Origin of the sequence: Nonomuraea glycinis (assembly GCF_014646515.1) — a bacterium.
In the GTDB taxonomy this organism is placed as follows: Bacteria; Actinomycetota; Actinomycetes; order Streptosporangiales; family Streptosporangiaceae; genus Nonomuraea; species Nonomuraea glycinis.
Genome location: NZ_BMNK01000001.1, coordinates 821146 through 931441, shown reverse-complemented (window position 1 = coordinate 931441; position 110296 = coordinate 821146). Strand labels below are relative to the sequence as shown.

Genomic DNA, 110296 nt, shown 5'->3' with positions numbered 1-110296 from the left:
CAGTCCCCGGCGTTTGCCGTAGTACTTGGTCAGCCCTTCGGCCTGCACCACTGCTGTCATGCCTGGATGATCCCGCCCGGCGGGCGGCGGCGTCACCGGCAGACCCCGGCAGAAACGGCGGCGGTTCCCTTCCGGACTCCGGAATTCCGGAGTTGTCGGTACGGTGCTGGGGTGAGCAGCATCGAGGAGCGTCTGCGGGAGCTCGAAGCCCGCGTCGCCGCCCTGGAGGGTGAGCCGTCGCCGGCGGCCACCGGCGACGACACCGGCCACCTGACCTACGGCGGCGAAGCGAGGCTCGGCGGTTACCGGTGGCAGTGGGAGGTGGCCCGCTCCCCCGGCTGGCTGGTCGAGCAGCCGACCGGGCCGCTGGCCGGCGTGCTGGCGGCGGCCGGGCACCCGGCCAGGCTGCGGATCCTGCAACTGCTCGTGGCGGGCCCGCAACCCATCGCCGACCTGCAGAGCGAGCTCGCCCTGGCCTCACAGGGGCAGCTCTACCACCATCTCAAGACGCTGACCTCGGCCGGGCTGGTGGAGCAGCCGGAGCGAGGCGTCTACCGGGTGCCGCCGCAGGCCGTCTTCCCGGTGCTCGCCCTGACCGCCGCCGCCACGGACGTGGTCCATCAGAGCTGACGCGCCCCCGGCGGCAGCGGCGGCACCTTGGGCGGGCCGTACTCGATGAGGTCGCGCAGCGCGCCGGTGTCCAGGTGCTGCTCGACGAGGTCGCCGAGGGCGTCGAAGCGCTCCTCGCGCAGCCGGGCGAAGTCGCTGCCGGGGTGCGGGACGAAGGCGCGCCCCGCCCGCAGCGCGACGTCGGCCAGGAAGGCGCGGCGGAAGGCGTCGTTCTCCAGCGCGCCGTGCCAGGTGGTGCCCCAGACGCTGCCGGCGCGGCACCCGTCCAGGAACGGCTCGCCGCCCTCGACGGTCACCCGCCCGTGGTGGATCTCGTACGCGTGCACCGGGTGTCCGTAGGCGTGGCCGGTGGGCCGGCCGAGGATCTTCTCGGCCGCGAACTCCACCCGCACGGGCAGCAGGCCGAGCCCGTCCACCCGGCCGGCCCCGGACTCCACCTCGTCGAGGATCTCGCGGCCGAGCAGCTGGAAGCCGCCGCAGATGCCCAGGATCGGCCCGGTACGCGCGCGCAGCGCCGCCGCCAGGCCGGTGTCGCGCAGCCAGGCCAGGTCGTGCACCGTGGCGCGGGAGCCGGGCAGCACCACGAGGTCGGCGTCGTCCAGCTCGCCCGGGTCCGTCACGAATCGCACCGCCACCCCGGGCTCGGCCGTCAGCGCGTCCAGGTCGGTGAAGTTGGAGATGCGCGGCAGCCGCACCACGGCCACCCTGAGCGTCTGCCTGCCGTACGGCCTGCCGGTGGTGACGGCCCGGCTGTCCAGCGCGAGGGAGTCCTCGACGTCCAGCCAGAGGCCGTCCAGCCAGGGCAGGACGCCGTAGACCTGCCGCCCGGTGAGCTCCCTAAGCTGGTCGAGGCCGGGTTCGAGGAGCTCTCTGGCGCCGCGGAACTTGTTGACCACGAACCCGGAGATGAGCGCCTGATCGTCGGCGTCCAGCAGGGCGACCGTGCCGTAGAAGGCGGCGAACACCCCACCCCTGTCGATGTCGCCGACCACGATCACCGGCAGGTTCGCGGCCCTGGCCAGGCCCATGTTGGCGATGTCGCCGGGGCGCAGGTTGATCTCGGCGGGGCTGCCCGCGCCCTCGCAGACGACCACGTCGTAGCGGTCCCTGAGCCGGGCCAGCGCGCCCAGGGCCGCCTCCCGGAGGAGGTCCCTGAGCGCGCCGTACTCCATCGCGTCGACGTCGGCGACCGGGCGGCCCATGAGCACGACCTGGCTGCGGCGGTCGCTGCCCGGCTTGAGCAGGATCGGGTTCATGTCCGCGACCGGCTCCAGGCCCGCGGCCTGCGCCTGCATGGCCTGGGCCCGGCCGATCTCGGCGCCGTCCGCGGTGACGTACGAGTTGAGCGACATGTTCTGGGCCTTGAACGGCGCCACCCGGACGCCCTGCCTGGCCAGCCAGCGGCAGATCCCGGCCGTGACCACGCTTTTACCGGCGTCTGACGTGGTGCCCGCGACGAGCAGTGCCCCTTTCACGCGGCCAACCGTAGCGGATCAGTGTCCGGGGCCGCTGATCTCGTTCGGCGGCTGCGGCAGCGTGGTGGTGCGGAGCTTCGCGCCCGACTCGACGTCGATCGCGTGCACCTGCTTGGCGGCCGGGTCGGTCACGTACGCCACGTGGCCGCGGACGAACAGGGCCGGGCGGGGCTGCTGCCAGTCGATCGGCTCCTGCCAGTCGCCCAGCACCTCGAACGTGTCGACCTCCTTGCCCTTGACCGGGTCGATCACGTGGATCGCGCCGTCGGTGCCGAGCACGAGCGCCTCGCCGTGCGGCCCACGGGCGAGGGAGCGGAAGGTGTAGCTGGTGCCGAGATCGACCAGTTTCATCTTGCCGGTGCGGGTGTCGATGAGCGAGATCCGCTCGGGGCGCTCCAGCTCGGCGTCCTTGTCGGTCTTATAGTCGCCGAGCACGACGGGCGAGGCGTCGGTGCCAGCCTGGTTGCCGACGCGGCCGTACGCGTCTGGGCTGTCGATCTTGGTGATCTTGCCGTCGCGGTAGACGAGGACGCCGTCCTCGCAGCCGATCACCACGGCCTCGCCCTGGGCGGCGGCCTCGCCGTGCACGCCGGGGCACCGCTCGCTGCGGGCGATCTCCGCGCGGTCCTGGCCGAGCACCAGGATGCCGGTGCGCTTCTCCTCGGTGCCCAGGGTGACCAGGAGCTCACCGTTCGCCAGCTGGATCGCCACTCCATGGTGCGGGGACGCCGCCTGGTAGACCTCGCCCTTGGGCAGGCCCCCGGTGAGCTGCTTGGGGTCGAAGACGGTGACCTGGCCGGTGCCGTCGGAGAACAGCACAGTCTTGCCCGCGTGGCGGACCACGTGGCCAGGCTTGGCGCCCTTGAACTCGTCCTGCTTCAGCTCGGGGGTGGCCGCGTCCAGCACGCGGAACCCGGTGGCGGTGGAGACCAGGACGTGGCGGTCGTCGCCCGCCGCGTTCACCCGGTTGAAGCCGGGCAGCGGGATGGTCTCGGCCACGGTGAGGGTCTTGCCGTCGAGCACGTACAGACCGCCGTCGTACGTCGTGACCAGGGGATCGTTGACCGGCGGGCGCGGAACTTCGACCGGCGGCGGCGCGGCGACAGGGGAGGCGCCGCAGGCGCTCACCAGGAAGGCCACGGCGGCGAGCAGAGGCAAGGTGCGATTCATGTGTTCTTGTCCAATCTTCAGGGGGTTGTGCCAAGGCCGTCGACCATGGCGTCGGTATTGGTGCGCATCATCCGCAGATAGGTGTCGGCGCCCTGTCCCGGCCCGCTCAGCGACTCGGTGAACAGGGCCACGACCTGGACCTCCACCCCCGCCTCCGAGGCCAGGACCTGCGCGAGCCGGTCGGGTTGCGCGGAGTCGGTGAAGATCGCGGGCACCTCGTGCTCGCGGATGGCGTCCGCGAGCTCCTTGAGGTCGGAGGCGCTCGGTGAGGCGAGGGTCGTGCCGCCCGGGATCACGGTGCCGACGATCGTGAAGCCGTACCGCTGGGCGAAGTAGCCAAAGACGTGATGGTTGGTCACGAGCTCGCGCCCGGCGGGTGGAATGGCGCCCAGGCGCTGCTCCATCCAGGCGTCCAGGCGCTCGATCTCGCGGCGGTAGGCGGCGGCGTTCGTCCGGATCACCGCCGGATCGACGCCGTCGATCCGCTCGACGGCCCCGGCGATCGCGTCCACGGCCATGGCCATGCGCCGCGGGTCGGTCCAGAAGTGCGGGTCGGGGCGGATGGGGTCGGCCGCCTCCGCGGCCGCCAGGGTCGCGACCCCCGACTCCCGCGCCGCGTGGACGTTGCGCAGGACGCCCTCCTCCAGGCCGAGGCCGTTGTACACGACGAGCGCGGCCCGCTCCAGCCGGGCGGCCTGCTGGGCGGAGACGCCGAACGAGTGCGGGTCGGAGCCCGGTTTCATCAGCACGGTGACCTGGGCCTGGTCGCCGACGATCATGCGGGTGACGTCGCCGAGGATGTCCGTGGTGACCACCACCTCGGGACGGCGCTCACCACCGCTCGCGCAGCCCGCCAGCAGCATCGCCAGCACGATCACCAGGATTCTCATCGGCCCGTCTCCACCATGTGCGTGGGTGTGAAGTCCAGCTCGAACGTGCGCGCCCGGCGCAGCCCGTCGCGATAGTCGATCTCGTGTACGGCCTTCACCGCCGGATCGTTGACGTAGGCCCTGTTCGGATCCGCCTGGATGGTCACGCGGTCGTCGGCCCTGTCGAGGAGCCGCGTCTTCGCGAGCTTCTCGCCGGACTCGGGGTCCCAGGAGTGCAGGACGCCGTCGGTCGTCAGGACAAGCACCGGGGCCTGCGGGCCCGTGGCGGTGACGGCGGCCACCGGGCCCGTTTTGAGGCGTTTCCAGCTCTTCGCGGTGACGTCGAGCACCCGTACGCCCTCGTCACCGGCGATGGCCGCCAGGACCGTGCTACCAGGGCGGCCGCTGAGCTCACCCGGACGCTCGCCCGGACGCTCGTGCGGGCGCTCGCCCGGGCGTTCGTCGCGATGGGGGATCTTCTCCGCGCCTTTCCCGCCGACGAGCAGCGCGCCGTCGGCGCAGTCGAAGACCGCGCCGCGCCTGGTCACGACCGCGCCGCGCGGCTGCGGGCAAGGCTCGTCGAGCGTGCCCGCCGGCGCACCCGCCCTGGAGTGGATCGCGACCTTGCCGCCGACCGGCACGAAGAGCCGTTCGCCGTACGGCAGCGCGGTGCCGGTCCCCGGGACGGCGGCCGTCTGGGCGATCAGTCCCTCCTCCAGCTTCGCGCGGTCGAGCAGGCGGACACCGCCGGAGCCGGACACCGCCGTCACGGCCGCGTCGCTGGCCGCCCGCCGTCCGGTGACCGTGCCGACGTCGCGGGGGGTGGTCCGGTAGAAGTGCAGGTGGTCGCCGTGGTCGACGGTCCAGCCGCCGCTGTCGATGACGCGCAGCGACTCACCGGCGTGGGCGACATAGGCGAAACGGCCGTCGTCTATCATGCCCTCGACGGACGCGACCCGGGCCACGGCGGTGACCTTCTCGGTGATCAGATCGAGTACGTGCACCGCCCCGGTGCCCGCGTCGGCCAGGACCAGGCGAGCCTGCGGCTCGGCCGTCTCCTCGGCACCCCGTACGTATCCGTGCGGCGACACGGCCTCCACGGGTACGGCGGCCCTCTCCGCGTTCCCGCACCCGGACAGCAGGATGATCGCCACGAGCAGCGCGGCCTTCATCGGTGGCCTCGCAACCGGGACGCCGACGCCGACACGAAGAACATCGACACGGCCACCGCCGTGATGGTCGCCCCGGCGGCCGTACCGAGATGCCACGAGACGAGCAGCCCGGTCACCGCCGCGCCGATGCCGAGCAGCGCCGCCCCCAGCATGATCACCGGAATACGCGTGGCCCACAGCGCTATGGCGGCGGGCGGCGCGACGAGCAGCCCGAACACGAGCAGCGTCCCCACTACGTGGAACGACGCCACGATCGCCAGCGTGACCAGCCCCAGCATCAGCGCGTGCGCCAGCCGGGGCCGTAACCCCAGCGTGCGCGCCTTGCGCGGGTCGAAGGCCAGCGCGACGAACATCCGGTGCCCCACCACCGACACCAACCCCGCCACCAGCAGCGCCGCCACCAGATAGCCGAGCTCCCGCCCGCGCACCGCCAGCACGTCACCGAACAGGAACCCGGTCAGATCCACCGCGAACGACTGGGAGTGCGACACGATGATCACTCCCAGCGAGAGCATCCCGGCGAAGAGCAGTCCGATGCCGGTGTCCTGCGACAGCCGGGGCGACCTGCCGAGCGCGGTCACCCCGGCCGCCATCGCCACCGCGGCCACCAGCGCGCCGAGCACGAGACTCCCGCCGAGCAGCGAGGCCAGCGCCACGCCCGGCAGCATCCCGTGCGACATCGCATCGCCCAGGAAGGCCAGCCCCCGCAGCACCACCCAGGTCCCGGCCAGCGCGCAGATGAGCGACACGAGGATCGTCGCCCACAGCGCATGCCGTACGAAAGACACCTCAAAGGGGCCAATTAGCCAGTCCATGATTCGGCACTCTACAATGAAAACCGTTATCAAGTTCAAGTGAGAGGGCTCAGATGACGGGCATGGCGATCGACGAGCTGGTGGCCGGCTACCCGGGGCGGACGGTCCTGCGGCAGGTCACGGCCCGGATCCCCGCCTCAGCGGTGACCGCGCTGGTAGGTCCGAACGGCTCCGGCAAATCCACCCTGCTCGGCGTCCTGGCAGGCGTGATCCCCGCCACCTCCGGCACCGTCGAGCGCCCGCGCGCCCCCGCCTTCGTCATGCAGCGCAGCGACGTGCCGGACGCACTGCCGATCACGGTCCGCGACACCGTGGCCATGGGCCGCTGGGCCCACCGGGGACCGTGGCGGCGGCTGTCCAGACACGACTGGTCCATCGTGGACGGCTGCCTGGCCCGCCTGGACATCCTCGATCTGGCCGCGCGCCCGCTCGGCTCCCTGTCGGGCGGCCAGCGCCAGCGCGCCCTGGTTGCCCAGGGATTGGCGCAGGAGTCCGAGGTGCTCCTGCTCGACGAGCCCACCACCGGCCTCGACGCCAAGGCCGACCTCCTGATCCAGACGGCGCTCGCCGCGGCGAAGGCCGCCGGCGTCACCGTCGTGCACGCCACCCACGACCTGCCCTCGGCCCTGCGCGCGGACCACTGCCTGCTGCTCGACGACGGCCGCCTCGTCGCCGAAGGCCCACCCCACTCCGTGCTCACCCCGAGATAGGAAAATTTAGTTGCGCAATTTTCCTTTCCTATTTACGGTGGAGTCATGGCCACCGACGAGAACCGGCGCATCACCGAGCTCGACACGCTCAAGGCGCTGGCGCACCCCCTGCGGCTGAGGCTCTACCGCGCCCTCTACCAGGCGCGCACCGCCACCGCCTCACAGCTCGCCGACCAGGTCGACGAGGCCGTCTCCTTGGTGAGCTACCACCTGCGCAAGCTGGCCGCCCACGGCGTCATCGAGGAGGCCGACCAGCAGAGCTCCGACGGCCGGGAGCGCTGGTGGCAGATGGTCCTGAGCAGCTACTCCGTCAGCCACAAGGACTTCAGCGACGCTCCCGAGCGGGCCGCCGCCTACTCCGCGTTCACCCGGCTGGCCTTCCGCGAGCATGTCGAGCTCTACGAGCGTTACCTCGACGAGCAGGCGGCCTGGGAGCAGGAGTGGCGCAGCGCCGCCTTCACCTCCCGCACCCTGGCCCAGCTCACCGCCGACGAGCTGCGGCAGGCCAGCGAGGAGCTGCGCGAGGTGCTCAAGAAGTGGCAAGCACACGCCGACGCGACACCGGACGCCGAAGGCCGCGAGAACGTCGTCCTCCACCTGTTCGGCTTCCCGACCCGTCCATGATCTGGAGCCACAGCATGCATCCCGACATCCACTTACGACTCCACCACATCCGCGCCGCCGAGCTCCACTCGCAGGCGAAAGCCCGCCCGCGCCACCGCTCCCCCTGGTCGGCCGTGCGCCTGCGTCTGGGCTGGAAACTCGTCGAGACCGGGCTCCGTCTGGTGACCCTTCAGCGGGTCTGAACCCGGCGCACCGCCCAGGCGGTCAGCACGGCGGCGCCCGCGGCGACCAAGCTCACCGCCCTGGTCAGCCGCGCCGCCCGCCGGATGTCCCGTACCCGCGGCTGAGGCCCGTCCCCCATGGTCGGCCGCCGCTCGATCCTGCCGCCGTAGACGTTCACCCCGCCCAGCGTGACGCCGAGCGCACCGGCGAACGCCGCCTCGCACCGGCCCGCGTTGGGGCTGGGGTGCCGGTGACCGTCCCTTTTCAGTACGGCCAGCGCCCCACGCGGGTCCGGACCCGCCAGTACGGTGATCAGCCCGGTGAGCCGCGCCGGGACATAGTTGGCCACGTCGTCAAGCCGGGCCGCCGCCCAGCCGAACCGCTCGTACCGCGGTGACCGGTGCCCGACCATGGCGTCCAGCGTGTTGATCGCCCGGTAGGCCAGCAGCCCCGGCACCCCCGCCACCGCCCCCCAGAACAGCGGCGCCACGACCGCGTCCGAGGTGTTCTCCGCCAGCGACTCCACCGTGGCCCTGGCCAGCTCCGGCGCCGCCAGCCCGGACGGGTCACGCCCGCACAGGTGCGGCAGCCGTTCCCGAGCCCGCCGCAGGTCCTCGTCCTCCAGCGCGCCGGCCATGTGCTCGCCCTCGCGGGCCAGCGTGGTGCCGCCGAGCACGGCCCACGTCGCGGCGGCGGTCAGCGCCGTACGGACGACCGGATGGCGAACCCGCTCCGCCAGCACCCCGATCCCCGCCGCCGCCCCCACACAGAGCGCCACGTGCAGCACCCCGTTGGCCCGCGCGTCCCCGTACAGCTTGCCTTCGAGCCCGCCCGCGACCCGCCCGAACGCCGCGACCGGATGCCCCTTACGGGGATCGCCGATGATCGCGTCGAGCGCCACTCCCAGCGCGAGCCCTGCGGCTCGGTCAGACCAGATACGCATGCAACTCATCTTCGTGGACATCCAGCCAGGCTCCGGCCCGCCGGATGCGCTCCCCCGCGCCGCTCGCCCACATCCGCCCCCAGCTTCCCCCTGCCGCGGCCCGGGTGCGCATGACCGTGTAGGAACGCTGGAAACGCAGCCTGGACAGCTCAAGCAGCCGGCGACGATCACGCGGGCGGACACCGTACGCATCGCAGAACACCCGCAACCGCTCCCCCACCTCGACCCCGCGTAACAGCGGATGGCGGTCGACCGGATCGGCGATGGGCGCCCAGTGCCGCAGCGTGGTGACCACATCGAACAGCCGCGTGGTGGGCCGCGCCAGATCAAAATCGATCATCGCGTACGGCCGGTCGTCACGAAAAACCACGTTCTCCGGGGTCAGATCACAATGTCCGATGACCTCTGGGGGCGCGTCATCATTCGACCCGCCCTCCCAGCCGTCATGAGCCAGCGGGAACCCCGCGGTCGCATCATGAAACCCGCGCAACAACCGTGCCACCCCGGCCAGCGCCTCACCGGTGACACTCGCCGCCGTCCACCCCGTCGTCCCGGGTACGAAGGTCAGAACTTCCCGCCCCAACTCGTCCACCCCGAGCACCCGCGGCGCCCCCTCGAACCCCGCCGCCGCCAGATGGCGCAGCAGAGCATGCACAGCGGGCGTCGACTGACCGACCGGCCTGCGCACCGTGTCCCCGACACGCACCACCCCGTCCGTCACATCACCGCCCTGCAGCGGAATCTCATGCAGGAGGGTCGCGAACATGACACGACAGATTAGACCCCCCGCGACGCCCCCGCCTGGCCTTTTTGCTCACAGATGGGTCGCGATCACCACCCCACCGAGCCGCCGCCCGACGAGGGAAAGATCGCGTACGTGGGGGTCGAGGACTGACACGGGCGAAACCTGTGCATGACAAGTCGCCGGATCATGCACAATAAGTCGGGAGCGCCCTTAGCTCAGCTGGATAGAGCATCGGACTTCTAATCCGACGGTCGCAGGTTCGAATCCTGCAGGGCGCGCTTTGATCATGGTTCTGACCTGCGGAAACGCGTGCCATCGTAGGCGTATGGAACATAGTTCTAGGCCGTCAGTGCTCGCGCGGTGCTCGCCCGCACCAATCGCGCACACACCATGATCGTTACGCTGCTCACCGAGCCAGAGCGGCCCTGTTCCGCCGCGAGTCCGGCGAGACGAGACCGCTCTTCCATCCCGGTCAGGCGTGCAGATGCCTCAGCGCGCTCCGCCCTTCCTGATCGTCGTCTCCCAGCAACAGCGCCGCGGTCTTCTCCGCCGCCGCCATCGCCACCTGCGGAAAGACCGAGGTGTAAGTGTCGGCGGTGAACGCACTGGAGGTGTGCCCCAGCGTCTCCTGGACCACCTTGATCTCCACACCCGCGGCCAGCATCAACGACGCCGCTCCGTGCCGCAGATCATGCAGCCGGATCGGTGGCAGGCCCGCCAGATAGGCAAGCCAAAGGAACTGATCGGACACGTGCTGGGGATGCAGCCGGTCGCCGTCGGATTGGGTGAACACGAAGCCGGTCCCCCCTCCACGCCTCTCCCGTGGCGAGCCGTTCCTGGTGCTGACGCCGCTGGTGAGCGCGCAGGATCGCGATCGTCTCGGCATCCAGGGCGACGGTGCGCATGGAGGCGTTCGTCTTGGGCCTGCCCTCGTGGATCCGTCCGGCCAGTTGCACCAGCTGCCAGGCGATGCTCACGGTTCCGGCGTCGAGATCGACATCTTTCCAGCGCAGCCCGCACGCCTCCCCACGCCACAGACCTCGCAGCGTGATCAACCGATACAGGGCGAACAGCCGATGCCGGCTCGCCTCCTCCAGAAACAACCGGGTCTGCTCCGGCGTCCACACCATCACCGCCGACGGACGGGGCACCCGGATGTAGGCGTCGATCGGATCGACCCGCCGCCCACCCCTGCGCCTGCCGATAATGTCATCCATGCAGTTCAAGCCGCATGTGAGTACTCGTGGAGGACACCGCCGAGTTCGTTGCTGACCTCGCCGTAGCCGGCGCCGCACAGTTGCTCGACCTCGGCGTCCATCATCCGCTGGGCGAACTCGCGGATCATCGTCCGCAGCAGGTCCGGGCTCGCTGCGGCCAGGGTGTCGTCCAAGTACTCCCCGACAGCAGGCACAATGTCATTGACGGCCACTTCATCCCCTTCGTGTAGATATAGGCGAATCGAAGGATTACGGAGTGGCCGTCTCTTGTCACATGGATCTCACCCGCACCACAGCATGGGCTAGATCACCCGCACACCATCTCCCTGGACGTGAACGGTCGCCCGGCCGCGACCGTCGTGGGCGGATCGGGCGGTGATCAGTGCGCTGGCCCGGCTGTTGCCCGCAGCCGACCGTCTGAGGTTGTTCGTCACGCCGGGCACACTGTTGCACTGGCACGCTGATCTGGTGCGGAGGCGCTGGATGTTCAAGCGCCGCAGGCATGGGCGGCCTGCGGCACGGCCTTCGGTGTGATCGCTGGTCCTTCGGATGGCCCGGGAGAACCCGTTGTGGGGGTATCGGTGGATCGCCGGTGAATTCGCCAGCTGGGGGTATCGCATGGGTGCTTCCACCGTGTGGCTCATCTTGAGGAAAGCCGGCCTCGAACCGGCACCGCGGCGTACGGGATCGACCTGGAGCGAGTTCCTACGCGTACAAGCCTCCGGCATCCTGGCGTGCGACTTCTTCTACTGCGACACCGTGTTCCTCAAGCGCCTGTACGTCTTGTTCGTCATGGAGATCGCGTTGCACACCCGGCCCTGATAGCGATACAGCATCCGGGCGACGCTTCGGCATGCGCTGAACATGGCCATCCGTTAGGACCGGCTGATGGACTTCAATCCCGAGGCGACGTCGGCGCGACCCTTGCGGCTGAGCATAGGCAGCAGCATTCCGGTCCACGCATGTGTCAGACCGGATCCCGGCCCTGGCCGCCGACGCTCGACAGGGCGCCTTCGACCACGTCGCGGAGTTGTGCGCGGGCGGTGATGCCCAGTTTGGGGAACACCCGGTAGAGGTGGGAGCCGACCGTGCGCGGCGAGAGGTACATTCTCTCTCCGATCTCACGGTTCGTCAGGCCGCGGGCCGCGAGCTGGACGATCTGCTGCTGCTGGGGACTGAGCTCGGTGAGAGCGCCGGGCGCTTCGCTGCTGGCGGCCTCGATGCCGGCGGCGCGCAGTTCCGCCTTCGCCCGCTCCACCCATGGCCGAGCGCCGAGCCGCTGGAAGGTGTCGAGTGCCGTGGTCAGCAGCGGGCGAGCCTCGGCGATGCGACGTTGCCGCCTGAGCCACTCACCGTAGTCCAGCCGTGTCTGTGCTCGCTCGAACGGCCACTGCTCGCCCGCATCGTCCGCAAGCGCCGCCTGGAAGTACGGTTCCGCGTGGTCCCGTTCGGCGAGCAGGGCGCGGCCTCGGTTGAGCAGTGCGGTGATCCGTACCGACATGCCGGTACCAAGGCGCCACGCCGATCGCTCCAGCAGGTCGGCGGCGTCCTCCTGCCGCCCTCGGCGGACGGCCGCCGAGGCGAGTTCGGCCAGGACGGTGTAGGAGACGTGATAGTGAACCGGATCGCCGTCGCCGGTGAAGGCGGAGCGGAACTGCGCGTACGCGGTGTCGTAGTCGCCCTCGGCCACGGCCGCCAGGCCCAGGGCCCGGCGTGCGAAGACCACGATGGAGCGGCTCTCCAGCGGGTCGACGAGGGCCAACGCCCGCTCGGCACCGTGTCGCGCGTCGCCGGTCTCGCCGAGCAGCGCGAGCGCCGTCGCGTCCAGCGCGTACGCACATGCCTCGGCGTGGTCCAGCCCGGCCGCTGACGCCACCGCCGAGATGTCGGCGGCCACCGAACGGGCCTCGGTCCATCGGCTCTGATCCAGGTAGGTCCAACCGACGGCGGAGCCCAGGCCGTCCGGCAGCGAGCCGCGGGCCTGCCACCGGTCGTACGCCTCGTCGAAGGTCCTGGCGGCCAGGGCGGGCTGGTCCAGGATCCACGCCACGATGGCGAGCGTGGTCAGACTGCCGGCGTCGTCCCTGGCCTCGGCGATGAGCCCGGGCAGCGCCGGAGCCAGGGAGGCTCCCGCGCCGTTGGGGTCGGAGACGGCCTGCACCCAGGCGCGCAAGGGGCCCCTAGCGGTGAGGTCCGGTACGGCGGAGAGCAGGTTCTCGATCCGTTGCCGCTGTGGCTCCTCGCCCGAGTAGTAGCGGACCACCGCGGCCGCGGCGAGCGCGTCCAGCACGCGGGGCGAGTGAACGGCCGCCGCCTCGTCGGCGACGCGGGTCAGCAGGGCGAAGGCCGCCGCATGAGGCCGGCGCAGGGACCTGAGCCGCCCGGTGGCAAGCGCGGCGCCGCTGCTCAGTGACGGGTCGTCACTGAGCTCGCGGACCTCGGCGGCCAGGCGTTCCACCCAGCCGAGCTGACCGGTGAAGACGGCCATGTCGGCGGCCTCGGCCAGCAGCCGCGCCTGGTCCGCGCGGCGCGGGCTCAGCTCCGCCGCGCGTTCCAGAGCGGCGGCGGCGGCCGCATAGCCGCCCCGGCGCCGCGCCCGGCCGGCCGTCTGCCGCAGAGCGGCCGACACCTCCTCGTCGGGACGCGTGGTCGCGGCGGCGAGGTGCCAGGCACGGCGGTCGGGCTCCTCGCTCAGCTTCGCGAGAGCGAGATGCGCCTGCCTGCGTTCCTCGAAGGAGGCGGCATGGTAGATGGCCGAGCGGATGAGCGGGTGGCGGAAGGAGATCCAGAGGCCGTCCTGGCGTACGAGACCGGCCCGCTCCGCGGGTTCCCACGCCTTGTCGCCGGCTTCGGGGAGTCCGCGAGAGGCCGTGAACGCGTCCGTTACGTCAGCGGCCGCGAGCAGCAGAAGGGGGCGACGGGTCGCCTCCGGCAGGAACCGCGCCTGCTCCGCGAAGATCCGCTCCAGTCGATCGGTGATGGGCAGCGGGCCCGCCACGCTGCCGCCGCCGGAATGCCGGGTCGCGCCGGCGCGGGCGAGTTCGACCAGAGCCAGCGGGTTGCCGGCCGACTCCTGCAGGATCCGTACCCGGGTTCGGCCGGTGGGCGGCGCCGGCTGCCGGTCGAGCAGACGATTCGCCGCCCCACCGCTCAGCGGGCCGATCTCCAGGCGCTCGAATCCCTTGTCGAACCCGGGCACCGCAGCCTCGGCGCGTGCACCCAGCAGCAGCGTGACGGGTTCGCCGTCCATGCGCCTGGCCACGAAGGAGAGAACGTCCAGCGATGCACGGTCGATCCACTGGGCGTCGTCGACCACCACGAGCAGCGGTGCCGGCTCCGCCAGGTCCGACAGCAAGGTGAGAATGGCCGATCCGGTGAGCACGCCGTCTGGGGGCACGGTTCCCTGGTCCAGCCCCAGGACGGTCCGGAGCGCGGAGCGCTGCGACGACGGCAGGCTGTCCAGCTCGCCGAGCACCGGGCGGAGCAGTTGATGAAGGCCCGCGAATCCCAGATGGGCCTCAGACACGCTGCCGGCCGCTCGAAGCACCCGTCCGCCCTCGCGCCGCGCGTGACCGGCCGCGAAGTCGAGCAGCATGCTCTTGCCGGCACCGGGGTCGCCCGTGAGGATCAGGACTTCGCCGCATGACCGGTCAGCGGCGATCCGCCGCATGATTTCCGCGGTCTCGGTTTCCCGGCCCACCATCGACAGATAAAGATCGTCTGCCGAGTTCTTCCCTTGGGCCCTTCTACCGTTTTCCACAAACGCTCCAGAGATTTGCTCGAATAATCGCGCGAGGTCATCAACGCGTGCGGCGTCCGGGATATTCCGCTGTCCGATATCTGCTGGCAGCGGCCCTTCAGTCGGGTGACTGATACCGGTCGGCGCCAGTATTGCGGACGATGGTGAGCGTCTGGCCGCGACCATCAGAGAGCGGCCTATCACGGTCCTGCTGTTACTTGCTCGCGATGACACGCAGGACGTGACCAGTGATTCCATCGGAGTGCGGAAATGAACAGCATCAATACTTCACGTTCCCTGAACCGGCGCGGCTTTGTCGGAGCCGCGGCGGGCATCGGCGCCGCCGGGCTGCTGGGCGGCGCGCTGGGCCGGCCGGCCACCGCCTCCGCCGCAGCCTCCGAGAGCCGGACCCGCGTCGAGACGATCAAGCTGGGCAAGGTCACCGTCACTCGTGTCCTGGAGTACAGCGGACCCGTCGGCATGACCTCACGCCAGTTCTTCCCCGGAAGTCCGAAGGAACTTTGGGAGGAGAACAAGGACTGGCTGAGCCCGGACTTCTGGAAGCCGGGCACCGACATGGTCAACTCCGCTTTGCAGACCTGGGTCCTGCGCAGCGGGGGCAGGACGATCCTGATCGACACCGGCGCCGGGAACGACAAGTTCCGTCCGTACGCCAAGCAGTGGCAGTACATGGACACGGGCTTCCTGGGCCGTCTGTCCCGCGCGGGAGTCAGGCCGGAGGACGTCGACGTCGTTGTCAACACCCACCTGCACAACGACCACGTCGGCTGGAACACCCGGCGCGAGGGCCGTGACTGGGTGCCCACCTTCCCCAACGCCACCTATCTGATCCCGAAGATCGAATTCGACTTCTGGAACCCCGCGGGCCCTGTGCGGCCGAAGTACTGGCAGGGTAACCAGAACGTCTGGGAGGACAGTGTGCTCCCGGTGCACGAGGCGGGCCTGGTGAAGCTGTGGGAGGGCTCGTACATCCTTGACTCCGGTCTGAAGCTGGACCTCGCCGCCGGACATACTCCCGGCTCGTCCGTAATCCGGCTGGAGTCGGGAAACGACAGAGCGGTGTTCATCGGCGACCTGCTCCACACCCCGCTGCAGCTCGAACACCCCGAGTTCAACAGTTGCTTCGAGGAGGACGAGAAGCAGGCGCTCGCGACCCGGCGCCGCGAACTGGAGTGGGCCGCCGATCACAAGGCCCTCATCCTGCCCGCGCACCTTCCCGGCCACGGCGCTGCAGAGGTGGAGCGCAGCGGCGGCAATTTCCGGATCAAGGAGTGGGCGGGGTTCAGCCGTAGCTAACCCGGCCGTCGGAGGACCTCTGTTCTCATCACGGAAGGATGTACGGAGACCGTCATGTGGGCAAGAAAGACGGCGTCGCTGTGGGAGCGCTTCGCCGCCGCCGAACCCGGGCTGATGCGGCTGGCCTCCGCGATGCGCGCCGTCCTCGGCGCCGCCGCGTCCCTGACCGTCCTCGCGGCTCTGGGGCAGTCCGGCACGGCGTTGCTGGCCGGCGGGTTCACCGCGATGGTGACCTCGCTGGCCATCAGCGATCCGCATCCGCGCAACCAGCTCATCACGCTGGGGCTAGGGGCTCCGGTGTCCCTGCGGCCCTGGCCGCCGGAGCCGTGCTGAGGCCGTACCCGGTCAGGCCGCAATCGTGTTCCTGCTGCTCATCTACCTCGCCGTCCGCGCCCTGTTACCGGACTCTCTTCAGGAGATCGACGAACTGGCCACGGCCATGCGCCTTCTCGGCCCGCGCGTCGTCTCCCCGACGGGGATCGGGGCGACTCCGTACGAGCCCGCCGCACCGCGGACCGCGGGGCGCTGCCGCGAGGCGGACCTCGAAGACCGGAGGCGGGGAACGACCCGGCAGGCCCTCCGGGTGACCGCCGCCTCCACGCTGTCCATCCTCGGTGGTCACCTGTCGTCACCCGACCACTGCTACTGGGCCGTCATGGCCACGTGGGTCGTGTTCATCAACACCGAGAGCACCGGCGAAGTCCTCCTGCAAAGCGCGCGCCGAGTGGCGGGCACGGTTCTCGGCGTGGTGTTCGGCTACGGCCTGGCCACCCTGGCCGGACCGTACGGCCCGCTGCTCCTGGTGCTGCTGCTGGCGTGCATGTTCGGGATGTTCTACACGCCGGCAGACGCCTACTGGGCGGTGACGTTCTTCATCACCGGCATGCTGAGCATGCTGCTCGCGCTGCTGGACACCTTCTCGACGGCCGTGCTCGTCCTGCGCGTGCAGGAGACCGCGCTGGGAGTCACCTGCGGCGTCCTCGCCACCGTGGTCGTGGCGCCCCTGACGGTCCGCCGGTCCGGCGACGAGGGACTGGTCCGCTTCCTGCTGGCCCTCAGCCGTCTGCTGGACGCGACGACGCGGAGCCCGAGCACCGGTACCACGACGAGCCTGATATGCGCGGCCCATGATCTCGACTGGGCGCTGGACGACGAGTACGCCACCCGGGTCACCGCGGCGGCCGACCGCGCGCAGGGGAGGGCGACGTGCCTGATCCGCCTCGCGCGACGCCGGCGGCGCACCGCCTCCCACCCGGAACGCCCCAAGATCACCGGCGCGCTGTCGCTGCTCTCCGGCGAACGGCGTACGCGACGCGGGCCACTGTCGCCGCAGGAGCGTCCGCAGCTCCATCTGAACCGTATCGACCTGATTCTGACCGAGCTCACACGAGCCTTTGATCCGCCGGTGCCGCCTGCTGAGCGGGTCGGCACACCTCGTTGTGCCCAGATGCAGTCAGGTGACTCATACCGCCGTCCACCACGGCCGGCGCACCATGGATGAGCAGGCGTGACCCCCTGAGGGCGGGGACGCCTCGGTCGGGGTCACCGCACCACCGGCACACCGCCCCGCAGGAGCGCGGCACCTCGCGGCCATGGTGCCGCTGAAGTCATCCGCGAGGAGGCAAGTCCGCGATCAAGGGCCGGGCGCCCTTCGCCCCCGTACACCGAGCAGGTCTGAGCCCCCGGAAAGGCACCACTGTGAACCACCGCCCTGACCCCGTCGTCGCCACCGCGGACCGGCCCGATCTGCACGGCCCCAACGCCCTGCTCGGTCCCGGCACGGCTCCCGCGGGCCTTGCCGCCCGCGTACACGAGACCTGGATCCGGTTCGCCAGGACCGACGAACCCGGCTGGGACCCGTACGACGCCGAACGCGGAGCGACCATGCGCATCGACACCGAGTGGACCCAGATCGACGGCCCCCGCACCCACGAACGCCAGGTCTGGAGCTGAGGAACATCATGACCAGAACCGTCATCAGCACCGAGAACGCCCCCATCCTGGGGGCCCCGCTGTCCCAGGGCATCCGCAAGGGCCCCATCCTTCAGGTCTCCGGGCAACTCCCCTTCGACCCGGACACCGGCGAGGTCGCCGGCGTCACGGTCGCCGATCAGACCGCGCAGACCCTGCGCAACGTCGATGCCGTGCTCAAGGCGGCCGGCGCGGGCTGGGAGGACGTCGTCATGCTGCGCGTGTACCTCACAGAGCCCGCCCATCTGGCCGAGATGAACCAGGCGTACGCGGCGGCTGTCGGCGCGCCCTTCCCCGCCCGCACCACCGTGTACATGCGGCTTCCGCCGGGAGTGCTCGTCGAGATCGACGCCCTGGCCGTGCTGGACGACTGATCACCATGGCCGGTCATCTGACACGGGCGTGCGCCGCCCTGAGGGTCGCGCGGGCGCACCTGCTCGACGCTCTGTGCGTACTGGCCGGACGACCGGCGCCTCCTCCTGGGGCCCATCCCGTACGCCGCATCCACGAGCGGGTCCTTCAGGCGGTGGAGTCGGTGCCGCCGGGCGCGCTCCAGCCGGGCGATGTGTACGCGGCCACGGACGTACAGGCGGGCCTCCTGAACGCCGAGGTCCCGGCCCCCTCCGACACGGCGGCCCTCTGCATCCGGCGCACGGTGGACGGTGTCGGCCCGGCCGACCTGTGGAAGCTGGCCCGCGGCACCGCGATGACCCGGGACGACCTCCTACGGGGCGCCGCCGCAGTCCTGGCGCCGGGATACCCCGGCGCCGGAGATCCGTTGGGCGAACTCGCCGCGCACACCCTCGCGCAGGAGGTCGCCGAACGGTCCCCGTGCCACTGGGGCCGCGACCACACCGAGGTGGTACGAGCCGCGCTGTACCGGATTCTGGCCGACCTCGCGGACACCCTCCTAGAGGTGTCGGACTCCACCCCGACACCCCTGAATTGGACCGTTCACGACAGCGGCCGCCGGTACTGCGCCACCACGGCGGGGCGCGGGGTGACACACGACGTACTGGTCCGTACCGCGCGGGGCACTCCCCTGGCGGCGGCACCCGTCTGGCATCGTCACCCCCCATGCCCCGCCTGGGAGTGGAGGATCACCGGCGGACCGGTCGGCCGCGGCTCCCGAAGTTGTGCCCCCTTCCCCTCCGCATTCGCGGCACAGCACGCCGCCGAGTGCGCGATCACCGCACTCACCGCCGGGAGATGCGGGCTGTGACCAGCGTCGGCACGGGGGACTGTGCCGGCCATCGCGCTGTGCCGCCGGCAGGGCGTCCCGGCTTGGCGGGTGCCACGCGCTCGAGTCCGGACGGAACCTCATGAGAGCTACCGGGCCGGCCTTCGGGCAGACTCGGGCCCGGTAGCCACTGGCAGGTGAGCACTCTCGAAACCTGGACGTCGAGTCCTATTGACAGATCGTGCCCTTGCCGGCGGTCGGGAGGACGGACCGCTGATGGGACGTCGTGCCCGCATCTTCGGTGGCGTGAGCACTTGATCATTAGGTGGCGGAGGTTCTTCCGCGGGCTGCTGATCATGCCGCCGAGGACGGGAGAGCGACTTGTTGTCCGTGGGCGATGACTGGGCCGAGGAGTACCACGATGTGGAGTTGCAGGACGAACGGGGGAAACGGCCGGCCAAAGCTCGACTCGAGGAGGGGATCGCCGGGATCTCCCGGCTGCATGAACTGATCGGGCGCCATGTGGAGTCGGACAAGGACTTCGACCGTGCAGAGGTCTTCATCGGGATCGAGACTGATCGCGGGCTGTGGGTCCAGGCATTGATCGCCGCCGGCTATCAGGTGTATGCCATCAACCCTGCGGGTGCCGAATATTCCTCCGTGCACGTCATGGAGGTGATGCGTTCTCTTGCGCTCCCGGTACGACATGATGGTTGATCGTGCCATTGTGCTTGGCCTACCTCACGGTCACGACCACCTTTTCTTTCCTGGGACTGCTCCCTCGAACCGATCCTGACAAGGAAATCGAAATCCTGGTGTTACGGCACCAGCTGATGGTGCTGCAGCGGCAGGTGACCAAGCCCGCGTTCACGCCGACTGATCGGGTCCTCCTCGCTGGGCTGCTTCACCGCCTGCCCACGGAGAGACTCCGGCACCTTGTGTTCGCCCAAGGCGGCCATCGCCACCACCATGTTCAAGGACCGCATCCAGAAACTCGGCGACTAGCCCTTCAGAGCCGCTTGACGACGTGCGAAACCGCAGGCCAGCGCTATGAGCGAGTTTTGGCACCGGACAGGCCACAACGTCCGGCCCGGAGAATTCCGACGTGACGATCCCCGAAGGAACGGGCGCGCCTGTGTTGAAGTAGCTCAGCCGACTTGTGTTCCCCGCGATGATCAGCAGCGATTGCTACCGGGACCTCGTACCCTGTGATCATCCTGCACGGGGCCAGGCGCCAACCGGCGCATTACGACGAGCTCGCCGGGCTGCTGTATTCTCGGGGCTTGAGCGTAGCGGTGCCCGATCCCTATGAGCTGTCGCTGGATGACAGCACCGGCCTGGTCGACGACATCGTCCCTGCCTCCGAGCGGCAGCCCTTGGTGCTCGGGCACTCTTTCGGCGGCGTCACCGCTGGCACGGTCCGTGTCACACGCGACCAGCGCTGGGTATGGGAGTGATCTCATTCCCCATTTCGGCGAAGCGTGGGGTGCCGCCGCAGAAATCCTCGGCGTCACCCCAACATGAGGGCAGTTCTGCCCGTGTGATGTACGTTCCCTTCGCCGGGAGCGTCACGACCAGTCCGCGCTCCCCGCGCCTTCTGGACGGCCCGCCTGATCGTGCCAGAGGCCACTGGCAGGGCGTGGTTAGCTCGACACGCCGTCGGCCCGGAATTCGGCCCGTACGACCGAAGCAGGCTTGATGACCCCGGCTGGGTTCGGCGGCGTGTGCCCGCCGTCCGTGGTGAAGTAGGCGATGCGACCATAGTCACCGGTGCCCCGGCCCCACGCGGCGCTGGACGGTCCGAGGAACTGGTGATCGATCGGATCGCCGACCATGACGACGGCCTCCGTGGCCGGAGTCGACGGATCCAATGGCACGCGGTACAGGGTGTTGTCGATGTGGGTCGTGATGTACGCAACGCCGGAGTTCTCGTCCATGCAGAAGTCGTCGACCGCATGGATGCCCTTCGCAACCACCTCCGGTTCGCCCACCGGCTCGTGGGTCACCGGGTCGACGGCCACGCGCATGAAGATCTGCTCCCACGAGCCGGTGTAGTACACGTAGTCAGAGTGCTCGGCGGCGCGGACGCCGTTGACGCCTGGGTAGGGGATGGAGAAGGTCTGCGTCAGGTGGACGGCTTGCTCCGGGTCCGTGCCCGGTGCCATGGAGTCGTGCCGCAGCCACACCTTGGCGGTCCCGGCAAGGCCGTCCTCGGTCAGGTTCACCCGCCAGATCAGGCCGGCCGCACAGTCGGCGATCAGGATCACGCCCGGCGCCAGCAGGCAACTGCCGTTCAGGCCCGCCGCGTGCGATGCGAAGGTCAGCGCCCTGGTCCGGTTCACCGGCGCACCGGGAGTCCAGCCACGCAGGTCGAAGCGGTCCAGCGCAGCCGGGGCCATGGAAGAGACGTAGAACACGTCAGGCTCAGCCTCGACGATGCTCATGGGCAGACCATCGAGCCTGTCCACGAGGACCGCACCGATGGTCGCGTTCTCGGCCGGGGCGGGCACCCACCACAGTTCCTTGCGGTTGAGAGCCGTCACCAGCATCGAACCGTCGGCACGGACGGCGATGTTCTCCAGGAAATAGTGCTCCGGCAGCGTCGCGATCGTCGTCAGCTTCGGCTTGTTGTCAACTGTCACTTTGATTTCCTCGAATGGTAGGGCTTCGTTATCGAATGTCGGCTGGTTCAGGAGCAGGAACCTGGAACATGGTCAGCAATGTGCACACCGTTTGGTATTGGCCCATGACCGCGCCGATGTCATACAGGCCCTGCTGACCGAACTCCTCTTCGGCTGCGTGGTAAAGGTCGTCATCAAGGCGGTGTTCGACCAGCAGTTGCCGCGCGACACGTGCCGCGAGCTTCTCATCGTCACTCAGACGGTCCGGCACCTCGCCGTTGCCGAGGGCCTCGATGAGGTCCGGCGAGAGACCGAGCCGACAGGCCAGGATCTTGTGTGCGTACAGCTCGTACTGGGCATTTTTGCCCCACACGGCGCCGACGGCGACGATCACGACCTCGCGCACCCGGTCCGACAGCGAGGTGTGGCCCGACTCCGCGGCCGCGAATCCGAGAAACCGCAACGCGATCTCCGGGTGGCGCAGAAAAGTGTTGAACGGGCCGATGAGCCGCCCGTCATCGGTTCTGATCCGAAATCCGGCGTCATTCGCCCAGGGCAACTGGTTCGCCATCACCGAATCGAAGAGTTCTTGCTGCGCGTGCGTCAATGTCGACGGGTCGACCAATGGCAGGCGCCCGCCCAGCGCATCGTCTTCAACTGTCATATTTCAAGGTTGATGCGGACGCCGCACAATGTCCAACGACGGTTTTCGATAACTCGGATCAGAGCCGGAGATGAATCGAACCTCAGCGGTTCGACGCCACGTGCCGCTCGACACACTCCTCGAACGCTCGGGCAGCGGCGCCGGGGGTACGGCCGGTGGCCGTGGCCAACGAGATGGGCCAGTCGAGGTCGGCGCCGGTGATGCGAAGCACGGCCAGATCCTCGTCCGGCAGCAGGACTGCGCGCGGGAGCAGTGCGACGCCGAAGCGGTGGCGGACGAAGTCGGTGCCGGCGGTGATGTCGGTGATCTCGATCGTGACGTGGTGCGCGAGTCCGGCGGCGTCGAAGGCCCGATCGGTGACGGTGCGGTTGCCGTAGCCGAGCGGAAAGTCGATGAAGGACTCCTCGGCCAGCTCGGCGATCGCCACCTCACTTCTTTTCGCGAGCGGATGATCCGACGGGACGACGAGATCCAACGGTACGGAGGTGAGATCCCGGACGCGCACACCAGCTGGCTGGTGGCCGGGAATCGAGACGAACGCCAGATCGAGCCGGCCCTCGGTCAGCGCCGCGAGGAGTCCTGGCGATCCGGTGCCGACGATCGCGAGCTGGATGGACACGGCGGGGTGCTCGTGGTGGAACTGCCCCAACAGGGTGGGCAGGTCGATCAGCCCGAGCGAACTCATCGTTCCGATGCGCAGCGTGCCACGGATGCCACCGGTGACCTGGTGCACCGCCTCACGCGCGTCCCGGGCGGCCTCCAGCGTGGCCCGCGCTTTCGGCAGCAGCTGCAGCCCGGCGTCGGTGAGCGTGATCTGCCGGGTGGTACGCAGCAGGAGCGGTGCCTCCAGCTCCCGTTCCAAGGCTGCGATCGTCGCCGACACCGCGGACTGGACGATGTGCAGCCGAGCCGCGGCCCGAGTGAAGCTGGACTCCTCCACGACCGCGACGAAGCACTCCAACTGGCGCAGCTCCATATGCCGATTATCACATCGGCCGATCAATCGGCTCCGCATCAGGTTCGAGGGGTCCGTGGCCTGGCCCCATCAGGACGTGAGTGGCGCAGCTCACGTTCGCGATCCTGGCGAGCGAGCGAGCCCTGCACGTGGACGGCGATCTGCGCGCCGCGCGCCGGTAGTTCGAGGCGGCCTATGAGGACGCCTAGGCGTGCGGTGACGTCAAGATGCTGGGGCGGGCCGCGCTGGAACCGCGCGGCACACCGCTCGGCGTAGCGGTTCGCCCGCGGCGTGCGCGGCGGGATCTTCACCACTGTCACGCCCGCGTCGGCGAAAGCCGCGTCGAGCACCGCCACGACGATCGGGATTCCGGACGCCGATCGGGTCTCCCTTCTCGGCGCGGACGTCGTTCTCACCGCGACGTGCCGGACATCGCCCGGGCTCGCGGATCGCCCGCGCCCGTCGCCGGCCGGCGGCCGCGGATCCTGCGGACCAGACCGAGGAGGACCGACCGCAGCGCCTCGGCCCGGCGGCTGGACGGGACGAACATCTGCTGCTTGAGCCGCGCGGTGCGCTGGTGCTTGGTGATGAACGGACGCAGCCCGGCCTCCCAGGCGTCCAGAGCGGTGGCGAGGTCGTCGGGGTGCTCCCGCAGGGCCGCGCTCAGTGCGGCGCCGCCGCGCAGCGAGGACGTGGCACCCATGCCCGAGTAGAGGTTCATGCACCACGCCGCGTCCCCCACCAGTACGACCCGACCCGTGCTCCACCGCGACATCCGCACCTGGTGCACCGAGTCGAACAGGTGGTCAGGGGCGTCTTCCAGGGAGTCCAGGACGTGCCGCACCACGGGGTCGTCCATGCCCGAGAAGACCGAGCGCAGCCGATCGATCCGCGACCCGCTGAACTGCTCCTGGATGTCCGTCGTCCGGTAGGTCAGCAGCGCGGTGGGCGCGTGGTCGGCGAGCCCGAACACCCACACCGCCCGCTTCGCGCGCGCGATGATGATGCTGTCACTCGCCTCGTACGACGGCACCTGCTCCTTCAGCTGGAAGGCGCAGATCATCGCTTTCCACGTGGTCAGGTAGTCCTCGTCCGGACCGAACACGAGCCGGCGCACACTCGAGCGCATCCCGTCCGCGCCGACGACCAGGTCGAAGCTCTCGCGGTACCGCGCACCGGCCTTCTCGAGCAGGACCTCCGCCTCGGCCGGACCCTCGGTGATCTCGACCGGAGTGGTCCCGAACCGCACCTCGACGCCGGTGACGCTCTGCCACAGCGCGGCCTCGATGTCCCCGCGCAGCACCGCTGCCGGCTCCCCGGGCTGATCCAGGAATCCCAGAGCCGGCCTGCGCCTGCCCCGGCGATCCACCGACCACGAATTCGCTCCGGTCGCCCGTTCCGGGTTGCGGGTGTGCAGGTGGTCGGCGATGCCCAGGTCGACCGCGGCCTGCCTACCCTCCGGGAACAGCCCGACGAAGTAGCCCCCGGTACGCCGCTCCGGCGCCCGTTCGACGATGACCGGCGTCCACCCGGCCCGGCGCAGCCCGATCGCCGCGGACATCCCCGCGATCCCGAGCCCGACCACCAACGCCCTCTTCCGCACAGCCGTCACCGCGCCGTGCCGGCCGGGGCAGCGGCCTTCGCCGCGGTGAACCCCGCTGCCAGCCGGCGGTGGACGACCCTGCGGATCAGCTCGAGAACGCCCGAAACCAGCACCTGGACCGGGCGGCTGGAGGGGACGAACCGCTGTTGCTTGACCCGTGCGGAGCGCCGCTGCTTGGTGATGTAGGGACGCAGGCCGGTCTCCCAGGCGTCCAGCGCGGCGGCGAGGTCGTCGGGGTGCTCCCGCAGGGCCACGCCCAGCGCGGCGCCGCCGCGCAGCGAGGACGAGGAGCCCATGGCCGAGTAGGTGTTCATGCACCAGGCCGCGTCCCCCACCAGTACGACCCGACCCGTGCTCCACCGGGGCATCTTCACCTGGTGGATCGAGTCGAACACGTGGTCGGGGGCCTGTTCCAGGGATTCCAGGACGTGGCGGACCACGGGTTCGTCGTCCATCCCGGAGAAGGCTGCGCGCACCTGCTCGATCGACGGCCCGGCGAACCGGTCCGGGATGTCCTCGGTGCGGTAGGTCAGCCACGCGCAGGGCGCGTGGTCGGCGAGTCCGAACACCCACATCGCACGCTTGGGGCGCGAGACGATGATGCTGTCGCCCGCCTCGTAGGAGGGCACTTGCTCCTTCAGTTGGAACGCGCAGATCATCGCCTTCCAGTTCGCCAGGTAGTCCTCGTCCGGACCGAACACCATCCGGCGCACGCTCGAGCGCATCCCGTCCGCGCCGACCACGAGATCGAAGTCCTCGCGGTACTGCTTCCCGGTGCCGGCGTCCTCGAGCAGGACCCGCACCCCGCCGGCGCCGTCGGTGATCTCGACCGGAGTGGTCGCGAACCGCACCTCGACCGCGTCCTCGGTCTCGTTGCCGGTGATGCCCTGCCACAACGCGGCCTCGATGTCGCCGCGCAGCACCGCTGCCACCCCGCTGGGCGCGTCCAGCAACCCCAGGGCCGGCTTCCGCCTGCCCCGGCGATCCACCGACCACGAGTTCCCGCCCGGTCGCCATTCCGGGTTGCGGGTGTGCAGGTGCTCGTCGATCCCCAGGTCGGCCACGGCCTGTACACCCTCCGGGAACATGAAGATGAAGTAGCCCCCGGTACGCCGCTCGGGCGCGCGTTCAACGATCACCGGCGTCCAACCGGCCCGGCGCAGCCCGATGGCCGCGGACATTCCCGCGATCCCGAGCCCGACCACTAATGCCCTCTTCTGCATGGCTTTCCTTTCTCCGATCACGTTCTGATGGCTGGACGGCTTAATCCGGCACGACGACGGCGCGGCTGCGGCCGGTGTGTGCCCACGCCTCACCGACCCGGCTCAGCGGGAACGCGGTGTAGGGCAGTTGCAGGGACCCGTCGGCGAAGCGGGCCATGACCTCGGGCGCCTCGGCGAGCATCTCCTCGGCGGACCGCGATCCGACGCCGCTCCCGGTGACCCGGATCCGCCTGCTGCGCAGCAGGTCCGCGGGCAGCGACGCCTTCGAGCCCGCGAGCGAGCCGATCTGCACGTAGGCCGTGTTCGCCTCGGTGTCCTCGCCGCTGCGACCCAGCACGGCGAAGGCGGCCTCGGCGACGGGCCCCCACAGGTAATCCAGCACGAGACCGGGCGACGTCTCGGATACCGCATCGGCCAGGGCCTTTTCCATGCCGTCGGGTCCGTCGTGGGCCAGTGAAACGGGCGTCGCTCCCGCGCCACGCAACTGTTCCAGCGCCTCCGGATCGCGCCCGGCGGCGATGACCCGCTCGGCTCCGAGCGCCAACGCCCCCTGCACGGCGAGGCTGCCCGAAATCCCCGTGGCGCCCAGTACCAGCACGGTGCTCAACGCCCCCATTTCCTTGCGTCGCGAGGTGAGGACCATCCAGCCCGACAGCGCGGGGTTCATGCCCGCGGCGATCGCGAGTGGATCCGCCCCCGCCGGAACCTCCGCCTGGAAGGGAGCGACCAGCCGCTCGGCCATCGTCCCGAAGGGTGGACGCGCGTATCCGGTGTAGACCAGGCACCCGTCGCCGGTGCGAGCGACCGCGTCGATGCCCGGCACCAGCGGATACGTCAGCTGCCCGTGGCTGTAGTGCCCCCCGGTGGCCAGCCCGCGAACGATGTTGTGCAGGCCGGCACCGACGAGGTGCAGCGGCTCGTGACCGGGTGGGACCGTCGGCTCGGGGAAGTCACCGCAGACGGGTGACGTATCGGGGACGGTGACGACTGCAGCACGCATCAGATTCTCCTTAACTAAGTTCAACGCTGTAGTCAGCGTGCCTGAACAATGTTAAATTGTCAACCATGACCAAGGGCCTCACTCGGGAGCGGATCATCACGGCGGCGCTTGAGCTGCTCGACGACCAGGGCATGGACGCCCTCACCGTTCGCGCGCTCGCCTCCCGGTTGGACGTCCGCGCCCCCGCCCTCTACTGGCATGTGCGCAACAAGCAGGAGCTGCTCGACGAGATGGCCACCGAGGTCATGCGCCGCGTGAGCAGCGCCTTCGCCGCGGTCTCGCCCGGCGACGGCTGGCGCGACGACCTCACCGCCTACGCCCGAGTCCTGCGCTCGGAGTACCTGCGCCACCGCGACGGGGCCCGCATCTTCAGCGGCACCCGGATCACCGACCCGGACGTGGTCCGCATGAAGGAGCCGTTGTTCGAACGCTGGACCGGGGCCGGCTGGAAGCCCGTCGACGCCGACGACGCCGTCGACGTGGTTACCGCGTTCGTCGTCGGCTTCGTCATCGAGGAGCAGGAGCGACGCCAGTCCACCGAGACCGATCCGACGCGCTACTCGACCACCGAGCGCGACGCCTGGCTCGGCGAAGGCGCGTCACTGGTGAAGGAGGCCGGGCACCTCCACGACGACGGCGACCAGCGGTTCGAACGGCATCTCGGCATCGTCCTCGACGGGCTCGCCGCCCGACCGGACGCGTGAGTCATCCGCGCCTGCGAGCCGGCACGAGCCGCCGCCGGGCCTGACGTGAAGATCCCGGGGATCCGTCGAGAAGTAGCCAACCCGCTGAATTCGGGCAGCTGCCTTCGCCGACGACGTGTTTCTTCCCGTCCGAGCTTCATCGACCCGGCTGAGCGGAGTCGGGTGCGATGATGGGGTTCTGGACACGTTCGTAGATCACCGAGCTGCGGAAGCTGATCACCTCGCGTCGTTTGCGAGCCAACATACAGCGGGCGGCTCCAGCCGGTCGCCGCGCCGGGTACTGGCAAAGCCGTGTGCCACCGTGGGGGCCGTGATTTGTAGAGCCTGTCGCCCGGTGCGCGGAAGGTCCACAACCGGCGGCCGAGCCTACCTCGGCGGCCCCGACGGCAAGCTGCACGCCCTGGACGCCACCAGCGGCCGGGAACGGTGGAACCGCAGCGCCGACGCCGGTAACAGGATCACGGTCGCAGACGGCACCGTGTATACCGGCCCCGCCCCCACATTGGGCTGCGGAGCGTCCAGCGATCGCTTACGGACACCATTGGGCAAGGATGGACTCGACTTTGTGGTCACGAAGACGATCAGGGTTCTTCTGTAGCTTGGCCAGCGCCTTCGGGGCTGCCTTGTCGAGTTTGGCTCGTGCTGCTTGGCCCACGATTTCGATCAGAGGAACCGCTCTGGGCAATACTATGTAGCGTAGCGGAGCAAGTCTCTTTTCTGGGTCCAAGAGAGATAGAGCGACGCCAACGGCCTTCTCTTCACCTGTGGCCAGGCTGCGCAGGTATTCAGCAGCCATGGCATTCTCCCAGGCGAGCCCGGGTTTTGCAGACACCCACTCGGTCAGAGGTTCTTTTACGCTCACGAGTAGAGGGAATGCTTGAACGCGAACGGGAGACATTGCGTCTGTATTTGCTGGTATCTCAGCCAGAAGCCTTTGCCGCTGGGATAGGTTTGCGAACTTCCAAGCCGCAATAAGCCATGCTGCTGCCAGCCGTTCGCGTTCGGGAGAGTGAGGGCCTCTTGTTAGTCGCAAAAACTCCTTATCGCAGGCAGCAAAAATTCGGCCCCAAAGAGGAGTGTCATTTGCGACAGGTGCAGAGGAAATTGCCTCTGCGGCTAGAAGCGATATGTTCGCATAGAGATCACTGTAGTCTTTGCTGAGCTGTACGAGATCCGCAACAGTGGCCTCGGTGAGTGGCCAGGAGCGGACATACTCAAGGATCGGCCCAGCCGCACCCGGATCGTCATCTATGTCGCCGCGCCAGAAATCCCACCACGAGGTCACTCCCACCCTTCGGTGCAGGGTGTATATACGTCGTGTAACTCGACCCCAGCGCTTAGGGCGATCCTCGCGAACTCGATGTTCGACGGAAAGAGCCTGAATGCGTTCGAGATGATCCATGGTTGGCTCAATCTCATGCAGTATCCCTACTTCTGCCTCTTTCAACTCTTCGGTGATTCGGTCTATTTGTGCATTCGTCTCTACCATCGCGGCGGTGAGATAGCCGCTTAGGCTCGTTACTGTCGTTTTGGCCGCATTTGGGTAGAGGCCAAGCGTCTCCAAGCTGCGTTGCAGACGCGCGACGCATCGCTCCCCATCCTGCGGAGTTTTTACGCCGATGAGAATATCATCCATATATCGCGTGTAACGGCCGTCTTGTCCCTCCTTGTCGAACTCTTCATCCACGTGAAAAAGGAGGCTGTGTGCAATTTCTCTGGATGCCCCTATGTGCTCCTGAGGGAGACCCATCAGTGAAACTTCGGAATAGTTGCGGCGCGGCATCACCCTGTCGATGATTTGGATACACAGTCGCACCACTTCTTTCTCTAGGCTGGTTTGGCTGTGCAAGTGTTCCCGCACGGCCTCCAGTCGGATTGATGGGTAGAAATTTGCTATGTCGGACTCCACGAAGTACTTCACCTGCTCGTGGTCCACCATCTGCAGAATGTGGCCTTGTCTCGCCAGCCAGAATCGGAACCAGTCAAAGCTGTCCCCTGCCTCGGCAGGATTGCCCTGCTCGGGCTTGCTGGCCGTGCCCTTGTCTCCGTGAGCAACACCTACCCATTTGCGGGCTTGCGTCGTAAGTTCACTTCGCGCCAACCAAGTTATAGTGCTATAGACGAGCGCATCTCTTGGAGCGAGAAAGCAGAGTGGACGGGACAGCCCCTTTCCCTTCGCCATCCGCACGATCTCGCCCGGCTCGGGCGAATAGCGGCCGAGCTGCAGATCCTTAGCTAGTGCCGCTACCAGCGTCTCCAGGCCCCATTCGTACGCCGCATAGTGAAGAGGGTCGGGCGCCATATTGAAGTCGCTGAAGGTCATACGGCGCAGTGCTGGCCGAACTTCCTTGCGCCACACCTTCTTGAGGAGGGCTTCGTCGGCTACGTGCTGTAGAGGGGTTGGCACGTTGGTACGTTACACGTCCACAGAGCCCAAACGGGAAGGCTTATACGGAGGATAGGGCCTCGCAAAGTTGCTGGTAGCGAAGCCCGGCCTTCCCGGGGCCAGCGAGTTGTGTCCGAACTGACTAAAAAGGCGAGGCTGCAGCCGAGTGGTGGCACAGGTTCTGGTACCCGCCCGTTGACCCGCGCCCCATGACCCCGCCCTGCAAGCCGCAGACCTCCGCAACACGCCAGGCGGAAGCTCCCCAAGCAGACGTGTGAGCACTGTGGCAAGCCGTACACTCCACTAAAACTGCCCTCCAAGTACTGCCGTCCAGCGTGCAGGCAGGGCGCGCTGGCCAAGCGTAAGAAGGAGAACCCCTCATGACCAGGATTCTCAACACGCAGAACGCTCAGATCACCACCGCGACTGTGCAGGTGCAGACCCTCACCATCTCGGGCAAGCAGGTGACTCTGTCCGTCTTCCGGCAACTACGAGAGCGCACTCTCATGTTCGCCAACGCCAGCCTGACCGGTGTCCCGTGGGGCTATGTCAACTACCACCCTGACAAATGTGGAAGCGACGACGAGCACCTGCACGTCGTCTATCAGTCGGGAGACGATCTCTACCGCAGTCGAGTCGATAGGCCCTCGTGGGCAGGGAAGTACTTCTGGTCCGATTGGGCTGACCAGGCCATCCAGGGTAGGTACTGCGAGAACGGCCATCAGCGGCCGAAGTGGCTCGACCGCGTGGATATCTGGAACGAGGAAGAAGGCGGTCGATACGACGCGTCTGCCTTCACTATCGGCGGAGTGCAGTGTCAGGCCAAGCCCGTCTACATGTACCACCACTCCCCCGCAGACTGCATGAGCAAAACCCAAGCGAAGAAGGCGTGGGATGGCCTAGAGGCTGAGGTCGCGGAGGAAGCCGAGGATCGCAAGGCGCTTCGAAAGCGATGGGCCGAACTGTCTGCGTTACCCCACCTGTTTATCGCCGTCTGACACGCCCAGGCCGGCTCATCCGAATTGAGCCCGGCCTCTCACCAGCAGGATCCCATGACCTTTGGCGCATGGCTTGCCGCTCAAGCGCACCGCAGCGGCCCCATCGGCGATCTCACCCGCGACTACCTCGGCTCGTGCGGATGCGGGAGAGGCTCATGTGGCCGTCGCCGCCCGTACTCGGTGGCCGGCGTACGTCGCGACATTGACCACCACGGCGGCCATCCCGACGCCCTCGACGCCCTCGCCCAGGCCGCCGCCGAGTGGCAGTCAGGCTCGTAGGCCGTGCCCTACCTCGTGACCGCCCGCCGTGTGCAAGGCCGGTGGCGTGTCGAGCCCTGCCCCGGGTGGACAGAGCGGCGATCCCGAGGTGAAGTCGATGTGCCGGCCGGACGGTAGGCAGGCTTCGATGGCCTCCAGAAGGACCAGGTCGATGTCGGCCAGGGCGGCGCTACCGGCGTTCAGCATGAGCTGAAGGTGGGCACCTCAGACAACAGACGCCGGGTGATGGCGCACACCATAGACAAGATCACGAAACCTATCCCCAGGTGACCCGGACCAGCCAATCGGCGCCCCAGAGCCCTTCATCCCACCGGGCGAAGGGCTTCTGCGCTTCAAGTACTCGAGTTCTTGAGCCCCGCACTCGCTCCCGAGGCCGACCGAATGGCTCTCACTGGGAACCGGCCGGCGGCCCCAGCGCCGGAAGCGGTCCAACCGTGCCAGAGTGATCTACATGATCCCCGCACACGTCCCCGACGAGCCACCGCTCATCTACGCCGACAGCTTCGACGTGCCGGTCCTTTTCCGTAACGGGCCTGCGAAGAAGCCCAGGAGGCAGTGGCGGACGGCCAAACACAAGCCGTGGGTGGGGTCAGCCGGGTTCCCGGCGACCGGCGGCTGGTACGTCCCAACCGCCACTTGGCGGGAGATCATTAAGGCCGCCATTGAGGTCGGCCGCGACGTCACCCCACACTTGCAGAATCAGCCGCGGTACGCGCACGGGGAACTCGTCGCCCGGGTTTCCCCGCTGTACGCCTACCTCGGCATGCACCCCGTCCAGCCCCAGCACCCTGTACTAGGCACCACGGGTCGACGCCTGACCCTGAATCCGGTCTACGCGTACGGCACGGAGCGCAGCGCGAAAAACGCCGCCTCCTACCGGCTGGGCATGACGATGACCGAGTGGGCCTGCCGCTCACTGCTGGGCCTCGGTCAGACCGAGCACCTCGAACTCGGTGGCCCGATCCCCGCCCTGCTCGACACGTTCAGGGATCCGAAGGAGAAGCTGCCCGATCTATGGGGGCAGCATCAGGCAGAGGATCTGTACTGGCTGATCGAGGCCAAGGGTGGCGACGTGGGCCTCGGCACGCTCCGCAAGGGGTGGGCGCAACTGGCCGCCGGCAGCAAGATCCTCGGCTCTTACGCCCATCGCACCGTCCTGGTCGGAGCGTCCGTACGACCCGGAGACGACCTCTTCCTCACCATCGACCACGACCTGCACCCCGAACAGTGGCCGCTCACCTCAGCCGGACTCAACGTCGACGACGAGTCAGCGGTCGGCCCAGGCAATCTTGAGGACCGTCTCGGCGACAGCGACGACGCGCTTATCGGCGCGGCCCGCGCCCAAATGCTCGCCTACCTGGCGCTGCGCTCCGCTCCCGCCTCGCAACTGCGCACCGTGCCCGTTCCCACCGACCGCGCTTCCCGTCGTCGGCGCTCCGGGCTGACCACCCCTCTGGAAGGCGACGACTTCACCCGCGCCATGCGGGCCGAAGCCCGCGGAGTAGCCCCCCACACCGAGCGGCATACCCTGCGCGCCAGAATCCGTTCCATGGGCCTCGACGACTTCCTCACCTGCCGCATCCCCGGAACCGAAGTTCACCTCGGCATGTCCCGCAAGCTGTTCGCCGCCTGCGAGCGCCTCCGCGAGGAAGACCTCGCCATCACCCGGCGCACCCCGGGGCTGCGCGCCGAGGACCAGCCGACCGATGTCCAGGAACTCAGCGACGACGCTCAGGAAGAACAGCGACTCACCCAGCGGCGAATCTTCCGCGAGCAACAGGAGGAAGCCCGCCCCCGACTGCGCCCTCTGCTCCGCGACGCCTACGAGCGGGGAGCGATAAGCGACTGGAATAACCTGCTGCGCCGTCCCCAGGAGCTAGCACTCGACCTGGAAGGCGACGAGGGGCTCCTCGAAGCGGCGACGCCGGAGACGTACCTGGCCGTCAGCCGCGACGGCCTACCTCCAGCACACGCCTAGCTTTTAGAGCTTGCATTCGATAAAGGGTAACCTCAGGTCAAGTGGCCGGGGTAGCTCCGGGGCGAGGCGGTCAGCGCGGCCGGATAAGTCCCGACCGGCCACCCTAGGGGCCGTTGATATGCGGGGCGAGTGCTCCAGCAGGAAGGCTCGCGGGCTGGGCATCTGCGATGCGCATCTGATCATCCAGCCGAGGCCAGCGCTCGGCGGGCGGCTTCAAGGGCGAACCGGGCCGGGTCGACCTCCTGCGGGCGTTCCAGACCGGCCCAGCGGACGTATTCGTCGTGCTCGTCGTGTCCGGGATCGGCCAGCACCAGGCGGAGGTATGCGTAGCCTCCGATGCCGCCAACGTCCTCTGGTGGGCAAGCGCCCGCCCCGTCCACCAGCACCGGGTAACGGACCCATTCCTCAGCGATGGGGATCTCCTCCAGCACGACGTCATGCCGCCAACTGTCACCCAGGTCGTACTCGTACTCCATGACCGCCCCGACCTCTGCGAGCACCTCCGCCAGCGAGGTCTTCTCCTCGTCCATGATGTCCAGATCCCATTCGGGTGACGGTTCGCCGTACAGGACACCGCCCACCGTGAACAGGTGGAGATGACGGCCCTCCCAGTCCATCGCCGCGACCAGGATGCGGTGCAGCCCGTCGATCGTGATCCCGGGTGAGATGAGCAGGCGCCGCCAGATCACCGGATCCGCACTCTCCTGGAGCGTCACCCGGATCTGATAGATCGGTTCTCCCGGTGCGGCCTCACCCAGGCTGCGCCGTGCGGCGTTCACCGCCACCGGGGTCAGGGTCGCCGTCTCCTGCGTGAGCTCTACCGCGCCCAGCCGGGCCAAGACGGCCAGCAGTCGATCGAGGTCGCGGTCAGTCATCCGGCGCTGCGCTTGCGGGTCGTGCATCTCGTAGTACGGCGACGCGATCTCCCAGGCCAGCTCCCGCAGATCCGCAACGGGCACCGCCCCGCCGTACAACCTAAGCAGCAACGCCGGCCAGATGAGCGTGAACTCCTCGCCGACCAGCGACGCGTACCAGTAGTTCTTGGGGAAGAGCGCCTCGCTCATCTTCCCCAGCGCCGCGAACGACGCCTCCCACAATCGCTCCGAGTCCTTCAGCAGTGGCGCCGCCTTCTTCACCGGCAGCAGTCGCCCCTTGACCACCCGAACCAGCCCAGCCGCTTTGGCCCATTCCACGATCAGGTTCAATCCGGGCAGTTCGGTGCTGCTCTTCGTGCGGAACAGCCGGTCGCCGATCTTCGGGTCGATCTCGTCGCCGGTCTCCAGCAGCGCCACCAGCGCCCGCGCGTCCGACAGCGTCAGGTTCCCCGTCTGGGTCAGCTTCCGGCCTCCGCCCACCCACTCGGTGAACGCCCGCAACTCCTCCTGCATAGCGTTCAGAGTATGACCCAGAGGCTGGCCTCAGTCGCTCCTGCCACGCGAACCAGCCCTTCCTGACCCCTGGGAGACGCCAGGATCGGCGCCGTGGCGAAGAAGCGCAGGGCGAAGGCGAACCCCGCGTGGGGAGTCAGCGGTCACCCTGTCCGGCGCGCGCTGCGACTCACCGCCCGTCAGCCTTCGCCCGACCGTGTCTCGGGCACCCCCAGGGTTGGACTTCGTCCGCAGTAACGGGCGCCCGGGTCGGAAGGATTCCTCATCGTGGGTTTCTATGTGCGCACCAGCCTCAGGGCCGGACCGTTCCGTTTCACCCTCAGCCAGGCCGGAATGGGAGTCTCAACCGGAATCCCGGGCCTTCGGGTGCGGATGGGCCCCCGCGGCAATGTCGTGCACATGGGACGCGGAGCGATCTCCTACCGCACCACCGCACCCGACCATGATGTGGTCATGAACGATGTCGTCAACCTGGTCCCGGCCCAGCCGAGTGACATCGTCCAGCAGTTGCAGAAGGCCGCCAAACGCCGGCTGTACTGGCCGTTCGCCCTGGCCGCCCTGCTCGTCGCGGGACTGGTGACGGGACGCTTCGGCCTGGTCATCGTCGCCGTCGGGCTGCCTTGCGTGCTCTGGGTGGCGTTGCGCGATCGGGCGGCTCGCGCGGTGGTCGTCATGTACGACGTGACCGACGAGGCCGCTTGGCGCTTCGATCAGCTCGTCACCTCGATCACCGATCTCCAGCGAGCCCACGGGTTCTGGCTGATCACCGCATCCGGCGCGATCACCAGCACCCACCAGTTCAAGGTGAACGCCGGCGCCTCCAACCTGCTGCGCAGGCTGAACGCCTCAGCCCTGCTGGCGGGACCGCGGATCCTGGTCACCAACGTCGCCGTCCCGACCCTGACCGCAGGCAACCTGTCGGTGCACTTCCTCCCCGACCGGGTCCTGTTCCAGAACGGCCGCCACGTCGCCGACCTCGCCTATCAGCACCTCCACGTCGGCATGGAACACGCCCGCTTCATCGAAGAAGGCCCGGTGCCACGCGACGGCACGGTCGTGGACTCCACCTGGCGCTACGTCAACGTCAAAGGCGGCCCCGACCGCCGTTTCAAGAACAACGCCCGCCTGCCCATCCTGCTGTACGGCAGGCTCATCCTCCGCAGCCACAGCGGCCTCAACCTCGTCTGGGATGCCTCACAGGCCCCGCTCGTCCACGCGGTGGCGAACACCCTCCACCAGTCCATCGCCGCTCGCCCAACCGTGATCCACCCCTGAGAAGGACCCGGGGTCTGTTGTCGGCCAGCGCGCCGCTCACGCACGTGACGGGTGTCGGAGGCGGGACGCGCCTTGTCTGCGGCAGATCCGCATGGGTCAGAATGTGCCGATGACGATCTCCGCTGACGCCTTCGGTCCGGACCGGATCGTGACGGCCGTTCTTCGCGACGGCGATCGGGTGCTGCTGTGTCATCGAAGCGCCCGACGCCGTTGGTATCCCGACGTGTGGGACCTGCCGGGCGGTCATGTCGAGGAGAGGGAGGATCCGAAAGAGAGCCTTGTCCGCGAGCTTCGGGAGGAGCTGGGAATCACGGCACCGGAGCCGTCCGGCCCGCCGATGCAGGAGATCCGGACCGCGACGTTCGCCATGCAGATCTGGTTGATCGACAGATGGACCGGAACACCCGTCAACGCCGCACCGGACGAGCACGACGCTGTGGCGTGGTTCAAGACGCCCGACCTGGACAGCCTGCATCTCGCCCACGAGCCGTATCTCTCGATGCTCACCACCGTGCTCGTCACATGACGTCGCTCCGGAAGCCAGGGGTGCGCGCTCATCGGCGCTAGTTGACGCTGTAGATCCTGTGCGGATGCCAGCAGCTCGTCCGGAGCACGACAACCGTTCTCGTACGCCATCAAGACATCGGTCAGTTGGCGACTCGCCGCTGCAGAGTCGCCGAGGAGCAGACACGCGTAGGCCAAGTTCAGCTGAGCGCTCAGGGTGTCCTCGTTGTCGCTGCCGAGGTGCGAGGCCAGTGGGTCGACCAGGGCAGCCAGTTCGCGAATGGCGCGGTTGACCTCGCCCTGACGGAGAGCGACCGCCGCCGCCTGACTGAGGGTTCGCAAGGTGTCAGGGTGCCCCGTGCCCAGAACGTCGCTCTGCGCCTCAGCTAAAAGCCGTAGCTGATGCTCGGCGGCGGTGTCTTGCTCTTGCTCGAAGTACACGTCCGCCAGGTGCCGGCGCACCGAGAGCAGACTGGGATGACTAGTGCCGTGAGAGGCGAGGACAGAGGTCAGCAGGGACTGCAGCACGTCCTGCGCCTCAGCATGTCTGTCGAGCAGACGAAGCGTGTCGGCGTGGCCCAGGCGGGCGACGACTGTCTCGGGGTGAGTGGGACCAAGCGCCGCTACCAATGCCTCGGCCGCAGCACGGAAATGTCCCTCGGCCTCGGCGGGCCTCCCCGTCGCGGAGAGCAACCCCGCGAGAGTGCCCTGGGCTCGATGGGAGGACGTGTGCCCTCGGGGAGCGATACGGGCCCACGTCGCATGGATGGCGCGCAGCTCTGTCTCAGCCTCGTCGAACCGACCGAGCTGTAGCAACGCGTTGCAGACGTTGTGTCGGGTGACCAGCGTGCTCGGATGGTCGCGGCCCAGCGTCCGTCTTTCCAGGCGGAGAGTCGCCTCGAACTCGTCGAGGGCCTGCTCGACTTCACCGAGTTCGAGCAGTAGGTCCGCCAGTTCGTGGCGGGAGGCTAGCGTATTGGGAGAAGCGTCGCCCAGCGCGTTCACCATGTCGGGAAGCAGTTGCTCGAACGAGTTGCGGGCCTGGGCGAGGTTTCCTCGGCCACGCAGCACTCTGGCGAGTTCGTGGCGCGCCGCGAGGGTGGTCGAATGCTCGGGACCTAGGACGGCGATCAGATGCGGTACGAGTCTCGAGAACTCCGTGTGCGCGCCCTCGACATCGCCCCGGTCGAGGCGGAACCGGGCCAATTCGTGGCGAGCGGTCAACGTATTCGTGTGATCAGGACCGAGTACCCGCGTCGCTGTGCGCAGAATGTCACCGAAGTCTGCCTCCGCTTCATCGAGACGATCCTGATCGCGTTTCAGCAGGGCGAAGTTGTGCCGTGTCGTCAGCACAGTCCTGAGGCCATCGTCGGGAGCGGTGTGGGCGTACGCGGTCAGGGCATGGCCAAACTGCTCCTCCGCCACTGACCACTGGCCTGACTGCTGCGCGTACACCGCCGCCCGATCTGCTAGGTCGCCTCGCATCCGGTGCTCCAGCGCGACAGCGTGCGTCGTGTCTGCCGCGACGTGGACACAGTGCGGCAGCAGTAGCCGCCACAGAGGCCAGTTCGCCGGGACGGCCGGGTCAAGCCCTTTCGTCACCATGGCAAGCAGGGCGGTCGACAGAGCCGCGTACACCGGTGCTGCCTCGACGGCGGCTGGCTGGGTACGGGTGATCTCCCTGACAAGTGGGTGGACGATCAGTGTCTCGGCCGTCGAACCGAGCCCCTCGAAGCGCCGACGGTGCAGCAGTCCGCACCCAAGCAGACCGCGTACCGCAGCTTCGAGCCCAGACGAGGACAGATTTTTGAAGTCGTTTGCGGCAGCGAGCACACTCCTACGAAGCAGGGCGACCGGCAGTGGCTCAGGTGCGAAGAACGAGATCAGCCGGAACAGCGGCCGCGCGGCCACCGTACCCCGCATCTCCAGCAGATCCAGCGACATCTCCCATGTACGGGCCAGCGGGCCGTGTGGATCGTGCGGCAGCGCTGTGACCGCCTCGGCGAACTCCGCGTCCAGCGCCTCCCGATACGCAGCGAATGTCCGAGGCGCCTCCGACTCGGGGAGCACCAGGTCACCGCTCGTCATCGCCAGATACTTGCCCACGAGCAGCAGAGCGAGAGGAAGGCCGCCCAATCGCCGCGCCAGGTGTACTGCATCGCCCTCGGAGCCAGCGTCGGGCGCCAGTTCACGGAGCATCTCGGCGCCTTCGGCCTCGGAGATCGGGGCAACGGCATGGATTGCCGCCGACGTCCACCAAGAGTCGGAGCGCTGGTCGCGGCTCGTCACTACCACCGTGTTCCCCGTGACCGGCTGCCTGATCCAGTCCCGCACCACCGCCGGGTCGTTGGCGTTGTCGACGACCAGCAGCCATGGCGCAGTGGTCGACCTGTTTAGAGCGTCCCACAGCACATCTCGGGCTGCCTCGTGGTTGCGCCACACCTCACGCGCCTCGGCACGCTCCACCCCTGCTTGTACGGCGACCTCACGCAACGCCGCCACGAAGGCGGCCGGGGTCGCGGCATCGACCCACCACACTGTCCGCCGTACGGCGACTCGTCGGGCGAGCGCCAGCGCGACCGTGCTTTTGCCGGTGCCGCCCATCCCGCACAGGACCAACCGCCCGCCGACGTTCGCCACCCGCTCCTCCAACGCGGTCAGCAGCGCCTCGCGCCCGCGGATCCGGTGCTCGACCAAGTCCTCGGGCACCGCCACCGACAGGTCGCCGATGGACGCGCCGCTGATACCCGGCAGCGGCGGAAGACTCAGATATCGCTCGGCCAGGAAGTAGAGTTCGGGCCTGATCAGGAGATCTGTCAGAGCAACCGCATCGAAGATGTCCAGCTTGACCTGGTGGACATCCCGCGCCTCATCCTCCAGCGTGTGTCGTGTGCTTACCGGCACCGGGGCCACTGTGAAGTACAGCACGTGTTGTACGGGACTGCCTTGGCCGCAGATCGAGGCCAAATCTCTTCTGATCTTGGCGGGGACGCGGTCCTTCTGGATCGTGCAGGCCAAGACGACCTTCTCCGTCGAAGCCAGGCGCGCGAAAGCCGAGACCGGCGACGGAGCCGCGGCAAGACTCGTCCAGAAACTCTCGGCGTCCCGACCCTGATCGCCCCCGCTGCTTACGGGGCCGGTCGCCGGCACCAAATTGCTCACGAGCACCAGACGGGCCACGTCCAGACAGAGCTGTTCGAATTCGTGGTGCGCATTGCGCTCCCCAAGATTGTCCAGGGCGAACCGGATCAACAGACTGGACTGCCTGGGAGTGTTCACCAGTCAGCTCCTCACCTCGGCTCTCACAGAAATCACCGACAGTGTGCCGCACCCCGCTGACATTGGTGCCGATCGGCCGAGGTGCAAACCTGAGTTCTTGAGCCTCACACGGTGCAGCAATGCACCGGGGCTACCCGGCGAGCGGAGGGCCGTGCAGAGGGACGCGAGTTGAGAATCCGGACTATATGCGCTTCGGCCCCGCTTGCCGGCGGGGCCGAGCCTCATGACGCCGCCGCCCGCGACCCCATGACCTATCGCGTCTTCGTGGACGTCGGGCTGTCCGCTGCGAGTTGGGTTCGTACGCCGTGAGGCACATGTACGCCGTGATTGCTCAGGTTGCGGATGAAGCGGGCGGCGAGCGGATCCGGTTCTGCGGACGTCACCGCCACCAGCTGTCTGACCCATCGTGGCGAGAACGATCGCACTGCGCCAGGAAAACCATCGCTGAGGGCGCTTACGGGGCACACGGCGATTCCCAGGCCGGCGGCAGCGAGCTGCGGTGCCGCGGTCGTCACCGCTGTCCTCATGACGGGCTCCGGGCGGACCCCGGCGCGGGCGAACGAGCGATCGAGCCAGGCGCTGAGGCCGTTCTCCGCCGCGTAGTGAACGAACGGCACACCTCCAAGATCCTCGAGGCGCACAGTCGGCTGCTCGGCCAGTGGGTGGCCGGTGGGTGCCGTCAGCACGATCTCTTCCTCAGCGACGGTGGTGATCGTGAAGCGGCCAGGCACGGGAGCGGGCATCAAGGCCAGGTCGACCTCGTCGGAGTCGACGAAGCCGTGGAGCTCGTCCGCCGCCGTGGATTCACGCAGGGTGATCGCCACCTCCGGGTGGCGACGGTGCCACTCGCGAATGACCGGAGCGAGCACGGACACCAGGCTCTGCGCACAACCCAACCGAAGTGACCCTCCGGTCGCTTCGCCGGCGGCACGAGCCGACCTCACCGCAGAGGTAGCCGCTTCGATCGCCCGTCTGGCATCCGCCACGGCGGCTCGCCCAGCGGGAGTGAGCCTGACCCCCCGGGGCTCGCGGCGAAGCAGGACCGTCCCTGTCTCGCGCTCCAGCGAAGCAAGCTGATGAGAGACAGCAGGCTGCGACGAATGAAGCAGCCGCGCGGCCTGGGTGATCGACCCGGAATCCGCGACCGCCACGAGACACTCCAACGCTCGAAGAGAAGCCATCCAAGAATTCTATTACAGAGCCTCGAAACATGAATATTTCTGAGGGAATGCCTTCAAGGCCATCGATTGCTCTACCCCACGACGCCTTCTCACCCAAACAGAGGGGGCCCATACTCGGCGAAGGAGAGTTTCATGGCGCAGGCGTTCGTCACGGGCGGTTCGGGGTTCATCGGCCAGGTGCTGCTACAGCGACTCCTCGACGAGGGGCATTCGGTCCGTGTTCTGGTCAGAAGCGAAGCGTCGGCCGCAAAGGTGGCGGCGCTGGGCGCGGTGCCCGTCCGGGGCGAGTTGACCGACCCGGCCACGTGGCGCGACAAGGTAACGGGGAGTGACGTGGTGTTTCACCTCGCTGCCGAGACGGACATCACCGCAGACCGTCAGCGTCATGAGCTTGTGACGGTTCGCGGCACTCGGGCAGCCGTCGATGCGGCCGGCTACGCGCGAGTTCCTCGGTTCGTCCACTGCGGGAGCGAAGCTGCGCTCCTCGCCGGCGACCCGCTGATGGACATCGACGAGACCGCGCCCCTGCGGCCGGACTCGGAAGCCGCCTACTGTGCGGTGAAGGCCGTTGCCGAGAAGATCGTGCTCGATGCGAACGCCCCGGACTTCACCACGGTGTCGATCCGTCCGAGGTTCGTCTGGGGTCCCGGCAGCATCCTCATCGAAGGCCTGGTCGCGGCGGCGAAGGCGGGACAGTTCGCCTGGATCGACGGAGGCCGGCACACGACCGACGTCACGTTCGTCGACAACGCCGTCGAGGGCCTCATGCTCGGATGGCAGCGCGGCCGGCCAGGTCAGGCCTACTTCATCACCGACCGGCGCCGCGTCCCCCTGCGCGAGTTCATGGAGACCTTGTTCGCGATCTATGGCGTCGATACGCCGATCCCCGACCTCGACGCGGAGACAGCGGAGCGCGAGGTCCCGGTTCCCGTTCGATGGTTCCTCGGGCAGCCGTGCATCCTGCGGACGGACAAGGCCGCAGGCGAGCTCGGATACAACCCCATTGTTTCGCATGCCGCCGGTCTCCACGCTGTCAGGGATTCGGTGGCACTCAGCGGTGTGTGAAGGCTTCACATCCGTTCAATCAGAAGGAGGCTGAAATGAGGATTGCCACGATCGGAAGAGGAACGATCGGCGGCGGACTGGCCGGCCTGTGGCGGGCCGCAGGACACGACGTCGAAGAGCTCGGCCGTGATGGCGGGGATGTGTCGGACGCGGACGTCGTCCTGGTAGCAGTACCCGGCGACCAGATCTCGCCCGCCTTGAGCAAGGTCACGGGGCTTGAGGGGAAGATCGCGATCGACGCGACGAACATCCTGCCCGCGCGCCACGGAGACTTTCCGTCGTACGCCGAGGAGGTGAAGTCCTTCACCCGCGGCCCGGTGGCCAAGAGTTTCAACATGAACTTCGGAGCTTTGTTCGGGGCGGTGCGCGAGCAGCGAGTACGGCCGAGTAATTGGTACGTCGCGGACGAGGCCGCCCGCGAGATCACCGAGCGCCTCATCCGCGACGCCGGCTACGACCCGGTACGCGTCGGAGACCTCTCCCGCGCCCGTGACTTCGAGAACGCGGTCTGGCTCCTCATGGGTGTGGCCCCGATAGGAGGCGTGTTCTATCGATTCGCGGTGCCCGGCGAGCTCTGATGAGCGCTCTCGCGTTCCATTCCCATCTGGAGGTTGATGTGTTCGAAGCAGTAAATTGGCCGGAGGCCATGGTCCCCAGCCGCTCCCCGATCCACTTCACCAACGAGCTTGAGGTCGCGGCCTCTCCTGAAACGGTCTGGTCCCTGCTGGTGGACCCCCAGGCCTGGCCCAGCTTCTATCCTGGCGTCGAGCATGTACGGCTGCTCGATGGCCACGACACGCTGCACCTCGGCACGCGGTTCGAGACCAATCTGGCCGGCCAGGACGTCTTCGCGTCCGTGCAGGAGTTCGCGCCTGTGACGCGCATTGCCTGGGGCGGCCATCCCAAGGCCGCGGAAGCATCCAAGGCTTATCACGCTTGGATCATCACACCCACGCCGAAGGGGTGTCATCTCTGGACCGAAGAGACGATGCAGGGGCCGTTCTGGATCGAATTGGCGAAGAAGGCTCCCGACGTTTTCTGGCGCACGCACGAGGAACTTCTCGCAGCGCTCGCCAAGGTCGCGACCGAGCGCAGCGGCTCTCCCACATGACATATTCGCTGAAGGACAAGGACGTTCTGATCGTGGGAGGCGGCTCGGACATCGCGGCCGCGCTGGCCGCCGATCTCCTCCAGGAGGGTGCGCGAGTCACGCTCGCGGGCCGGGACGCCGGGAGAACGGCCGCCGCGGCGAAGGCCGTGGGTGACACCGTCCGGGCCATCGCCCTCGACCTCTCGGACAAGGAGTCGATCCGGGCGGCCGCGGATCAGGCCGGGACCGCCGACGGGCTCGACCATCTCGTCAGCGTCGCTACGGAGAGGGCCTCCGGACCGGTCTCCTCCCTTGATCGCCGCGCCTTGCTCGCTGCCTTCGACGCCAAGGCCGTCGGTCCGATCATGCTGGCCAAACACTTCGCCCCGCTGATCGCCAAGGGAGGTTCGCTGCTGTTCTTTTCCGGTCTGGGGGCCTGGCGACCGGCACCGGGAGGCGTCGCGACGGCGGCCACCAACGGCAGCGTCACCACGCTCGTCTCCGCCCTCGCCGTCGAGCTGGCGCCCACCCGCGTCAACGCCATCTCCCCCGGGTGATTACCACCGGCGCTCGGGACACCGCGGTACCCGACAAACAACGACTGTTCCAGCACGTCGCGGCCACGACACCGGCCCGCCGCGTCGGACAGCCCTCCGACGTCTCAAGCGCCGCCCGCGCGCTGCTGACCAACCCCTTCATCACCGGCGAAACCCTCCATGTCGACGGCGGCGGGCGCTGGGCCTGACCCCGGCACACACATAGACAAGGAGAAGTGGCTTATGTACGACAAAGTGAAGTGGCCCAAGCAGTACGACCCGAAAACGTCGGCTATCTACGCGCTCAACGACATCGACGTGAAGGCGCCCCCTGAAGTGGTGTGGAAGCTGCTCGTCGACGCCGAGAACTGGTCGAGCTACTTTCCCCCCGAAGACCAGGTCAAGATCCTGAGCGGTGAGCCTGAATTGGCGCCCGGAACCAGGTACAGCCGGGTGACGGTTGGATTCTCGATGAGTCTTAACGTGACGGAGTGCGAGCCCTTCAGCAGGCTCGCGTGGAAGACGGTGGTCGACGGCGACGACACCGGTTCGAGCGCGTACCACGGCTGGGTGATCACGCCCACGCATGATGGCTGTCACGTGCTGACCGAGGAAACGCAGCAGGGCCCCTTCTTCCTTGAGGAGCTCGGGCGCAAGCAGCCCGGTGCGCTCTACCGCTATCACCAGGACTGGGTCGAACGACTCGCCCGCGCCGCAGAGGCGGAGGTGGCGAATCCCGGGTTCTACCGCAGCTCCTTCCGGTAGACGATCTCCTTGTTCCCCACGGGTGCCCGGGTATGCGATGATCAGCAGCCGCTGCCCCGCCTTCTCGTTCCCCTTCCAGTCGAACCAGGCGTGGTGCAGCCGGATCCGGGAAGAAGCTCACGAAGACCGAGCGCGCGAGCTACTACACCCTGACGTTGTGCGGGTACCTGCTGCTTACGCTGCGCGAGGCGTTCGCCGTGGCCCCTGACCTCAGCGCCGCGCGGGCGGTCGTGCTGCGTACCGACCGCATCGACACGTACGGCCGGGCCCAGGTCAGCTGCATGCTCGCCGGACGCTTCGAGCGGCGCTCCTTCGACGGCGTGCGATGGGACGCCGTCAACGCGGCCACGGTGGTCAACGACACCAGCGACAACCTGATGATCAATCAGAAAGGCGCCGCCAAGGAACCGTACCCCTCGATCTCCGCTCCGAGCCGGAGCTGCAGGCGCTGGTGAACGCGGTCGACATCACAGAGCTGACCGCCCATTGATTCGACTCGCAGGAACCAGTGAGCGCCCCGTGGTCTGCCATGGCTGAACGTCTCGAGGCGATCGTGCACGCGAACCGGTGGGTGATGAAACCGCGGGCTCCTCCCAGACTGGTCGGAAGATGACCTGCCTACAGGGGCACGACGGAGTGTTCGGGTGGTGGAGCACGGTCCGAGCACGGCGACCGTCATCTACACGTATGCCAGCGTGTTGTGGGGCACAGGTTTCCGTGTGTGACACCACCGGCAATGATCACATTGGGGCGCCCGCGGTGCTCGGTGCGTGCTCGTACGCCCCGTCACACGCCGTCAGGACCCGGCACTACTGGACACACAAAACACGCTGAGGTAGCACGAACCATCACCCACCGACATAGTGCGACTCTAAAAGATCTTGCTTCTAATCCGACGGTCGCAGGTTCGAATCCTGCAGGGCGCGCTTTGATCATGGCGTTGCCCTGTGGAAACGCGTGCCATCGCGGGCGCACGGAACATAGTTCTAGGCCATCGGTGCTCGCGCGGTGCTCGCCCGTACCAATCGCGTACACACCATGATCGTTACGCCGCTCGGTGCGTTGCTCACCGAGTCAGAGCGTCCCCGTTCCGCCGCGAGTCCGGCGAGACGAGGCCGCTCTCCCATCCCAGTCAGGCGCGCAGATGCCTCAGCGCGCTCCGCCCTTCCTGATCGTCGTCTCCCAGCAACAGCGCCGCGGTCTTCTCCGCCGCCGCCATCGACACCTGCGGAAAGACCGAAGTATACGCAGCCCTCGCAGCGTGATCAGCCGATACAGGGCGAACAACCGATGCCGGCTCGCCTCCTCTAAAAACAGCCGGGTCTGCTCCGGCGTCCACAGCATCACCGCCGACGGACGCGGAACCCGGACGTAGGCATCGATCGGATCGACCCGCCGCCCGCCGAGCATCCTGGACCGCTACCGGCTAGCTGCGCTCCGGCAGGCGAAGACCGTATCCGGATGATGCGGATCCAGATCCCGGAGACCGGGCGGGTGCTCGTCCGGCTCACCGCTGAGCAGGGTAGGCGGCTGGCCTGCTCTGGCATGGTCGACGCGCGTCCCTCGCCGTTTGAGGCGGACGTATGGGAGATCTCCTCGCGTCAGAGAGTGGGCGTGGCACTGATCGGCGACGTCGAGGTGTGGGTGACACCGAAGCCCTCCATCGACCGGCTGCTGTTCCTGATCGGCTACGCGGCCGATCCGAAGGGATGGCAGGAGGAGAGCGTTCACCTGAACCCTCGCGAGGGATTGCTGCCCGCTGTTGCTCAGGCGCTGTGGCGGCAGGCCGAGCGGGCGCTACGTCAGGGGCTGCTGCAGGGGTACCGAACGGTCGAGGAATCCTCGTACGTGCTTCGCGGACGGCTGCGTGAAGGAGACCAACTCCGGCGCCACCACGGCCAGGTGATCCCCATGGAGATCCGCCATGACGACTTCACCCTCGATATCCCGGAGAACCAGATCCTCCTCGCCGCGGCCACGCGGCTGCTCACCGTCCCCCGCTTCGACGCCGAATCCCGCCGCCACCTGGCCGCGCTGCGAGCGCGACTGTCCGGCGTCACGAGCCTGATCCAGGGCAGTTCCCTTCCGCGCTGGCGGCCGACCCGGCTCAACGCCCGCTATCACACGGCACTCCGGCTGGCCAAGATCGTCTGGCGCGCCACACGGCACATCGCCGCCAACGGGTTCCTGTTCGACCTGGCGAGAGTCTTCGAGGACTTCGTCACCGTGTCCGTCTCGGAACGGCTGCACGAGACCTACGGCGGAGCCGCCCGCCCACAATATCCGTGCCACTTGGACGACGCATCAGCCATACGGATGCGGCCTGACCTGGTGTGGGAGCTGCGCGGGCGGCCGGCTGCGGTGGCCGACGCCAAATATAAGCAGGAGAAACCGGCCGCATACCCCGACGCTGATCTTTACCAGATGCTCGCTTACTGCACGGCGCTGCGACTGCCTCGCGGCCACCTGATCTATGCGAAGGGCAACGCGATCGCCGCCCGACACGTCGTGCGGCACGCCGGAACGGAGATCATCTGCCACGCCCTGGACCTGACGCTGCCACCGCAGGAACTGCTGGCGCAGGTAGACGGCATCGTGACCGAACTGGCGACGTGAGGAGCGGCATGGCCCAGCTGTTCGTCGAAAGGATCTCTTCTTCAAGTTCGGCAAGCTGGAGAGCCCGTCCAGGACAAGGCCCGCGAGGTTTTCGGCAAGTTCACGCCAACATCCACGCTTGCTCAGTTGTTCCAGCTCACCCGGAGCTCGTCACGGCCGTTCTAAGATCGTTAGGCGAGTCCGAGAACGGCAAAGGGCCTGTTCCCGTATCGGCAGGCCCAGCGGGTGGCGGCGGTGATGTCGGGTCGTCCGGCCAGGCGTAACGCGCTGATGGTGAGGTTCCTCAGGGAGGCCATGACGCGGGGGCCGGAGCGGGTGCGGACGCGGGAGTGGTCTTCGCGATAGAGGGTGTCTCTGATCCAATGCAGTACCTCTACGCCCCAGTGATCACGATTGAATCAGGCCAGGTCGGTGGAGCTGGCCAGGTGCTCGTCGGGGCTGGCGATGCCGAGTTGGGCGATGGCCGACAGCAGGGTTCCGTCCTTGGCTCGCACGTGGCGTTCGATCAGCCAGACCTGGCTGACGTGCGGGAACGGTAGGTCATCGGGGGCGGGCAGGACTTGGATGGTGCGGGTAGTGAGGCGGCCGTGGCCGGTCTCGGTGCTGGCGTGGGTGATCGGGACCTCGTGCCAGGGCAGCGTGTTGAGCTCGTCGAACAGCGCGCCGCGGTTTTCCTTGACCGGGAGCACTAAGTGACCGCCGTGCTCGCGAATCAGGTTCGCGGTGGCTCTGACGGTGTGCAGCGCGTCGGCGGTCAGCACTGTTCCGGTCAGGTCAATTCCTATGAGCGTAATTCGGCAGACCAAGTGTCCTCACCCGCGACGTACTTGACAGTGCAGTCCCCAGGTCACTTGACACCGGTGCCGTGTTCGGGCTCTGCAGTGCTCCCGCCGAGACGCCCACCACCAGGTAGGCCCGGCCTCGGTGTAGTGGACTGGCCACGTCCGACATGCGCTTGGCGAAGCCAAGAGGTAGCAGGGTAATTACGAATGGTCCAGCGGATTCGTCGACTCACATCAACTGGGTAGCAGCCGACTTGGTGGGCCAGGCCGACCCCTTAGATCCGGTGTGAGGCTATGGGAGCTCGATGAACGGCAGTCCGACTGCGGAGAGCTTGGTCTGGAGGTTGATGTCGCTGGTGGCGACGTAGAGAGCTGATCCAGGGTGGGCTGACTGCAGAAGCAGGCTGGATGCGACGAACCGGTCATCCGGCACAGTCAGGTCGAGCCAGGAGGGGAGCTTGTCGTTCCTCGGTTCGATGTGCTCGAAGACGGCGTACACGTCGCCGGCGACGCGGGCGCCGGATCGTACGTCACCGTTGGTGCGCAGCGCTTTGAGTCGTCGTTCCGCGCGTTTGGCCGCGTCGCGAAGCTGTTCGTTCCGGCCTCCGCGCTTGAGGTCGTCGATCTCGCGCAGCACGACTGGTAGCAGATGTGCCATGTACCTGCGGCCCAGCGTGGTGACGTGCGCTGCCAGGTCGGGGTTGTCAATCAAAGTGTTGGTGTCGACGGTGAGCCGCACAACGTACTCGTCAAGGGGAAGCAGCCCAGCGAGCGCTCGAAGATCCGCCACATCGGCGCCGATCATCGCTGCGGCACCTTGCAGAGTCGGTGGAATCCCGTGCTCGCCGTCCTCACGGACGAGCCACTGCTCCAACCGGCCGATGTGCTCGTCCAGCCGTTTGCTGACGGTGGGTGTGGGGTGCGGGAACAGGAGTCTGAAACGCGGTTCCCACTCACGGACCTGCTGCAACAGCGTCATCCGCGAGGCCTCGAGCGTCGCATCGCTCTTCGCCCAGCCCCATTCGGCGAAGCCGATGAAGGTCCCGTATCTGCTGCCCAGGTTGGGGTCGATGTTGACGATGGCGGATGCGGAGAGTATCTCTCGGTAGCCAGTGTGGATCTCCTCGAGTTCGGTCAGGAGCCGGTCGAGGTAGGTCGGCGGGTTAGTCTTGCGGCTGCTCACGGTATCTTCACACTTCGTCTTCCGCGACGGCTGGTTGCAGCCAGTCGCTGTCGGGGCGCGCGAGTAGCCGAGCATTGTTGTAAGCCATCGCAGTGGTGAGCACCGTGTGGCCTCGGTAGTACTCCCCCTGCCGGGAGACCACTAGCGCGAGGTCGACCACGATCGCGTCGAGGAGAGACAGCGGCAGGAGAAGTTGGACCCTGTCCTGGGCCGGGTACCAAGTGGGCACCGCCGCCTTGTAGTTGCGCCGTACCCGGTCCTCCGCGCCGTCGACGGCGCCCTTCAGTGCCATGCGAGCAAGGTGGGGATTCTCCCGGAGGGCTGCCGGGAAGCGTTCCAGGTTGCCCTGGTCGTCTAGGATGTGGTCCACGTTGACCACGAGTTCTTGACGCCAGTCGTAGATGTAGTCCGCCGGGTTGTCGGCGTAGGTCACCACGTCGGGACGCATCGAGGGCGGGAAGTGATCCATGAAGTCACGTCCGCTCTCCACCCGCCAATCCACGAAGGCCCAGGGCTTGTCCGGCCGATTGTTCCGGCGGAACAGCCCGTATATCGTCGCCTGACGGTCAGTTGCCAGCCCCGTGTTGAAGGCAGAGTAGTTGCGGTCGGCAGTCGTCGAGATCTTGTCCTGTTGGTGCGCGCGTTCGAACGTCCATCGGATGTAGTTGCGCAGAATGCGATTGCCGCCTTGCGCTTCGGCCTCCAGTCCGTCCCACCTCTCGTGCTCTGCCAGGTCAGCCAGGCGGTCGAAGAGATCAGGATCGCCGGTACCGTGGCTCAGGTTCGCGCCCGACCGCACATAGCCCAAGTGCGCGTAGTCGTAGAGGGCGTTCCCGGGCGAACCCAACGTGCGAGGCGCTCGCGTCCCTGACGGGTCCGCGCCGTCAAAGTGCTGCTTCAGACGTGCGATGTCGGCCGGTGACGCGTTAACTTGATCCTCGCTGCTCATCATGGGCACCCTCTCAAAGACGTGCGCCTAGACCAGGATGGCTGGTAATTTCCGCATCTGGACCAGGCCACGGACTGATCGGGATCATGGTGACTGTTCGTGATTAGGCTAGTGGGCGAAGGCGTTTAGGCGATGGCGATCCAGCAGACCAGCCGCACGTCGTCTTCGGTGACGGGCGGGAGTGGTTCGGGGGCCGACCCGCTCGGCCTGGTCCGCCAGTCGGCGAGATCTATCAGGTGGTCAACCCGTTCCCTAGGCGTGCCCGGCCGGGCCAGGCCTTCCCGTACGGCACGCAGGATGCGTGGGCTGTAGGGGGTCTGGAGGCGGTCGACCAACTCGTCTTGCTGCTCTCCCAGGTGGGCGCCGTGCCGGCGTCGTCGCGGCCGGGCTGGCCTGGGCGCTGCTGGACCGGGCCTCGTTCCTGCGCTTGATCGGCTGGAAGCTGCTCGCCTGGTGGCGGCTCATCTGGGTCTACCGCCGTCACTGGCAGCCGGTGATGATCGTCTCCGGTCTCGGACGGCAAAGCCGGGCCCGTGACTACCTGCCACGCCTGGTCAAGGTCTCGTGCACTTCGTGGGCTGACGTGGTCACGGTGAAAATGCTGAACGGGCAGGCGGTCAAGGACTGGACCGACCGGGCCGACCACCTCGCCCACGGTTTCGGCGCCCGAACCTGTCGGGTGTCGATCGCGCGGGCCGGTCTGCGCCTGCCGAAAACTACATCCATGCAGGTCAAGCTGCATGTGAGTACTCATGGAGGACCCCGCCGAGCCGGTCCCGCCTGCGTACACTCAGCTCGGCGATTCGCGTCGGATCCGTGATCGGCTCCGGGACGGTGCGTAGCGGGGCCGCTTGATCCAGGGCTTGATGGGCGCGGTGCCGGTTGTAGAACCGCTCATACTCAAGCAGGGCGTGACGCAGGTGGCGCTCATTCCATACCAGGCAGCGGTCGAGCAGCTCGCGGCGACACGACTGCACCCACCGCTCCATAGCCGCGTTCATCCGCGGTATCCGGATCCCGGTGATCACGGTCCGGATACCGGCGTTGGCCAAGATCTCGTCCATGAGAGCGGGGAACTTCCCGTCCCGGTCGCGGACTAGGAAACGTGCCCGGCAGCCCATGTCCTGTAGGTCCATGACGAGATTCCTGAATGCCTGGTCGACCCAAGCGGCGGTCGGGTGGGCGGTGGTGCCCAGCACATGGATGCGCCGGGTGGCGTGCTCGATGATGGCCAGGATGTACTGGCGTTGCCCCGTGAGGGTGGCGGTCTCGATGAAGTCGCAGGCCAGCAGCGCGTCGGCTTGGGATCGCAAGAAGTCCGTCCACGTGACCGACGCTCGTTCAGGGGACGGGTCTATGCCTTCCTGCTTAGGATCTCCCACACGGTGGAGGGCGCGATTTCGATGCTGAGCATGACCAGCTCACCGTGCACCCGCCGATATCCCCAGGACGGGTTCTCCCGGAACAGGCGCAGGATGAGCGTGCGGATGGAGCGGACCGTGGGCGGGCGCCCCGGCCGCTTCGGCCCGCAGGTACGGGCATGACCGCGTCTCATCAGATCGCGGTGCCAGCGCAAGACGGTGTCCGGGCGGACGAGGAGGCGCAGCCGGCGCAGGATCTCGCGGGGCATTGACGTCAGCAAGGCGGCGAGGAAGGCCCGGTCCTCGAGAGTGAATCTCACCCTGGCGTCGACGCCGAGCTGCCGTTCGAGAACAGTGATCTGATGGCGCAGGGCGAGGATCTCGACGTCCTTGTCCCGATCGCCCATCGGCAGCAGCCGCAGCGCGGCGAGGTGTTCGTGACGGCGAGATAGGCCAGACGAAAGAGCACAGACGATCATCATGCCTCACTCCGAGCGGCTGGGCATCACGCGCGTTAGGCGATCCCGCCAGGACCATGACCTGGCCGGATGACATTATCGGCAGGCACACAGCTGTCCGGCCGGGTCTTCGTCGGCCGGGTGGTGCTCGGCCAGGAAGGGGAACTCGGTCAGGGCGAGTTCGGTCAGCTGCAGCGGCTCGGCCGTGCCGGCGTAGTAGCGGCCGATCGCTGTCGAGTACATGAGCACGTCGCAGGAGTGCAGGCGCTTGCCCAGCGAGGCGATGGTGCGCTCGACGGTGAAGTTGCCGCAGCACGCGTTGTACACGTCGGTGACGTCGGTCCACAGCGATACGTGTTCGCGGACGATTCGGCACATGTCCGTGGGGATGGAGCCGTGGAACATGAGCACCCCGGGTCGGCTGTGCTTCGAGAGTGCCAGCCAGGAGTCGAACCTGGTCGTCCCCGCCGGAGACGGGGCGTGCGGCGGTTACACCTCCGGCGCGTGCGACCCGACTGGAAGAGCCGATCAACGCCGATGGTAGCCGATCTTTCCGGCGCACGGGCGCCCGACGCCGACGCGCGAGACCTGGCCCAGCGCATCGCGACGGTGCGTGCGGCATGACGGCGACCACCGACCACACCTGCGGACTCACCCGCGACCGGCTCGACACGCTGCTCACCGCCGTCTGCGACCAGGCCGGCCTCCCCTCCGCCGGCGCCGAGCTGATCAAATTCACCAACAACGCCGTCTTCCGCCTGCCCCACGCGCCCGTCGTCGTCCGCATCGCGGGCTCCACCGCCGCCCGTGTCACCCTGCCCACGGTGGTGCGGGTCGCCCGCTGGCTGGCGCATCACGACTTCCCGGCCGTACGGCTCCTGCCGGGGGTCGAGCAACCCATACGGGTGGACGACCAGCTGGCCACCCTGTGGACGTACATCCCCGAGGTGGGACCGCGTCCCGGCGGCGCGGACCTGGCCACCCTGCTCCAGCGCCTGCACACCCTCCCCCATCCACGCCACAGCCTGCCGCCGTGGCAGCCGATGAACCAGATCCGCCGCCGGCTCGCCGAACCGGAGGACCTCTCCCCCGACGACCATGCCTTCCTCCTGGACGAGTGCGACGAGCTCGAAGACCAGCTCGGCACGCTCCGCTACGTGCTCCCGCCGGGCGTCATCCACGGGGACGCCTTCCTCGGCAACGTCATTGCCGGACCGGACGGGCCCGCGCTGTGCGACTTCGACAGCACCACGATCGGGCCGCGCGAATGGGACCTGACGCCGGTGGCGGTGGGCAGCCTGCGGATGAACTACCCGGTGAACGAGCATCTCGCGCTCGCGGAGCGGTACGGCTTCGACGTGATCACGTGGGAGGGGTTCCCGGTGCTGTGGCGGCTTCGGGAGCTCAAACTCGTGACCAGCGTGCTGCCGATTCTGCGTAGCAACCCTTCGGTCCGGTCACAGTGGCGGCCCGGGATCGCAGCTTCAAGACCGATGACACGAACGTCCGCTGGGAACCGTACAGCTAAGGAACGCCGTGCTGCGTGCACGATTTCAGCGGTGGGCGCGGACTCCGCGCGAGAAATCACCGCCGACTTCTCCAAATATGAACCATCCTCGGAAAATATCGAGGCGGACATCAGCATGGTGACACCTGGAAGAGTCAAGGCCCCTGTCAGCCCTTGACGTGGTGTAGTCCGACGGTCACAAGTCGTTGTTCCCGATAGGTATTTCTAATTACCAGAATGACTTCTGGTCAAGGGAAGTTGCGCAGTGATAGCTTGCCCTTTGTCGCGAATATGGGGACGGGGGAAAGGGAATCCCGTGGGCACCGTTCTACTCGGGGGCGCCTTCCGACTCTCTGTGGACCACATCGTTTCACCTGGAAGCGATATGGGGCGGCGAAGACACGCGTAGAGAGGACATCGGGGTGAGAAAGGCGATCAGAGTCGCTCTGGCGGGAGCAATGACATTAGTGGCCATGGGGATGGCCGCGCCTCCCGCATCGGCGAATAACTACCGCGACTACCACATCCAAGTGAGTCAACAAATGGGTGCCACCGTCAAAATCTGCCTGAAGGCGGAGAGCTATGACGAGGCGAATCGGGATTATCGAGAGAGCTGCACCGGAGATGCACTCGTTGCCACCAAGCACGATCTCACGGTGCAGATCACCGACCGCCACCGGGTCTGGCTCCATGTAAATGTCGCCTTCGGGGAAAGTGCCGATCAGATCACCCTGCACAACGGGTACAACCATACGCTGCAGCGGCACGTTTTCGAGTCGCATTGGTGTGCGCTGGTGGGCACCACGCTCATCTGGAAAGCCGAGTGCTCATCAGACTCGAGTGGAAAAGAGGTCTATCACTGGCAGTGATCCGGCGAACGTGCTTCGGATATCGTCGATCAACGGTCGGCGGGTGCAACGGCCACCGCTGTGATCATTCGGGTGTGACGGATCTGAAGATCATGCGGTGGCCCTGCCGTGGTGTGCCTCGCCGGCGGTCAGGAGAACAGGCGCTGGGGTGCATGCCGTCCGCCAGGCCTGTGTCCGATGGGTGGATGCTGTAGCCGAGCATGCGGCGGACCCGCCGGCTCAACTGGCGGGCGACGTCGCGGCCCGGTGACAGGGTGAAGGCCTCGCGGGTGCGCAGCCACGGCTCGCAGTAGTGCGCCTTGGCGGTCAGGCTCGGGTTCGCGTCGCGAGGGGAGGGCGAGATGACGGGTCGATCCGCTTACCACGGGCCGGAGTCCGCCAGGCGATGATGTGCTGCCGATAGACCAGACCTACCTGCCGTGTCCGCGCGATGATCCCCGGCGCCGGGTCGACGACTCCGTTCTCGGCATGGCACAAGCCGGTGATCACGCGAGATAGCCGCCCGGCTCCATCAGCGCCTCCGCTGGCTCGACGTCGAACGACCCCGCAGTGGCAGTCTGGCCGGCGGTACATGCCTGCTCGATGACGACCGGTGCGGCTGTCCCGGCCAAGTCGATCAGTACCGGGCCGACGTGTTCGGGGCGGGTGACGCGCGCGGCAGCCCATCGACAATGCCGCCGGGCCTGCTCACGGGCGGCCTGATGGTCGGGGCCGGTGAAGTGGAAGGAACGGGTGGAACTGATCGGGTGTGGCGTCACGGTGATGTGGCCCGATCACTCAGGCCGCCTGACCCCTGTCACCTCTTCCAAATACCTGTCACAAGGCACGAGTTGGGACAGCCCGTCACGCAAAGGAACCGCAATGCCTGCTCCCCCAACGAGGGGGCCCGGACCGGCGGTGGCGCGGGGTTCGGCCATCGCGCTGAATATCCCGTTGGTCATGATCGGGCGCGCCTCTAAGCTCGACGGACATGAGCGAGATCGACTACCTGACCGTCAATCGCGCCAACTGGGACGGCCGCGTGGACATCCATGTGGCCAGCGACTTCTACGACGTTGCCGGCTTCAAAGCGGGCGCGGACCCGCTGCGGGACTTCGAGATCGACGAGGTCGGCGACGTCAGCGGCAAGTCGCTGGTTCACCTGCAGTGCCACTTCGGGCTCGACACCCTCGCCTGGGCCAGGCGGGGCGCACGGGTCAGCGGCCTCGATCTGTCGGAGAAGGCCATCGAGACCGCCACCGCGCTGGCGCAGGAATGCGGCCTGCAGGCGCGCTTCGTCGCCGCGGACGTCTACGACGCGCCCGCCGCCCTGAAAGACACCTACGACATCGTCTACACCGGCATCGGCGCACTCGTCTGGCTGCCCGACCTGTGGCGCTGGGCCGAGGTGGTGGCCGCCCTGCTGAAGCCGGGCGGGTTCCTGTACCTGTCGGAGTTCCACCCCGTCACCGACATGCTGGACGAAGCCACCGGATCGACCGTCACCTCCGACTACTTCGACGGCGAACCACACGTCTACGACGAGCCCTACACCTACACCGGCTCGGAGAGACTGACGAACACCACCTCCGTCCAGTTCCAGCACACCCTGGGCGACGTGATCTCCGCACTGGCCGCCGCCGGGCTGCGCATCGACTTCCTGCACGAGCACGACCACACGCTCTTCAAACGCTTCGCAACCCTGGAGTCCCGCAACGGGCGCTACCAGGTGCCGGAAGGACAGCCGCGCATCCCGCTGATGTTCTCCATCAGAGCCAGCCGATAGCCGCCGTTACAGACATGAGGCGCCCTGAGAGTGCGCTGGCTTCCGCAGCCTGAAACCTGTCACCCAACCGGTGATCATTTCCGGTCACAGCACCAGCGAATGGCGGCTGCTGTACCGGCCGCGGGTACGCCTGCTCATTCTGAAACCACACCTGACGAGAGAGCGCGGCACCACCACCTCGCCCGGTCGCACCGCTCCGTTAAATGCCGCTGCCGCTCCCGGCTGTGGCGATACCGTGAGTTCTGTGGGTGATCGCGGGATAGGAGTTCCGCCGCACATCACCGTGGCTGAGAAAAGGCGGCCGGGCGGCCTGCTCCGCACCCGGAACTTCGGCCTGCTGTGGGCTGGGGAGTCGGTCAGTGGGTCAGGTTCGGCGATCACCACGGTGGCCGTCCCGTTCTTGGCGATAACCGTCCTGCATGCCAGCACCGGCACGGTGGCCCTGCTGACCGCAGCCGGCTGGCTGCCCTGGTTCCTGATCGGCCTCCCGGCCGGTACCTGGGTTGACCGCCGGCCGCGCCGCCGCATCCTCGTGTCCGCCAACCTGGTGTCCGCCGCGGTCCTGACCGCTATCCCGGTCGCCGCGTGGACCGGTGTGCTGACCGTGCCCATGCTGCTGGCCGCGGTGCTGATCGCCGGCACGTCCAGCATGTTCTTCACCCTGGCATTCAACGCCTACTTGCCGCACCTACTGACCCCGGATGACCGGATGGAGGGCAACGCCAAGCTCCAGGCCAGCGCCTCGGCCGCCGAGATCGCCGGCCCGGGCCTCGGCGGTCTGCTCACCGAGGTGGCTGGAGCGGTCGGCGGCCTCCTCATCGACGCGGCCACCTTCATCGTCTCGGCCGCCTGCCTGCTCGGATTGCGGACCACGCCCGAGCCGAGGGCGGCGGCGGGGGCGCGGCCCGGCATGCTCCGGCAGCTCAGCGAGGGCCTGGGGTACTTCAAGTACGGCGAGTTCATGCTGCCTATGCTCATCGTGGCGGCGATGATCAACCTCGGGATGCTCGGCGTGTTCTCGCTGCGCATCGTCTTCCTGGTGCGCGCCGAAGGTATCGCGCCGGGAACTGTGGGCGTCCTGATCAGCCTCGCCGGCCTGGGCGGCCTGCTGGGCGCCGTGCTCGCGTCCCGGGCCGTCGCCCGCTTCGGCAGCGCGCGCACCTACGTGGGGGTCAATGTCGCGACCGCGCCGTTCATGCTGCTGCTGCCGGTCGGCGGCCCTGGCTGGCAACTGGTGCCGTTCACGGTGGGATCGTTCGTGGTCATGCTCGGCGCCACGATGTCGGGCACCGTCACCGCTACCTTCCGCGTGAACTACATACCGGCGCACCTCCTGGGCCGGGTCACGGCGGTTTCCCGGTTCGTCATCTCCGGCAGCGTGCCGCTCGGCGCAGCCACCGCCTCCGTCCTGGCGACAGCCTTCGGGATCGGCGCCGCGATGTGGGTGTTGGCCACCTTCTTCGCCGTCACCCCGCTGCTCCTGCTCGCCACTTCAATGCGCAGCATGCGTGACTTCCCGGCCCTCCCCAGCCGGCCTCCCGCATCCAGCAATGATGATCAACTTCGGTGAAGCAGCAGGTGCACCTTTCTTTCGAACTCAAGACCTTTTCTCCACCGGCCAGCGCAACCCGGCTGCGGCGATCAGGCGGGGCCGAGTAGCGGGCCGGCCTGCGGGGTCGAAGCCGACGCCGTCGGTGAGGGCCTCGCGCATCAAGGTGGTGGCCAACTCGCCCTCGGTGGCGAAGGTCAAGTCCACAGGGAGGCCGGTGGCGATGGCGGTGACCTACGGAACGCGTCGAGGGCCGGGTTCGATCCGATGCCAAGGGGGTCTTCGGCCCCGTTCACGATCGGTGCGGAATCTAGGCTCGTGGCTACCCCTGGTCCCGCTGGAGGCCGCCATGTCCGGGTCTGATCAACCGTTCACCAAGCCGAGGGCCCGGCTGGCGCGGGCCTGTCTCTGGGTGCAGATGCTGATCCTGCTCGTACGCTTCGGGAACGACGCGAATCCTCACGGAGCCCGCCCAAGACCGGCTTCACCTTCGGCAACAGGACAGACGATGAACCGGGTGACCGGTGAGAGCCGCGAAAGAGGCGTTGTCGACGATCGTCACACGCACGCCCGGGCCAGGGTGCGGCGGGACGGCGTGGTCTGGCTGGCCTACGTGTTCGCGGCGCGGAACTTGATCGGGCTGCTGGCGCCCGCCCTGCTGGTCTTCCTGCCGATCGGCCTGCTCGCGGCATCGGCCCTGGTTTTGCTCGTGGACGGGTCGGTGGCGGTGGTCAACGGCGACTTCGAGCTGATCGGCGCGCCCGATACGTCCTTACTGATGTGGTCGGCGGCGGTGCTGGTCGTCTCGGTGGCCGGACAGGCCGTGGCGCTGCCCGCGACGGTGCTGCTCGCCACCGGGCGGCTGGCCGGCAAGAGCGTCTCCATCTCCGGCGCGATGCGGGCCGCGACCCGGCGCTGGCCCACGATGGCAGTGCTCGTCCTGGTCGGCGTGGTGGCGTTCACGGTGGCTCTGGTGGCCGGGCTCGGCATTCTCGTGTGGACCGGGGCGCAGGTCACGACTTACGCCGTGATGGCGGTCCTGGCCCTGTCTGCGATGCCGTGCCTGCTGGCCGTGGCGCCTGTGGTCCTGGAGGGCAGGTCCGCGAGGGGTGCCTTCGCTCGCGCGTACCGGCTGACGGCCGGCGCCTCCTGGGCGACGCCGCTCACGCTGGCCTTCGGCGTCGTGCTCTTCCCCGCGCTGGCCGCGCGGGCGGTGAACTGGGCGGTGTCTGGGTTGCCCATCGTGCCGGTCGTGGCCGGCTGCGTGCTGGCGCTGGTCGCCGTGCCGTTCCAGGCGGCCGTGATCGCCCGCCTGTTCCTGCACCGCGTGGTCATCAAGGGGACGATCGCCGAATTCAAGGAGATCGTCGAGGGTCTGCCGTCGGGCACGCCAGACCCGGCCAGGCGCGTGCCGGTGCTCGCGGTGCTGCTCCTGCCCGGCCTGCTGTACGGCGGCACGGTGCTGATCAACCCGCTGGGCTGGCTGGAGGTCTCCGAGACGGCCGTCACGGCGAGCTGGTCACGCGATCCGGATTCCGAGGTGCCTGAGGAGGATGGGCGTCCGGAGCCGGAGCTCGATCCGTCGGATCTGCAAGCCCTGTATGCGGGGCAGGACAGGCGCATGGTCATGCTCATGGACGACTCCGCCGAGGCGAAGCTGCTGACCTGTGAGGACAGCAGCTGCACTCGAATCCGGTTCACCTGGGCCGAGCCGGTCGGCGTTGCCGGCGGGTACACAGCGGCGAGCGCCCGGCTGGCGGACGGCCGTCTGGTCGTGTCGACGTGGGCGCGGAAGGGCGTGGACAACGACGGGCTGATACGGGAGCACGAGAAATGGCGTGCCCGGCTCGGGCTGCTGATGTGCGACGCGACGGGCTGCGTACCGGCCCCGGGCGGCAAGCCGATCACGGAGGTGACGCGGACCAGCCAGGACAGGGCGGTCGCCCTGGCGGCACGGCCCGGCGGCGGTCTGCTGGTCGCCCAGCTCCACGAGCTCCCCTTCAGCAAGCGTGACATCGACAAGGAAGGGCTTTCGATCACCACCTGCGATGATCCGGCCTGCCCCCGTCCACGCACCAAGGAGATTGCCAAGCTTCCCGCCAATAGATACGCGCACAACAGGAGCGGCCTCATCGCGGGCGCAGGTTCCGACGACCGGCCCGTTGTGCTGCGATTCGACCGCGAAACCGGCTCGATCTCCGTGATCTCCTGCGACGATCCCGCCTGTGCCCAGGCACGCATCGGGCGGCCCGTCCGGGAGGATCGGCCCTACAACTTCGACGGCCGCCACGGCCGAGCCGGCGCCGCCATGGTGATCCGACCCGACGGCCGGCCGCTGATCGCCTACCGGGACGTGATCGACGGCGCGATCAAGCTGCTCGACTGCCGCACCCGCGAATGCTCGCGGGCCGACACGGCCACGGTGTCTGAGCCCGGTCGCAACGCGGGGCCGGCGATGGTGCTGGACCAGGACGGGCGGGCGCTGGTGGCCTACCAGGACCTCGACCGCGAACGGATCGTCATCGCCGCCTGCGCCGAAACACGCTGCACGCACACTCCGGTCACGACGATCCGGCGCGGCGGTAGTGATGGCCTGGCCATGGCGCTGGACGGCAACGGCCGACCGATGATCGCCTGGATGGACGTCGCAGGCTACGCCGACTGGGACCTGGTCGTGACCACGCCGCTCAATCTGCCCTGACCCGCGACAGCGCACGCCCGTCCGCCGCGCAGACCGGGCACGTCGATGACGATCCCTCAGCCGATGCCGGGCTAGACCATTTCCGCCGAATAGGAAGCGAACCGACGAAACGCCCTGTCACCGTTCGGCACGTGACCTCACTGGAGCCGGTGACCTCGATGGAACACGTCGAACGGCTGCGCCAGTACGGCGTGCCGTTCCGGAGTTATCTGGACGCCGGGCGGCATCTGGTGCGGCTCGCGCTGCCCGGTGTGCTGGTGCATGTGCCGCTCGCCGCGTTGTCCTTGCTGGCGCTGACGGTGGCGGCCGGCGGCTCGGCGGCGGTGGTGAATCAGCGGTTCCAGCTGATCGGGACGTCCGATGCCCCGATTCTGATCTGGACGGTCGTGCTGGCGGCGGTCGCGCTCGCCGGGGAGATCGTGGTGTTCCCCGCGACCGTGATCATCGCTGCGGGTCACCTGGTCGACCGGCACGTGGCGCCCATCGAGGCGCTGCGGGCGACGGTGCGACGACTCCGTCCCTGCTCGTCCTGCTCCTGGTGGGCGCGCTGGCGTTCGGGGCGGCCGCGGCCGCGGGGGCCGGCGTGCTGATGCCGACTGATCAGCGGTGGCTGGCCAACGCGGTGCTGGTGGTGGCCGCGTACGCGGCGATGCCGGGCCTGCTGGCCGTGCCCGGCATCCTGCTGCACGGCTGCTCGGGACTGGGTTCGATCCGCCGCGCCTATCGCCTGACCCGGCTGAGTTTCCTGCCGACCGCGTTGACGCTCGCCTTTGGGGTCGTGCTTGTCCCCTGCGCTGCGGCGTGGGCTCTCGAGTCAGGACTTGGCCTGCTCCCCGGCCCGCTCGCGACCCTCGGATGGGGCCTTGTCGCAACCGTGCTGGCGCTGGCCATAACGCCCTTCCAGGCCGCCGTGGTCGCGCGCCAGTTCCTCCACTGCATGGCCTGGCGCACCGAGGTCCACGACTCGGACCTGGCGCACGGCCTGCCCGACGGCCCGCCGCCGCGCCCGGTCAGGCCCAGCCTGCTGCCGGCGGCGCTGCTGCCCGGACTGCTGTTCAGCGGAGTCGTACTGGTCAATCCGTTCGGCTGGCTGGAGGTCGCCGAAACGAACGTGACCGAGTCGTGGCAGCCGACGGAGCGCTCCGACTCCTCTGACAACGACCCTGAGCTGCGCCCCTTCGACCTACGGGACGTGCACCCCGGCCGCGGCACGGGCCTGACCATGGTCATCGACGGCTTCGAGGACTATGCCAGCCTGCTGGCCTGTCCCGACATCTCCTGCCGGAAAACGACTTTCACGTGGGCAGAGCCACCCAACGCCAACACCGACGCGGCTCCCGGTGCGGTCAGCGCACTCCTGCCCGACGGACGACTTTTGCTGACCACCTGGTCACATCAGGCACTCAGGCTGCTGACGTGTGAGGCGGACAAGTGTGTGCCCGCCCCCGGCAGTCGGAACATCGCGAGGGCGTACTACCCGTCGGGATACACCGGGGTGGCGCTGGCCGTACGGAAGGGCGGCGGCCTGGTCGTCGCCTTCGCCGACAAGGAGCGGGTGAACGGTGACGACAGTCCGACCAAGGACATCGTCTCCGTCATCTTCTGCGCGGAGGTGAGCTGTTCGCGTCCGGAGACGAGGCACGTTGCCCGCCTGGATGCGAGCGCGTACCTGCCCGATGTGCACAACCTGGCCGTTGCGATGGCGCCCGGCGACCGTCCCGTCGTTGCCCGGTTCGACACCACCAGCGGCCAGATCCACGTCATCTCCTGCGCTGACGCGGCCTGCCTGCGGCCCCGCGTGACCCGACCCGTGCCTGCCTACCCGCCCGGCGTCAACGACCGGCTGGGCCGCGAGACCGGCCTGGCCCTGGTGGTACGGGCGGACGGCCGCCCGATGATTGCCTACCGCGACATGAACGACCGCGCGACCAAGCTACTCGACTGCCGCACGCCCGACTGCGCCCAGGCCGACGCGATCACACTGGACGCCGGAGGCCCGTACCGCTCGACCCCGGCGCTGGTCCTGGACCGGGCAGCACGGCCGCTGGTCGCGTACCAGAACCAGGACGGGACCCGGCTCATGCTCGCCACCTGCATCGGACGTCGGTGCGTGAGCACCGCGGTGGCCAGGATGCGGGGCGCCGGCGAGGGCTTGGCCATGACCATGAACGGTCAGGGCAAACCGACGATCGCTTGGATCGACGACGGCGGCTCGCTGTTCCGCGGTGAATGGGCCCTGATGCTCACCACCCCGCTGAGCCTCAGCGCGGACTAGGGAAGGAGGAATCCCGCTATGCCATGGTCGTACCGTTGCCGCACCATGGACGACGTCCTGGTCCTGGCCGCGCGAGCCGACGCGGCCAGGGTCGAACGCGCCTACGCCGTCCTGACTGAGCTGTTCGGCGGCGCCCTGCCGTGTTCGCGGCTGTGCTGGCGACCACCACGACCAGGAAAGCTTCGGGCACTTACGACGGCTCCCCTACGACCCTTCATCAAGGGTCGATGACGTTCCGTCAACTACGGGACGTCAGACCCGAAATGCGCGAGGGCACAGAGGACGAGTACGGCGAGTGGAAAATCGACTGGCGGCTGTGGATCGGCAAGGACGGTCTGGTGCGCCGGGCCTGGTCCAAGTGGCGCCAGCCCGAAGGAGAGGAGCTCAAGGGTGCCGCTTACGGGCAGGGGTGTGAGGCGCCCCTCAGATCCATCTGTGGGCCCTCTACGGTGCGGTGCCGTGTAGCTCTCGGATGAGGGAGCCCGGCACCGGCGTGCCGAGCATGTGGCAGACGGCCACCTTCTGGGCGGCGAACTCTGCGTTGGTCCAGCGTGTGATCCCGTCGTTGGGTGCGAGGTCGCTGGCCTTGCCGGTGCTGTCGCTGATGGCGGTGCGGCGACCGTCGCCGGAGACCGCGGTCGTGCTGTGGTGGCCCTGGGTGTCGCCGCCGTGGCCCCATGCCGTCCCGCAGGGCGTATCGAACTTGATCAGTCCGAGACCGTAGCGGCCCTTGATGGGAAATTCGCGCGGTAGGGCGACGGTGGTCTTCATCTGTTGGAGCTGCGCACGGGAGAACAGTTCGGCTTTGAGAAGGGCGGAGTAGAAGCGTGACAAGTCGCTGGTGGTGGAGATGACCGCCCCGGCAGCGCCGGCCCAGCCGCCGATGTTCGCACCGGTGTGATCGGTGTACTTCGGGGTGCCGTCGGCAAAGGTGATGGCGTATCCGTGAGCGTATCCTGGGCCGGTGTTGGTGGCCCGCGGGTTGGCGTAGTAGGTGTGCTTGAGGCCTAGCGGGCGGGCGATGTGCTGGCGAATGAGGTCAGCGAGACTCGAGCGGGTCAGCTTCTGCGCGATCATTCCGAGCAGGGTGTAATTCGTGTTCGAGTACGACCAACCCTTGCCGGGGGCGAATGTCGGTGGGTGGGCGAAGGCAGCGGTGAGCAGCTCTCGCTCGGTCCAGTTGTGCTGCGGGTCGTTCTGCATGATGGACAACACCTCGGGGTCGCCGGTGTAGCTGAACAGGCCGCTCGTGTGGTTGAGCAGCATGCGCACGGTGATGTTGTCGCCGTTGGGGACGACGCCGGGCAGGTACGCCGAGACCGGTGAGTCGAGTGTGACCGCCTTCTTGTCGACCAGTTGCAGGATCAGCGTCGCGGTGAAGGTCTTGGTGTTGCTGCCGATCTCGAACTGGTCGCCCGCGCGCAGCGCGCGGCCCGTGGCCATGTCGGCGACTCCGGCGACGGTGGTGGAAACGCGCCGACCATCGTTGATCCGTGCCAGGTAACCAGGGTTGCCGATGGCCAGCATCTGCTGTGCGACGTCACGCATGGAGCCGTCGGCCGGGGCGGACGCGGCGGTGGTCGGTGGGGCCGGGTGGGGGGTGGCGGCAGCGGGGGCGGCGACGGCAATTCCCGAACTGGCCAGTATCGCCGCCGCGGTTATGGCGACACCCACGGTGCGCCGATTGCTGTGGTGCCTCGTCGTTGAGGCGGTCGGGTAGGTGGGGCTCATGGTCTTGTCTCCTTGGTTGACGGCGCGAGGCCCGCGCCTCGCCGCTGGTGAGGGGCAAGCCTCTCCCGCGAAGCGCTGTGGCTGAGCGTCTGTTCTATTAGATATATATCAGATATAATCACTAGCGTGCAGCTGCTACTTGACCTCGACAGCGAGACGCTGATTTACCAGCAGATCCGCGACCGCATGGTGGAAGCCATCGCGGACGGGCACCTGGCGGCAGGCGCCGTGCTGCCTTCGACCAGACAGCTGGCGGTCGACCTCGCGATCAACATCCACCCCGTCAACAAGGCGTACGACCTGCTGCGCCGAGAAGGAATCATCCGCAAGACCGGCGTCGTGGCGATGCGCGCGAAGATCGTGCTGGGATGCGCGGAGGGCAAGGACGACAAGCAGATCGCCGAGCGGTTGCGGGTACACCCGGACACGGTGTCCAAATGGCGGCAGCGGTTCCTGCGCCTGCGGCTGGACGGTCTGATCGACGAGCCGCGCCCGGGCCGCCCGCCGTCGATCAGCCTGGATCAAGTCGAACGGGTCGTGGTGGCCACGCTGGAGGAGACACCGGTCGGCGCCACCCATTGGACACGTGCCTCGATGGCACGGCGCAGCGGGCTGTCGGAGCCGACCATCGGCCGGATCTGGCGGGCCTTCGACCTCAAACCGCACCGCACGACGCCACCACCTCGCCCGGTCGCACCGCTCCGTTAAATGCCGCCGCCACTCCCGGCTGTGGCGATACCGTGAGTTCTGTGGGTGATCGCGGGATAAGAGTTCCGCCGCACATCACCGTGGCCAAGAAAAGGCGGCCGGGCGGCCTGCTCCGCACCCAGAACCTCGGCCTGCTGTGGGCTGGGGAGTCGGTCAGTGGGTCAGGTTCGGCGATCACCACGGTGGCCGTCCCGTTCTTGGCGATAACCGTCCTGCATGCCAGCACCGGCACGGTGGCCCTGCTGACCGCAGCCGGCTGGCTGCCCTGGTTCCTGATCGGCCTCCCGGCCGGTACCTGGGTTGACCGCCGGCCGCGCCGCCGCATCCTCGTGTCCGCCAACCTGGTGTCCGCCGCGGTCCTGACCGCTATCCCGCGCGTGTATCGAAGGACTGCTGTCAGGGCTGGAGCGTAAGAACGGGTGGTCGCGTGCCGAGTACGCCGGCGAGAGCACACCGGATGGGATATCAGGGACGGCGTGCTCGCGTGGCCGGGGGCCTTGCGCCGGGTGCGAGGTCCTAGGACCAATGGTGTACGGCATACCCGGCTGTGGCCGGAGGCGGCAGCGGGCGAGACCGCCATAGCGTAAACGCCATGAAGATCGGAATTCTCGGAACAGGCAACGTAGGACGGGCACTGGCCGTTGGCTGGGCCGGTGCGGGCCATGACGTCATCCTGGGATCACGGCGGTCGGACGACATGGAATTGCGAGCGGAACTGGCGGCTGCGCTGGGAGAGGGCGTACCGGTCATGGACCCGTCCTCAGCCGTCGCAGGCGCGGAGGTAGTGGTCAACGCGACGCCCGGCACCGCATCCGTGCCGCTGCTCGCCGAGATAGGCGTCCCGGCCTTGGCGGGGAAGGTGCTGCTCGACGTATCGGTCGGTTTCACAGAGGACGGGGCGCTCTCCCATCCTGGAGAGAGCCTGGGAGAGGAGATCCAGCGAACGTTTCCGGACACGATGGTCGTCAAGACGCTCTGTACCATCGACGCACGGCTCATGGGCGCGCCTGACTCGTTGGAGGGCCCGAGCACGGTCTTCCTCTCGGGGGATGACGCCGAGGCCAAACGCACGGTCGGCGGGCTTCTGAATGAGCTGGGCTGGCCCACGGAGTCGCTGCTCGATCTTGGAGGCATCACCACGGCTCGGGGCCAGGAGCATTACAGCTTGCTCTTTCTGGGGATCGCCGGCGCCATCGGCTCGTACGGTTTCGGGATACGAGTGGTTCCGCCGACCCGGGGCTAGGTGGCCGTCTTCAACGGGGGCGCCCTCGTACGCCCGCCCGTCACGAGGTGAGCACGTTGGCCCAGTCGAGCACCCAGCGCCAGCTTCCATCGGCCTGACGACGCGCCACCTCCACGGGGACGTCACCGATCGGCAAGTGGCGACTGGTCATCGCCAGATCACCGTTGACCAGCGACGGCCTGTCATCAACGGCGGAGAACTCAACACCCGAGGCGACCAGCTCCTCGAAGGCCGCGCGCAACTGATCATGCCCGACCGCGAGCGTGCCGTCGGGGAACCTGGACACCGCGTCAGGCTCGAACAGCTCAACCACTCCGCCGACATCACCGGCATTCACCCGCTCGAAGAACAGGCGGGACAGGTCCCTGGGCTCCTTGGCGACCTCTCGGCTCATCATGTGCTCCTTCATCGGTATCTCCTGGTCACAAGGTAAGCCGGGGGCGCGCGTAGAGCATCGGGCGATGGTCCGACACCAGGCTCGGCCTTTGGCCCTAAGCCGTCTGGGCCCAGGTGGCGATCTTCCCGCGCAGTTCGCCGCGTTTGAACTCATTCGTGGGTAGCTCGAACTCAGTGACTGGGTTGATCAGGCAGCAAGAGCGCATCGGGGCTGGTTGCAGGCCTGTTGATTGCGATCCCGCTCGCGGGCGAGATGGAGGGCCCAGTGGACTTCAAGATCATCTTTGCTGTTCACGGCACGGAGTTTCACGATTGCCTCGGCTCCGGCCAGGCCCCACCTGGCGACTGAGAGGATGTATGAAATGAGTGAGATCAGCCAGGTTGCGACCACCCCCGACTGGTACGAGCCGTACCATATTTCCCAGGCAATTCGTGCGAACGGCTTCATCTACGTCTCAGGTCAGGCCGGATTCGATGAGACCGGAGCCACCGTCTCCGGAGAATTCCTAGAGCAGGGCAGGCAGGCGTTCCGCAACGTCGAGACGGTGCTGGCCGCTGCCGGAGCTTCCTTCTCCGACGTCGTCAAGGTCGGCATCTTCGTCCGCGACATGGCAGCCAACCTCGACCACGTGATCCAACTGCGCAGGGAGTTTCTGACCAGGCCCTATCCCGCTGACACGCTGATCGAGGTGGTGTCGCTCGCTCAACCGGACTGGCGCATCGAGGTAGAGGTCATCGCCCTCGACAGGCGCGCTTGAGGCTACGTCGCACACCCGGTGGCATCGACGATCAGCACGCCGCCGGGGTCGCCCAGGTGCTCGACCACGTAATCCCGCCCACTACAAACCCGGATGCAGGTGCCGTTGCAATGCTAGCTCCTTTCGGGATCCGGCAGCTCTGCCCAGAAGTTCGTCAGAGCCTCAGCAACCGGCGTCGGCGTCTCCTCGGGCCACCAGTGGCCCACGCCCTCCAGATGCGCCATCCTCGCGCCCGATTGCCGCGCTGCCCACTCGTGCTGCACCAGCGTCCCGCTGGCTCGCTCGAAGTCGTCAACGGCGATGAGAGCGAGCCCCGGACGTTCTGCGGCGCTTGGCAGCAGCCGTCCCGCTTCGGCCATCGCCGGCTGTCGTGCCGACCGCAACAGCTTGAGGACGGCGCGGCCCATCTCGGGATCCATGCCTGCCGCGACCCGCTCCGCCATGCGCCCGGTCATACCGAGGGCCGACGTCACCGCTAGTCGCTGCTCCAGATCGCCTCCCCACAACTCCTGCACCGAGGCTTCCCCCGGACCCTCCTGCTGCCACACCTGCGCCCGCGGATGCCAGAGGTAGTCGGGCGCGAACACACCGAGGGCATCGGAGGCCCAGCTGCGAATCAAATCCGGACGGCTCATGGCCAGCGCCGCGACGTGGATTCCGCCCCAGTCGTGACCCACCAGGTCGACCGGAGCGCGGAACAGCTCCAGCTGGGACGCCAGCCAGTCTCGATAGGCCGTCGTCGACGAGTCGAAGCCGCGGGGCGCGGGGACGCCGAACCCGGGCGGGGACAGGACGACCGTGTCGGCCCGGTCGAGCTCCCCGATGAGCGGTCCCCAGACGGCCGCTGTCTCGGGGTTGCCGTGGACGAGGACCAGTGGAGTGCTCGACACAGAACCACCTCTCAGATACTTGTTGACTGACACGCAATAATCGTAACAGTTCGTTCCAGCCGGCGCTCCTCCCGCGTGCCGTCAACGGGACCAACGGCAGAACCGGCGGACCATATGCTTGGTCGACCCGATGTCTGAGGAGTCCTGTCCTGATGCCCGATCAGCCTCCCGCTCGCCGCACGCAGCGAGAGCGACGCGAAGAGACCGAACGCAAGGTGCTAGGTGCCGCGACGGCGCTGATCGCCCAGCACGGGTCGCGCGCGCTCACCCTGGCGGCGGTCGGCGAGGCCGCCGGCTACAGCCGGGGGATCGTCTCTCATCACTTCGGCAGCCGCGAGAATCTGCTCCGCGCGGTGATGCGCGATGCTCAGACCTTCACCCTCCCGGAGTTTGGGGACAGCGCCGCTGACTGGCTGGTGGAGACGGTTCGCGCCTACCTCAAGAACGTCACCAGCCGACGTCCGGCTGCCGGCGCGTTCCTGCAGATGTGGGGCGAGGCGATTGCCGCCGATCCCGTCCTGATGCCGCTCTACGCGGAACACGACGCCGGCTTCCGGCGCCTCCTCGCCGACAAGGTCCGCGAAGGGATCCGCGACGGCTCGGTGCGAGCAGATGCCGACCCCGAGGCGATGGCCGTGTCCCTCGTCGGCCTCCTCCGCGGAATCGCACTGCAGCTGATATCGACCCCACCCCCGGCGCGGGTCAATGCGATCATCGACGAAGCCGAGCGGTCCACCCGGCGTGCGCTCAGACCGTGACCCGAACGGCCTTCGGCACGGGCGCGCGTGGAGAGTGACTCAGAGCCGACGAGGAGACTTGGTCCCTGTGGGTGCCAAGAACTCGGCCGCCCTATGCGACCGCCAAGAGTCGCAGGTCAGCACGTGAATCGAGCGTTCGAGCCCCCAGTCCGCCGGGAGAGGTCAGCCCTTGATGGCGCCCTGGGTGATGCCGCTGACGAAGCTGCGCTGGAAGATGAGGTACACCACGACGATCGGTGCGACGACGATCAGGCAGGCCGCCGCCAGCAGGGGGATGTCCGTCGTGTATTGGCCGACGAAGAGCCCTAGGCCGCCCGGTGCCGTACGCCGTTCCGGATCCTGCATCATGACCAGCACCAGCATGAACTGGTTCCACGACCACATGAAGTACAGGACCGACAGCGTGGTGAGGGCCGGCCACGAGATCGGCAGCAGCACCCGCAGCAGCACCACCATGTCCCTGGCGCCGTCGATGCGCGCGGCCTCGACGAGCTCGCCGGGGATGTTCGAGAAGTGCGTCTGCATCCAGTAGACGCCGAACGGCATGAACAGCGCCGCCTCGGCCAGGATGATGCCGGTGTAGGAGTTGGTGAGACCGACCTCGCGCAGGTTGAAGTACAGCGCCACCACGATGACCTCGATCGGCAGCGTGAGACCCATCACGAACGCGAACGACAGCGTCTTGTTGCCCCACACCTTGAGGATCTGCAGCCCGAACCCGGCCAGCGTGGCCAGCACCACCGACAGTGGCACCACGAAGACCGCGATCAGCACGCTGGAGCGCATCAGCGCGGTGAAGTTGCCCTGCTGCCAGGCCAGCGCGAAGCTCTCCCACGACCATCGGTCCGGAATGCTCAGCCCGTCGAGCTGCGCGCCCGGCGGGTGCAGGGCTGCCAGGATGATGCCGACGAACGGCACCAAGATCATGACCGTCAGCAGGACGAGCACTCCGTACCTGAGACCGACTCCGCCACGCATGCTCAATCCCTGTCCCTGGTGAAGTATCGGATGCCGCCGACCACGGTCATCACGATGACGGTCAGGACGACGGCGAGCGCGCTGGCGCCGCCGATGTCGCCCTCGTTGAAGGCCAGTCGGTAAACCAGCAGCCCTGGCACGTTGGTCTGCCCGGCGGGGCCGCCGTTGGTCGTGACGAAGACGAGGTCGAAGCTGGCCAGCGCGGCGATCGTGGTGATGACGCCGGCGACCGTGATCTCCTTGCGCACCCCGGGCAACGTGACGTGCAGGAACTGCCGGAAGGTGTTCGCGCCGTCGAGCTTGGCCGCCTCGTACAGGGACGGGTCGATCTTCTGCGCGCCGGTCAGGAAGAGCATCATGCACAGGCCGCTCATCGACCAGGTGCCGATGAGGCCGAGCGCGGTGAGTGCGAGCTGGTAGTCGCCCAGCCAGGCCCGGCCGAAGGACCCCAGCCCCACCACGTCGAGGATCTGGTTGATGACACCGGTGTCGCTGTAGAGCCAGCGCCAGGTGATGCCGACGGCGACCAGCGGCAGCACCTGCGGCAGGAAGAAGACGACGCGGAAGAACGTCATCCCCTTGCGCACCTTGCCCATCAGCAGGGCCGTCATGAGCAGGCCGGCGGCGATGGGGATGAACGAGAAGAAGACGATCAGGACGAGGCTGTGCAGGATCGCCTCGAACAGCGCCGAGTCCCGGAAGATCTTGATGTAGTTCTCGATGCCCACGAAGGTGGCGGGCAGGATGCCGTCCCAGGACAGCAGGGACAGACGCACCGTGTTGATCGCCGGCCAGATGGCGAAGCCCAGGTAGACGGCGAGTGCGGGCAGCACGTAGAGCCAGCCGCGCAGTCGTCGCTTCGGGGGGTGGATGACCTGCGGTTCCCCGCCGCGCACCGGGGTGGCGCGCGGCGGGGCGGCGGGTGAGCTCAGCTCACTTGCCATGGTGTCCGTCCCACGACTCCTGAAGGGACTTCAGGAAGGCGTCGGTCGTCATCTTGCCGCCGATCAGGGCCTGGATGCCCGGGGTCAGCTTGTCGATCATGCCGGGGGAGGCGTAGTCGGGGAAGGGGACGATCCCATTCGCCTGCGCCACCGGGCCGAAGACGGTCGCGATCTCGCCGCGCAGGCCCTCGCCGCCGACCTCGGCCTTGGTGTCGACGGGCATGAACCCTCCGTCGAACTCGATCTTCGCCGCCTCCGGCGAGCTCAGGTAGTCGAGGAACGCCGCGGCGACGTTCGGGTGCTTCGACTTGGCCGAGATGGCGTACGCGACGCTCGCGCCCGAGGCCACCTTCGCGGGCTCACCTGACGGGGTGGGCATCAGGAAGAAGCCGACGTCCTTGCCCAGGTCCTTCTCCAGGGCGGTGGCGCCCCAGTTGCCGGTCACCAGGAAGGCGCTCCGGCCCTTGGCGAAGTTCGCCAGCGCGTCGGGGTCGGCGGTGGCGCTCGCGCCCTCGGGGAAGTAGCCCTTCTTCGCCCAGTTCGTCAGCGTCTCGGTGGCCTTGCGCGCGGCGTCGGTCTCGATGGTGGAGCCCGGCTTGCCGTACACCCAGCCGCGGTAGTCGGCCACGTCACCGGTGACGTTCAGCAGTGCGTTCCACAGGTGGAAGCCGCCGACCTGGAGCGCGCCCAGGCTCAGCGGGTTGCCGCCGGAGTCCTTGACCTTCTGCAGCGCGGCCTCGAACTCGGGCAGTGACTTCGGCGCCTCCTTGACCATCGTCTTGTTGTAGTAGACGCCGACCACGGACAGGCCGCCGGGCACGGCGTACAGGCCGCCGGTCCCGAACTGCTTGGCCGTCTTGTCGGAGCTGAGGATCTCCAGGGTGGACGGCGGGAACTTGCCCGTCCAGCCGTACGCCTTGGCCCACGGGTTCAGGTCGAGGATCAGGCCCGCAGGGACCAGCGTGTTCATCGCGCCCGGGTTGTACTGCGCGATGTCCGGCGCCGCATCGCCTGACATCGCCAGTTTGATGGACTTGATGTAGTCGTTGAACGGCGTCATCTGGGGCTTGACGGTGACGTTCGGGTGCTTCTTCTTGAAGCCGTCGATGAGCAGCTGGGTGGGCGGATCGTTGCTGTAGGCCAGGGTGAGCGTCACCGGGTCGCTGGGGATGGTCGTCGACACGTCGGCCTGCTTGACCGGCGCCGGGGCGCTCGTGCCGCCGGTGCCGGCACAGGCCGTCAGCGCGAGTGCCGCCGTGACGCCGAGCGCCACGAGGGCGTGCCGCCGGGGCGGTGTCGTCATATGCATGACATTTCTCCTGTATCTGGTGGTGACGTCATGCTGCGGCAACCTCGGCGGCCTTCATGACGACAAGGGGGTTCTCACCAGGCCGAACCTGGTGCGCTCGATCTCATCCAGCGAGTGGAGCAGCGCTCCGTGGACGACGGCGTCCTGCTGGAGCGCCGAGACCTCCAGAACCGGCTGATCCAGAGGTTCGCCGGCCAGATGCCGCCGCAGCGCCGCGAGCAGCGGCTCACCGCATCGGGCCATCGGCCCGCCGATGACGACGAGCCGGGGATTGAGGATCGCTCTGATCACCGAGATGCCCTTGGCGAAGCGGCGGGCGACCACGTCGATCGCCTCGACGGCGGCCGGCGTGCCGTCGGCGAACGCGGCCAGCACCGCCTCGAACGCGCGCTCGCCCGCCGCCTCGACCCGGGACAGGAACTCGCCGTCACCGGCTCGCCCGGCCGCAGCCGTGGCCTGGCGAACGATCTCCTCGCCGCCTACCCGGTCCTCGAAGGGGCCGAGGCCGTGCGGGTGCCGGGACCTCGGCGACCCGCCGTCCTCGAACAGGTCGAGGAAGCCGATGTCGCCCGCGTCGTTGGAGGCGCCGCGGTAGAGCTCGCCGTTGAGCACGATCCCGGCGCCGACGCGCTCGCCCCAGTGCAGCATGACCAGGGAGTCCTCGCGCCGTTCCGCGTCGGGCCTGCGTTCGCCCTGCGTGGCCAGCTTGACGTCGTTGTCCAGGTAGATCGGGCAGCCGAGCGGTTCCTTGAGCCGGTTGAGCAGGACGTCGCCGGTCAAGCCCGGCATGCTCGGGATGAGCTTGATGACGCCACAGGCCGGGTCGACTATGCCGGGGGTACCGATGGAGGCGAACCACAGGCTCGTGCGGCCGGCCGCCGCGAGCGTGCGCTCGATCGTGGACAGGAGGGTCCGCACCACCTCGTCGGCGCTCGGGTGGGCGCCGAACTGCACCGCTTCGGACGCGACGACCGTGCCGCACAGATCGGCCACCGCCACCCGCAGGTCCTGCGGGCTGATCGAGACGCCCAGCACGTGGCCGGCCTCCGCGCGGAATCTGACGAGCTGCGCCGGCCGGCCTGCCCGGGTCGAGTCACGATCCAGGGAGCCGAACTCGATCAGGCCCTCTTCGGCCAGTGCGTTCAGCGCGCGGGTGACGGCCTGCCGCGACAGCCCGACCGCCTTGGCCAGCGCCGACACGCTCATGCTGGGTTCGGCCCGCAGCCGGGTCAGGACCGCGGCCGCGTTGACCTCCCGCATGAACTGGGTGCCCGCGGCGACCAGCGGTTCCATGGACTGTCTCCTCACCTTTTGTGGTGCGGCGCACGCTAGCATAATAATTATGTATGGTACGGAACTAATCTGTCGAGAGGCGTGAACTGCGATGTTGTCCGGCGAAGAGACGGCATGGGCGGACGTCGTACGCGGACTGGCCCGCCGCGTTCTCGGACCCCTGGCGGAGCCGGTCCGGTTCGCCGCGCGCGAGAGCGCGGGACGCGGCTACGCGTACGAGGCGAAGGGTGGCGTGCTCACCGTGAGCGCGACGGACGGGGTCAGCGCCTCCGTCGCACTGCACCACTACCTGCGCGAGCGCTGCGGCCTGTCCGTGGGCTGGGACACAGTACTGCCCCTGCCGCTGACGTCGCTCCCGGACGCCCCGCTCCGCGAGGGCACGCCGCGGGTGCGTGAGGGCTACTACTTCAACTTCTGCACCTTCAGCTACACCACGCCCTACTGGGACTGGACCGAATGGGAACGCGAGATCGACTGGATGGCCCTGCATGGCATCACCATGCCGCTGGCCGTCACCGGTCACGAGGCCGCGCTGCACGCCGCCTACTCCGTGCTCGGCCTCGACGACGACCAGATCCGGAGCTTCCTGGGCGGGCCCGGCTATCTGCCGTTCCAGTTCATGGGCTGCATGGACGACTTCGCGGGCCCGCTCCCCACGTCCTGGATCGAGGGCCACCGTGAGCTCGGCGCGCGCATCCTCGACCGCGAGCGTGCCTTCGGCATGACGCCCGTGCTGCCGGCCTTCACCGGGCACGTCCCGCGTGAGATCGCCGCGGCGGCCCGCGCGGGCCGCCGCACCTGGCAGGGCTTCGAAACCTGGTCGCTGGACCCGTCCGACCCGTTGTACGAGCGCATCGGCGCCGAGATCACCCGCGCCCAGATCAAGCTGTTCGGCACCGACCACCGCTACGCCGCCGACCCGTTCATCGAGATGATCCCCATCGACGCCGACCCGGCCTTCCCCGGAGCGGTGGCGGCGGCGACACTGGCCGGTCTGCGGGCCGCCGACCCGGAGGCGGTCTGGCTCATGCAGGCCTGGCCGTTCTCCTATCAGCGCGACTTCTGGACCGAGGACCGCGTCAACGCCTTCCTCGACGCGATCCCGAACGACCAGATGATCGTGGCCGATCTGTGGGCGGAGCACGACCCGCTGTGGGAGCGGTTCGACGCGTTCTCCGGCAAGCCGTGGCTCTGGTGCTCGCTGCTCAACTTCGGCGGCCGCACCGACCCGGTCGCCCACCTGCCCGGCGTGCCGGCCCGCATCGACGCGGCCCTGACCGCGCAGAGCCCGCCCACCGGGATCGGCCTGTCCATGGAGGCCACCCGCAACAACCCCGTCTTCTTCGAGCTGGTGACCGACCAGATCTGGAACGCGGTGCCCGACCTCGGTGCCTGGCTCGACGCATTCGTGACCCAGCGCTACGGCGGCCGGTTCACCGAAGAGCTGCGGGCCGCCTGGCACGGGCTGCTGGCCACCGTCTACACCGCCGACGGCCTGCGGATCGCCCCCGACCAGTTCAAGGGCGTCCTGACCGCGGAGCCCTCCTACACGCGCACGCCGACCGGTCCCCTCTGGTACGACCCGGCCGAGCTGGCGCGGGCCTGGGAACGGATGATCGAGGTGGCCGAGCGGGACCCCGGGCTGGTGGCCGGTCCGCTCGGGCACGACCTCGCCGAGACCGCCATCGCGTACATGGCCAGGGTCGCCGACCACCACTACCTCGACGTCGTGGAGTCGGCCGGCGACCCGGCGAGCGTCGCCCGGTTCCTGCGCCTCTTCGAGGACCTGGACCGGACACTGGCCTGCCGCCCCGAGTACACCTTCCACGCCTGGGAGGCCAGGGCCGTGTCGTGGGCCGGCGGGCCCGCGGACGCCGAGATCCTGCGCGACAACGCCCGCCGCATCATCACCGTGTGGGGCACCTCCGACAGCCCGCTGCTCGACGACTACGCGGGACGGCACTGGGCGGGGCTCCTCGGCGGCTACTACCGTGACCGCTGGACGTTGTGGGCGGAAGGGCTGAACGGCCCAGAAGGCGAGCCCGAGCTGCGCGAACGGCTGCGTGAGCGCGCCGAGCTGTTCCTGCGGGAGGGCGTGGCCCCCGTCGATCCCGGGGCCGTTCCCGGTGATCTGGCCGTGGAGTCGCGCCGCCTGCACACCGCGTACGCGGACGCATTCGAACCCGGACAAGGAGCACGATGACCCAGGTACCACCGACCGAGCGCCGCAACCCCCGCACCGGCGACATCGACGCCCAGGACTCCACCGGCGTCCTGGCGCTGCTGCTGGACGAGGACGCCCGGGCCGTCGAGGCGGCGCGTGCGGCGACCGGCCGGCTGGCCGAGGCGGTGGACGAGACGCACGCGCGGCTGGCACGCGGCGGGCGGGTGCACTACTTCGGCGCGGGCGCCTCGGGGCGCCTCGCCGTGCTGGACGCCACCGAGATCACGCCGACGTTCGGCGCGCCGCCGGAGCTGTTCACCGCGCACTTCGCGGGCGGCCCGCAGGCGCTCACCGACTCCTCCATCGACCGCGAGGATGCCGGCGCGCTCGGCACCGCCGACGCCGGCGGGGTCGGTGCGGCCGACGTGGCGGTCGGCGTCACCGCGTCCGGCTCGACCGCGTACGTGATCGGGGCGCTGCGCGGGGCGCGGGCCGCGGGCGCGCTGACGGTGCTTGTCACCTGCAACCCGGACGCCGCCGCGCGCGACCTGGCCGACATCGTCGTCGCGGCCGACACCGGCCCCGAGGCGCTGACCGGCTCCACCCGGCTCAAGGCGGGGACGGCGACCAAAGTCATCCTGAACGCATTCTCGACGGCGCTCATGATCAAGGCGGGGCGGACGTACGGGAACCTCATGGTCGGGCTGGTGGCCACCAACGCCAAGCTGGCCGAGCGGGCGGTGAGCCTACTCATGGAGGCCTCGGGGACGGACGAGGCGACCTGCCGCGCCGCGCTGGCCGACGCGTCGGGGCGCATTCCCGAGGCACTGGTGCGGCTGCTCACCGGCTGCCCGGCGGAGCGGGCGCGGACGGCGCTGAGGGAGTACTCGGGAGTGCGGGCCGCGGTGGCCGCGCTCGGCGGGCAGGCCCGATGAGCCTGCCCGCCCATGCGGGGGTGGACGTCGGCGGCGGCGGGATCAGGGTCAAGATCGAGGGCGACCAGGTCAGCGCGTACGCGGAGGACACCGCCCCCGTGCCCCGCGACCGGGGCCGGGTGGACCTGCACCGGCTCGCCGCCCGCATCGCCACCACTATCGAGGGCGCGGGCGTGGAGCGGCTGGCCGGGATGGCGATCGGCGTGACCGGGCTGCCCGGCCTGGTCAGCGAGCCGGGCACGCTGTGGCAGACGCTGGGCGACCGGTTCGGCCTGGGCGCGCTCGTCGTCGCGGGCGACATGGTGACCACGCACGTCGGCGCGCTCGGGTTCCGGCCCGGAGTCGTCGTGGCGGCGGGCACGGGCGTCATCACGCTCGGCACCGACCTCGACGGCGTGTGGAACCAGGCCGACGGGTGGGGGCACCTGCTCGGCGACCACGGCGGCGGCGCGTGGATCGGCGCGCAGGGCCTGCAGGCCGCCCTGCGGGCACACGACGGCCGCATGGGCGGCTCGCCCGCCCTGCTCGAACGCATGACCGCCCGCTTCGGCCACCCCCTGGACCTGGTGGGGCTCGTCTACCAGTCGAGCTCGCCGGCCCACCACCTGGCGTCGTTCGCGCCGTCCGTCGCCGAGGCGGCCCGCTCGCGGGACCGGGTGGCCGGCGGGATCTGGGCCGAGGCCGGGCGGCAGCTCGCCCAGACCGCCGTGGCCGCCGCCACCGGGCTCGAGCCGGTGTTCTCCTGGGGTGGGCGCCTGTTCGACGCTGCGGACCTGATCATGGACCCGTTCCAGAGCACCGTGCGGGACCTGCTGCCGAACGCCTGCTTCATCCCGCCGCTGGGCACCTCGGCCGACGGCGCGCTCGCCCTGGCCAAGGCCGCGGCGGACGTCCGGCCCCGCAACCCCTACCTGTACGTCTTCACCCGGACAGACGCGCCAAGAGCGCAACCGCTTCGCCGAACTCTCTGATCAGGTCGTAGACGACGTACGGCCCCAATCTCCCAAAGCCGCCGAGTCCCCCATCGCGCTTCAGCAGTTCGTTGGATTCTGCTCCATCGCTCCTGGGGCCCCTGGCGGCGCCGGTCGCGCCTACGGTATAGCGGTGAGCCGGCCGAGCGGCTGCAGCAGACGGTTGACAGCCGCGTGACCGGCTTCGAGCGCGGCCTTGAGGGGTTTGCCGTTGCGGGTGAGGCGACCGATGCGCGGGGTATCAGGCCCGGGACGTACGGACAATACCGCTGGGGCCTGGCCGTCGGCGGGCGGGCGGAGCGTCGGCGGCACGGCTCGGTCATACTGCGCGAGCAGCGCGTCGTCGTGCAGCAAGCGGTGGCCGCGGGTGAAGAAGCTTCGGTGCAGTGCCTCCGGATGGTGCCGTAGAACGGTCGCGGCGATCAAGCGTGCTCCGTAGGACGGTCGAGCGTCGGGTCCGGCGGCCGGTGTTCCGATCCCGGTCGGAGGCGCGGGACGGGACCGCAGGACAAGGACATGGCTGGCGCCCTGTGCCAGGGCGGTGCGGTAGGGGATGGACTCGGCGAGTCCCGCGTCGTAGTAGAGCCGCCCTGCCAGTTCGATGGGCGGACCGGCGAGGAACGGCAGTGCGGCACTGGCCCGCAGGGCCAACCGCAGTTCGGCGGGACCGGTCAGATGCGGGCGTAGATCGGTGGAACGCCCGGTGCGGACATCGGTGGCGAGCGGGTGATATTCGACGGGGTTGGTCAGGACGGCGTCGAAGTCCATCCGGGCCACCTCGCGGTACAGGTACTCGACGAGGTTGCGCACATCGACCATCGGTTGGCCGCGCAGCAGGTTGGACGGGCGGATCATCGCTTTCGCGTAGATGGGTTCGGCCCAGCCGGTCAGCTGCTCGGGAGTTCCGCTGAGCAGCCAGGCCGCTGTGATGGCCCCTGCCGACGCTCCATAGACCGCGTCGAAGGCGTGCGTCACTCCGCTTTCGTACAGGGCGAGGGCCATGCCCGCGGAGATTGTGCCGCGCATGCCGCCGCCTTCGATGGCCAGGGCCACCCGGTAGCCGTCCCGGCGCTCACCTGGGCGGCTGCCGCGGTGGACCCGGTCGGCCAGGACGCGCAGCACCTCATGCCGGCCGGGCTCGATCACCGGTTCGCGTTGCATGTGACCTTCTCGTTTCGTGGCGGCGCGGAGCCCGGTCATGGTGTTCGAGTTCCGTCGCCGGACAGGTAGGAGCGGGCCTGCGCCCAGATGCCACGGTCGGACTGGGCGGCTGTCCAGGTGACGGACCTGAGCCGTCCCCGCCCTCGGTAACGCCGCATGATGGTGACGTGGTCCGGCCAGGCGACGAAATCGCGCAGGGCTTGTTCGTCCTGCCAGATCGACACCGAGCCGCACCTGCCCCGCAGTGGCTCCGTCCACAACCACATGCCGACCGCTCCGGGCAGACGGGGCCAGTCACGGCGCAGGCTGAGCCCGGCATGGTAGACGCCGGGCAGGTCGTGTAGCCGGCTGATCTGGAAGTCTGTGACGCTGACCAGCACCGGGCCGGCGACGCCGGCCGCCGGTCCAGGAGTCCAGTGTGTTTTCAGCATGGCGCCTCCCATGACGGGGAGCGGCCGAGCAACCGCTCGAAGTCCGGCGCGTGGCCGGGCACCGGAACGCGAATGCCGAACGCGGCGCCAGGACCGCGGGTCTTCGATGTGTCCGACCACCGGGAGGCTGTCGCCAGCGCGGAGTCGCCCAGGTTCCACGCCGCGCACGGTGTTGGCCGATCGAGGTCCGCTGCAGTGACTTGGGCGGTCACTTCTCCAGTGACGTCCAAGGCCCGCCGGTCCAAGACCCGGAGATCGACAGCCGGGATGGTAGTCATCGGCACCACTCCTCCTTATACGAACGTTCGTGCCGATATTAGAATCACGTTATGAACGAGGTCAAGCCGCTATCCTGAACCGAACGTTCGTACGCAGAGAGGATAGAGATGCCGGGAAGACCGCGGGACGAGCGAGCACGCGACACGATCCTGCGCCGGGCAGCGGACATCGCCTCGCAGGACGGGCTGGAAGGGCTGTCGATCGGCCGGCTGGCCACCGATCTCGGCATGAGCAAGAGCGGCCTGTTCGGCTACTTCGGATCCAAGGAAGAGCTTCAGCTCGCCACGATCCGCACCGCGACGGGGGTGTACGTCAACGAGGTCGTCCAGCCCGCATTGACCGTGCCGCCGGGCCTGGGGCGGGTGCGCCGACTCTGCGAGAACTGGTTGAGCTACTCACAGCGGCGGGTCTTTCCGGGCGGCTGCTTCTTCTTCGCCGTCACCGCAGAGTTCGACGCCCGCCCGGGCCGCGTGCGGGATGCCATCGCCGCGGCCGGCCTCGACTGGGCCGCCTTCGTGGCGCGCGCCATCGATGACGCCCGCCAGCTCGGCGAGCTCGCCGACGACACAGATGGCGATCAGCTCGCCTTCGAGCTGATCGCTTTCCTGGAGGCCGCCAACGTCACCTCCCTGCTGCACGACGACGCTAACGCCTACGAGCGGGCCAGAACCGCCATCCGCAAACACCTCGACACCGCGGTGATCAGCCCCTGAGGACGCATCCGCCCTACACCTCCCTCTCCCGATGGCCGGAACCCGTGCCTGCTACGCGTAGCCCTAGCAGGGGCATGACCTGGGCGGATGTAATGTCGGCAGGCGCAGTCGGGTCAGGTTCGCACGATGGCGACGGTGACGATCCGGTCGATGCCCGCCTCATAGGTCTGGCCGTTGGAGACGGCGATGGCGGGTGCCGTCACAGGCCGAGATGGCGACGGTCTGGCCGGGGCGTACCCTCTCACGCAGCGGCGGACCGCACACCGGTTCTCGCAGGGCGGACCGCAGCACGCCCGCCTGGTCGGGGGCGGCGGCGTGGTGGACGGGGGTCACCACCGTGGTGGCCTCATCGGGCAGTTCGACCGTCAGGCCGCTCTCCCCGTACGCCAGGCGGACCTTCATAGGGTCTCCTCCTCCCCGTGCTGGTCGCGGGAGCCTTCGACGTCTCCCAGTACCGAGCGCAGCCAGGTCTCGGTCGTGCCGATGTGCATGAGCGCCGCGGCCTGGGCCAGCGTCGTGTCGCCGGCGGCCAGGGCGTTGTAGATGGCCTCGTGCTCGGAGACGGTCTTGTGCGAGCTGCCGGCCTCCACCGTGCCGCGCCACACCCGCATGCGCAGCGTGCGGCCGGAGATCCCGTCGAGCAGGGTGGACAACGTTTCGTTGCCGGCCGCTCTCACGACGGCGCGGTGGAAGGCGGCGTCATGGTGGTTCAGCTTCTCCACGTCGTCACAGGCGGCGCGCATCGCGTTCAGGTGCTCGCCGATCTCGTCGAGTTGCTCGGCGGAGATCCGGGACGCGGCGAGGGCGGTCGCCGCGGGTTCCAGCATCCGCCGTACCTGGACGATCTCCAGCAGGGTGTCGTCGCGCAGCAACTCGACGGCCAGCCCCAGCCCTTCTAGCAGCAGCCGCGGCTCCAGGCTGGTCACGAAGGTGCCGTCACCCCGCCGGACGTCGAGCACCCGGGCCACGACCAGCGCCTTGACCGCCTCGCGCAACGGGTTGCGGGAGACGCCGAGCTGGGCGGCGAGCTGGTGCTCCGGTGGCAACCGCGCTCCCGGTGGCAGCTCCCCCGACAGGATGAGTGCGCGGATGCGGGAGATCGCCTCGTCGGTCAGGGACATGCGGGCGACCTCCGGGCGCGGGGTCGCTCGATCGGGACGCGCGTCACGCTGGGAAACATAACAGACATCCTATGTTTGAGGGAGGGGTGGGCTAGGCGGGACACAGACATGGGCTGTCTCTGTCGTTAGATGAGGCGGCTTTTTCGCCATATTCCTGGAATTTCCCAGGAGGTCTAGACACGCCACCCCTGCCAGGTTACAAAGACATCCCATGTTAATGCGGTGAAGACTCCTTCACCGCCCAGCAACATCCCATGGAGGAACCCCTTCGTGCGCAGGCATCACCGAGGCGGGCCATCGTGGCCGAGCTGATCACCGCCGTCGAGGCCCACGACAAAGGAACAGTCATGAGACGAGGACTCGCCTTAGGGACGGCCGTCGTCCTGTCAGCCGGCCTGGCCACCGCCTGCGGGAGCGGCGCAGGCGGCGGCACGGCCGCCTCCGGAGGCGGCAAGCCGGTCGTCGGGGTGGACTACCCCCGCTCGGACACCGACTTCTGGAACTCCTTCATCAAGTACGTCCCCCAGTTCGGCGCCGAGAACGGCCTGGAGCTGAAGACCTCCAACTCCCAGAACGACATCTCCAAGCTCACCGCCAACGTCCAGAGCCTCATCAGCCAAGGCGTCAAGGGCGTCGTGCTGGCGCCGCAGGACACCGCCGCCGTGGCACCCACCCTCCAGCAGCTCAACACCAAGAAGATCCCCGTCGTCATGGTCGACACCCGTCCCGAGCAGGGCGACGCCTACATGGTGGTACGCGCCGACAATCGGGCCTACGGCGAGAAGGCGTGCAAGTTCCTCGGCGAGAAGCTGTCCGGCAAGGGCAAGGTCGTGATGCTCCAGGGCGACCTGGCCTCCATCAACGGCCGCGACCGCACGGAGGCGTTCAACACCTGCATGAAGGCGAGCTACCCCGGCATCACCGTGTTCGGCGAGGCCACGAACTGGGACGGCGCGGTCGCCTCGCAGAAGTTCCAGACCCAGCTCACCGCCAATCCCGACATCAAGGGCGTCTACATGCAGTCGAGCTTCGCCCTGTCGGGCACCCTCCAGGTGCTCCAGCAGCGCGGCCTCCTGGTCCCGCCGGACGATCCCAAGCACGTCTTCGTCATCTCCAACGACGGCATCCCCCAAGAGCTGAAGGAGATCGCCGCCGGCAACATCGACGCCACCGTCTCCCAGCCGGCCGACCAGTACGCCAAGTACGCGCTGCATTACACCAAGGCCGCCATCGACGGCAAGACGTTCAAGCCGGGCCCGACCGACCACGACAGCACCATCATCCAGGTGCGCCCCGGCCTGCTGGAGGACCAGCTTTCCGCGCCCCTGGTCACCGCCGACGGCGCCACCTACGCGGGCGTGGCGAGCGTCAAGCCGGGCGACTCCTCGCTGTGGGGCAACAACCTTGGCGGCTGACCAGGCGGTGACACCCCTCGTCGAGGCGGTGGGTGTCACCAAGAGATACGGCGAGACCGTCGCGCTGGACCGTGCCGGGATCCGCGTCATGACCGGCCAGACCCACGCGCTGGTCGGCCGCAACGGAGCCGGGAAGTCCACCCTGGTCTCGATCCTCACCGGGCTCCAGGCTCCCGACGAGGGCGAGGTGCGCTTCGGCGGCGAGCCCGCCCCGCGCCTGGCCGACCGTAACGCCTGGCGGCAGCGGGTGGCCTGCGTCTACCAGAAGTCCACGATCATCCCCGAGCTGACCGTGGCGGAGAACCTCTACCTGCACCGCCACGACCTGAACCGGTTCGGGCTGATCCGCTGGGGTCTCCTGCGGCGCAAGGCGGCCGAGTTGCTCGCCACCTGGTCGGTGGACGTCGACGTGCGCCTGCCGGCCGGCGAACTGGACGTCGAGCAGCGGCAGTTCGTGGAGATCGCCCGGGCGCTGTCCTTCGGCGCCCGATTCATCATCCTCGACGAGCCGACCGCCCAGCTCGACGCCGCCGCCATCGCCCGGCTGTTCGCGCGGATCCGCACCCTGCAGGAACAGGGGGTCACCTTCCTGTTCATCAGCCACCACCTGCAGGAGACCTACGAGATCTGCGACACGGTCACGGTCTTCCGCGACGCCCGGCACATCCTGACCACCACCGTGGCCGACCTGCCGCACGCGGAGCTGGTGGCGGCGATGGCAGGAGAGGCCGCCGGCCTGGCCGAGACCTCCTCCCGGACGGCCGTGCCCTCCGGCGGTGGCGTGGTGCTCGGCGTGCGCGGTCTGACGTACGGCGACGCCTACCGGGAGATCGACTTCCAGATCCGCGACGGCGAGATCGTCGGCCTGGCGGGCGCGGCCGGCAGCGGCAGGACCGAGCTGGCCGAGACCGTCGCCGGGTTGCGCGCGGCCGATGCGGGCACGATCGAGGTCGCCGGGCGCGTTCCCCGTCCCGGCAGCGTGCCCGACGCGCTCGCCGCAGGTGTCGGCTTCGTCCCCCGCGACCGCCACCACCAGGGGTTCGTCCCGATGATGTCGATCGCCGACAACGCCACCATGACCGTCCCCGACCAACTCGGCGAGGCCGGCCTGATCAGCGGCCGGCGGCGCGACCGGCTGGCCCGAAATCTGATCGCCAACCTGGCGATCAAGACCCCCGGCCCCGGCCTCCCCGTGATGGGCCTGTCCGGCGGCAACCAGCAGAAGGTCGTCATGGCCAGGGCGCTGGCCTCCGACCCCCGGCTGCTCGTGCTGATCACCCCCACCGCCGGGGTGGACGTGAAGTCCAAGGAGTTCCTGCTCGGCAAGGTCGAGGAGACGGCCGCCAAGGGGACCGGAGTGCTGATCGCCTCCGACGAACTCGACGACCTGCGTCTGTGCGACCGGCTGCTGGTGATGTTCCAGGGCCGTGTCGTCGCCGAGATGGCCGCCGGATGGCACGACCACGACGTGGTGGCGGCCATGGAAGGAGTCCGGCTCGATGCCTGAGAGAACTCTCACGCCCGCCACCGAGAACGCCGCCCCGGAGCGGGAACGGCCACGGATCCGGCTGGCCCGGCTGCGCGACTTCGCGCTGATCCCCGCGATCATCGCCATCGCCGTCGTCGGCCAGATCGTCAACCCGATCTTCCTGCAGGGCGACAACCTGATCAACATCCTGCAGACCATGTCGGAGATCTCGCTGCTGGTCCTGGCCCAGACCATCGTGCTGGTCGCCGGCAAGATGGACCTGTCACTGGAGTCGACGTTCGGTCTCGCGCCGGGCGTGGCGGCCTGGCTGACCGTGACCGCCGGTTCGGGCGCCGGGCTCGGCCTGCTGCCGGGCGCCTGGTCGATCCCCATCACCCTGGCTGCCGGCGCGCTCGTCGGCGTGGTCAACGCGCTGCTGATCGTACGGTTCGGGCTCAACGGTTTCATCGTCACGCTCGGCATGCTGATCGTGCTGCGCGGCCTGCTCACCGGCATCTCCGGCGGCCAGACCTTCTTCAACCTGCCGGCGTCGATGCTCTATCTCGGCTCGGCCCTGTGGCTTGGCGTGCCCGCCTCGATCTGGCTCTGCCTGCTGCTGTTCGCCGCCGGCATCGTGCTGCTGGGCTTCACCAAGTACGGCCGCGCCCTGTACGCCATCGGCGGCAACGTGGACGCGGCCAAGGCGGCCGGCATCCGTACCGACCGAGTGTTGTGGACTGCCCTGGTGGGCGCCAGCGTGCTGGCCGCGCTCGGTGGCCTGCTGATGTCGGGGCACCTGGCCTCCGTGGCGGCCGCGCAGGGCGACGGCGCGATCTTCACCGTGTTCGCCGCTGCCGTGATCGGCGGCGTCGGCCTCAACGGCGGCAAGGGCACGATGTTCGGGGCGTTCACCGGCATCCTCCTCCTCTACATGATCCAGAACGTCCTCACCCTGGCCGGCGTGCCCGCCCAGTGGATCCAGGCCCTCAACGGCGGGATCATCATCGTCGCCCTCATGCTGTCCCGCCTCACCGGCGGCAAGGTCCAGGAATAGCCCGTTCCCGCACCCTCACGATGGCAACAGCCATGTCCGAGAACCACCTGACGCGAAGGCAGCTGATGAAGCTCGGCACGGCCGGAGCCGGCGCGCTCCTGCTGCCGAAACCGGCTCCGCGCGCTGCCCATCGGCAACTCGCCCTCTGCCCTGCGATCTTCCCCTGGCGCCGATCAGATCCAGCCGCGCTCTTCCGCGAGAAGTACGGCCTGCTGGCGGGTGCCGACGGCGAGCTTGCCCAGCACAGTGGAGATGTGGTTGCGGACGGTGCCGGGGGCGAGGGAGAGGGTGCGGGCGATCTGTCCGGTGGTCTGGCCGTGCCGGGCGGCGCGCAGAACGTCGAGCTCGCGGTCGGTCAGTGGTGAGCGTTCGTCGCTCAGCGCGTCGGCGGCGATCTCGGGGTCGACGTACCGACCGCCGGCGGCGACGCGGCGGATGACGGCCGCGACCTCGTCGGCGGAGCGGGACTTGGGCAGGAACCCGGCGGCTCCGGAGGCCAGTGCTCGGCGCAGGACGCCGGGCCGGGCGTGGCGGGTGACGATCACGCACCGGGTGGCCAGGGTGCGGTTGAGCTTCTCGGTGACCTGGACGCCGTCCAGGTGCGGCATCTCGAGATCGAGCAGGCAGACGTCGGGCTTGAGGCGTTCGGCGGTGGTGACCGCTTCGGCGCCGTCGGCGCACTCGGCGACGACGTCGATGTCCGGTTCCAGGCGCAACAGCGCGGCCAGTGCGGAGCGGATCATGCCCTCGTCGTCGGCGAGCAGCACGCGGATCATCCGGCAACCTTTCCTTCGGCGGGGACTTCTTCGGCGGGGACCGTGACGACCACGGTGAAGGTCTCGTCCTCGCGCCGTGCTTCGAGGTCTCCGCCTGCCTCGGCCGCGCGTCGCGCGAGTCCTTCCAGGCCGGAACCGTCGCCCGTGCTCTCCGGTGCGCTGCCGGCGACGTCGTTGGAGATCTCGTAGCGCCACGACCGGTCCGCGCGGGTGAGGGACAGGCGGACCCACCGGCCGCCGCCGTGGCGCAGCACGTTCGTCGTGGTCTCCCGGATGACGGGCCCGAGGGCGGACGCCGGCGCCAGCGACGCGTCCGGATCGACGACGGCTTCGGCTTGCGTGCCCGCGGCGCGCAGCAGGTCGACGGCGTTGGCGAGCTCGTCGCTCAGCGGGACGGCGCGGAACCGGGTGGCCAGGTCGCGGGTGCCCTGCCGTGCGTCGTCGACGCTGGCGCGCGCGGCGCGTAGCTGGTCCATGCCCGCTTCGGGGTCGCGGGGCATGAGTCGTTCAGCGAGCTCGAGCTGGAGGGCGATGACCTGGAGGTGGTGCCCCTGCAGGTCGTGGACGTCGGTCGCCAGCCGTAGCCGCTCCTGGGTCGCGGCGAGCTTCGCCTCCGAGGCCCGGGCCCGGTCGAGGGTGACGAGCACGTCCCACCACCACAGCGAGGAGACGGTCATGGCCGGAAGGAATACGGACAGGGCGATCAGCTGGAACCAGTTCGGGTCGGCGCTCAGTCCAAGGGTGAGGCGGACGTCGATCACTGCCAGCGCGACGAGCAGGGCGGTCGCCGCCAGCACCACGCGAAGGCGTACCCCCTGCGGCCAGTTCAGCAGCACGATCACCTGGATCACGGGCAGTACGCCCACCACCCAGACGCCGGTGACGAGCCCGGCCGCGAGACCGTAGGCCGCCGCGATCAGGAGCGGCGCGAGGTGGCGCCGCCAGTTCACCAGCGGCGTGTCAACCGTCCGATGCCGGTAGTCGAGCAGCGGACGCAGCGTCGCGAGCCACCACAGCAGCCCGCCGACGCCGACGGCCGCGGCCGTGAGGTTGCCGAACCCGCCCTCGACGAGGGCGGTCACCAGGAGCAGGACGACGACCGGCTCGAAGAGCACGACCGCCAGTGCGACATACCACCAGGTCGCGCTGATGCTCCGGGTGAGCCGTAGCGCGGTGCGGGCTTCCGCTGCCGCCGATACGGCGGCAGCGCCCCCGGGCGGGCTGCTCATTCGCCCAGGCTACCGGCATGACACATGTCATGGATGCGGCGTGCGAAGGTCCCGGAAGGCGGTGACAGCGAGGCACTTCTGAGCTGCGTTCCCGAGCGGTGGACTGGAGTCAGGACGGGGGGACAACCCCGGCGCCCACACCGACAGGAGCACCCCATGAGCTTCATCGACACCCTCCAGGACCTCGTCGGGCTGGTGCCGGACGTCGTCCAGCCGCTCATCGTCGCGGCCGCGGGCGCCATCCCCTTCATCGAGGGCGAGGGCAGCGTCGTGATCGGCATCATCGGCGGCATCCCGCCGGTCGTCGCCGCGATCGCCGCGATGGCCGGCAACTTCCTCATCGTGACCGTACTCGTGCTGCTCAGCTCCGGTGCGCGCGACGCCGTCGTGACCCGCCGCCGCGAAAAGGTCCTGGCGCGCGACGGCATGCCGGCCGGCAGCGACTCCGCCCTGGCCGCGGCGCCGGCCGAACGCTCCGGCGGCTCTCGCCGGGCCGCGCGCCGCGCGAAGTTCCAGCACGCCTACGAGCGCTACGGCGTACCGGGCGTCAGCCTGCTCGGACCCCTGCTGCTGCCCACGCACTTCACGGCCACCATGCTCGCCGCCTCCAGCGTCGGCAAGACCCGCATCCTGATCTGGCAGGCACTCGCGATCATCGCCTGGACCACGCTCACCGCGCTGATCGCGAGTGGCGTCATGAACGCCGTCGGCTGAGAACCCGCTCTGTTCGGCGCCGTATCGCTCGATCCAGCAGACGTTCCTGCCCCGCGCACACCCTGTTGACGCACGCCTTCTCGAGGAGAAACCCCATGCCCCACCTGTCCGAGACCTCGTCCGCCGGCGGCTCGGGGGGTCAGCCCAGATCGGTCCCTGAAGGCGCGCCGTATCACCGGGTGCTCGCGGGGCAGAAGCGCCGCATCGGCCGCGGCATCCTCGCGATCGTGCTGCTGAACGCCGGCCTGGTGGGCTTCGGCGCTGCCTTCGCCCAGCTCGGGGGTCAGATCGACCTCCTGCTCGGGCGGGACAGCGTCGTGACGGGCGGTACGGAGTTCACACCGGTCACGATGGCCACCACCTTCGCCTCCACCGCGCTGCTGATCCCCTGGAGCATGCTCCTGCAGCGCTGGTTGTACGGCGTCAAGGGCGGTTCGCTCCACTCCGTCGTCGGGGCGTTCCGACCCGCGGTCCTCGGCCGCGCGATCCTCTTCCTCGCCCCGATCTGGGCGATCTACATGGCGGTTCTCGCCGCCCTGGAGCCATCCCCGGCAGGGAGCTGGGCGGTCGCCGACCTGTTGTTCATGTTCGCGGTCACGATCGTCATCGTTCCGCTGCAGAGCGCGGGCGAGGAGTACGGCTACCGGGGGCTGATCTTCCGGGTCGCCGGGAGCTGGGGCCGCGGACCGCGATCCGCTCTCACCCTGGGCGTCATCGTCTCCGCCGTCCTGTTCGCCACGATCCACCTGTCCACCGACGTCTGGCTGAACCTCCAGTTCCTGGCTGTCGGCGTAGCGTTCGCGCTCATCACGTGGCGCACCGGCGGCATCGAGACCGCAGTCGTCCTGCACGCCGCCAACAATGTCTTCGGGCTCCTGCTGGCGCTGGTGCTGCACGCTGACCTCGGCGCCTCGACGGACCGCTCGTCCGGTGTCGGGTCCGTCGTCCACCTGATCCCGGTCGTTCTGCTGGCGGTCATCACCGCGGCGGTCTGGTACCGCACCGGCCGCGACGGGCCGGCAGTCACCCCCATGCGCGCGTCTGGCCAGGACTCCATACCCACCGCCCACACAGGCGGCGCTGGAGCCCGCTGAATCACCCGAGGCGGATACTTGCCGTATCGCCCTGTGGCCACGGCAGGTGGAGGACGGTGCCGGCCCGGAGAACTACTTCTTCGTCATGCGGCGCCAGGGTGGTGTCCGGCAGGGCTCTGGCAACGGCGAGCCCGTCCAGGACATCGCCGCCTCCAGCGCGGCAGCCGCCGTCAGCGTCGCGATCGCCGTCCGATAGTCGGGCGAGGCTGCGCGCCTGTCGCATCTGGCAGTGGTGGGGTCGGTGAGCTCACGGGTGGGTGCAGGACCAGGACAACGATCACGAGCACGAGGATCACGGCGGTCAGGGTGACGGGGACGGGGATCAACGGATCACCCAAGACCAGGACCGCCGCCAGCGGGACGACGGCGTTGACGAGCGGGTCGGCGTGGTCTCGGATCGCGATCCACCAGATGCCTGCCAGGAAGACCGCGATCGGTATGGTCACGGCGAAGGAGGCGGCCAGGTCGCTGAGCTCGCTGTGCCCGGTCAGAACGTCGATCTGGACCTCGATGCCCGCGGAAAACGCGCCGGCGGCGGCGAACACGAAGTAGTGGACGTAGCCGTAACGCAGCGATTCACGGAAGCTGGTGATGGACCGGTGGTGGGGCGGCCAGAAGTAGATCCACCACAGGGCGGCGGTCACGACGAACGTGAGCGCGGCGATCGAGATCAGCGGCCCGAGGGCATCGGTGTCGTGGACGGCCTCGATGATCGCGTTGGAGGAGGCGAGCAGGCTCTCGCCGAGCAGGATGAGCGTGAAAAGGCCGTAGCGCTCGGTGATGTGATGCGGGTGCCACGGAGTGGTGCCGCGTCTCTGGGCGATGACCGGGATCGCGATCTCGACGACGATGAGCAGGACCAGCGTGATCCTGCCCAGTACGTCGGGCAGCGTGAGCTGCAGGAGCCAGAGGACCTGGACCGCCGCGATACCCCCGGCGTAGACCTGGGCGGTGCGGCGGATGGACGCGTCAGAGCGTGAAGCGCGCAGCCACTGGGCGACCATGGCCAGGCGCATGACCACGTAGCTGAGGATCGGCAGAGTGTAGTCCGCGTCGGTGAAGGCGGGCTCGATCCCGGCGGCGAGCACGAGCACGCCGGCCATCTGGACGATGGTCAGCACCCGGTAGAGCCAGTCATCGGTGTCGAAGGACGTGGCGAACCAGGTGAAGTTCATCCAGGCCCACCAGATCCCGAAGAACACCAGACCGTACGTGACCAGGCCGTCGAGCACGTGCCCCTCGGTCAGGGCGTGGTGGAGCTGGATGGAGGCGATGCTCACTGCGACGACGAAGACGAGGTCGAAGAACAGCTCGAGCATGCTGGCCGACCGGCCCGGTTCGTGAGGGTCGCGGGCTGCCATCGGGATGAGGCGGAACCTGCTCGCCGGGGGCGGGGGTGCGGGCATCGTCGCGGGGTCCTTCCTGTCGCAAGCGCGAGAGGCGTCGTGGCGGATGGCTCTGGTGCGCGCTCATGCACGGTTCAGCGCAAAGCGCGGAGGTGCTCCCGGCCCACGGGGTCGGTGGCATCGTCGAAGTCGTGGTGCGTGGTTAGCCACTTCTTGACGTAGGGGCAGACCGCCACGATGCGATATCCGGCTTGGACGCTCGTGCTCAGTGCGGTGCGAGTGAGCGTGCCGGCGAGACCGCGGCCTTCGAATTCATCGAAGACCACCGTGTGGTAGAAGATGCGCTGCATCTCGCCGAAGTCCTTGTACATGGAGAACCCGGCCTGGGTGTCCTCGACGAGGACGTCGAAGCGGCCCTTGTCGGGGTTGTCGCGGATGGTCACTTCTTGCTGGTTCTGATCGTTCATTGCTGTGATCCTCTCGTTGGGGGAAGTGACGTACATGGGTTCACACCATGGTGGTCATGGAGTTCCCTTCTCGTGACGCACGCGCTACGGCTCGGGGTCGAGATGGCGGCGTAGCGCCTCAGTGAACTCGTCGACCTGTGCCAGTTGTTCCGGGGAGAGCGCGTCGACGAAGAGCTCGCGCACGTCACGCAGGTGCGGCAGCGAGCCGCGCCGGAACGACTCCGCTCCGGAGTCGGTCAGCCGCACGTCGATGCCGTGGACGTCGTCGGGGCACGGGGCTCGGCGTACGAGCCCGCGCTTCTCCATCCGCCCCAGGTGGTGTGACAGGCGGCTGCGTTGCCAGCCGATCAGCTGGGCCAGCTCGGAGGAACGCAACGTCCTGCGATCCGCCTCGCTCAGTGCGAGCAGCACTCGGTAGTCAGCGGAGGACAAGGCCGACTCGCTCTGGAGCCGTCCCTCCAGGAGGGTGCGCAAGGTTTCGGCGGTCTCGATGTAGTTGCGCCAGATGCGCAGCTCCTCACGCGTGGGCATCATGCGGCGCTTCTTCTGAACCATGGCACCTCCGGAATTGACACGTCAACTCTGCACGTTACAGGATTGACACGTCAACCCCCATCACGGTGAGACTCGAATCCCACAAGGAGCGAACCCATGACCGACAGCACCGCCGTCCAGTTCGGTGTCGACAGCTTCGGCGACCTACCTCGCGACGATCAGGGAAAGGTCGTCTCCCATGGCCAGGCGATCCGCGCTGTCGTGGAAGAGGCGGTGCTCGCCGACCAGGTCGGCGTGGATGCCATCGCTCTCGGTGAACACCACCGCCCCGAGTACTCGATCTCCACTCCCGAGACGGTGCTGGCCGGCATCGCCACCAGGACCGAGCGCATCCGCCTCGCCTCGGGTGTGACAGTCCTGTCCTCCGACGACCCGGTGCGCGTCTTCCAGCGTTTCGCCACGGTCGACGCGCTCTCGAACGGGCGCGCCGAGGTGATCCTGGGCCGCGGGTCGTTCACCGAGTCGTTCCCGCTGTTCGGGTATGACCTGGCTGACTACGAGATCCTCTTCGAGGAGAAGATCGACCTGTTCCACAAGCTGCTGGACGAGGGACCGGTCACGTGGGAGGGCACCACGCGCGCCGCCCTCAAGGACGCCGACGTGTTCCCCAAGACGGAGTCCGGGCGGCTGACGACCTGGGTCGGTGTGGGCGGGTCGCCCCAGTCCGTCATCCGTACCGCGCGGTACGGGTTCCGGCTCATGCTCGCGATCATCGGCGGCGCGCCCGACCGGTTCGCCCCGTACGTCGAGCTGTACCGGCGCGCCACGGAACAGCTGGAGACCACCGCCCACCCGGTCGGGATGCACTCGCCCGGCTTCGTCGCCCAGACCGACGAGGAGGCCAAGCGACTGTTCTGGCCCGGCTACAAGGAGATACGCGACCGCATCGGCGCCCTGCGCGGCTGGCCCCCTCTGCGACGTGCGGAGTTCGAGGCCGACGTCGAGCACGGCTCCCTCTACGTCGGTTCGCCCGAGACCGTCGCGCGCAGGATGGCCCGTGCCATCCGCACGCTCGACGTCGGGCGCTTCGACCTGATCTACTCCGCTGCCGGCTCCGTCTCGGCCGGCGACCGTCTGCGCGCCGTCGAACTGTACGGCACCAAGGTGATCCCGATGGTGCGCGAGCTGCTCGCCGAGGAGCCCAGCACGCCGGCGGTGGCCCGATGACGGTGCGCACGGCCGTACGCACCATCGGCGTCCTCGGGGCCGGCAAGGTAGGCACGGTCCTGGCCCGCCTCGCTCTCGCCGCCGGGTATCGCGTACTCGTCGCGGGGTCGGGGGACCCCGCGAAGATCGCCCTCACCATCGACGTCCTGACGCCCGGCGCCACCGCCGTCTGGGCCGTCGAAGCCGTACGGGACGCCGACGTCGTGATTCTCGCCCTCCCGCTCAGCAAGTATCGCGCTCTCCCGACCGACGAGCTGCGCCACAAGCTCGTCATCGACACCATGAACCACTGGTGGGAGGTCGACGGGCCCCGCGAGCGGTTCCTCGAGCCCGGCGTCTCCTCCAGCGAAGAGGTGCAGCATTTCCTCGACGGGGCACGCGTCGTCAAGGCCTTCAACCACATGGGGTACCACGACCTGGAGGACGAGGGCCGGCCCGCCGGGGCACCGGGCCGCAAGGCGATCGCGGTCGCCGGTGACAGCGAGGCAGCCGTCACCGAGGTCGCGGCGCTCGTCGACGACCTGGGCTTCGACCCCGTGCCTATCGGACCTCTCGCCGAGGGTGTCCGACTCGAGCCGGGCACCGCCGCCTTCGGCGCCAACGTCCAGGCGGCCGAGCTCCGGCTTCTGACCCAGGCAGCCGTGCCCGACACGATCGTGGAGTGGTCCAAGTGAGCAATCCGGAAGCGGCCTCGGAAGTGATGCGGTCCAGGACACAGGTCGGAAGCACCACCGGGGTCGAGGTGCTCGCGGCCCGCGACGTGCCCCTGGGCGGACCGCGGGCCTTGCGGGTGCGGCGCACGATTCCCCAGCGGGCTCGGACCCTGATCGGCGCCTGGTGCTTCGCCGACCACTACGGACCGGTCGAGGTGCCGGCGGCCGGCATGGACCTACCGCCGCATCCGCACACGGGGCTGCAGACGGTGAGCTGGCTCTTCAGCGGCACTATCGAGCACCGCGACAGCCTCGGCACCCACTCGCTCATCCGTCCAGGAGAGCTCAATCTCATGACCGGCGGCCACGGCATCGCCCACTCCGAGGTCTCCACTGCGGACACCACGGTCCTCCACGGCGTCCAGTTGTGGGTGGCCCTGCCCGACGCGGACCGGGAAGCCGGGCGTGACTTCCAGCACCACGTGCCGGAGCCCGTGCGGATCGACGGGGCCGAGCTGCGGGTCTTCCTCGGCTCAGTGGCAGGCGAGACCTCGCCGGTGCGGACGTTCACACCCTTGCTGGGTGCGCAGCTCGACCTCGAGCCGCGCGCCACGGTCACGCTGTCCGTCGACCCCGGATTCGAGCACGGCCTGCTCGTCGATGCCGGTGACGTACGCCTGGACGGTACCGCGGTCCCCGCGGGGGAGCTCGGCTACGTGACGCCGGGCATCGACATCCTGACGGTGACGAACCGCTCGGACGGCCCGGCACGCACCATCCTGCTCGGTGGCCCGCCGTTCGAGGAGGAGATCGTCATGTGGTGGAACTTCGTCGTCCGCGACCACGAGGAGATCCTGCGAGCCCGCCAGGACTGGGAGGCCGCTTCGGACCGCTTCGGAAGCGTCGAGGGCTACCACGGGCACCGCCTTCCCGCGCCGCCGGTGCCGGACGTGATCATCAAGCCACGGCGCAACCCGCCGGGCCGCACCGATCGGGCATGAGGAGCATCGCACCAAGTCGTGTCGCGACGGCCCGCGTGGGGCGCGGGTCGTCCTGTCCTCCGGTTCGGTTAGGTCCAGTGACGTCATAGGTCCAGTGACGTCAACCCGAGTAGGACCCGCCGCCACCCCGAACCGACCGGCCTCGCCGACGCGCGCACGGCGCTCGCGATCACCCTGCCCTGAACCGGCGGCCTCGGGTCACGGGGCTTCGTCGCCGGTGTCGGCACCGTCGTCGCCCGCTTCGTGGAGCAGGTGCGCTCGACGGAGCACGTCGACCTGCGCGGAGTTGTAGAGCGCCCTGAGGGCGTGACCTGCGGCGCGCCGCGCCGCCTCGGCCTGGCCTGGCGTGGAGGCCCGCGGCTCCAGCGTCACGCCGTGTGCGGTGGCGCCCGGGACGATGAAGGGCGCGAGCTGCTCGGCGAGGGCCTGCCGGGTGGCATCGTCGGCGTCTTCGGGCAGGTCGCGGAACGCCTCGTCGAGTTCGTCGTTCGGGTGTGCCTTGAGCGTCCGGCGCAGCACCTCCATCGACTCGTCCGAGAAAAGCTGGGCGTAGATCGTCAACAGGGCGCGGTCGTTGTCGCGCAGGTCCTGGACGAGGCCGCTGAAGCTGGTCGGCACCTCCGGCGACGCACCCGGCTGCGCCAGGATGGCCAGCTCTCGCCGAATGCTCTCCAGCCGCCGGACCGTCGCCTCGAGCTCGGCGTCGACGGTCCGGAAGACGGAGGCCCGCCCTTCGCCGCTCGTGCCCAGCTCGGCCACCTGCGCGAGCGGCACACCGAGCCCGGTCAGGCGCTTGATCTGCAGGAGCCGCGTCAGGTGGTGCACCTCGTAGCGCTTGTAGCCGTTGGGCTCGCGGTCGGGCTCGTCGAGCAGCCCGACCTGGTGGTAGTAGCGCACCGTCTTCACCGTGGTGCCCGCCAGGTCGGCGATCTCGCGTGTGCTCCAGGTCATGGGTCCTCCCCTCGTCGTCCGGTGCCGGCTCTAGGTCGTGATCCGCGTACGTCGCTCGCGCACCCAGACGAGGACGACCATGGCGATGTTAACGGCGGCGAGGATCAGGAGGGCCCCGTCACCGGTGTCGGTGGACCGGTCGATGGTGTATGCCTCGCCGTCTGCCATCAGCGTATTGACGCTCGAGAACAGGACGTTGTTGGCGATGTGGAACGCGGCCGGCGCCTCGATGCCGCGGCTGATGATCGCCATCAGTCCCGTGGCAGCGCCGATGAAGGTGTAGTAGCCGAACAGCCAGGGATCGCTGGAGCCGTGAACGACCGCGAAGGCCAGGCTGGAGACCACCAGACCGACGGCGAGGGCCGGGCGAACCGCGCGCACCCAGGACGCGGCGGCGGGCAGCACGGCGCTGCGGAACATCAGCTCCTCGCCGACGGACTGGAGCGGGGTGCTCAGCACGGTGATCACCAGCATGAGGATCGTCGTCCCGGAGACACCGAACGCGACCCAGCCTGGGGACTCGGGGGCGACCAGCGCCACCACGCCGATGCCGGCGCCCACCAGCAGGGCCGCGCCGAGCAGGTACTGCGCCAGGCGTCGACCGTCGAACGCCCGTGGCGAGCTGATCAGACCGCGCCACGGCACCTTCGCCAGCCGTGCCAGCAGCAGGATCGCCACCACGCCCGAGATGCCCACGCTCAGGTTGACGGCCAGGAGCTTCAGCGGGGTGAAGGTGGCGGACATCGGGTCGTCGCTGCCCTCGATGACGCCCACGACCTGGTACAGCAGGATCTGCAGGAGCACCATCACGACCGGCGGCACGACGAGGACGACCAGCGGCTTCCACCAGCTCATGCGGACGTGGGCACCGAACGGCCGGGAGCCGTCGACACCCGGCGCGCGACGTCCGGATGCCGGGTCGTCGGATCGGTGCGATGAGCTCGGGCGCGCTGCCGTGGCCGGTTTCTGGCCGGGTTTTGGCACGGACATCGGGCGGTCCTCCTGGGTCGAGATGGTCGTTGCACGCACTAGCGAACGCCATGCCCTGGGGGCACACTCAAGCGTGTACGGTGCCGAAACGCGGATACTACTGCTGAGCTGGGCGTTTGCCGGGTGATCAGGCGGCTCTGTAGTACCCATTGATCAGCCCTGTGCCGGTCCTTCGGCGGTGGATCCGGGAGGTCATGTCGATCATCTGGCTCGGGTTGTGCAAGGGAGGGCGGCCCTGATACGGGCGATGATGTACAGGCCGTCGAAGGCCTTGCGGGTGCGGAAGTCGAGAGCTCCCCAATGCTGTCGGTCGCCTGACCCTGCCTCTCCGTGATGGGTCACGCACATGGTCATGCGCCGGTGGAGGATTTCGTGTTCGAAGAGAGGGCTTTCGGGGTTCCCGTAGCACTGGGGAGCGGACGTACGAGATCGCGGCCGGAACTCGCGGGGATCGGCAAGCGCGACCAGCACACTCTTGCTGCGTCGGACTCAGGCCGGAACCGCGGGCCGCGACGTCATCGGGTGATCTTCCGGCCGGTCGAAGGCGCCGCCCTCACCCGGCAGATCACCGGTTGCTAGCTCTTGCTCCAGATCGACGCGATCACGCCGTCCTCGGCGCTCAGGATCTGCGGCCGATACCCCAGCGTCTTCAGCTGGGAGGACTTGAGCGTGTAGGTGACCTTGGACAGGCTCAGGTACTCCTTCAGGCCGGTCGCGCTGCCCTTGCTCCACACGGTGGTGTACAGCTTGCCGGGCTCGACGGCCATGAGGACCGGACGCAGACCCTGCTTGGTCTTCGCCAGCAGCTCCTGGCCGCGCTCCTGCACGGTCTGGCCGAGGGTCACCTGCACAACTCCGGTGGCGCCGCCGGCCACCCAGACGGCCGCGTACAGGGGCCTCTCCACCGTGCCGTACACGTCCAGCGACGCGATGCTGTAGCCGGCGGCGGTGAACTCGGCGTTGACCTTCGCGAAGGTTTCCTTGGACATGCTCAGCTGGGACTTGGCCAGCTGCGTGGTCTTCTCGAAGACCGCCCCGAAGACCGCGCCCGAGCCCGAGCCGGTGCCGCTGATCAGCTTGGGCTGGTAGCCGGCCGCCAGCTGCTCCTTGATGCGCTTGGGCAGGTCCGTGGCCGACAGGCCCTGCAGTACGTTGACCTTGCGGGTGGCGTCCTTGGTCCACAGGGACGTGTACTGCGGGCTGGCCGCGTTGGTCACGTTCAGCGCCGTGGGGACATAGCCCTTGCTCAGCAGGTCTTTGCCGCGCTGCAGCAGCTTGGTCCCGCTGAGCGCGTCGAGCGAGAGCCACTCCAGCGGCAGGTTCTGGACGGTCTGGGTTGGCTTGGCGGACTGCTCGGCCATCGCCGGGGATGCGAGGGCCAGCAGGGGTGCGGTGGCGGTCGCCACCGCCGCGGTAAGGGCGGCAACCCTCTTCGCGTTCCTCATGTTCCTCCTCAGGTAAAAGTCATCCCAATTAGGGACAAGTGGGGACCATAACAGAGGATGAGTAGATAGCGACCCATTGTTACCGCGATCGTGACAAGGCCGTGTCAAAGCTCCCGACAGCCGAGGCTTACTCATGTCTTGTGCTGTAAGGGTGCTTACGCTGGGGCGGGCTCCGAAACCGTGCAGGGCGGTCTGGTGCGGGCCTCCGCCGTGGTCACGGGGTGGTGGTGAGCGTCGGGGGCTCGGGGGTCGTGCGCTGCTCGATGGACAGCCGCACGCCCTTGGGGTCCGGTCGTACGGCGCCTACGAACGACTCCCGGCGCCAGCCGGAGAGTCGTTCCTCCTTGACCACGTCTCCGGTGTGCGGTGAGTGCACCATGTATCCGGGCCTCGAGATCATCCCCACATGCCCGAGGCCGTGGAAGAAGACGAGGTCACCTCGCTGGAGGTCGTCCCAGGAGATCTTCCGGGAGAACGCGCTGACGGTCAAAGAGTTGTGAACCATCTAAAACATCGCGCCCCATAGGGGTCGCTGTCGGTGCTTCAGGTCGGCAGGGGTACGGGCCAGAAGACGTACAACCGGCACGAATCACGAGGTCGGCGAGTCGGGCCCCGGGAAGGTGGCTCCTGCCAGTTTTCTGAGGGCGATGCCGAGGATTCGGTCGGCGGGGTAGGGGCCGTTGAGGCGGGAGTCATTGCTCGCGTTGTTGTCGCCGAGGACGATCAGCGTGCCGTCGGGGACGGTCCGCAGGGTGCCGGCCGCCTCCTGCGCCGGTGGGGGGATCGGGTCGCCGGGGAGTGCCGCGACGCGTTTGACCTGCCATCGCGTTCGCGTCGGCAGGGAGGCGAGGACCTTGACCTCGTGGGAGACGGGTACGCGCGGTGGTTCCAGGACCACGATGTCACCGATCTTCAACGCGGTGATGCCGCACCGGCGGACGAGGAGCTTCTCGCCGGGTTGGAGGGTGGGTGTCATGCTGGTCCCGGACACGGTGACGACCACGATGCGCCGCCGTAGGAGGACGGTCGCCACCAGGATCACCGCGGTCATCGCCAGCGAGGAGGCCAGGGCGATCATGGGATCGGCTGGGGCTCGTGGCCGGTGTCGTAGCCCGATGCCTGCATGCGGAAGAGCCGGGCGTAGGTGCCGTCGTGCGCCATCAGCTCGCCGTGGGTGCCTTGTTCGGTGATGCGGCCGTCGTCGAGGACGGCGATGCGGTCGGCCATCCGCACCCCGTTGAGCCGGTGGGAGATGATCACACTGGTGGTGCCGTTGCGGTGTTCAACCAGCCGCTGGTGGATGGTGTGTTCGGCGTCGGCGTCCAGGCCGGAGCTGGGTTCGTCCAGGATGAGCAGGTCGCGGCGGCCGCGCATCAGCCCACGGGCCAGGGCGATCCGCTGCCACTGGCCGCCGGACAACGTCATTCCCGTGGTGGAGCCGTCGGAGTCGGAGCTCATGAAGAACATCCGGCTCAACAGGGTGTCGTAGCCATGGGGCAGGGCGGCGATGGTGGCGTCCACTTCGGCGGACGCCGCGGCGGCGCGGATCCTGTCCAGGTCATGCAGGGCGGGCAGGTCGCCGATGCCGATGTTGTCCGCGGCTGTGAAGTCGTAGTTCATGTGGTCCTGGAAGACGGTGCCGATGCGTTCGCGCAGGCCGGCGACGGGGATGTGGCGGATGTCGACGCCGTCCCAGCTGATCGAGCCCCGGGTGGGCTCGTACAACCGGCACAGGAGTTTGACCAGGGTGCTCTTCCCGGCGCCGTTCACGCCGACCAGGGCCAGCAGCGAGCCGGCCGGGATCCGCAGGTCGACCCCGCGCAGCACCCAGGGTTTGTCCGGGGCGTAACGGAACCACACGTCGCGCAGTTCGATCGCGCCGTGCAGCGGCGGCGCGGGCACCGGGTGGGCCGGTGTGGTCAGGTCCGGCTCGGCGTTGAGGATGGCCAGGTAGTGGCCGAACTGCAGCAGCGCTTGATGCCCGCCGGCCAGTTGGGCGACCAGCCCGGACAGCCCGGTCTGCACCCCGGCGACGGCCGCTATGAAAACGATCACATCGCCGGGGGTCAGGGAACCGGCGCGTGCCTGCAGGATGCCCCAGACCAGGCCGGCGCCGGAGACGGCGGCGGTCAGCGCGGCCAGCGCGAACTGGGTGTGGAACACCCGCCGGTCCAGCCGTCGCTGTGCGGCGTTGACCTGGCGCAGCTCGCCCATCATCCGCGAGCGGATGAAGTCCGCCAGACCGAACAGCCGGATCTCCTTGGCGGCGGTACGGTCGGTCATCAGCTGCGAGTAGAACACCTGCCGCCGCTCGTGCGGGCTGATGGTCCACAACATCCGGCCCCGCCTGGTGCTCAAGCTCAGCTCAGCGGCGACCACCGGGATGGCCGAGGCCAGCACCACCGCGGCCATGACGGGACTGACCGCCAGCAGCGAGCCGGTGAACCCCAGCATGGTGACCGCGGTGCGCACCCCGCCCAGTGCGGCGTCCAGGATCGTCTGGGGTGACATCTCACCGGCTTGCTGAGCCAGCCGGATCCGGTCATGAAAGACCGGGTCCTCGAACCTGGACAGCCCGGCCAGGCGGGACAACGCCGCGTACAGCCGGTCTCGGCTGTGCAGCCGGATGGAGCGGCTCATTTCAGCGTCGACGTAGTGGAAAAGGTGCGGTAGCGCCGCCGCGATCAGCCCAAGCCCGGCCAGGAGCACGCTCTGCCCGATCAGCCAGCCGATGGACCGCTGCTGCCCCAGCAGCTCATCCAGTATCCGCTTGGTCAGCCACACGACCGCGACCGGCGTGGCGCCCATGACCAGTGCCCCGGCCAGCTGTGCGGCAAGCAGCGCCGGTCTGGCCTGCCAGGCCACCCCCAGCGCGGTCACCCACCGTTCCCGCCAGCTCGATTCGCCCGCCGCGTGCCGAGCCGCCGCATGCTCAGCCGCCGCATGCTGAGCCGCCGCGTGCTCAGCCGCCGCGTCAGCACCCGTGGCCTGATCAGCCGCGCGCATCACACCGGGACGGCCTGCTGCGACCGCGCCAGAGTGGCGACGCCGCCGGCGCCGGCCTGGACCGTGCCGTCCTGCCCGAGCAGGACGAACGAGGGCCAGCCCCGCACACTGAACGCGGTCATCAGCGGACCCTCCACCGGCTCGACCACCACGCGGGCCATCGGTGAGACGGCCTCGATGATGTCGGCGGCATCGTCGGCCGATCCGGAGATCACCATCAGGTTCTGCTCCCGCCCGCCCGGCACGGTGCCGGCGTATTCGACGAAACGGGGAAGCTCTTCATGACAGGCCGGGCATCCGGTGGAGAAGAACCCGACCAGCAGCGGACCTTCCACACCACTCACACCGGCCGGATCGCGCAAGGTGATGTCGGCGCCGTCCAGCGTGGTCGCGGTGAAATCGGCGATCCGCGTTCCCGGCTCGGGGACCAGCCTGCGCTCCGCGAGGTTGTCCATGCCCGCGCGTGCCCATTTCTCGTCATACTCCCGCAACCGCCGCAACACAGCCAGCATCAGCAACAGGTTGAGCCCGCCCAGCACACCGACCACGACAACCGCCGCGATCAACACCACATCCATCGACACATCCTCCTTCGGAAGACCACGTTTCTGAGAGGCTCGGCGAACCGCCTTCAACGGGGAAGGACCACCGCCACAAGATCGTCATAAGAAATGACCAGAGCGGCCAGGACCACCGCCACGAACCCGGACACCAGCAGAGCTGCCGGGTTCCACCCGGCAGCTCCCAGGGCTGTGGTCGGCGAGGCCCCCGCAACACCCGCCGCCGCGATCGACAACAAGATCGCGTTACGCACCAGGTGCCGCCTGCCCAGCGGCTGCGCCGACGCGCCGAAACACCGGCAACTCGCCGACGTGCCCTGCCGCAGAACCGAGCTGATCGCCGTCGTGAAGACGATCAACAGTGCCGCCCCGACTCCCAGACCCGCGAGCGCGGTGACATCGACCGCCAGCAGCGCCGCTGTCGCCAGCTCACACATGATCACCGCCGCGGCGACAGCAGATCTCCAGCGCGGTTTCACGCCGAACGCCCCCAACGACGCCCGGAATTCAGCTCGATCACGCCGCCCCCGCACTTTACTCGCCGCCGCGGCGAAGAAAACCACCGCAAGTAACACACGGCAACCGAAGCCAATATAGGCAATCAATATTCGACTCCTTCCCGGCGAGGGCGAAAGCTGGGTGGATCCTTTCGAAGCCTGTCCTCCATTGATCGCCAGGTGCGGGACCAAGCAGGATTCTAAGGATCAAGCCTGCTGGAGCCTAAGGACAACAACCCGAGACGACCAAGTCGCAGTTGCTGTAGAGGATGTACAGCGCGCGCGGATATACGTTGCCCCCTATTCGACATGGCTGGACGCGGCAACTTCTCTCGTATTCACACCCTCCCGCGCTGGCGACCGCCTTGGGCGCGAGGAACGCGAGGAGCCTGTCGCCCGTTGACGCTAAAGCAGCTCTCATGTCTTTGTCGCCTCTCTGTGATCGTTCTCGGACGCTCTACCTCATGAGTATTGATGCGAAGGCCGCGAATTCAAAGGACACAAAGAGGGCATTTGCCGGACATTCAGGCTCGACTCCGAGATGCAGGGACGGATGTCCGACGCTCGAAGTGTCCGGTAAATGTCCTGCCGCCGGCCTGGATCCGTTACTCATGTCGGCCAATACTCAGGCGTAGTGCCTTCCCGCAGCCCTCGCTGAGATGGTGACCATGACTGTCTATGAACCACCTGAAGGTGCGGTGAGCGTGTCGACCGATTTCGGCGCGGTAGACCTGACGCCGGATCCCGATCGCCCCGGATTCTGGGTGCTGTTGTTCGACTATTTTCCGCAGTCCTATGTGGACCTTGCCGACCCACGTCACCTGAGATTCACATATGTTCAGTGGCTCGCGTCGATCGCCGACCGTGTCGCGGACCCTGGTGCGCCGATCAGGGCGCTGCACCTGGGTGGCGGAGGTCTCACGCTCCCCCGGTACGTGGCAGCCACCCGGCCGGGGTCGGCTCAGCTGGTCGTCGATCGGGACGCCGCGCTGATGGAGGCGGTCAGGAGAGCGTTGCCGTTGCCGGCTGATGCCGCGATAGAGATATGTATCGCGGACGCGCGGGACGCGATGCGGTCGTCGCGGCCGCGAGCCTACGATCTCATCGTCACGGATGTGCTGACCCGGACAGGGGTGCCCGCGCGGCTTACGAGTCTGGAGTTCGCCACCGAGGCGGCAGGGGCATTGAAGCAGGGTGGGCAGTACGCGCTGAATATCCTGGATTCACTGCCCTTCGATTTCGCGCGTCGTCAGGTTGCGACCTTGCGTGCGGCGTTCGGCGATGTGTGCCTGTTCGGTGAGCCGGATGTGCTGCGCGGCGACCGGATCGGAAATCTCTTGCTCGTGGGAGCGAACGGCAGCCTGCCGACGCGGGCGCTGGCCGAGTGGGCGGGACGTGCGCCCGCTCCCGTGCGACTGCTCAGTGGCGGCGAGTTGGAATGCTTCGCCGGTGACGCCCGGTCGGTGGCCGACGCGGACGCGGTCGATTCGCCGCCGGCGGTACCTCTCCAGAAGTAGTCACCAGCTCTCCGCAACCCCTAGGTCAAGCGTTGTAACCGCCGTGGGCGTCCAGCACCGCTCCCGTGATGTACGACGCGGCCGGGCTCGCCAGGAAGGCGATGGCCACCGCCATCTCGTCGGGGTGGCCCATGCGCTGCAGGGACAGCGAGCCGACCAGGGCCTTGAGCGTCTCGGGGTCCGGTGGCTCCATCCCGTTCTCCATCAGCCCGGCCTCCACCACGTTGGCCGTGATGTTCCGGGGCCCGAGGTCTCGCGCGGCGCCCATGGTGTACCTCTCGATCCCCGCCTTGGTCGCCGCGTAGTCGGCAAGCCCGGGGAGGCCGACCCGGGAGCCCAGCCCAGAGCTCACCGTGATGACGCGGCCACCCTCGCGCAGCACCCGGGAGGCGGCCCGGATGACGGCGATCACCCCGAGGTAGTTGGTGGCGTGCATCCGATCCAGCGCGGCCGTGTCGGCATCCGGGTCGTCCACCGTGCCGTTGACTGAGATCGCCGCGTTGTTGACGAGGATGTCCAGGCCGCCGAAGTACGCGACCACGTCGCCGATCAGTGCCGGCGCCCGGCTCATGTCCGCCTGGTCGGACTTGAAGGCGGCCACCTTTCCCCCCTTGCCGCGCACCTCGTCCACGACGGCCTGCGCCTGTTCGTCAGAGCTGACATAGGTGAACCCGACGTCGGCGCCCTGCTCGGCCAGCAGTCGTACGGTCGCGGCTCCCAGCCCTCGGGACCCACCGGTGACCAGGGCGACCTTGCCCATGAGCGGTCCGTTCATTCTTCTCACCTCGTTGATCGATGCGTTGTCGTAACGCTAATAGTTACAACACTTGATCGCAACATTTGTTGTTACGACTGCGCTGTCGTAACATGAAGCGTTACGGCCGAGAAGAGGTAATCGTGAGCGCCAACAGCAGGTTGACCATCGCCGCCCACGCGCTGACCTGGATCAGCCTTTATCAGCGCCAGGGCCACCAGGTCGCCACCTCCGAGCAGATCGCGACCAGCGCGAACACCAATCCCGTGGTGATCAGACGCCTGCTGGGTGAGCTGCGCAAGGCGGGGCTCGTGGAGTCCCGGCGAGGGGTGGGCGCGGGCTGGTCGCTGACGCGTGAGCTGGAGTCGATGACCCTGCTCGACGTGTACGAGGCAGTCGAGCCCGGCTCGCTGTTCGCGATGCATCGCGCCACCCCGGACCAGGGGTGCGTGATCGGCTACGGCATCCAGCCGGCGATGCAGCGCGTCTACGAGGACATCGAGGAGACCTTGAGGCGCGAACTGGCCCGCGTCACGCTGGAAGACGTGCTCCGGGACGTCCTCGCCGCACCTCGCTAGCGTTCTCCGCCCCGAGCTCAGCCCGCGGCGGAGTCGCGGATGCGGCCGTGAGCGTCGTGCGGGAGGTCGGCGTAGTGCCATTGGTGGTCGCGGGCATGCCGGCACGCGACCTCCAGGTCGCCGTCCTCGATCGCGGCCAGCAGCTCGGCGTGGTCCTGGACGATGTCGTGCAGGTCGACCTCGGCGGCGACCATCGTGACCGACGTCCGCGCCTCGATCTGCAGGCTCTCCCAGGTGAGCTTGAGCAGCTCGTTGCGCGCGGCCTCGACGATGCGCCGATGGAAGGACACGCTGGCACGCGCCGACGCCTCTCTGTCGCCGCTTTCGGCGGCGGCCCGCATCGCTGCCACGTCCGCTCTTATGGCCTCTACCGGTACGGTTCCGGCCAGCAGCGTGAGCCGGGTGGCCGTCTCCTCCAGCGCCGCCCGTACGACGTAGCTTTCGCGCAGGGTCTCCTGGACGAAGGGCCGCACGAACGTGCCGCGGCGGGGCTGGGTTTCCACCAGCCGCATGGCCTCCAGTTCGCGTAGCGCCTCGCGTACGGGTGCCTGACTGGTGCCGTAGGTCGCCGCGAGCCGCGTCTCCACCAGCCGCTCGCCCGGGCCGAAGTGGCCGGACACGATGCCGGCGACCAGCGAGTCGCGGATCTGCCGGGCCAGCGTGAGGCGTGGCAGCTTGGCGGGCTCCTCGGTCATGAGGTGATCCTACCGATTATCGATTGTCCCACCGGGTCTCTTGACGCTCCTCGATCGATAATCAATTATCGATAATACCTCACCGAGGAGGATCGCACATGGTGATCTGCGCGGTGCACGTTCCGGAGTCAGCCGAGGCCGCAGTCGACCGCTTGGCGGGAGGCGGCTGGGTCATGGGCGGCGGCACCGTCGTGATGCCGCTGGTGAACAGCGGGGCCGCGCCCGTGACCGAGCTGGTCAGCCTGCGCCGGGCGGGGCTGGACGGCGTAGAGGTGCGCGACGGGGTGGCCACGATCGGGGCGGCGGCCACCTTCACCACGGTCGGCGAGCGGCCGGAGCTCGCGTTCCTGCGGCCGGCGCTGCGGACGATCGCCTCCCCCACCATCTGTAACCAGGCCACCGTAGGGGGCAATCTCTTCGTCGCGCAGCCGTACGGCGATCTGGCCGTCTGCCTGCTCGCCCTCGACGCGACGTGCGAGATCGCCGGGCCGGACGGCCGGCGCGACGCACCGGTGGCCGGCGTGCTGGCGTCCGGGGTCGCCGCGGGCGAGGTGGTCGTGGCGGTGCGGGTCGTGCTCCCCCAGCCGGGCACCTGGTACTACCACAAGGCCATGCGCCGTCGCCTGAACTCGGCGGCGATCGTGACCGTCGCCTCCGTCACCCGCGCCGACGGCGGCGTGGTCGCCTCTACCAGGATCGCGCTGGGCGGCGTCGCGTCACGTCCGGTGCGCGCGGGGTCGGCGGAGCGCCTGCTGCGGGGCCGGCCCTTGACCCATGAGGTCCTCACCGAGGCGGGCGAGGCGGCCCGCGGTGACATCGACCCCTTCGACGACGCCTATGCCAGCGCGTGGTACCGGGCGCGGGTCCTGCCCGTGCATCTGCGCCGAGCCTTCCTCCCCTAGTAGCTCACCAGCAAGGCCGCATCAGTGAGAGGTGGACCGTGCCGTCACAGATCGTCTCGCTCGTCGTCAACGGCGAGCAACGGGAGTTCATCGCCGCGCCGGGCGCCACGCTGCTCGCGAGCCTGCGCGAGTCGCTGGGACTCACCGCGGCCAAGCGGGGCTGCGCGCAGGGCGCCTGCGGCACCTGCACCGTCCTGGTCGACGGCCGGCCCGAGGTCTCCTGCCTGGTCGCGGTGGAGACCGTCGCGGGGCGTTCGATCCGTACGCTGGAGGGGGTCGCCGCCGGCGGTGAGCTGGACGAGGTGCAGAGCGCCTTCGTCGACTGCTTCGCCACCCAGTGCGGCTTCTGCACCGCCGGCATGATCATGGTCGCCGAGGCGCTGCTCGACAGGAACCCCGATCCGAGCGACGAAGACGTCGTTGAAGCGATCTCGGGCAACGTCTGCCGGTGCACCGGCTACCGGCCGATCGTGATCGCCATCCTCGAAGCGGCCAGACGTCGCCGCGAGCAGGCCCCGCAGGAGGTGGCGTCGCGATGACCTACCGGCTCGCACCGATCGACACGAGCACCTTCACCGCCGAACGGGCCGCCGCGGGTACGGGTACGGATCACACCGTCATCGGCTCGGCGGTCCAGCGCTCCGACGCGCGCGGGCACGTCACGGGGCGTACCGAGTTCTTCGAGGACGTGGCCCCGCCACGGCTCGCCCACCTGAAGATGCACCGCTCGGCCCGGCACCACGCCAGGATCGCGGACGTGGACCTGACCGAGGCCCTGGCCGTGCCCCGCGTCCTGCGGATCCTCACCCACGCCGACATCCCGAACAACCTCTTCACCCCGCTCAAACTGATCGGCGTCGGGCCGGACGACGAACCCGTCCTGGCCGTGGACAAGGTGCGCTACCTGGGCGAGCCGATCTGCGCCGTGGTCGCCGAGACGGAGGCGGCCGCGCTGGAAGGTGCGGCCCGGATCAAGGTCACGTACGAGGACCTGCCGCCGGTCTTCGACGTCGAGGAGGCCCTGAAAGAGGGCGCGCCGCTGGTCAACGAGTACCACGGGCAGAACCACTTCCGCTACGAGGGCCACCACTGCCGGCGGATCCGGTTCGGCGATGTGGAGGAGGCGTTCGCGCGGGCCGACCACGTCTTCGAGTGGCGCTACCAGTCCGCGCCGATCGAGCAGGCCCCGGTCGAGACCACCGGCTGCGTCGTCGTCCCGCAGGCCGACGGCCGGCTGCGCATCCACTCCGACACCCAGGCGTGCTTCTTCACCCTGGACAACACCGCCCTGATCCTGGAGACGCCGTTCAACAAGCTGCGCATCGTCGGCGGGACGGTCGGCGGCGGCTTCGGCGGCAAGGTGGACGTGGTGGTCGAGCCGGTCGCGTGCGTGGCCGCGATGCTGGCCGACCGCCCGGTCAAGTTCGTCTACGACCGGGCCGAGGAGATGCAGGTCTCCTCGCCGCGCGCCGCCGAGCGCATCTACATCAAGGACGCGGTCATGAACGACGGCCGGATCATCGGACGCAAGGTCACGTTGTACGTGGACGCCGGCGCGTACTCCCGCCACAGCCCGTACGGGACCACGAAGGCGGCCGCGCATCTGCCCGGCCCCTACGCGATCCCGAACGTGTGGGCCGACTGCCACTGCGTGTTCACCAACCGCACGCCGTCCAGCGCCATGCGCGGCTTCGGCGTGACCATCGCCGACTTCGCGCTGGAGTCGCAGATGGACCGGATCGCCCGGGCGCTGGATCTGGACCCGCTGCGGCTGCGCCTGCTCAACGCCTACCGTGACGGGGACCTCAAGGCCCACCGCAAGGTCGCCGAGGGCACGGCCCTGGTCGAAGTGATCCAGAAGGTGGCGGAGATGGCCGGGCACGAACTGCCCGAGACGTACCGCCGCATGTCCTCCACGACCCGGGAAGGGCTGTAGCGATGGCGAGACTCCGCGGCCGGGGGTACGCCTCGGTGAACTACCCGACCGGCATGAACCTGGGCGGCGATCCCTCGCAGGCGCTGATCCACGCCACGACCACGGGCACGTTCGTGATCTCGCTGTCCTCGGTGGACCTGGGCCAGGGCATCAAGACGATCGCCGCCCAGTGCGCCGCGGAGACCCTCGGCCTGCCGATCGGGAACGTGCTCGTCGACACCGCCGACACCGACACCGGGCCGCACTGCATGGGCACCTTCGCCAGCCGCGGCACCCACCGCGTCGGCAACGCCGTCATCATGGCCGCGGCCGAGGCGCGCGCCGTGATGCTGGAGGTCGCCGCCGAGGAGCTGGAGGTGGACGCCGGGGACCTGGAGACCGACGGCACCGGCTTCATCAGGCTCAAGGGCGCGCAGGAGAAGGGCATCCACATCACCGACCTGGCATTGGCCGCGCACTTCAAGCACGGGCGGACGATCTCCGGGCGCGGCATCTACCTCAAGGAGCCGAGCGCGCCGGTGCCCGAGACCGGGGAGATGGACCCCGACTCCTGCCAGGCGCACGCGTGCACGGCCGCCGTCGTCGAGGTGGACGACGAGACGGGGGTGGTGGAGGTACTGGAGCTGTACAACGCGTACGAGGTCGGCCGGGCGCTCAACCCGGCCATGGCGACGCAGCAGGTGGAGGGCGGGGCCTGGATGGGCGTGTCGCACGCCCTGTTCGAGACCACTGAGCCCTACTACCCCCGGCGCGATCACGGGCCGCGCGACTTCGCCGGATACCTGATGCCCGGGCCCGCCGACATCCCGCTCCAGCACAGCCTGTTCCTGGAGCGCCCGGCCGCGAACGGGCCGTACGGCGCGAAGGGGATCGGCGAGATGACGGCGAACGCCCCGATCCCGGCCATCGCCAACGCGATCTTCGACGCGTGCGGCGTACGCCTGGACACGATGCCGTTCACCCCCGAGCGTGTCCTGCGCGGGCTGGACGCCCTGCACGGCTGAGGTAATCGAAAACCTGAGGAGGAACCATGCTGAAAGTCATCTCGCTGCTCAAGCGTGCCGAGGGCTTGTCGCACGAGGAGTTCGCGAAGTGGGTGGTGGAGGACCACGTCGAGTTCGCCAGGAAGCTGCCCGGCCTGCGGAAGTACACGGTGAGCGTGACCAACGGCGACGGCGGGGCGTACGACTCGGTGAACGAGCTGTACTTCGACGACGAGGACGCCCGCGCCGCCGCGTTCGGCTCCGAGCACGGCAAGGCCGCGGCGGCCGACGCGGCCGCGCACACCTCCCAGCGCGTCCACCTGCTGACCACCGAGCACGCCCAATTGTGACCACCGACGGCGCCGGCCTCCTGCGCGAGCGCGAGCTGGCCGCCGCGCTGGAGGCGCAGGGCTACTTCGCCGACGAAGGGTTGTGCACGGCCATCCACCTGGCGCTGCGGCTGGGCCGGCCGCTGCTGCTGGAGGGCGAGCCCGGCGTCGGCAAGACCGAGGTCGCCTCGGTGCTCTCGCGCGTCACCGGTCTGGACCTGATCCGCCTGCAGTGCTTCGAGGGGCTGGACTCCGGCCAGGCCCTGTACGAGTGGGACTACCCCAAGCAGCTCCTCCAGGTCCGGGTGGCCGAGAGCCGCGGTCAGGACGTCGGCGACCTTTACCGCGAGGAGTTCCTGCTGCGCCGGCCGTTACTGCGCGCCGTGCGGGCCGAGCAGGGCGCGGTGCTGCTGATCGACGAAATCGACCGGGCCGACAGCGAGTTCGAGGCGTTCCTGCTGGAGTTCCTGGGCGACTTCCAAATCACGATCCCGGAGCTGGGCACCGTACGGGCGCGCACGCCGCCGATCGTGGTGCTGACCTCCAACCGCACCCGCGAGCTTCACGACGCGCTCAAGCGGCGCTGCCTCTACCACTGGATCGCCTTCCCCGAGCCGGACCGCGAGCGGGCGATCCTGCGCATGGCGGTTCCCGGGCTGGCGGAGCAGGCCGCGGCGGGCCTGGTGGGGGCGGTGCGGCGCGTACGCCGTCTTCCGCTGCTCAAGCGGCCCGGCATCGCCGAGTCGGTGGAGTGGGGCCGCGGGGCGATGGCGCTCGCCGAGGGCGGCAGCCCGTGGCCGGTGGCACTGCGCCGAGCCCTCGGCCTGCTGATCAAGGACGAGGAGGACACCCGGCTGCTCCTCGCCCATGCCGATGAGGTGTTCGGCGATGCCCCCGCGCATGCCGAGGACGTGTTCGGCGATGCCTGACCCGGTCGTGCTCGCCGCCGACCACCTGTGGGGGTTCCTGACCGCGCTGCGCGGCGCGGGCCTGCCCACCGCGCCGACCAAGCGGGCGGACCTGCTGCGGACGATCGCCGAGACCTCGCCGCCCGACCTGACCGCGCTGTACTGGTACGCCCGGATCACCCTGCTCCAGGACGTGAGCGACCTGCCCGCCTTCGACCGCGTTTTCGACGCCTGGTTCCGGCAGGGCGGCCCCGGACCCGCCGACCCGCCGCTCG

Annotated in this window: 116 protein-coding genes, 1 tRNA gene and 4 pseudogenes (2 of these 121 running past the window's edge); 62 read left to right on the top strand and 59 right to left on the bottom strand. The window is 68.5% G+C overall.

Features of this window, described 5'->3' with window-relative positions:
• Positions 1 to 60, bottom strand: the 5' portion of a protein-coding gene (locus IEY87_RS04330; RefSeq protein ID WP_189137119.1) for an ABC transporter ATP-binding protein. The gene continues 852 nt to the left of window position 1, outside the view; the window shows 60 of its 912 coding nt (coding positions 1-60); the start codon lies at positions 58 to 60; the stop codon falls past the left edge of the window.
• A 111-nt stretch (positions 61 to 171) separates the two neighbouring features.
• Here IEY87_RS04330 and IEY87_RS04325 point away from each other — a divergent pair, with 111 nt between their 5' ends.
• Positions 172 to 630 (top strand): ArsR/SmtB family transcription factor, encoded by a 459-nt coding sequence (locus IEY87_RS04325; protein ID WP_189137118.1) that lies wholly within the window; start codon positions 172 to 174, stop codon positions 628 to 630.
• Here the strand turns inward: IEY87_RS04325 and IEY87_RS04320 are convergent.
• Genes IEY87_RS04320 through aztB form a run of 5 tightly spaced genes read right to left on the bottom strand, consistent with a single transcriptional unit; the run spans position 621 to position 6131 of the window.
• Complete coding sequence (locus IEY87_RS04320) at positions 621 to 2105, bottom strand: cobyric acid synthase (RefSeq protein WP_189137117.1); 1485 nt, start codon at positions 2103 to 2105, stop codon at positions 621 to 623. The two genes, IEY87_RS04325 and IEY87_RS04320, sit on opposite strands and share 10 nt — an antisense overlap.
• An 18-nt stretch (positions 2106 to 2123) precedes the next feature.
• Entirely contained in the window at positions 2124 to 3275 is a 1152-nt protein-coding gene (aztD, locus tag IEY87_RS04315; protein ID WP_189137116.1) for a zinc metallochaperone AztD, read from the bottom strand.
• 17 nt (positions 3276 to 3292) lie between these two features.
• Positions 3293 to 4165: a zinc ABC transporter substrate-binding protein AztC gene (aztC, locus tag IEY87_RS04310; RefSeq protein ID WP_189137115.1), complete on the bottom strand. Its 873-nt coding sequence runs from the start codon at positions 4163 to 4165 to the stop codon at positions 3293 to 3295.
• Positions 4162 to 5316, bottom strand: coding sequence for a hypothetical protein (locus IEY87_RS04305; protein WP_189137114.1), 1155 nt, complete (start codon positions 5314 to 5316; stop codon positions 4162 to 4164). The genes aztC and IEY87_RS04305 overlap by 4 nt, the downstream gene beginning before the upstream one ends.
• A complete protein-coding gene (gene aztB, locus IEY87_RS04300; protein ID WP_189137113.1) occupies positions 5313 to 6131 on the bottom strand; it encodes a zinc ABC transporter permease AztB in 819 nt (272 codons plus the stop codon). Before aztB ends, IEY87_RS04305 begins: the two co-directional genes overlap by 4 nt.
• A gap of 62 nt (positions 6132 to 6193) precedes the next feature.
• On the opposite strand from aztB, the gene aztA reads away from it, so the two are divergent.
• From aztA to IEY87_RS04285, 3 genes are read left to right on the top strand one after another with little or no spacing between them, the layout of a single operon-like run.
• The gene (aztA, locus tag IEY87_RS04295; protein ID WP_225278040.1) at positions 6194 to 6841 is read left to right on the top strand and encodes a zinc ABC transporter ATP-binding protein AztA; all 648 of its coding nucleotides are present in this window, start codon (positions 6194 to 6196) and stop codon (positions 6839 to 6841) included.
• Positions 6842 to 6886: 45 nt separating this feature from the next.
• Complete coding sequence (locus tag IEY87_RS04290; protein ID WP_189137111.1) at positions 6887 to 7465, top strand: winged helix-turn-helix domain-containing protein; 579 nt, start codon at positions 6887 to 6889, stop codon at positions 7463 to 7465.
• A 14-nt stretch (positions 7466 to 7479) separates the two neighbouring features.
• Positions 7480 to 7647, top strand: a complete 168-nt coding sequence (locus IEY87_RS04285; protein WP_189137110.1) for a hypothetical protein — start codon at positions 7480 to 7482, stop codon at positions 7645 to 7647.
• Here the strand turns inward: IEY87_RS04285 and IEY87_RS04280 are convergent.
• The gene (locus IEY87_RS04280) at positions 7635 to 8570 is read right to left on the bottom strand and encodes a cobalamin biosynthesis protein (protein ID WP_189137109.1); all 936 of its coding nucleotides are present in this window, start codon (positions 8568 to 8570) and stop codon (positions 7635 to 7637) included. The genes IEY87_RS04285 and IEY87_RS04280 overlap by 13 nt on opposite strands.
• Positions 8554 to 9336: an aminoglycoside phosphotransferase family protein gene (locus IEY87_RS04275; RefSeq protein WP_189137108.1), complete on the bottom strand. Its 783-nt coding sequence runs from the start codon at positions 9334 to 9336 to the stop codon at positions 8554 to 8556. Before IEY87_RS04275 ends, IEY87_RS04280 begins: the two co-directional genes overlap by 17 nt.
• Before the next feature lie 183 nt (positions 9337 to 9519).
• Between IEY87_RS04275 and IEY87_RS04270 the strand changes: the two genes are divergently transcribed.
• Positions 9520 to 9593 (top strand) — tRNA-Arg (locus IEY87_RS04270).
• 194 nt (positions 9594 to 9787) lie between these two features.
• On the opposite strand, the gene IEY87_RS04265 is transcribed toward IEY87_RS04270, so the two are convergent.
• Together IEY87_RS04265 and IEY87_RS04260 are read right to left on the bottom strand one after the other, a co-directional pair.
• Positions 9788 to 10201 carry a tyrosine-type recombinase/integrase gene (locus tag IEY87_RS04265; protein WP_225278041.1) on the bottom strand — a complete coding sequence of 138 codons (414 nt, stop codon included), beginning with the start codon at positions 10199 to 10201 and terminating at the stop codon, positions 9788 to 9790.
• A 375-nt stretch (positions 10202 to 10576) separates the two neighbouring features.
• Positions 10577 to 10729 (bottom strand): annotated as a pseudogene (locus IEY87_RS04260) (IS256 family transposase); the annotation flags it as partial.
• 448 nt (positions 10730 to 11177) lie between these two features.
• Here IEY87_RS04260 and IEY87_RS04255 point away from each other — a divergent pair.
• Complete coding sequence (locus tag IEY87_RS04255) at positions 11178 to 11354, top strand: hypothetical protein (RefSeq protein WP_189137105.1); 177 nt, start codon at positions 11178 to 11180, stop codon at positions 11352 to 11354.
• Positions 11355 to 11499: 145 nt separating this feature from the next.
• Here IEY87_RS04255 and IEY87_RS04250 read toward each other — a convergent pair whose 3' ends face one another.
• Positions 11500 to 14235 carry a helix-turn-helix transcriptional regulator gene (locus tag IEY87_RS04250; protein WP_225278042.1) on the bottom strand — a complete coding sequence of 912 codons (2736 nt, stop codon included), beginning with the start codon at positions 14233 to 14235 and terminating at the stop codon, positions 11500 to 11502.
• Between the two features lie 306 nt (positions 14236 to 14541).
• Here IEY87_RS04250 and IEY87_RS04245 point away from each other — a divergent pair, with 306 nt between their 5' ends.
• The 7 genes and pseudogenes from IEY87_RS04245 to IEY87_RS04220 all read left to right on the top strand — a co-directional run.
• Positions 14542 to 15588, top strand: coding sequence for an MBL fold metallo-hydrolase (locus IEY87_RS04245; protein ID WP_189137103.1), 1047 nt, complete (start codon positions 14542 to 14544; stop codon positions 15586 to 15588).
• A gap of 54 nt (positions 15589 to 15642) precedes the next feature.
• Positions 15643 to 15921, top strand: a complete 279-nt coding sequence (locus IEY87_RS45460) for a hypothetical protein (RefSeq protein ID WP_225278043.1) — start codon at positions 15643 to 15645, stop codon at positions 15919 to 15921.
• Positions 15922 to 15946: 25 nt separating this feature from the next.
• Positions 15947 to 17089 (top strand): FUSC family protein, encoded by a 1143-nt coding sequence (locus tag IEY87_RS04240; protein WP_225278044.1) that lies wholly within the window; start codon positions 15947 to 15949, stop codon positions 17087 to 17089.
• 197 nt (positions 17090 to 17286) lie between these two features.
• Positions 17287 to 17541 carry a hypothetical protein gene (locus IEY87_RS04235; protein ID WP_225278045.1) on the top strand — a complete coding sequence of 85 codons (255 nt, stop codon included), beginning with the start codon at positions 17287 to 17289 and terminating at the stop codon, positions 17539 to 17541.
• 8 nt (positions 17542 to 17549) lie between these two features.
• Entirely contained in the window at positions 17550 to 17933 is a 384-nt protein-coding gene (locus IEY87_RS04230; RefSeq protein WP_189137102.1) for a RidA family protein, read from the top strand.
• A gap of 5 nt (positions 17934 to 17938) precedes the next feature.
• Positions 17939 to 18781: a hypothetical protein gene (locus tag IEY87_RS04225; RefSeq protein ID WP_225278046.1), complete on the top strand. Its 843-nt coding sequence runs from the start codon at positions 17939 to 17941 to the stop codon at positions 18779 to 18781.
• Between the two features lie 339 nt (positions 18782 to 19120).
• A pseudogene (locus IEY87_RS04220) lies at positions 19121 to 19405 on the top strand (IS110 family transposase); the annotation flags it as partial.
• 152 nt (positions 19406 to 19557) lie between these two features.
• Here IEY87_RS04220 and IEY87_RS04215 read toward each other — a convergent pair.
• Positions 19558 to 19716 (bottom strand): hypothetical protein, encoded by a 159-nt coding sequence (locus IEY87_RS04215; RefSeq protein WP_189137101.1) that lies wholly within the window; start codon positions 19714 to 19716, stop codon positions 19558 to 19560.
• Positions 19717 to 19947: 231 nt separating this feature from the next.
• Here IEY87_RS04215 and IEY87_RS04210 point away from each other — a divergent pair, with 231 nt between their 5' ends.
• Positions 19948 to 20196, top strand: a complete 249-nt coding sequence (locus IEY87_RS04210; RefSeq protein WP_189137100.1) for an alpha/beta fold hydrolase — start codon at positions 19948 to 19950, stop codon at positions 20194 to 20196.
• Positions 20197 to 20382: 186 nt separating this feature from the next.
• On the opposite strand, the gene IEY87_RS04205 is transcribed toward IEY87_RS04210, so the two are convergent.
• The 7 genes from IEY87_RS04205 to IEY87_RS04175 all read right to left on the bottom strand — a co-directional run bounded on the left by IEY87_RS04205 (position 20383) and on the right by IEY87_RS04175 (position 26805).
• Complete coding sequence (locus IEY87_RS04205) at positions 20383 to 21381, bottom strand: hypothetical protein (RefSeq protein ID WP_189137099.1); 999 nt, start codon at positions 21379 to 21381, stop codon at positions 20383 to 20385.
• Positions 21382 to 21409: 28 nt separating this feature from the next.
• Complete coding sequence (locus IEY87_RS04200; protein ID WP_189137098.1) at positions 21410 to 22024, bottom strand: carboxymuconolactone decarboxylase family protein; 615 nt, start codon at positions 22022 to 22024, stop codon at positions 21410 to 21412.
• A gap of 82 nt (positions 22025 to 22106) precedes the next feature.
• Positions 22107 to 23000, bottom strand: coding sequence for a LysR family transcriptional regulator (locus IEY87_RS04195; protein ID WP_189137097.1), 894 nt, complete (start codon positions 22998 to 23000; stop codon positions 22107 to 22109).
• Positions 23001 to 23038: 38 nt separating this feature from the next.
• Positions 23039 to 23329, bottom strand: coding sequence for a hypothetical protein (locus tag IEY87_RS45455; RefSeq protein ID WP_225278047.1), 291 nt, complete (start codon positions 23327 to 23329; stop codon positions 23039 to 23041).
• 62 nt (positions 23330 to 23391) lie between these two features.
• Positions 23392 to 24582, bottom strand: coding sequence for an FAD-dependent monooxygenase (locus IEY87_RS04185; RefSeq protein WP_189137096.1), 1191 nt, complete (start codon positions 24580 to 24582; stop codon positions 23392 to 23394).
• 5 nt (positions 24583 to 24587) lie between these two features.
• A complete protein-coding gene (locus IEY87_RS04180) occupies positions 24588 to 25805 on the bottom strand; it encodes an FAD-dependent monooxygenase (protein ID WP_189137095.1) in 1218 nt (405 codons plus the stop codon).
• Positions 25806 to 25845: 40 nt separating this feature from the next.
• Positions 25846 to 26805, bottom strand: coding sequence for a quinone oxidoreductase family protein (locus IEY87_RS04175; RefSeq protein WP_189137094.1), 960 nt, complete (start codon positions 26803 to 26805; stop codon positions 25846 to 25848).
• Positions 26806 to 26870: 65 nt separating this feature from the next.
• On the opposite strand from IEY87_RS04175, the gene IEY87_RS04170 reads away from it, so the two are divergent.
• Positions 26871 to 27509: a TetR/AcrR family transcriptional regulator C-terminal domain-containing protein gene (locus tag IEY87_RS04170; RefSeq protein WP_189137093.1), complete on the top strand. Its 639-nt coding sequence runs from the start codon at positions 26871 to 26873 to the stop codon at positions 27507 to 27509.
• A 529-nt stretch (positions 27510 to 28038) separates the two neighbouring features.
• On the opposite strand, the gene IEY87_RS04160 is transcribed toward IEY87_RS04170, so the two are convergent.
• Positions 28039 to 29916, bottom strand: coding sequence for an RNA-directed DNA polymerase (locus IEY87_RS04160; protein WP_189137091.1), 1878 nt, complete (start codon positions 29914 to 29916; stop codon positions 28039 to 28041).
• 359 nt (positions 29917 to 30275) lie between these two features.
• Here IEY87_RS04160 and IEY87_RS04155 point away from each other — a divergent pair, with 359 nt between their 5' ends.
• Positions 30276 to 30893, top strand: coding sequence for a hypothetical protein (locus tag IEY87_RS04155; RefSeq protein ID WP_189137090.1), 618 nt, complete (start codon positions 30276 to 30278; stop codon positions 30891 to 30893).
• A gap of 54 nt (positions 30894 to 30947) precedes the next feature.
• Positions 30948 to 31172, top strand: coding sequence for a hypothetical protein (locus IEY87_RS04150; RefSeq protein ID WP_189137089.1), 225 nt, complete (start codon positions 30948 to 30950; stop codon positions 31170 to 31172).
• Here the strand turns inward: IEY87_RS04150 and IEY87_RS04145 are convergent.
• Positions 31161 to 31358, bottom strand: coding sequence for a hypothetical protein (locus IEY87_RS04145; RefSeq protein ID WP_189137088.1), 198 nt, complete (start codon positions 31356 to 31358; stop codon positions 31161 to 31163). The genes IEY87_RS04150 and IEY87_RS04145 overlap by 12 nt on opposite strands.
• Positions 31359 to 31623: 265 nt before the next feature.
• On the opposite strand from IEY87_RS04145, the gene IEY87_RS04140 reads away from it, so the two are divergent.
• Positions 31624 to 33150, top strand: coding sequence for a hypothetical protein (locus tag IEY87_RS04140; protein WP_225278048.1), 1527 nt, complete (start codon positions 31624 to 31626; stop codon positions 33148 to 33150).
• A gap of 179 nt (positions 33151 to 33329) precedes the next feature.
• Here the strand turns inward: IEY87_RS04140 and IEY87_RS04135 are convergent, their stop codons facing one another.
• The gene (locus IEY87_RS04135; RefSeq protein ID WP_189137086.1) at positions 33330 to 34538 is read right to left on the bottom strand and encodes a plasmid pRiA4b ORF-3 family protein; all 1209 of its coding nucleotides are present in this window, start codon (positions 34536 to 34538) and stop codon (positions 33330 to 33332) included.
• Positions 34539 to 34805: 267 nt separating this feature from the next.
• On the opposite strand from IEY87_RS04135, the gene IEY87_RS04130 reads away from it, so the two are divergent.
• Entirely contained in the window at positions 34806 to 35813 is a 1008-nt protein-coding gene (locus IEY87_RS04130; protein WP_189137085.1) for a DUF4236 domain-containing protein, read from the top strand.
• Between the two features lie 91 nt (positions 35814 to 35904).
• A complete protein-coding gene (locus tag IEY87_RS47095) occupies positions 35905 to 36339 on the top strand; it encodes an NUDIX hydrolase (RefSeq protein ID WP_373294322.1) in 435 nt (144 codons plus the stop codon).
• 329 nt (positions 36340 to 36668) lie between these two features.
• Here IEY87_RS47095 and fxsT read toward each other — a convergent pair.
• Both fxsT and IEY87_RS04120 read right to left on the bottom strand, forming a co-directional pair.
• Positions 36669 to 39026 (bottom strand): annotated as a pseudogene (gene fxsT / locus IEY87_RS04125) (FxSxx-COOH system tetratricopeptide repeat protein); the annotation flags it as partial.
• Between the two features lie 821 nt (positions 39027 to 39847).
• Complete coding sequence (locus tag IEY87_RS04120) at positions 39848 to 40777, bottom strand: LysR family transcriptional regulator (RefSeq protein WP_189137083.1); 930 nt, start codon at positions 40775 to 40777, stop codon at positions 39848 to 39850.
• A 132-nt stretch (positions 40778 to 40909) separates the two neighbouring features.
• Between IEY87_RS04120 and IEY87_RS04115 the strand changes: the two genes are divergently transcribed.
• The 7 genes and pseudogenes from IEY87_RS04115 to IEY87_RS04085 all read left to right on the top strand — a co-directional run bounded on the left by IEY87_RS04115 (position 40910) and on the right by IEY87_RS04085 (position 46849).
• Positions 40910 to 41842 (top strand): NAD-dependent epimerase/dehydratase family protein, encoded by a 933-nt coding sequence (locus IEY87_RS04115; protein WP_189137082.1) that lies wholly within the window; start codon positions 40910 to 40912, stop codon positions 41840 to 41842.
• 35 nt (positions 41843 to 41877) lie between these two features.
• Positions 41878 to 42420, top strand: a complete 543-nt coding sequence (locus tag IEY87_RS04110) for an NAD(P)-binding domain-containing protein (RefSeq protein ID WP_189137081.1) — start codon at positions 41878 to 41880, stop codon at positions 42418 to 42420.
• On the top strand, positions 42420 to 42953 hold the full coding sequence (locus tag IEY87_RS04105; protein WP_225278049.1) for an SRPBCC domain-containing protein: 534 nt from the start codon (positions 42420 to 42422) through the stop codon (positions 42951 to 42953). The genes IEY87_RS04110 and IEY87_RS04105 overlap by 1 nt, the downstream gene beginning before the upstream one ends.
• A pseudogene (locus IEY87_RS04100) lies at positions 42950 to 43677 on the top strand (SDR family oxidoreductase). Before IEY87_RS04105 ends, IEY87_RS04100 begins: the two are co-directional and overlap by 4 nt.
• On the top strand, positions 43649 to 44233 hold the full coding sequence (locus tag IEY87_RS04095) for an SRPBCC domain-containing protein (protein WP_225278050.1): 585 nt from the start codon (positions 43649 to 43651) through the stop codon (positions 44231 to 44233). The pseudogene IEY87_RS04100 and the gene IEY87_RS04095 overlap by 29 nt, the downstream one beginning before the upstream one ends.
• A 155-nt stretch (positions 44234 to 44388) precedes the next feature.
• A complete protein-coding gene (locus IEY87_RS04090) occupies positions 44389 to 44688 on the top strand; it encodes a hypothetical protein (RefSeq protein WP_189137080.1) in 300 nt (99 codons plus the stop codon).
• A 1006-nt stretch (positions 44689 to 45694) separates the two neighbouring features.
• On the top strand, positions 45695 to 46849 hold the full coding sequence (locus IEY87_RS04085; RefSeq protein ID WP_189137079.1) for an McrC family protein: 1155 nt from the start codon (positions 45695 to 45697) through the stop codon (positions 46847 to 46849).
• 398 nt (positions 46850 to 47247) lie between these two features.
• Here IEY87_RS04085 and IEY87_RS04080 read toward each other — a convergent pair whose 3' ends face one another.
• From IEY87_RS04080 to IEY87_RS04065, 4 genes are all read right to left on the bottom strand, one after another.
• Positions 47248 to 47610: a hypothetical protein gene (locus tag IEY87_RS04080; RefSeq protein ID WP_189137078.1), complete on the bottom strand. Its 363-nt coding sequence runs from the start codon at positions 47608 to 47610 to the stop codon at positions 47248 to 47250.
• Between the two features lie 313 nt (positions 47611 to 47923).
• Positions 47924 to 48814, bottom strand: a complete 891-nt coding sequence (locus IEY87_RS04075) for a PIN domain-containing protein (RefSeq protein ID WP_225278051.1) — start codon at positions 48812 to 48814, stop codon at positions 47924 to 47926.
• A 7-nt stretch (positions 48815 to 48821) separates the two neighbouring features.
• Positions 48822 to 49766: a DUF3825 domain-containing protein gene (locus IEY87_RS04070; protein ID WP_189137076.1), complete on the bottom strand. Its 945-nt coding sequence runs from the start codon at positions 49764 to 49766 to the stop codon at positions 48822 to 48824.
• Between the two features lie 122 nt (positions 49767 to 49888).
• Positions 49889 to 50098 carry a hypothetical protein gene (locus IEY87_RS04065; RefSeq protein ID WP_189137075.1) on the bottom strand — a complete coding sequence of 70 codons (210 nt, stop codon included), beginning with the start codon at positions 50096 to 50098 and terminating at the stop codon, positions 49889 to 49891.
• Between the two features lie 161 nt (positions 50099 to 50259).
• Between IEY87_RS04065 and IEY87_RS47435 the strand changes: the two genes are divergently transcribed.
• Complete coding sequence (locus tag IEY87_RS47435) at positions 50260 to 50583, top strand: hypothetical protein (protein WP_504822949.1); 324 nt, start codon at positions 50260 to 50262, stop codon at positions 50581 to 50583.
• Here the strand turns inward: IEY87_RS47435 and IEY87_RS45445 are convergent.
• From IEY87_RS45445 to IEY87_RS04055, 3 genes are all read right to left on the bottom strand, one after another.
• Complete coding sequence (locus tag IEY87_RS45445; RefSeq protein WP_225278052.1) at positions 50495 to 51076, bottom strand: integrase core domain-containing protein; 582 nt, start codon at positions 51074 to 51076, stop codon at positions 50495 to 50497. The two genes, IEY87_RS47435 and IEY87_RS45445, sit on opposite strands and share 89 nt — an antisense overlap.
• A gap of 41 nt (positions 51077 to 51117) precedes the next feature.
• Entirely contained in the window at positions 51118 to 51606 is a 489-nt protein-coding gene (locus IEY87_RS45440; RefSeq protein ID WP_225278053.1) for a hypothetical protein, read from the bottom strand.
• Positions 51607 to 51678: 72 nt separating this feature from the next.
• Positions 51679 to 51987, bottom strand: a complete 309-nt coding sequence (locus IEY87_RS04055; RefSeq protein WP_372462285.1) for a putative antirestriction adenine methyltransferase — start codon at positions 51985 to 51987, stop codon at positions 51679 to 51681.
• A 215-nt stretch (positions 51988 to 52202) separates the two neighbouring features.
• On the opposite strand from IEY87_RS04055, the gene IEY87_RS04050 reads away from it, so the two are divergent.
• Positions 52203 to 53267, top strand: a complete 1065-nt coding sequence (locus tag IEY87_RS04050; RefSeq protein WP_189137073.1) for a phosphotransferase enzyme family protein — start codon at positions 52203 to 52205, stop codon at positions 53265 to 53267.
• Between the two features lie 244 nt (positions 53268 to 53511).
• Complete coding sequence (locus IEY87_RS04045) at positions 53512 to 53958, top strand: hypothetical protein (RefSeq protein WP_189137072.1); 447 nt, start codon at positions 53512 to 53514, stop codon at positions 53956 to 53958.
• Between the two features lie 485 nt (positions 53959 to 54443).
• Here IEY87_RS04045 and IEY87_RS04040 read toward each other — a convergent pair whose 3' ends face one another.
• Positions 54444 to 54716 carry a hypothetical protein gene (locus tag IEY87_RS04040; RefSeq protein WP_189137071.1) on the bottom strand — a complete coding sequence of 91 codons (273 nt, stop codon included), beginning with the start codon at positions 54714 to 54716 and terminating at the stop codon, positions 54444 to 54446.
• 212 nt (positions 54717 to 54928) lie between these two features.
• On the opposite strand from IEY87_RS04040, the gene IEY87_RS04035 reads away from it, so the two are divergent.
• Entirely contained in the window at positions 54929 to 55723 is a 795-nt protein-coding gene (locus IEY87_RS04035) for a class I SAM-dependent methyltransferase (RefSeq protein ID WP_189137070.1), read from the top strand.
• A gap of 283 nt (positions 55724 to 56006) precedes the next feature.
• Entirely contained in the window at positions 56007 to 57293 is a 1287-nt protein-coding gene (locus IEY87_RS04030) for an MFS transporter (protein ID WP_189137069.1), read from the top strand.
• A gap of 27 nt (positions 57294 to 57320) precedes the next feature.
• Here the strand turns inward: IEY87_RS04030 and IEY87_RS04025 are convergent, their stop codons facing one another.
• Positions 57321 to 57479, bottom strand: a complete 159-nt coding sequence (locus tag IEY87_RS04025; protein ID WP_189137068.1) for a hypothetical protein — start codon at positions 57477 to 57479, stop codon at positions 57321 to 57323.
• Between the two features lie 301 nt (positions 57480 to 57780).
• Here IEY87_RS04025 and IEY87_RS04020 point away from each other — a divergent pair, with 301 nt between their 5' ends.
• From IEY87_RS04020 to IEY87_RS04010, 3 genes are all read left to right on the top strand, one after another.
• Positions 57781 to 59973 (top strand): hypothetical protein, encoded by a 2193-nt coding sequence (locus tag IEY87_RS04020; protein ID WP_189137067.1) that lies wholly within the window; start codon positions 57781 to 57783, stop codon positions 59971 to 59973.
• Between the two features lie 131 nt (positions 59974 to 60104).
• Positions 60105 to 60563 carry a hypothetical protein gene (locus IEY87_RS04015; RefSeq protein WP_189137066.1) on the top strand — a complete coding sequence of 153 codons (459 nt, stop codon included), beginning with the start codon at positions 60105 to 60107 and terminating at the stop codon, positions 60561 to 60563.
• Positions 60512 to 62248, top strand: coding sequence for a hypothetical protein (locus tag IEY87_RS04010; protein ID WP_189137065.1), 1737 nt, complete (start codon positions 60512 to 60514; stop codon positions 62246 to 62248). The genes IEY87_RS04015 and IEY87_RS04010 overlap by 52 nt, the downstream gene beginning before the upstream one ends.
• A gap of 444 nt (positions 62249 to 62692) precedes the next feature.
• Here the strand turns inward: IEY87_RS04010 and IEY87_RS04005 are convergent, their stop codons facing one another.
• The gene (locus tag IEY87_RS04005) at positions 62693 to 63979 is read right to left on the bottom strand and encodes a serine hydrolase domain-containing protein (RefSeq protein ID WP_189137064.1); all 1287 of its coding nucleotides are present in this window, start codon (positions 63977 to 63979) and stop codon (positions 62693 to 62695) included.
• 126 nt (positions 63980 to 64105) lie between these two features.
• Here IEY87_RS04005 and IEY87_RS04000 point away from each other — a divergent pair, with 126 nt between their 5' ends.
• The 3 genes from IEY87_RS04000 to IEY87_RS03990 all read left to right on the top strand — a co-directional run bounded on the left by IEY87_RS04000 (position 64106) and on the right by IEY87_RS03990 (position 65930).
• A complete protein-coding gene (locus tag IEY87_RS04000; RefSeq protein WP_189137063.1) occupies positions 64106 to 64687 on the top strand; it encodes a helix-turn-helix domain-containing protein in 582 nt (193 codons plus the stop codon).
• Between the two features lie 32 nt (positions 64688 to 64719).
• Positions 64720 to 65100, top strand: a complete 381-nt coding sequence (locus IEY87_RS03995; protein WP_444544167.1) for an MFS transporter — start codon at positions 64720 to 64722, stop codon at positions 65098 to 65100.
• Between the two features lie 179 nt (positions 65101 to 65279).
• Positions 65280 to 65930 carry an NADPH-dependent F420 reductase gene (locus IEY87_RS03990; RefSeq protein WP_189137062.1) on the top strand — a complete coding sequence of 217 codons (651 nt, stop codon included), beginning with the start codon at positions 65280 to 65282 and terminating at the stop codon, positions 65928 to 65930.
• Between the two features lie 40 nt (positions 65931 to 65970).
• Here IEY87_RS03990 and IEY87_RS03985 read toward each other — a convergent pair whose 3' ends face one another.
• Positions 65971 to 66339, bottom strand: a complete 369-nt coding sequence (locus IEY87_RS03985) for a YybH family protein (protein WP_189137061.1) — start codon at positions 66337 to 66339, stop codon at positions 65971 to 65973.
• A 349-nt stretch (positions 66340 to 66688) separates the two neighbouring features.
• Between IEY87_RS03985 and IEY87_RS03980 the strand changes: the two genes are divergently transcribed.
• The gene (locus tag IEY87_RS03980) at positions 66689 to 67084 is read left to right on the top strand and encodes a RidA family protein (RefSeq protein WP_189137060.1); all 396 of its coding nucleotides are present in this window, start codon (positions 66689 to 66691) and stop codon (positions 67082 to 67084) included.
• 113 nt (positions 67085 to 67197) lie between these two features.
• Here the strand turns inward: IEY87_RS03980 and IEY87_RS03975 are convergent, their stop codons facing one another.
• A complete protein-coding gene (locus IEY87_RS03975) occupies positions 67198 to 67974 on the bottom strand; it encodes an alpha/beta fold hydrolase (RefSeq protein ID WP_189137059.1) in 777 nt (258 codons plus the stop codon).
• A 152-nt stretch (positions 67975 to 68126) separates the two neighbouring features.
• Here IEY87_RS03975 and IEY87_RS03970 point away from each other — a divergent pair, with 152 nt between their 5' ends.
• A complete protein-coding gene (locus IEY87_RS03970; protein ID WP_189137058.1) occupies positions 68127 to 68732 on the top strand; it encodes a TetR/AcrR family transcriptional regulator in 606 nt (201 codons plus the stop codon).
• A gap of 162 nt (positions 68733 to 68894) precedes the next feature.
• Here IEY87_RS03970 and IEY87_RS03965 read toward each other — a convergent pair whose 3' ends face one another.
• Genes IEY87_RS03965 through IEY87_RS03950 form a run of 4 tightly spaced genes read right to left on the bottom strand, consistent with a single transcriptional unit; the run spans position 68895 to position 73256 of the window.
• Positions 68895 to 69710 (bottom strand): carbohydrate ABC transporter permease, encoded by an 816-nt coding sequence (locus IEY87_RS03965; protein WP_189137057.1) that lies wholly within the window; start codon positions 69708 to 69710, stop codon positions 68895 to 68897.
• A gap of 2 nt (positions 69711 to 69712) precedes the next feature.
• Entirely contained in the window at positions 69713 to 70654 is a 942-nt protein-coding gene (locus IEY87_RS03960; protein ID WP_189137056.1) for a carbohydrate ABC transporter permease, read from the bottom strand.
• Positions 70644 to 71963, bottom strand: coding sequence for an ABC transporter substrate-binding protein (locus IEY87_RS03955; protein WP_225276773.1), 1320 nt, complete (start codon positions 71961 to 71963; stop codon positions 70644 to 70646). The genes IEY87_RS03960 and IEY87_RS03955 overlap by 11 nt, the downstream gene beginning before the upstream one ends.
• 54 nt (positions 71964 to 72017) lie before the next feature.
• Entirely contained in the window at positions 72018 to 73256 is a 1239-nt protein-coding gene (locus IEY87_RS03950) for an ROK family transcriptional regulator (protein WP_189137055.1), read from the bottom strand.
• Positions 73257 to 73347: 91 nt separating this feature from the next.
• On the opposite strand from IEY87_RS03950, the gene IEY87_RS03945 reads away from it, so the two are divergent.
• Genes IEY87_RS03945 through IEY87_RS03935 form a run of 3 tightly spaced genes read left to right on the top strand, consistent with a single transcriptional unit; the run spans position 73348 to position 77326 of the window.
• A complete protein-coding gene (locus tag IEY87_RS03945; protein WP_189137054.1) occupies positions 73348 to 75459 on the top strand; it encodes an alpha-N-acetylglucosaminidase in 2112 nt (703 codons plus the stop codon).
• Positions 75456 to 76355: an N-acetylmuramic acid 6-phosphate etherase gene (locus tag IEY87_RS03940; protein WP_189137053.1), complete on the top strand. Its 900-nt coding sequence runs from the start codon at positions 75456 to 75458 to the stop codon at positions 76353 to 76355. The genes IEY87_RS03945 and IEY87_RS03940 overlap by 4 nt, the downstream gene beginning before the upstream one ends.
• Positions 76352 to 77326: an N-acetylglucosamine kinase gene (locus IEY87_RS03935; RefSeq protein WP_189137052.1), complete on the top strand. Its 975-nt coding sequence runs from the start codon at positions 76352 to 76354 to the stop codon at positions 77324 to 77326. Before IEY87_RS03940 ends, IEY87_RS03935 begins: the two co-directional genes overlap by 4 nt.
• 120 nt (positions 77327 to 77446) lie before the next feature.
• Here IEY87_RS03935 and IEY87_RS03930 read toward each other — a convergent pair whose 3' ends face one another.
• Complete coding sequence (locus IEY87_RS03930) at positions 77447 to 78487, bottom strand: patatin-like phospholipase family protein (protein ID WP_189137051.1); 1041 nt, start codon at positions 78485 to 78487, stop codon at positions 77447 to 77449.
• Positions 78488 to 78522: 35 nt separating this feature from the next.
• Positions 78523 to 78918, bottom strand: a complete 396-nt coding sequence (locus IEY87_RS03925; RefSeq protein ID WP_189137050.1) for a hypothetical protein — start codon at positions 78916 to 78918, stop codon at positions 78523 to 78525.
• Between the two features lie 386 nt (positions 78919 to 79304).
• Here IEY87_RS03925 and IEY87_RS03920 point away from each other — a divergent pair, with 386 nt between their 5' ends.
• Positions 79305 to 79910, top strand: coding sequence for a TetR/AcrR family transcriptional regulator (locus IEY87_RS03920; RefSeq protein WP_189137049.1), 606 nt, complete (start codon positions 79305 to 79307; stop codon positions 79908 to 79910).
• 159 nt (positions 79911 to 80069) lie between these two features.
• On the opposite strand, the gene IEY87_RS03915 is transcribed toward IEY87_RS03920, so the two are convergent.
• Both IEY87_RS03915 and IEY87_RS03910 read right to left on the bottom strand, forming a co-directional pair.
• On the bottom strand, positions 80070 to 80312 hold the full coding sequence (locus IEY87_RS03915; RefSeq protein WP_189137048.1) for a lactate racemase domain-containing protein: 243 nt from the start codon (positions 80310 to 80312) through the stop codon (positions 80070 to 80072).
• Complete coding sequence (locus IEY87_RS03910; protein ID WP_189137047.1) at positions 80309 to 81031, bottom strand: FadR/GntR family transcriptional regulator; 723 nt, start codon at positions 81029 to 81031, stop codon at positions 80309 to 80311. The genes IEY87_RS03915 and IEY87_RS03910 overlap by 4 nt, the downstream gene beginning before the upstream one ends.
• 347 nt (positions 81032 to 81378) lie before the next feature.
• On the opposite strand from IEY87_RS03910, the gene IEY87_RS03905 reads away from it, so the two are divergent.
• The 3 genes from IEY87_RS03905 to IEY87_RS03895 are packed head-to-tail and all read left to right on the top strand — an operon-like array spanning position 81379 to position 84968.
• A complete protein-coding gene (locus IEY87_RS03905) occupies positions 81379 to 82446 on the top strand; it encodes a sugar ABC transporter substrate-binding protein (RefSeq protein ID WP_189137046.1) in 1068 nt (355 codons plus the stop codon).
• The gene (locus tag IEY87_RS03900; protein ID WP_225276774.1) at positions 82436 to 83953 is read left to right on the top strand and encodes a sugar ABC transporter ATP-binding protein; all 1518 of its coding nucleotides are present in this window, start codon (positions 82436 to 82438) and stop codon (positions 83951 to 83953) included. The genes IEY87_RS03905 and IEY87_RS03900 overlap by 11 nt, the downstream gene beginning before the upstream one ends.
• Entirely contained in the window at positions 83946 to 84968 is a 1023-nt protein-coding gene (locus IEY87_RS03895) for an ABC transporter permease (RefSeq protein ID WP_189137045.1), read from the top strand. The genes IEY87_RS03900 and IEY87_RS03895 overlap by 8 nt, the downstream gene beginning before the upstream one ends.
• A gap of 173 nt (positions 84969 to 85141) precedes the next feature.
• Here IEY87_RS03895 and IEY87_RS03890 read toward each other — a convergent pair whose 3' ends face one another.
• On the bottom strand, positions 85142 to 85744 hold the full coding sequence (locus IEY87_RS03890) for a response regulator transcription factor (protein ID WP_189137044.1): 603 nt from the start codon (positions 85742 to 85744) through the stop codon (positions 85142 to 85144).
• Complete coding sequence (locus IEY87_RS03885; protein ID WP_189137043.1) at positions 85741 to 86973, bottom strand: sensor histidine kinase; 1233 nt, start codon at positions 86971 to 86973, stop codon at positions 85741 to 85743. The genes IEY87_RS03890 and IEY87_RS03885 overlap by 4 nt, the downstream gene beginning before the upstream one ends.
• A 156-nt stretch (positions 86974 to 87129) precedes the next feature.
• Between IEY87_RS03885 and IEY87_RS03880 the strand changes: the two genes are divergently transcribed.
• The 3 genes from IEY87_RS03880 to IEY87_RS03870 all read left to right on the top strand — a co-directional run bounded on the left by IEY87_RS03880 (position 87130) and on the right by IEY87_RS03870 (position 88977).
• Positions 87130 to 87687 (top strand): small multidrug efflux protein, encoded by a 558-nt coding sequence (locus IEY87_RS03880; protein WP_189137042.1) that lies wholly within the window; start codon positions 87130 to 87132, stop codon positions 87685 to 87687.
• 95 nt (positions 87688 to 87782) lie between these two features.
• Positions 87783 to 88781, top strand: coding sequence for a CPBP family intramembrane glutamic endopeptidase (locus IEY87_RS03875; RefSeq protein ID WP_189137041.1), 999 nt, complete (start codon positions 87783 to 87785; stop codon positions 88779 to 88781).
• Between the two features lie 46 nt (positions 88782 to 88827).
• Positions 88828 to 88977, top strand: coding sequence for a hypothetical protein (locus IEY87_RS03870; RefSeq protein WP_189137040.1), 150 nt, complete (start codon positions 88828 to 88830; stop codon positions 88975 to 88977).
• Here IEY87_RS03870 and IEY87_RS03865 read toward each other — a convergent pair.
• The 3 genes from IEY87_RS03865 to IEY87_RS03855 all read right to left on the bottom strand — a co-directional run bounded on the left by IEY87_RS03865 (position 88952) and on the right by IEY87_RS03855 (position 91128).
• Entirely contained in the window at positions 88952 to 90187 is a 1236-nt protein-coding gene (locus tag IEY87_RS03865; RefSeq protein ID WP_225276775.1) for a low temperature requirement protein A, read from the bottom strand. The genes IEY87_RS03870 and IEY87_RS03865 overlap by 26 nt on opposite strands.
• Before the next feature lie 74 nt (positions 90188 to 90261).
• Entirely contained in the window at positions 90262 to 90594 is a 333-nt protein-coding gene (locus IEY87_RS03860) for a GNAT family N-acetyltransferase (protein WP_189137039.1), read from the bottom strand.
• Between the two features lie 84 nt (positions 90595 to 90678).
• Positions 90679 to 91128 (bottom strand): MarR family winged helix-turn-helix transcriptional regulator, encoded by a 450-nt coding sequence (locus tag IEY87_RS03855; RefSeq protein ID WP_225276776.1) that lies wholly within the window; start codon positions 91126 to 91128, stop codon positions 90679 to 90681.
• A 117-nt stretch (positions 91129 to 91245) separates the two neighbouring features.
• On the opposite strand from IEY87_RS03855, the gene IEY87_RS03850 reads away from it, so the two are divergent.
• The 3 genes from IEY87_RS03850 to IEY87_RS03840 are packed head-to-tail and all read left to right on the top strand — an operon-like array spanning position 91246 to position 93970.
• A complete protein-coding gene (locus tag IEY87_RS03850) occupies positions 91246 to 92316 on the top strand; it encodes an LLM class flavin-dependent oxidoreductase (protein ID WP_189137037.1) in 1071 nt (356 codons plus the stop codon).
• On the top strand, positions 92313 to 92990 hold the full coding sequence (locus IEY87_RS03845; protein ID WP_189137036.1) for an NADPH-dependent F420 reductase: 678 nt from the start codon (positions 92313 to 92315) through the stop codon (positions 92988 to 92990). Before IEY87_RS03850 ends, IEY87_RS03845 begins: the two co-directional genes overlap by 4 nt.
• Entirely contained in the window at positions 92987 to 93970 is a 984-nt protein-coding gene (locus tag IEY87_RS03840; RefSeq protein WP_225276777.1) for a pirin family protein, read from the top strand. The genes IEY87_RS03845 and IEY87_RS03840 overlap by 4 nt, the downstream gene beginning before the upstream one ends.
• Before the next feature lie 198 nt (positions 93971 to 94168).
• Here IEY87_RS03840 and IEY87_RS03835 read toward each other — a convergent pair whose 3' ends face one another.
• From IEY87_RS03835 to IEY87_RS03800, 8 genes are all read right to left on the bottom strand, one after another.
• On the bottom strand, positions 94169 to 94921 hold the full coding sequence (locus IEY87_RS03835; RefSeq protein ID WP_189137035.1) for a MerR family transcriptional regulator: 753 nt from the start codon (positions 94919 to 94921) through the stop codon (positions 94169 to 94171).
• A 30-nt stretch (positions 94922 to 94951) separates the two neighbouring features.
• Positions 94952 to 95776, bottom strand: coding sequence for a CPBP family intramembrane glutamic endopeptidase (locus IEY87_RS03830; RefSeq protein ID WP_225276778.1), 825 nt, complete (start codon positions 95774 to 95776; stop codon positions 94952 to 94954).
• Positions 95777 to 96486: 710 nt separating this feature from the next.
• Positions 96487 to 97356: a hypothetical protein gene (locus IEY87_RS03825; protein ID WP_189137033.1), complete on the bottom strand. Its 870-nt coding sequence runs from the start codon at positions 97354 to 97356 to the stop codon at positions 96487 to 96489.
• Between the two features lie 214 nt (positions 97357 to 97570).
• Positions 97571 to 97861 (bottom strand): C40 family peptidase, encoded by a 291-nt coding sequence (locus tag IEY87_RS03820; protein ID WP_189137032.1) that lies wholly within the window; start codon positions 97859 to 97861, stop codon positions 97571 to 97573.
• Between the two features lie 84 nt (positions 97862 to 97945).
• Positions 97946 to 98434, bottom strand: coding sequence for a S26 family signal peptidase (locus IEY87_RS03815; RefSeq protein WP_189137031.1), 489 nt, complete (start codon positions 98432 to 98434; stop codon positions 97946 to 97948).
• Complete coding sequence (locus tag IEY87_RS03810) at positions 98431 to 100362, bottom strand: ABC transporter ATP-binding protein (RefSeq protein ID WP_189137030.1); 1932 nt, start codon at positions 100360 to 100362, stop codon at positions 98431 to 98433. The genes IEY87_RS03815 and IEY87_RS03810 overlap by 4 nt, the downstream gene beginning before the upstream one ends.
• Positions 100362 to 100946, bottom strand: coding sequence for a TlpA family protein disulfide reductase (locus IEY87_RS03805; RefSeq protein WP_189137029.1), 585 nt, complete (start codon positions 100944 to 100946; stop codon positions 100362 to 100364). The genes IEY87_RS03810 and IEY87_RS03805 overlap by 1 nt, the downstream gene beginning before the upstream one ends.
• A 47-nt stretch (positions 100947 to 100993) precedes the next feature.
• Entirely contained in the window at positions 100994 to 101527 is a 534-nt protein-coding gene (locus tag IEY87_RS03800) for a MauE/DoxX family redox-associated membrane protein (protein WP_189137028.1), read from the bottom strand.
• Positions 101528 to 102087: 560 nt separating this feature from the next.
• Between IEY87_RS03800 and IEY87_RS03795 the strand changes: the two genes are divergently transcribed.
• The gene (locus IEY87_RS03795) at positions 102088 to 102936 is read left to right on the top strand and encodes a spermidine synthase (protein ID WP_189137027.1); all 849 of its coding nucleotides are present in this window, start codon (positions 102088 to 102090) and stop codon (positions 102934 to 102936) included.
• Between the two features lie 25 nt (positions 102937 to 102961).
• On the opposite strand, the gene IEY87_RS03790 is transcribed toward IEY87_RS03795, so the two are convergent.
• The gene (locus tag IEY87_RS03790; protein ID WP_189137026.1) at positions 102962 to 103711 is read right to left on the bottom strand and encodes an SDR family NAD(P)-dependent oxidoreductase; all 750 of its coding nucleotides are present in this window, start codon (positions 103709 to 103711) and stop codon (positions 102962 to 102964) included.
• A gap of 122 nt (positions 103712 to 103833) precedes the next feature.
• Between IEY87_RS03790 and IEY87_RS03785 the strand changes: the two genes are divergently transcribed.
• Positions 103834 to 104268 (top strand): Rrf2 family transcriptional regulator, encoded by a 435-nt coding sequence (locus IEY87_RS03785; protein ID WP_189137025.1) that lies wholly within the window; start codon positions 103834 to 103836, stop codon positions 104266 to 104268.
• A 17-nt stretch (positions 104269 to 104285) separates the two neighbouring features.
• Here the strand turns inward: IEY87_RS03785 and IEY87_RS03780 are convergent, their stop codons facing one another.
• Positions 104286 to 104963: a GntR family transcriptional regulator gene (locus IEY87_RS03780; RefSeq protein WP_189137024.1), complete on the bottom strand. Its 678-nt coding sequence runs from the start codon at positions 104961 to 104963 to the stop codon at positions 104286 to 104288.
• Positions 104964 to 105061: 98 nt separating this feature from the next.
• On the opposite strand from IEY87_RS03780, the gene IEY87_RS03775 reads away from it, so the two are divergent.
• The 7 genes in view from IEY87_RS03775 to IEY87_RS03745 are tightly spaced (at most 38 nt apart) and all read left to right on the top strand, a layout consistent with a single transcriptional unit that may run on beyond the window.
• Positions 105062 to 105865 carry an FAD binding domain-containing protein gene (locus IEY87_RS03775; protein WP_189137023.1) on the top strand — a complete coding sequence of 268 codons (804 nt, stop codon included), beginning with the start codon at positions 105062 to 105064 and terminating at the stop codon, positions 105863 to 105865.
• A gap of 38 nt (positions 105866 to 105903) precedes the next feature.
• The gene (locus IEY87_RS03770) at positions 105904 to 106404 is read left to right on the top strand and encodes a (2Fe-2S)-binding protein (protein ID WP_189137022.1); all 501 of its coding nucleotides are present in this window, start codon (positions 105904 to 105906) and stop codon (positions 106402 to 106404) included.
• Positions 106401 to 107801, top strand: a complete 1401-nt coding sequence (locus IEY87_RS46570) for a xanthine dehydrogenase family protein molybdopterin-binding subunit (RefSeq protein WP_189137021.1) — start codon at positions 106401 to 106403, stop codon at positions 107799 to 107801. The genes IEY87_RS03770 and IEY87_RS46570 overlap by 4 nt, the downstream gene beginning before the upstream one ends.
• A 2-nt stretch (positions 107802 to 107803) precedes the next feature.
• On the top strand, positions 107804 to 108805 hold the full coding sequence (locus IEY87_RS46565; RefSeq protein WP_189137020.1) for a xanthine dehydrogenase family protein molybdopterin-binding subunit: 1002 nt from the start codon (positions 107804 to 107806) through the stop codon (positions 108803 to 108805).
• Between the two features lie 26 nt (positions 108806 to 108831).
• Entirely contained in the window at positions 108832 to 109134 is a 303-nt protein-coding gene (locus IEY87_RS03755; RefSeq protein WP_189137019.1) for an EthD family reductase, read from the top strand.
• Positions 109131 to 110042 carry an AAA family ATPase gene (locus tag IEY87_RS03750; RefSeq protein ID WP_225276779.1) on the top strand — a complete coding sequence of 304 codons (912 nt, stop codon included), beginning with the start codon at positions 109131 to 109133 and terminating at the stop codon, positions 110040 to 110042. Before IEY87_RS03755 ends, IEY87_RS03750 begins: the two co-directional genes overlap by 4 nt.
• A protein-coding gene (locus IEY87_RS03745) for a VWA domain-containing protein (RefSeq protein WP_189137018.1) crosses the window boundary here: on the top strand, positions 110035 to 110296 show its 5' end (the start). 920 nt of this gene lie beyond the right edge of the window; the window shows 262 of its 1182 coding nt (coding positions 1-262); the start codon lies at positions 110035 to 110037; the stop codon falls past the right edge of the window. Before IEY87_RS03750 ends, IEY87_RS03745 begins: the two co-directional genes overlap by 8 nt.

Bases quoted from the DNA above. Each gene is read 5' to 3' on its own strand.
- aztD (WP_189137116.1), bottom strand. From the start codon at position 3,275: ATGAATCGCACCTTGCCTCTGCTCGCCGCCGTGGCCTTCCTGGTGAGC.
- aztC (WP_189137115.1), bottom strand. From the start codon at position 4,165: ATGAGAATCCTGGTGATCGTGCTGGCGATGCTGCTGGCGGGCTGCGCG.
- IEY87_RS04305 (WP_189137114.1), bottom strand. From the start codon at position 5,316: ATGAAGGCCGCGCTGCTCGTGGCGATCATCCTGCTGTCCGGGTGCGGG.
- aztB (WP_189137113.1), bottom strand. From the start codon at position 6,131: ATGGACTGGCTAATTGGCCCCTTTGAGGTGTCTTTCGTACGGCATGCG.
- aztA (WP_225278040.1), top strand. From the start codon at position 6,194: ATGGCGATCGACGAGCTGGTGGCCGGCTACCCGGGGCGGACGGTCCTG.
- IEY87_RS04290 (WP_189137111.1), top strand. From the start codon at position 6,887: ATGGCCACCGACGAGAACCGGCGCATCACCGAGCTCGACACGCTCAAG.
- IEY87_RS04285 (WP_189137110.1), top strand. From the start codon at position 7,480: ATGCATCCCGACATCCACTTACGACTCCACCACATCCGCGCCGCCGAG.
- IEY87_RS04280 (WP_189137109.1), bottom strand. From the start codon at position 8,570: ATGCGTATCTGGTCTGACCGAGCCGCAGGGCTCGCGCTGGGAGTGGCG.
- IEY87_RS04275 (WP_189137108.1), bottom strand. From the start codon at position 9,336: ATGTTCGCGACCCTCCTGCATGAGATTCCGCTGCAGGGCGGTGATGTG.
- IEY87_RS04265 (WP_225278041.1), bottom strand. From the start codon at position 10,201: ATGCCGAGACGATCGCGATCCTGCGCGCTCACCAGCGGCGTCAGCACC.
- IEY87_RS04250 (WP_225278042.1), bottom strand. From the start codon at position 14,235: ATGGTGGGCCGGGAAACCGAGACCGCGGAAATCATGCGGCGGATCGCC.
- IEY87_RS04245 (WP_189137103.1), top strand. From the start codon at position 14,542: ATGAACAGCATCAATACTTCACGTTCCCTGAACCGGCGCGGCTTTGTC.
- IEY87_RS45460 (WP_225278043.1), top strand. From the start codon at position 15,643: ATGTGGGCAAGAAAGACGGCGTCGCTGTGGGAGCGCTTCGCCGCCGCC.
- IEY87_RS04230 (WP_189137102.1), top strand. From the start codon at position 17,550: ATGACCAGAACCGTCATCAGCACCGAGAACGCCCCCATCCTGGGGGCC.
- IEY87_RS04225 (WP_225278046.1), top strand. From the start codon at position 17,939: ATGGCCGGTCATCTGACACGGGCGTGCGCCGCCCTGAGGGTCGCGCGG.
- IEY87_RS04200 (WP_189137098.1), bottom strand. From the start codon at position 22,024: ATGACAGTTGAAGACGATGCGCTGGGCGGGCGCCTGCCATTGGTCGAC.
- IEY87_RS04195 (WP_189137097.1), bottom strand. From the start codon at position 23,000: ATGGAGCTGCGCCAGTTGGAGTGCTTCGTCGCGGTCGTGGAGGAGTCC.
- IEY87_RS04180 (WP_189137095.1), bottom strand. From the start codon at position 25,805: ATGCAGAAGAGGGCATTAGTGGTCGGGCTCGGGATCGCGGGAATGTCC.
- IEY87_RS04175 (WP_189137094.1), bottom strand. From the start codon at position 26,805: ATGCGTGCTGCAGTCGTCACCGTCCCCGATACGTCACCCGTCTGCGGT.
- IEY87_RS04170 (WP_189137093.1), top strand. From the start codon at position 26,871: ATGACCAAGGGCCTCACTCGGGAGCGGATCATCACGGCGGCGCTTGAG.
- IEY87_RS04155 (WP_189137090.1), top strand. From the start codon at position 30,276: ATGACCAGGATTCTCAACACGCAGAACGCTCAGATCACCACCGCGACT.
- IEY87_RS04150 (WP_189137089.1), top strand. From the start codon at position 30,948: ATGACCTTTGGCGCATGGCTTGCCGCTCAAGCGCACCGCAGCGGCCCC.
- IEY87_RS04145 (WP_189137088.1), bottom strand. From the start codon at position 31,358: ATGCTGAACGCCGGTAGCGCCGCCCTGGCCGACATCGACCTGGTCCTT.
- IEY87_RS04140 (WP_225278048.1), top strand. From the start codon at position 31,624: ATGATCCCCGCACACGTCCCCGACGAGCCACCGCTCATCTACGCCGAC.
- IEY87_RS04135 (WP_189137086.1), bottom strand. From the start codon at position 34,538: ATGCAGGAGGAGTTGCGGGCGTTCACCGAGTGGGTGGGCGGAGGCCGG.
- IEY87_RS47095 (WP_373294322.1), top strand. From the start codon at position 35,905: ATGGGTCAGAATGTGCCGATGACGATCTCCGCTGACGCCTTCGGTCCG.
- IEY87_RS04120 (WP_189137083.1), bottom strand. From the start codon at position 40,777: ATGGCTTCTCTTCGAGCGTTGGAGTGTCTCGTGGCGGTCGCGGATTCC.
- IEY87_RS04115 (WP_189137082.1), top strand. From the start codon at position 40,910: ATGGCGCAGGCGTTCGTCACGGGCGGTTCGGGGTTCATCGGCCAGGTG.
- IEY87_RS04110 (WP_189137081.1), top strand. From the start codon at position 41,878: ATGAGGATTGCCACGATCGGAAGAGGAACGATCGGCGGCGGACTGGCC.
- IEY87_RS04105 (WP_225278049.1), top strand. From the start codon at position 42,420: ATGAGCGCTCTCGCGTTCCATTCCCATCTGGAGGTTGATGTGTTCGAA.
- IEY87_RS04095 (WP_225278050.1), top strand. From the start codon at position 43,649: ATGTCGACGGCGGCGGGCGCTGGGCCTGACCCCGGCACACACATAGAC.
- IEY87_RS04085 (WP_189137079.1), top strand. From the start codon at position 45,695: ATGATGCGGATCCAGATCCCGGAGACCGGGCGGGTGCTCGTCCGGCTC.
- IEY87_RS04070 (WP_189137076.1), bottom strand. From the start codon at position 49,766: ATGATGAGCAGCGAGGATCAAGTTAACGCGTCACCGGCCGACATCGCA.
- IEY87_RS47435 (WP_504822949.1), top strand. From the start codon at position 50,260: ATGATCGTCTCCGGTCTCGGACGGCAAAGCCGGGCCCGTGACTACCTG.
- IEY87_RS45440 (WP_225278053.1), bottom strand. From the start codon at position 51,606: ATGATGATCGTCTGTGCTCTTTCGTCTGGCCTATCTCGCCGTCACGAA.
- IEY87_RS04055 (WP_372462285.1), bottom strand. From the start codon at position 51,987: ATGTTCCACGGCTCCATCCCCACGGACATGTGCCGAATCGTCCGCGAA.
- IEY87_RS04050 (WP_189137073.1), top strand. From the start codon at position 52,203: ATGACGGCGACCACCGACCACACCTGCGGACTCACCCGCGACCGGCTC.
- IEY87_RS04035 (WP_189137070.1), top strand. From the start codon at position 54,929: ATGAGCGAGATCGACTACCTGACCGTCAATCGCGCCAACTGGGACGGC.
- IEY87_RS04020 (WP_189137067.1), top strand. From the start codon at position 57,781: ATGAACCGGGTGACCGGTGAGAGCCGCGAAAGAGGCGTTGTCGACGAT.
- IEY87_RS04005 (WP_189137064.1), bottom strand. From the start codon at position 63,979: ATGAGCCCCACCTACCCGACCGCCTCAACGACGAGGCACCACAGCAAT.
- IEY87_RS03990 (WP_189137062.1), top strand. From the start codon at position 65,280: ATGAAGATCGGAATTCTCGGAACAGGCAACGTAGGACGGGCACTGGCC.
- IEY87_RS03985 (WP_189137061.1), bottom strand. From the start codon at position 66,339: ATGAAGGAGCACATGATGAGCCGAGAGGTCGCCAAGGAGCCCAGGGAC.
- IEY87_RS03980 (WP_189137060.1), top strand. From the start codon at position 66,689: ATGAGTGAGATCAGCCAGGTTGCGACCACCCCCGACTGGTACGAGCCG.
- IEY87_RS03970 (WP_189137058.1), top strand. From the start codon at position 68,127: ATGCCCGATCAGCCTCCCGCTCGCCGCACGCAGCGAGAGCGACGCGAA.
- IEY87_RS03965 (WP_189137057.1), bottom strand. From the start codon at position 69,710: ATGCGTGGCGGAGTCGGTCTCAGGTACGGAGTGCTCGTCCTGCTGACG.
- IEY87_RS03960 (WP_189137056.1), bottom strand. From the start codon at position 70,654: ATGGCAAGTGAGCTGAGCTCACCCGCCGCCCCGCCGCGCGCCACCCCG.
- IEY87_RS03955 (WP_225276773.1), bottom strand. From the start codon at position 71,963: ATGCATATGACGACACCGCCCCGGCGGCACGCCCTCGTGGCGCTCGGC.
- IEY87_RS03950 (WP_189137055.1), bottom strand. From the start codon at position 73,256: ATGGAACCGCTGGTCGCCGCGGGCACCCAGTTCATGCGGGAGGTCAAC.
- IEY87_RS03945 (WP_189137054.1), top strand. From the start codon at position 73,348: ATGTTGTCCGGCGAAGAGACGGCATGGGCGGACGTCGTACGCGGACTG.
- IEY87_RS03940 (WP_189137053.1), top strand. From the start codon at position 75,456: ATGACCCAGGTACCACCGACCGAGCGCCGCAACCCCCGCACCGGCGAC.
- IEY87_RS03935 (WP_189137052.1), top strand. From the start codon at position 76,352: ATGAGCCTGCCCGCCCATGCGGGGGTGGACGTCGGCGGCGGCGGGATC.
- IEY87_RS03930 (WP_189137051.1), bottom strand. From the start codon at position 78,487: ATGCAACGCGAACCGGTGATCGAGCCCGGCCGGCATGAGGTGCTGCGC.
- IEY87_RS03925 (WP_189137050.1), bottom strand. From the start codon at position 78,918: ATGCTGAAAACACACTGGACTCCTGGACCGGCGGCCGGCGTCGCCGGC.
- IEY87_RS03920 (WP_189137049.1), top strand. From the start codon at position 79,305: ATGCCGGGAAGACCGCGGGACGAGCGAGCACGCGACACGATCCTGCGC.
- IEY87_RS03915 (WP_189137048.1), bottom strand. From the start codon at position 80,312: ATGAAGGTCCGCCTGGCGTACGGGGAGAGCGGCCTGACGGTCGAACTG.
- IEY87_RS03910 (WP_189137047.1), bottom strand. From the start codon at position 81,031: ATGTCCCTGACCGACGAGGCGATCTCCCGCATCCGCGCACTCATCCTG.
- IEY87_RS03905 (WP_189137046.1), top strand. From the start codon at position 81,379: ATGAGACGAGGACTCGCCTTAGGGACGGCCGTCGTCCTGTCAGCCGGC.
- IEY87_RS03895 (WP_189137045.1), top strand. From the start codon at position 83,946: ATGCCTGAGAGAACTCTCACGCCCGCCACCGAGAACGCCGCCCCGGAG.
- IEY87_RS03890 (WP_189137044.1), bottom strand. From the start codon at position 85,744: ATGATCCGCGTGCTGCTCGCCGACGACGAGGGCATGATCCGCTCCGCA.
- IEY87_RS03885 (WP_189137043.1), bottom strand. From the start codon at position 86,973: ATGAGCAGCCCGCCCGGGGGCGCTGCCGCCGTATCGGCGGCAGCGGAA.
- IEY87_RS03880 (WP_189137042.1), top strand. From the start codon at position 87,130: ATGAGCTTCATCGACACCCTCCAGGACCTCGTCGGGCTGGTGCCGGAC.
- IEY87_RS03875 (WP_189137041.1), top strand. From the start codon at position 87,783: ATGCCCCACCTGTCCGAGACCTCGTCCGCCGGCGGCTCGGGGGGTCAG.
- IEY87_RS03865 (WP_225276775.1), bottom strand. From the start codon at position 90,187: ATGCCCGCACCCCCGCCCCCGGCGAGCAGGTTCCGCCTCATCCCGATG.
- IEY87_RS03860 (WP_189137039.1), bottom strand. From the start codon at position 90,594: ATGAACGATCAGAACCAGCAAGAAGTGACCATCCGCGACAACCCCGAC.
- IEY87_RS03855 (WP_225276776.1), bottom strand. From the start codon at position 91,128: ATGATGCCCACGCGTGAGGAGCTGCGCATCTGGCGCAACTACATCGAG.
- IEY87_RS03850 (WP_189137037.1), top strand. From the start codon at position 91,246: ATGACCGACAGCACCGCCGTCCAGTTCGGTGTCGACAGCTTCGGCGAC.
- IEY87_RS03845 (WP_189137036.1), top strand. From the start codon at position 92,313: ATGACGGTGCGCACGGCCGTACGCACCATCGGCGTCCTCGGGGCCGGC.
- IEY87_RS03835 (WP_189137035.1), bottom strand. From the start codon at position 94,921: ATGACCTGGAGCACACGCGAGATCGCCGACCTGGCGGGCACCACGGTG.
- IEY87_RS03830 (WP_225276778.1), bottom strand. From the start codon at position 95,776: ATGAGCTGGTGGAAGCCGCTGGTCGTCCTCGTCGTGCCGCCGGTCGTG.
- IEY87_RS03825 (WP_189137033.1), bottom strand. From the start codon at position 97,356: ATGAGGAACGCGAAGAGGGTTGCCGCCCTTACCGCGGCGGTGGCGACC.
- IEY87_RS03820 (WP_189137032.1), bottom strand. From the start codon at position 97,861: ATGGTTCACAACTCTTTGACCGTCAGCGCGTTCTCCCGGAAGATCTCC.
- IEY87_RS03815 (WP_189137031.1), bottom strand. From the start codon at position 98,434: ATGATCGCCCTGGCCTCCTCGCTGGCGATGACCGCGGTGATCCTGGTG.
- IEY87_RS03810 (WP_189137030.1), bottom strand. From the start codon at position 100,362: ATGCGCGCGGCTGATCAGGCCACGGGTGCTGACGCGGCGGCTGAGCAC.
- IEY87_RS03795 (WP_189137027.1), top strand. From the start codon at position 102,088: ATGACTGTCTATGAACCACCTGAAGGTGCGGTGAGCGTGTCGACCGAT.
- IEY87_RS03790 (WP_189137026.1), bottom strand. From the start codon at position 103,711: ATGAACGGACCGCTCATGGGCAAGGTCGCCCTGGTCACCGGTGGGTCC.
- IEY87_RS03780 (WP_189137024.1), bottom strand. From the start codon at position 104,963: ATGACCGAGGAGCCCGCCAAGCTGCCACGCCTCACGCTGGCCCGGCAG.
- IEY87_RS03775 (WP_189137023.1), top strand. From the start codon at position 105,062: ATGGTGATCTGCGCGGTGCACGTTCCGGAGTCAGCCGAGGCCGCAGTC.
- IEY87_RS46570 (WP_189137021.1), top strand. From the start codon at position 106,401: ATGACCTACCGGCTCGCACCGATCGACACGAGCACCTTCACCGCCGAA.
- IEY87_RS46565 (WP_189137020.1), top strand. From the start codon at position 107,804: ATGGCGAGACTCCGCGGCCGGGGGTACGCCTCGGTGAACTACCCGACC.
- IEY87_RS03755 (WP_189137019.1), top strand. From the start codon at position 108,832: ATGCTGAAAGTCATCTCGCTGCTCAAGCGTGCCGAGGGCTTGTCGCAC.